Source organism: Rugamonas aquatica (assembly GCF_009380215.1).
Lineage (GTDB): Bacteria > Pseudomonadota > Gammaproteobacteria > Burkholderiales > Burkholderiaceae_D > Rugamonas > Rugamonas aquatica_B.
This window is the reverse complement of record NZ_WHUG01000015.1, coordinates 57,672-165,060: the sequence shown is the minus strand read 5'-3', so window position 1 is coordinate 165,060 and position 107,389 is coordinate 57,672. Positions and strand designations below refer to the sequence as shown.

Below are 107,389 nucleotides of genomic sequence, written 5' to 3'. Positions count from 1 at the left end.
CCCCGCACCGAGCGCCACACCGTGCCAGACGCTCGCGCCCTCCACGGCGCTGTTCCGAGCGGGGGCGGGCGCAGCGGCGGCAGCCAATGTGGGCTCGGGCGATGCGGCGCTCCTGGCGGCCACTGCCGGCGACGGCGCGGCGGGCGCAGCGGGCGGCGGCGCCGATGGATCGGGCATCAGGTCCAGCGTCAGGCCGGGGCCTCGGTGGTCGCTGGGCGTGGGCAGCGGATCGGGCGACGGCTGCGGCGCCACGCTGGCCGACGGCGCGGGTTCGGTCGAGATCGGCTCCAGGCTGAGGGCTGCCATCGGCTCCAGGTCCAGGCTCAGGCCGGTTTTGGCCGGTGGCTTGGCCGGCGGCGCCGGTTCCGGCGTCAGCGCCAGGATTTCATCGAAAGCCTGCGACGGCTTGTCGGTCTCGTCATCGGCGCCCGAGCTTTGTTTGGCGCGCTCCGCCTTTTTGAGCGCTTGCATTAAGAGACTCATGATCCATTCTCCTTGGCTGGGGCAGGGGCCGGCGCGGCCTCGCCATAGGGAGTGTTGTCGACCGTCTGGCCTGGCAGCAGGTAACGGTAATCCTTGTAGTCGCCGTTGACGCTGGCGTCCTTGACCACCACCGGCCGCATGAAGATGACCAGCTCGGTCTTGGTGGTTTTCTCGTTGCGGTGCGAGAACAGCTCGCCCAGCACCGGCACGCTGCTCAGCAGCGGGATGCCTTCCTTGGCGTTGTCGACCGAATCCTGCATCAGGCCGCCCATGACGGCGACCTGGCCGCTGGACACCTTCATCAGCGATTCCAGCTCGCGCGCCTGGATCACCGGCACCTGGCTTTTGACGCCGGCCTTGGCCAGGTCAGGATTGGGGTCGTTGACGTAGTCGACGATGCGGGTGATGGTCGGGCGCACGTTCAGCGTGACCTCGTCGGTGTCGGAAATCTGCGGCGTCACGCTCATGACGAAGCCGACCGGCACCGTCTCCAGCCGCGATTCATAGGTGGCCGGCGAGACGATGGTGCCGTTCAGGTCGCGCACCGCCGGCGTCACCCGGATCGAGAAGAAGACATTGTTGTCGACCACCTTGAGCAGCGCGGTCTGGTTGTTGAGCACGCTGATCTTGGGGCTGGACAGCACTTTGACCTTGCCGAACGATTCCAGCAACTCGATGGTGGCGGCGATATTGCCGAGCCGGCTGGTCGGGTTGGTGTAGTTCAGCACGAACACGCCGGGATTGGTCGAGGTCGGCAGTACGGCCGTGCCCAGCGCGCCCTGGTTCATCTTCAGGCCGCCCCGGGCGATCGATTGCCAGTTGATGCCCTGCTGGTACTGGTCGCCCAGCCGCACTTCGATGATGGTGGCTTCGATCAGCACCTGGCGCTTGGCCGCGCCCAGCACGACATCGAGGAATTCGCGGATTTTTTCATGCTGGCGGGCGGTCGCGCGCACGGCGATCAGGCCGCCCTCGGCGTTGACGATGACCGAGGAGCCGCGCTGCGCGCCGCTGGCGCCGGACTTGGCGCCGCCGAAGGCGCCGGCGTCGAACGGCGTTTGCGGCTGCGCGGTTTGCGGTGCGCCGCCGCCGGCCGCGCCGGCCTGCTGGGCCTGGGCCGCCAGCGGATCGACCGGATTGTCGCTCAGGTTGGACGCGCGCAGCATGTCGCGGATGTTCTTTTCCAGGCTGTACCAGAAGTTGTTGTCGGAGCGGTTGTTGACCACGGTGGTCGAATTGTTGCCGCCGCCGCTGCCGTTGCTGGCCGGCGCCGACTGTTGCTGCTGTTGCTGTTGCGGCTGGCCGTTGCCGCTGGCGCCGCTGCTGGCCACCGGGTTGGACGCGGTGCTGGGCCCGCCGCCGGCGGTCGAGATCTGGGTGGCGATGCTGACGCTGCTGCTGGTGCTGCGCGCGATGTTGACGTAATCGACCTTGTAGTTGCGCCATTCCGGCGAGTCCGGCAAGACGGTCAGCGTAGTGCCGTTGATTTCATAGCGCATGTCGACCTGGCGCTGGATGCGGGTCAGCAGCTGCGGCAGGGTCTGGTCCAGCGCGTTCAGCGTGACCGTGCCCTCGATGCCCGGATGGACGTCGACGTTCATGCCGGCGTCGCGCGCCAGCGCGAACAGCAGCGATTGCACCGGCACCTTGTGCACGGTCACGCTGTAGGTTTCGGTCTTGGGCGCGGCCGACGGCGGCGGCAAGGCGGCGCTCTGTTGCACGGTTTCGGGGATGGAACCGGCGGCGCGCGGCGCTTCCGTGATGTGGGTCGGCGATTTGGTCAGGGTGTGGGTCGCGCAGGCGCTCAGCAACACGCTGCACACCATGGGGACGATGGGGGAGGCGAGTTTTTTCATTGTTTCTTTCCGGCCCAGGGGGAATGCAGGATGTTGTGCATTTGCAATATAAACACCATGATCTTACAAATTTGGTGCCACCGCAAGGATCGCCCCCCAAATAGCCCAAATTAGCAGGACCGCCAAGGCCCCCGTAGCAACAGCGCGCCAAGGCAGGATTTGCCGCAGCTGGCGGCGGCGGAAGGCCGATTCGCGTATCGCCTGGCGCGCGTGGCGCACGCTGACGGTGCTGGCGTCGGCCGCATAGGCGGCCAGCAGGGCCTTGTCGGCCAGGATGTTGATGCGGCGGACGATGCCCTCGGAGCGTTCGGCGATCAGCCTGGCGGCGGCCGGGCTGAACAGCGGCGAGCCGTCGTGACCGGCCGCGCGCAGCCGGCATGCGAGGAATTCGTCGATCAGCGCCGGCGACAGCGCCGGCACCTCGAAGCTGTGGGTGATGCGTTCCTTCAGCTGGCGCATGCTGGCCAGCGCCAGGTGCTGGTCCAGCTCCGGCTGGCCGAACAGCACGATCTGCAGCAGCTTGCTGTGCGCGGTCTCCAGGTTGGTCAGCAGGCGTATCGCTTCCAGCGTGTCGAGCGGCATGGCCTGGGCTTCCTCGACCAGCAGCACCACCTGGCGGCCCTGGCTGTGGCGGGCGATCAGGTCGGCCTGCAGGCGGCGCTGGATCTCGTCGATGCGCAAGCCGTGGCCGTCCATGCCCAGTTCGGCGGCGATGGCGTACTGCACTTCCTGCGGGTTCAGATTGGGGTTGACCAGGTAGATGACGTCGATGTGCGGCGGCAGCTGGCGCTCCAGCATGCGGCACAACATGGTCTTGCCGGCGCCCACTTCGCCGGTCACCTTGATGATACCTTCGCCGTGGCAGACCGCATACAGCAAGGCTTGCAGGATTTCGCCGCGGGTGTTGCCGGCGTAGAAAAAGGCCGGGTTCGGGGTGATGCCGAACGGCGATTCGCGCAGGCCGAAGTGGGACTGGTACATGCTGCTCACGCGATGCAAGCCAGGAAGGCTTGCTCCAGGCTGTCGGCGCCGTAATGGCTGCGGCACTCGGCCGGCGAGCCGGTGAAGCGGATGCGGCCTTCGTGCAGGATGGCCATGCGGTCGCACAGCTCGTCGACATCGGCCAGCATGTGCGAGGTCAAGAACATGGTGCTGCCGCCGGCGTGCAGCTGGCGCAGCTGTTGTTTGAGCAGCGCGCGCGCCTTCGGGTCCAGCCCGCTCATCGGCTCGTCCAGCACGTACAGCGGCTTGCGCGCCAGCAGGCAGGCGGCCAGGCCCAGCTTCTGCGTCATGCCTTTCGAATAATGGCGCACGGTGCGGCGCAGCGCGTCCGGCGCCAGGTCCAGCGCCTCCAGCATGGCGGCCACGGCGGCCGGATCGTAGGCCAGGCCTTGCAAACTCAGCAAATAGCGGATGAAATCGGCGCCGGTCAGGTAGTAGGGCGGGGTGAAGCGTTCGGGCAGGAAGCCCAGCGGCTGGCGGCTGGCGGGGCGGTCGTGCGGCTGGCCGAAGATCTCGATGGCGCCGCCGTCGAGGGCGCAGAAATCCAGCAGACACTTGATCAGGCTGGTCTTGCCGGCGCCGTTGACGCCCACCAGGCCGAAGCACTCGCCCGCTTGCAGCTCCAGATCCACGCCCTGCAAGACGCTGGCCTGGCCATAGCGTTTGACGACTTGCTGGAAGCGCAGGGCAGGGTCGGTCATGGAAGGTGGTGGCTCTGTGGGGCTGGGAAACGAACGACACTGTAGCGCATTCGTGCGAAGAAAGCGACACCCTGTCGCGCCCGGCGCACGTGGAGTCTCGCCGGAGCCGGTTTCTGCACTAGAATGGCCGCAAGCCAACAGACGGCACAGATCACAAGGAGCGGGGCATGGCAAGGCCAGAGAAAGTGCGGCTTGGAGAAATTTTGGTGCAGCAAAAGCTGCTGACCGAGGAACAACTGGGCCTGGCGCTGGCCGAGCAAAAGCGCAGCGGACGCAAGCTGGGCCGCGTGTTCATCGAGAACGGCTATGTTACCGAGGAACAGATCGCCGGCGCGCTGGCGCGGCAGCTCAACATCCCGTATCTGAACCTGAAGTTCTTCAACGTCAATCCCGAGATCGTGCGGCTGCTGCCGGAAACCCAGGCCCGCCGCTTCCGCGCGCTGGTGCTGGAAGACCGGCGCGGCGCGCTGCTGGTCGGAATGTCCGACCCGACCGACCTGTTCGCGTACGACGAGATCTCGCGCATCGTCAAGCAGCCGATCGAGCTGGCGGTGGTCAACGAGACCGAAGTGCTGGGCGTGATCGACCGCATCTACCGCCGCACCGAGGACATCTCCGACCTGGCGCGCGAGCTGGAGCAGGACCTGGGCGATGTCTCGGTCGACTTCGGCGCGCTGGCGGCCGCCAATTCCAACCTGGAAGAGGCGCCCATCGTCAAGCTGCTGCAATCGGTGTTCGACGACGCCACCCAGGTGCGCGCGTCCGACATCCACATCGAGCCGCAGGAAGGCCGGCTGCAGATCCGCTTCCGCATCGACGGCGTGCTGCACCTGCAAACCGAGGCCGACATCAAGATCGCGCCGTCGCTGGCGCTGCGCCTGAAGCTGATGTCCGACCTCGACATCTCGGAAAAGCGCTTGCCGCAGGACGGCCGCTTCGCCGTGCGCGTGAAGAACCAGCGCATCGACGTGCGTATCTCGACCATGCCGACCCAGTACGGCGAATCGGTGGTGATGCGTCTGCTCAGCCAGAGCAACACCCAGCTGCGGCTGGACGCGATCGGCATGCCCAAGACCATCCTGGAGAAATTCCGCGCCATCGTCCAGCGCCCCAACGGCCTGGTGCTGGTGACCGGGCCGACCGGCAGCGGCAAGACCACCACGCTGTATTGCGCGCTGGCCGAACTCAATTCGGTGGAGAAAAAGCTGATTACCGTGGAAGACCCGGTCGAATACCGGCTGCCCGGCATCAACCAGGTGCAGGTCAACGACAAGATCGAGCTGAACTTCGCGCGCGTGCTGCGTTCGGCGCTGCGGCAAGACCCGGACATCGTGCTGGTGGGCGAGATGCGCGACCAGGAAACGGCACAGATCGGTTTGCGCGCCGCCATGACCGGTCACTTGGTATTATCGACCCTGCACACCAACGACGCGGCCAGCACGCCGCTGCGGCTGATGGACATGGGCGTACCGCGCTACATGGTCGGTAGTTCGCTGCAAGCCGTGCTGGCACAGCGCCTGGTGCGGGTGATCTGCGAAAGCTGCACCACGCCGTACGAGCTGACGCCGACCGAACACGAGTGGCTGCGCATGGAGTTGCACGACAAGGTGGGCATGGCGCGCTACTTCCATGGCAAGGGTTGTTCGCATTGCAATGGCATGGGGTATCGCGGCCGTACCGGCGTGTACGAGCTGCTGGAGATGACGCGCGAGGTGGTCGATGCGGCCAACGATCCCGATCCCTCGCACTTCCTGCGGGTGGCGGCAACGCAGATGGCCGGCGAAACCCTGCGCCGCCATGCGGTGGCGCTGGTGATACAGGGGCGCACCACGGTGGCCGAGGCCATGCGCATCAGCAACCAGACCGAGGATTGACGTGCCGTTCTATGCCTACAAGGCGCGCAGCGCGCGCGGAGAGTTGATGCAGGGCGTGCTGGAGGCGGCCGACAGCGGCGCCGTGGCCGACCATCTGCTGGGCAGCGGCGCCACGCCGGTGGAGATCGCGCTGACCCGCAAGGCCGCCACCGGCAGCGCCAGCGGCGAGGCCTGGTGGGTCAAGCTGTTCGAGAAGAGGGTGACGTCGATGGATGTGCAATTGTTCAGCCGCCAGCTCTACACCTTGCTCAAGTCGGGCGTGCCCATCATGCGCGGGTTGGCCGGCCTGCAGGAATCGGCGATCAGCAAATCGTTCGGCAAGGTCATCAAGGACTTGCGCGAGTCGCTCGACGCCGGCCGCGAACTGTCGGCGGCGATGCGGCGCCATCCCACCGTGTTCAACGATTTCTACCTGTCGATGGTGCGCGTGGGCGAGATGACCGGGCGGCTGGAGGAAGTGTTCCTGCGCTTGTTCGACCACCTGGAGTTCGACCGCGAGATGCGCGCCCGCGTCAAGAGCGCCACCCGCTACCCGATCTTCGTGGTGGTGGCGATGATCGTCGCCATCGTCATCGTCAACATCTTCGTCATCCCGCAGTTCGTCAAGGTGTTCCAGAGCTTCCACGCCGAGCTGCCGCTGATGACGCGCATCCTGATCGCCAGCTCGCATTTCATGGTGACTTACTGGCAGCTGCTGCTGGTGGGCGCCGGCGCGGCCGTGTTCGGCTTCCGCTACTGGGTCAACACCAGCGCCGGGCGCTACAAGTGGGACCGCTACAAGCTCAAGTTTCCCATCGCCGGCAAGATCATCCACAAGGCCACGATGGCGCGTTTCGCCCGCAGCTTCTCGCTGTCGAGCCGCAGCGGCGTGCCCATCGTACAGGCGCTGACGGTGGTGTCGCAGACGGTGGACAACGCCTTCCTGTGCGCGCGCGTGGAGCAGATGCGCGACGGCGTCGAGCGCGGCGACAGCATCCTGCGCACCTCGATCGCGGCCAATGTGTTCACGCCGGTGGTGTTGCAGATGGTGGCGGTGGGCGAGGAATCCGGCTCGCTGGACGAGCTGATGGATGAAATCGCCCAGATGTACGAGCGCGAGGTGGACTACGAGCTGAAGACGCTGGCCGCGCAGATCGAGCCCATCCTGATCACCTTCCTCGGCCTGCTGGTGCTGGTGCTGGCGCTGGGCATCTTCGTGCCGATCTGGGATCTGGGCAAAGTGGCGTTGCCGCACTGATGGGCGGCTTGCGTCTTGCTGGTGTTGTGCGGCCGCAACGACGGCGGGGACGGGGTTTCACCTTGTTCGAGTTCGCCGTGGTGGCCGGCATTTTCGGCCTGCTGGTGATGGTGGCGCTGGAGCGGATGGCGTATTACCGCCGCGCCGGCGACGACGCCGGCGTGCAGGCTTTGCTGATCAATATGCGTAGCGCCTTGTCCAGCAAGGTGATGGCCTTGCAGGTGCAGGGCAGGGATGGGGAAATCGGCGCGCTGGCCGGCGCCAATCCGATCGCCTGGCTGGCGCGGCCGCCGGACAATTACGCGGGCGAGCTGACGCCGGAAGCGGCAAAGAGTGTTAAAGCAGGCAACTGGTATTTTGATCTACGGCAACACAAACTGGTATTCGTGAGGGACGGGCAAGAAGATTTGTTAAATAGTGCCTCAAAGAATATTTATTTCAAGGTAGAATCACTGCGCTTGCCCTCGAAAAACGCCAACGCAGAGCGCCAGCCGGGAAATGCCGGTATCGCGCTAAATGAAGTCACTCAATAGCAGCCGCTGTCGCGCTCCGCCGCAGCAAGGCGTTAATGATCTTTTTTAGTCAGGTCTGGAGAGTCATATGCAAACCAAACAAGTACCTTCGTTCAAATCGCGTTCCCAGCAAGGCGGTTTCACGCTGATCGAGCTGATCGTCGTGATCGTCATCCTGGGCATCCTGGCCGCCACCGCGCTGCCGAAGTTTGCCAACCTGGGAAGCGATGCGCGCGTGGCGAAAATGATGGCGGCCAAGGCAGCCATCGCCAGCGCGTCGAATATGTACCACGGGCGCTGGCTGGCGGGGGGATCGCCTGCTGCCGGTGCCACCTACGATACCGATGTGGTTGTCAACGGCACCGGTTATCCAACCTTCGCGGGCATGCTGGCCGCACTCGGCGGTACGACGGGTATGGCGGACTACGACCTGACGAACTTTACCGCGACGACCGGGGTGCTGCGCTCCGACAACGGCGCCGGCCACACCAATTGCACGGTGACCTATGACCCGAGCACCGGCACCACGACCGTCGCAGCCGCTGTCGGCACCTGCTGATCCATCAGCAATGACGGGCCGGGGATGGGAGTGAGGTCGCCGGCGCAGTCGCGCCGCGTCCGGCCCCCGAGGCCGGGTGGCTTTACGTTGGTTGAGTTGATTGTGACGATAGTGGTGCTGGGCATCCTGGGCGCCGTCGTGGTGCCGCGCTTCTCGGACACCAAAGGTTTCGACGCGGCCGCCTATACCGATCAGTTCAAGGCGTTGATACGCTACGGCCAGAAAGTGGCCATCGCCCAGGGCCGCTTTGTGTTTGTGCGGCTGAACGGCAGCAGCGTCGCGCTGTGCTACGACGCCGCCTGCAACAGCCGCGTGGCGCCGCCCGGCGGTTCCAACAGCGGCACCGCGTCAACCATCGCCAACTGCGGCGGGACCGCCTGGGCATGCGAAGGCGTGCCGGGCGGCCTGGCTGTCTCCGCCGCCTCGACCTTCTTTTTCGACCCCGCCGGCCAGCCGTTCGCCGGCACCGACACGCCGGGCGGCCCGACCTCGACCTTCGCCACGCTGGCGCTGAGCGTCAGCGGCGACGGCGGCGCCCACAATGTGACCGTGACGGCGGTGACCGGCTATGTGTTCTAAGCCCGCCCGCCGCAAGCAAGCCGGCCTGAGCATGGTGGAGCTGGTGATGTTCATCGTCATCGTCGGCATCGCCGTGGTCGGCGTGCTGCAAGTGCTGGGCATGGGCGCGCGCTCCAGTCCCGACCCGATGCGCCGCAAGCAGGCGCTGGCCATCGCCGAGAGCATGATGGAGGAGGTCCGCCTGGCGCACTTCACGTTTTGCGACGGCAGCGATCCGAAGGCCGAAGACCCCGCCACGTTGAGCGAGGCCGATTGCACCATTCCGGAAGGCATGGGGCCTGAACTGGCAGCCGGCAATGTCCGCCCCTTCGACAACGTCAATGACTACGGCGGCATTTACACCACCGACGCCGCCGGCAATTCATTCCCGACCGGCTATTCCGCCGTCGTCACGGTCGTCCAGGATTCCACGTTTGGCGCGGCCGGTGCTGTGGTCCCGCAGGCCGCCGCGCTGCGCATCACCGTGGTCGTCACCTACGGCGCCGACAACGTGACGCTGGACGGCTACCGCGCCCGCTACGCGCCGAGGTCGCTATGAAAGCGCCCCAACGCGCACAAGGCTTCACGCTGGTCGAGGCGGTCATCGTCATGGTCATCACCGGCATCCTGGCCGGCATGGTGGCGGTGTTCCTGAAGACGCCGGTGCAGAACTACGTCGACACCGCCGCGCGCGGCGAGATGACCGATGTGGCCGACCTGGCGCTGCGCCGCATCACGCGCGAGCTGCGGCTGGCGCTGCCCAACAGCATCCTGGTCTCGGCCGACCGCCGCACCTTGCAGTTCCAGCTGACCAAGACCGGCGGCCGCTACATCGACATCAGCGATTCGCCGCCGCCCGCGCTGCTGCCGCTGGATTTCAGTCCGGCCGCCAGCCTGCAATTCGATATCGCCGGCGCCGCGCCGTCCGGCAACCAGCAAATCCTGCCCAACGACTGGATCGCCGTGTTCAACATCGGCACGGCGCCGGCCGACGTGCGCACCTTCGGCAATGTCGCGCGCGTCACGGCGGTCAACGGCACCCGCATCACGCTGGCCAGCAACCCGTTCGCCGCGCAGTCGCCGTCGATGCAGTCGCCGACCAACCGCTTTCAGGTGGTCAGCGGCACGGTCACCTATGTCTGCACGCCGGTGGCGGGCGGCGGCGGCACGCTGATCCGCAGCTTCAGCAACCAGATTTTCGGCCTGAACGGGCTGGGCGCGCCGCAGTTCGGGGCGCCCGCGACGCTGGCCGGCCTGGTGGCCGGCTGCGGTTTCGATTACGTGGTGCTGGCCAACACCAACACGGCGCTGGTCGGCGTGTCGCTGACGCTGGCGCGCAGCAACGGCGAAAGCATCAGCCTGGTGCGCCAGGTTCACGTGGATAACACGCCATGACGACCCTGCGCCCGCCGCCGCGCCACGCCGCCGGCGTCTCCATCGTCACCGCCATGTTCCTGGTGGTGGTGCTGTCGGCGCTGGCCGTGGCGGCGATGTCGCTGTCGCGCTCGCAGCAAAGCAGCTCGGCGCTGGACTTGCTGGGCGCGCGCGCCTACGAGGCGGCCCGCGCCGGCGTCGAGTACGGCCTGTACCAGCAGCAGATCAACGGCAGCTGCGCGGCCAGCCGCACCTTCGTGCCGGGCGGGACGCTGTCGGTCTTCACCGTCACCGTGCAGTGCACCGTCAACGCCACGCCCGGTATGGGCGCGAGCATGAACCGGACCACGGTGACAGCCGTGGCCTGCAACCAGCCGGCCGCCGGCATTTGTCCCAACGCCGTCACCACCAGCGCCGACTATGTGCAGCGCACGGTCACGGTGCAGTTCTGAGGAGGCGGCGATGCGAGCGACCAACCCTGTCCCGAACAACGCCCCGCGCTGGCTGGCCTGCCTGCTGGCGCTGCTGTGCGGCCTGGCCGCCGGCTGGTCGCGCGCCGATTCGCCGATCACGCTGTTCAAGAGCTTTGCCGGCAACGTCAGCTTCACCGGCACGCAGAAGACCATGCGCACCAAGGACAACAACACCGATCCCTGCGCCATCAACACCGGCACGCTGACCATGGCGCTGACCGGCGTGCCGTCCGGCGCCACCATCCTCAACGCGCAGCTGTACTGGGCCGGTTCCAGCTCCACCCCCGACTACAGCGTGAGCTTCGACGGCGTGGCCGTCACCGCGCCGAGCAACCGCAGCTACACCTCGGCCACGGTCGGCTACGATTTCTTCGCCGGCGCGGTGGACGTGACCTCGCAGGTGGTGGCCAAGGGCAATGCCAACTACACCGTCGGCGGCCTGACCATCAACAGCGGCAGCCCGTATTGCGCGGTGGAGGGCGTGCTGGGCGGCTTCCAGCTGCTGGTGGTGTACTCGCATCCGAGCGAGACGTTCCGCGTGCTCAACGTCTACGAAGGCTTCCAGTACATCCGCAACTCCAGCGTGGCGCTGACGCTGGCCAACTTCAAGACGCCGACGCCGATCGGCAGCCTGACCGGCAAGATCGGCCACATCACGTGGGAGGGCGACACCACGCTGTCGGGCGGCGGCGAGATCCTGATGTACAACAGCGTCGAGATGACCGATGCGCTCAACCCGTCGGGCAACCAGTTCAATTCCATCTCCAACATCAACAACGACAGCTTCTCCTACGGCATCGACTTCGACGCCTACACGGTGTCGTCGCCGACCATCAAGGCCGGCCAGACCTCGGCCCGCAGCGACTACAAGTCCGGCCAGGATTTGGTGCTGATGAACGCCGAGGTGATCGCCGCGCCGAACGTGCCGGCGGCCGACCGCGCCATATCGATGACCTTGCAGACACCGCTGCAGCCTTCGCAGATCAGCAACTACATCATCAGCGTCAGCAACAACGGCCCGCTGACCGAGGGCGGGCCGACCACCGTGGTGGACGTGCTGCCGTCGTCGCTGATCTTCGTCAGCGCCACCGGCACCGGCTGGAATTGCAGCATGTCCGGGCAAAGGCTGACGTGCAGCTACAGCGGCGCCATGGCCGCCGGCGTGACGCTGCCGCCGATCACGCTGCGGGTGACGACGGCGGCCGCCGCCAGCGGTCTCATCAACAACAGCGCCACCGTCAGCGGCCAGCTGTTCGACTATTACGACGGCAACGACACCTCCACCGTCAGCTCGCAGGTGGGCGCGGCGGCCATCACGCCGAGCTTTGTGTTCACCGATCCGCTGTCCGGCCAGTGCGTGAACGGCTTGCCGTTCGGCGATCCGGGCCAGCCCTGCAAGCTGTTCAATTTCAATGCGCAGAAAAACACGGCCAACAAGGATATTCCGGTCTACCTGACCTTCGTCGTGCTGGGCGTGCCGACCGCGCTGTCGAATACGGACAGCACGCTCAAGGTCAAGTACGCGCTGTCCTGCTACGACCCGATCCAGGATGCGGGCGTCAACGCCAGCTTCACCAAGGTCGGCGGCAGCGCCGTGACGCTGCCGCTGTGCGCCAAGTCCGGCGCGCTGCCGGCACAGAACTCCAGCACCTGGACCGGGCTCAACGACGTGGTGTTCACCGGCACCAAGGCGACCACGGCCGATGTCTACAACTTCCGCTATGCCGATGTAGGGCGGGTGGAATTCCTGGTCAGCGACAACACCGGCCGTCTCGGCACCAGCAATACCTTCGTCGAACGGCCCGACAAACTGGTGCTGCTGGCGCCGGCATCGAACAAGGCCGGCACGCCGGCCTCGGCCATCGACGGCAAGTTCGTCACCGCCGGCACCGCGTTCGCGATGTCGGTCAAGGCGCTGATGTATGGCGGCGCGCCGGCGCCCAACTTCGGCCGGGAGACCACGCCGACCACGGTGCAGATCACCGCGCTGGCGGCCATCGACCAGAACGGCGACCGCCTGGCCGATATGGTGGGCGTGAACGACCCCAGCCTGCCGCTGGCGTTCAGCGGCAGCTTCGGCGCCTTCAGCGGCGGCATCGCCACCGGCAGCAGTTTTTCCTACGGCGATGTCGGCGTGCTGGAGCTGTCGCCGTCGGTGACGCCGAGCAGCTATCTCGATTCGGGCAATCTGATCCTGGAGTCGCTCAACGTCGGCCGCTTCGTGCCCGACCATTTCAATACGATCATCGCCACGCCGCCGATGGCCTGCGATCCGGCCGGCATGACGTGCCCGGCCAACGTCGGCATGGTGTACTCGGGCCAGCCGATCAGCAATCTGACGGTGACCGCGATGAACCTGCAGGACCAGCCGACGCTCAACTATCGCGGCGCGCTGGCGCGGGCGGTGGCCTTGTCGGCCTGGTCGGCGGCCGGCAGCACGGCCGTCGCCAATCCGCCGGCCAATCCGAGCGGCGCGGTGCTCAGCGCCAACGGCATCGCCTCCAGCGCTTTTCCTCTCGCGTCGAACCCGCCCACCGGCATTGCGAGCGCGTCGCCGGTCTACACGCTGCCGCGGCCGTTCGTGGCGAGCGCGGCATACGCCAACAACTGGGTGACGCCGACGCTGGTGTACCTGCGCGCCACCGAGACCGGATCGCCCAACGATGGCGTCACGTCGCTGCGCACCGGCGCGGTCGAGGCCGGCATTTCGGTGGTGTCCGGCCGGCTGTTCGTGCCGAACGCCTACGGCTCGTCCAGCCTGCCGGTGCCGCTGAACCTGGGCGCGCAGTACTACGGCCAGAGTTCGGTCAACGGCAGCACGGTGCTGGCCTGGCGCAACAACGCCAGCGACAGCGTCACGACGGTGACGCCGGCCAGCAACTTCCAGTACGCCAGCTGCCTGGTCGCGTGCCCGGCGCCGCCGGCGAGCGCGGCGCCGACGGTGAGGATGATTAACGGTGCGGCCACCGCCACGCTGAAGGCGGGCACCAGCGCCGGCAAGAGCGGCGCCACCGTCACCGTCAATGGACCGACCTGGCTGCCGACCACGCAGGGGCGCGTGACCTTCGGCTTGTATCGCAGCCCGGTGATTTTCTTGCGGGAAGTGTATTGAATCCGCCTCATTTTATTTGGGAACTGAGCATTAACAGGGCAAACTGGGGGCATGGCGCCAAATTGCGGAAGTGGCGCAATGAAACTTGAATATAATCAAGGATGTGCGGCGACTATTGAATCCCGTGCTTAATCATTTGAGACAGTCGGATGCGTTTATTCGGAAAAGCGGAAAAAAAGAATGGCTGGCTGGCCATCGGCCTGACGGCGGACGGCGTGCAGGCCGCAGCGATCGAGCGCCGCACCGACGGTCTGCCGCGCGTGCTGCTGGCCACGTCCTATCCCGGCAAGGCCGACCAGGCCGGCGCCAGCCTGGCGCGGCTGGGCAAGGAATTGCAGGCCAACCGCTACTGCTGCACCACCTTGCTGGGCGCGGGCGGCTATCAACTGCTGATGGTCGAGGCGCCCAATGTACCGGACGAGGAAATGCGCACGGCGCTGGGCTGGCGCGTCAAGGACATGATCGATTTTCCGCTGGAAGAGGCGACTATCGATATGGCGATGGTGCCGCTGGCCAACGGCTCGAACCACGCCCGCCAGGCCTTCGCGGTGGCGGCCCGCAACAGCGTGCTGAAGCCGCACCAGCAGCTGTTCGCCGACCACAAGATCGCGTTGTCCGCCATCGACATCGGCGAGATGGCGCAGCGGAATATCTCGGCGCTGCTGGAGCCGGAAGGGCGCGGCGTCGCGCTGCTGGCCTTCGATGCCGACGGCGGCTTGCTGACCGTCAGCTACCAGGGCGAGCTTTACCTGGCGCGCCGCATCGACGTCACGCTGAACCAGCTGCTGGACCCGGATCCGGATCGCCTGCAGCAGCTGCATGACCGCATCACGCTGGAACTGCAACGGTCGCTGGACCACTTCGAGCGGCAATTCTCGTTTGTCACGGTGGCCAAGATGGTGGTGGCGCCGGTGGGCGAGGGCGCGCTGCGCGCCTATCTGGCCAGCAATCTGTACCTGCCGGTGGAACAGCTGGATCTGGCCAGCGTGCTGGACCTGACCGGCGCCGAGCTGCTGCAAGATCCGGCGCAGCAGGCCGGCTTCCTGCGCACGCTGGGCGCGGCCTTGCGCGAGGTGGAGACGGCATGAGCCAACAGATCAACCTGTTCAACGCGGGTTTCAAGCGCAAGAAAAACTACGCGACCACGCGCGCGATGGCGACAGGGCTGGGGGCGCTGGTGCTGGTGCTGACCGTGGCCTCGGTGCTGGCCAACATCGAGCTGGCGACGCTGGAGCGCGAGGCCGCCGTGGTCAAGGCCGAGCTGGCTGCGCGCGAGGCGCGCCGGATCGCGGTGACCTCGACCTTCGTGGCGCCGCGCAAGAGCGAGGCCTTGCAGCAGGAACTGGATCAGACCGGCGTGCAATACCGTAATCTGCAACAGGTGGCGGCCATCCTCGACCAGGGCGAGCCGGGCGCCACACGCGGCTACTCGGCGTATTTCCGCGCCTTCGCCCGGCGGGGCATCGACGGCTTGTGGCTGACCGGCGTGACCATCCAGGGCAGCGGCGAGGCCATCGGCTTGCAGGGACGGGCCTTGAAAGCCAGCCTGCTGCCCGGCTACCTGAACGGCCTGGCCGGTGAAGCCGTATTGCGCGGCAAGACCTTCGGCCAGTTGCAGATGACGGAACCGAAAGCGCCACCCAAGGCCGCGGCAGCGGATGGCGTATCGGCGCCCGAGCCGGCTGCGGCGCCGCGCTATGTGGAATTCAGCCTGCAATCGGCAGCGGCCGGCGAGCAGGCCAAGGTGGAGCAGCCATGAAGGCCTACTGGATCAGACTCGATACCTGGCTGATGGCGTTGAGCCAGCGCGAACGCCTGATGGTGGTGGGCGCGGGCGCGGCGTTGCTGGCGTTTCTGGTGTTCCAGCTGGCGCTCGATCCGGCCTACACGCGCCAGCGCCTGCTGCGCGACACCATGCGCCAGCAGCGCGTGCAGATCGCCGGCATCGATTCCGAATTGCAGCAGCTGGACGTGGCCGCGCGCCGCGATCCCGACCGCGAAGTGCGCGACCGTCTGAAGGTCTTGCAGGCCGATAGCGTGGCGCTGCGTAGCAAGCTGCGCAGCGCGCAAAAGGGTCTGGTCGCGCCGGAACGCATGGGCGCGTTGCTGCAACAGATGGTGCAGGGACATGGCAAGCTGCGCCTGGTGTCGCTGAAGACGCTGCCGCCGCAAGGCACGACCGACGGCCACTTCGCCGCCCAGGACGCGAGCGAGCCTCCCGCTGCGCGGCCGGCCGCATCGCCGGCACCGGCGCCGACGCCGGCTTCCATCTTGGCTGCGGCCAACGCCAACGCGGTCGCAGCCAAACCGCAGCCGGCGACCGGCACGCCGGCCGCCGCGCAAGCGCAGACACCGCTGCTGTACCGCCACGGCGTGCAACTGGTACTGCAAGGCAGCTACCTGGAAATGATCGATTATCTGGAAGCGCTGGAGGCGTTGCCGACCCAGCTGTTCTGGGGCGCCGCCGCGCTCGACGCCGAACAATACCCGCAGGCCCGGCTGACGCTGACCCTGTACACCCTGAGCCTGGACCAGAAATGGATAGCACTGTGAAGCGCCGCCTGACCACCTTGATGCTGGCCGCGCTGGCGCTGCCGGCGCTGGCGCAGAAGCTGGCCGATCCGACCCGTCCTCCCGCCACGATGGCCGCGCCCGACAGCGCAGCGCCCGAGGCCGACGGCGTGCCGTCCGCGCCGCGCCTGCAATCGATCCTGATCGGCGGCGCGCCCGGCGGCCGGCGGCTGGCGGTGATCGACGGCGTGACCGTGCGCATCGGCGGCAAGGTGGGCGACGCGATACTTGAACGCATCAACGACAATTCGGTGCTACTACGCCGGGGCAAGAATCTGGAAACCCTGACCCTGTTTCCCAAACCGGCCGAGGCCGCTGACCCGACAGGGAAAACAAAATGACGACACATAACGAGTTCATGGACAAGATGCTGCGCCGGGTCGCGCTGCTGAGCGCCGCCGCCTTGCTGGCCGCGTGCAACACCCAGGTGCCGCGCGACACCTACAACACCATCGACCAGCAGGTGCACGACGCGGCCGTCAAGGCCCGCGCCACGCCGCCCGCCAGTTCGGCGGCGGTGGAGGCGGCGCTGCTGCCGCCGCCCGCAGTCACGATGGCGGCCGAGCTGCCGAAGGCGCGCGCGGTGATGGAAGAGCGTTTCAATGTGTCGTTCAACCAGGTGCCGGTGCAGCAGTTCTACAACTCCATCGCGGCCGGCACGCGCTACAACATGCTGATCCATCCGGACGTCAGCGGCACCGTCACCGCCAACCTGAAGGATGTGACGCTGTTCGAGGCGCTCGATGCGGTGCGCGAGCTGTACGGCTATGACTACAAGGTCGAAGGCACGCGCGTGTACATCCGTCCGCTGACCATGCAGACCCGCATCTTCCAGGTCAACTACCTGAGCGCCACGCGCAAGGGCAGCTCGAATGTGCGGGTGTCGTCGACCTCGGTCAACACGGTGGGCACGGTGGTGTCCGGCGGGCAGGGCGGCCAGAGCGGCACCGGCAGCAACGGCCAGAACAACCAGCCGCAGCAGCCGGGCCAAAGCAATCAGCAGTACTCGATGGAAGACGCCAGCAACGTCAAGACTTCTTCCTCCACCGATTTCTGGACCGATCTGAAAGAGGCCTTGGTGGCCCTGGTCGGCGGTATCGGCGACGGCCGCAGCGTGGTCATCAGCCCGCAGTCGGGCGTGGTGGTGGTGCGGGCGCTGCCGGAACAATTGCGCAGCGTCGAGCAGTATCTGAAGGCGACCCGGCTGGCGGTGGAACGCCAGGTGATTTTGGAAGCCAAGATTCTTGAGGTGCAGCTCAACAGCGGCTTCCAGAGCGGCATCAACTGGGCCAGCTTCGCCTCGTTTGGCGGTGGCGGCAGCAACCGCATGTCCACCGGCTTCCTGGCGCCCGGCACCGGCCTGGCGCCGTTGCCGGCGGCCGGCGGCCCGCCGCCGGTATTGACCAGCGGCGGCACGGCGGGCATTTCGGCCAGCAGCGGCTTCTCGCTGGCGAACGCCGCCAACAACGCGGGTTCGCTGTTCGGCCTGGCCTTCCAGACCAGTAATTTCGCCGCCATGATTTCCTTCCTGGAGTCGCAGGGTTCGGTGCACGTGCTGTCCAGCCCGCGCATCGCCACGATGAACAACCAGAAGGCCGTGCTGAAGATCGGCACCGACGAGTTCTACGTGACGGGCGTGAGCACCACCACCAACTCCAACGTCAGCGGCAACACCACCAGCCCGAACGTGACGCTGCAGCCGTTCTTTTCCGGCGTGGTGCTGGACGTGACGCCGCAGATCGACGAAGAGGGCAACATCATGCTGCACGTGCATCCCTCGGTCAGCCAGGTGTCGACCATCAACAAGATCGTCAACCTGGGCAGCGCCGGTGCGCTGCAACTGCCGCTGGCGGCGTCGAGCACGTCGGAAATGGACAGCATGGTACGCGGCCAGGATGGCCGCATCGTCGCCATCGGCGGCTTGATGCGCCAGTCCACCACGGCCGACAACAACCAGGCGCCGGGCATAGGCGATTTGCCGGTGCTGGGCGCTTTGTTCCGCAACACCGAGCGCAGCACGCAGAAGCGCGAGCTGGTGGTGCTGATCAAGCCTACCATCGTCGATGGCGCGGCCAGTTATGCGCAGGATCTGGAGGATGCCAGCCGCCGGTTCCAGCAACTGGCGCCGCCCCCTGCCGGAGGACGCAACTAAATGTACCAGGCCCATTTTGGCTTGGGCGAGATGCCTTTCGGGATCACGCCTGACACCAGCTTCTTCTTCACCAGCCCGCATTCGCAGCAGGCGCTCAACACGCTGCTGGTGGCGGCGCGCAGCGGCGAGGGCTTCATCAAGATCACCGGCGAAGTCGGCACCGGCAAGACGCTGCTGTGCCGGAAGTTCATGGCGACGCTGGGGCCGGGCTTTGTGACGGCCTATATTCCGAATCCCTATCTGGAGCCGCGCACGCTGATGCTGGCCCTGGCCGACGAGCTGGAATTGCCGCTGCAACGCGATGTGGATCAGCATCAGCTGCTGAAGTCGCTGACCTTGCGCCTGATGGACCTGGCGCGCGAAGGCAAGCAGGTGGTGATGTGCCTGGACGAGGCGCAGGCGATTCCGCTGGAAAGCCTGGAAGCCTTGCGCCTGCTGACCAATCTGGAAACGGAGAAGCGCAAGCTGCTGCAGATCGTATTGTTCGGACAGCCGGAACTGAACCAGCATTTGCAGGCGAATTCGATCCGCCAGCTGGCGCAGCGCATCACCTTCCATTACCATTTGGGTCCGCTGAGCCGCGACGACTTGGAGTACTATCTGGCGCATAGGCTGCGCGTGGCGGGTTATGCCGGCAGCCGTTTGTTCAGCCGCAGCGCCATCGGCCGTTTGTTCAAGGCCAGCGGCGGGATACCGAGGCTGGTGAATATCATGGCGAATAAATCGCTGATGCTGTGCTTTGGCGAAGGCAAGCAACAGGTGACGCGCCGTCATGTGGACATGGCGGCGGTCGATACCGTGCCGTCGCGTTCCGGCTTGCGCTGGGCGTGGTTGATGGCCGGCGTGAGTTTGCTGATCGCCGCATGCGGCCTGACTTGGGCGTTGACTAAATGAGTTTGATTAATAAAATGTTGCAGGATCTGGATGCGCGCGGTGGTGCGGGCGATGGCGCTTTGCGCCAGCAGCAGCTGCATGCCGTCAGCGGACAGGTGCGCGACAGGCGGCCGCTGGTGATCGCCGGTTCGGTGGCGTTGGCGGCGGTGGTGGTGGGCGGAGGCTGGTTTGGCTGGCAGTACTGGCAGAGCCACCGCGCCGCATCGCTGCCGGTGGCCGTGCAGGTGGCGGCCAAGCCAACGGTTGCCGCCGCGCCCGCAGCCGCAAGCCAGCCGGCAGCGGTCAAGGTCGCCGTGATGCCGCCTGAGCCAAAGGCCAAGCAAGAAGCCGCCGCGCCGGCCCCGCACAAAGTTGCCGACACGCCGCCGGCCGCCGCACCGCTCGCCGCGTCGGCAGCCGTTGCGCCAAGCACCGTTGCGGCGCACGACGCTTCTTCGCAAGCGGCTGCACCACGCGACACGCCTGGCACCGCATCGACGCCCGCTGAGCGCAAGCCCGCCCGCCAGGCCGCCGCGCGCAGCAGCGACGATGCGGCTGGCAACACCGGCACGATCACGCACGACATCAGTCCGAAACAGATGGCGGAGAATACCTATCGGCGCGGGCTGGTGGCCTTGCAGGAAGGGCGCGTCAACGCCGCCCTGGCGGACTTCGACCGCGCACTGGAAATCGATCCGCGCAACGAAGCCGCGCGCCAGACCAACATCAGCCTGCTGCTGGAACAGAAGCGCAATGAAGACGCGGTGCGCCAGCTGCGTCTGGCGCTGGGCATTGATCCCCGCCAGCCAGGCCTGGCGATGGTGCTGGCCCGCTTGCAGCTGGAGAAGGGCGGTCCCGCGCTGGAAACGCTGATGACGACGCTGCCATATGCCGGCAACAGCGCCGAATACCAGGCCTTCCTGGCCGGCGTGCTGCAACGCGAGCAGCGCCACACCGAAGCGGCCGATCATTATCGCGAAGCGCTGCGGCTGATGCCGCAGAACGGCGTGTGGTGGATGGGCTTGGGGATTTCGCTACAGGCCGACATGCATCTGCCGGAAGCGCGCGAAGCCTACCGCCGCGCCCGCGCAGCGAACGGCTTGTCGCCGGAGCTGCAAGCCTTCATTGACCGCAAGATCGAATCGCTGTCGCGCTAAGCCGGCGGTGGCTCAGAGGCTGGCCTGCGCGCCCCAGATCTGCTTCATGCTGAAGCGGATCGAAGCATCGTCCTCGCTGAGCGCCTGGGCGATCGTGCAGGCCTGATCGGCTGTGCTGCGCTGCACGGCAGGCGACAATGCCGCGCCCGCAGGATCGCGCAGGCAGTGCACCTGCAAACCGCCCGCGCCGCCCTGACGGCGGCTGACCACGCCAATCTCTCCGCTCGCCAGGCGCACCAGCGCCCCCGGCGGGAAATCCCCCAGCTCGCGCTGGAAGCACTGCGCCAGCGCAGGATCGACCGGCGCCACCTTGTCTTCGACCAGATTGCGCAAGGCCTGGTCCGGCAGGATCGAGCGGCGGTAATTACGCGCCGACACCTGCGCACAATACCTGTCCGCCAAACTCAGCAGCTTGGCATTCTGCGTCACCTCCGGACTGGCGACCCCGGCCGGATAGCCGCTGCCTTCATCGTTCTCGTGGTGCAGCAGCACGCAGGAAATCCACTCGTCATCCTGGATGCCCGCGTACTTGAGCATGTCCACGCTTTCCTCCGGGTGGCGGCGCACGATGGCCATTTCCTCGCTGCTCAGCGGCGTGTTCTTGTTCTGGAAGGTTTCGTTATGGCGCAGCATGCCGACATTCATGGTCAGCGCGGCCGCCGTCACGGTCAGCGTTTCCACCGGACTCTTGTTCTGGCTGTGCGCGACCACCACCACCACGACCGCCGTTTCGATACAGTGGCGCACCGCGTAGCTGCCGGCGATCTGGCACAGGAAGATGCAGGCCAGCGCGATGTCGGGATTGAGCTCGACCGCATGGATCACGTCGCGCGCGATGTCGCGCACTTCGCTTTCGGCGTTGTGTTCGTTGCGCAGGTTTTGCAGCAGGCGCTCCAGCCGGCGGTTCGACTGATTGAGCAGATGCAGCACCGACGGCGGCGGTTCTTGTTCCGCGAAGACGCCCGCTTCGAGCGGGGCGTCCGCCTGGTTGGTATCGGCCATGATTCTTGTCCCCGAATTAAACTTTGCCCAGTCGCTCCAGTGCGAGTGCCAGGGTCTCATCTTGTTTGGCAAAGCAGAAACGCACGATGCCCGATTCCTTGCCTTGCTGGTAAAACGCCGATACCGGTATCGCCGCCACCTTGATCTCGGTGGTCAGCCACTCCGCAAACTCCGCTTCCGTTTGCGATGAAATCTTATCGTAGCGCACGCACTGGAAATAGGTGCCGTCGGCCGGCAGCAGTTCGAAGCGCGAACCCTGCAAGCCCTCGCGGAACAGGTCGCGCTTGCGCTGGTAGAACGCCGGCAGTTCCAGGTAGGGCTTGGGATCGGCCATGTAGCTGGCGATGCCATGCTGCATGGGCGTGTTGACGGTGAAGACGTTGTACTGGTGGACCTTGCGGAACTCCGCCATCAACGCGGCCGGCGCGGCGACATAGCCGACCTTCCAGCCGGTGACGTGGTAAGTCTTGCCGAAGCTGGAGACGACGAAGGCGCGCGCCGCCAGTTCCGGATAGCGGCACACCGACTCGTGGCGGGCGCCGTCGTAGACCATGTGTTCGTAGACTTCGTCCGACAGGATCAGCACGTCCGTGCCGCGCACGATGTCGGCCAGCGCGTCCATGTCGGCCACGCGCAGCACGCTGCCGGTCGGGTTATGTGGGGTGTTGATGACGATCAGGCGGGTCTTGCCGCTCACGGCCGCCGCGACCTTGGACCACGGCACGGTGTAGCCGTCGGCGCCGGCTTCCATCTGCACCAGCACCGGCACGCCGCCGGCCAGCGTAATCGCCGGCACATAGCTGTCGTAGCTCGGCTCGATGACGATGACCTCGTCGCCCGGATGCACGCAGCACAGGATGGCGGTGGTCAGCGCCTGGGTGGCGCCGGCGGTGACGGTGATCTCGCTGTTGACGTCGTACTGATGGCCGTACAGGGCCGCGATCTTGGCGACGATGGCGTTGCGCAGCACAGGCGCGCCGCTCATCATCGGATACTGGTTGAAATCGGCCTGCATGGCGTCGTTGACGGCTTGCAGCAGGCTGCGTTCGCAGCCAAAGTCAGGGAAGCCCTGGCCCAGGTTGACCGCGTTCGCTTGCGCGGCCAGCGTGGACATGCGGGTGAATACGGTGGTGCCGACGGCCGGCAGGCGGCTCGTCAGGGTGGGCGTGAAAGGCGTGCTGCTCGGCAGATTATTACGGCTGTTCATGGCGGCTGGATAGTGGATGGATAGCCTATTCTAGCTCAGCGCGCCGGGTTTGGTGTGGTGAAAAAACCTTAACTTTCCAGGCTCCACGCCTCGGGCACCATGACCTTGAACATGCCGGCCTTGGCCAGGCGGCGCGCCAGTTTCAGCAAGGCCTTGTCCTTGGTGATGAGGATGGCGGCGTTGGCGTCGCGCGCCACTTCGAGGAACTTCTGGTCGTCCTTGTCGGTGCAGACCGGCAGGCGGATGCCGGACTCGGGCGGGGCGACCACCTTGATCAGCTGGTCGAAGCGGGCGGCGGCCAGCGGGCGGCTGTCGTCGTCCAGCGGCAGGTGCTTGTAGTGCAGCACGATGTTGTACTCGTCGCGGCAGTCCGAACGGGTGATCGCTTCGACCGCGCCGCTTTCCAGCGCCGCCAGCAGGCCGGCCCAGCGCGGGTCCTTGAACACGAACAGGTCGAGGCAGACGTTGGTATCGATAACGATGCGCGGCGGTGTGAGTTTTTCTGGAACAGGTATCATGTGCTTAGTTCGTAATTATGTTTATCTGGAATCTTATGCTGATAGTGCTTTCGCCTGCAAAAAGTCTCGACCTGGAGACCCCTCCGACCACCAAGTTGCACTCCCAACCCGATTTTCTCGACCACTCAGCCCAGCTGATCGAGCGTCTGCGCGAATTTTCGCCGGCGCAGATCGGCGAGTTGATGGATTTGTCCGACAACCTGTCGGCGCTCAACGTTGCCCGCTATGCCACGTGGACCCACGATACCGCCGAAGGCCGCCAGGCCGTGATGGCCTTCAACGGCGACGTCTACGGCGGCCTGGATGCGCGCAGCCTCAAGCCGGCCCAGCTCGATTATGCGCAATCGCGCATCCGCATCCTGTCCGGCCTGTACGGCATGCTGCGGCCGCTGGACCTGATCCATCCGCACCGGCTGGAAATGGGCACCCGCCTGAGCAACCCGCGCGGCAAGGACTTGTACGCGTTCTGGGGCGAGACCATCACCCAGGCGCTGAACAAGACGGCGGCCGAGCAGGGCGCCGAGACGCTGGTCAACCTGGCGTCCGAGGAATACTTCAAGTCGGTCAAGCCCAAGCTGCTGGACGTGCCGGTCATCACGCCGCAGTTCGAGGACTGGAAAAACGGCAAATACAAGATCATTTCGTTCTACGCCAAGCGGGCGCGCGGGCTGATGGCGCGTTTCGCCGCCGTCAAGGGCATCACCGATCCGCACAAGCTGAAGAAATTCAACGTCGACGGCTATGCCTTCGACAAGAAGGATTCGGACGACAAGACCTGGATATTCCGCCGCCGGGTCGAAGCGTAAAACGGGGTAAATAATAAAAAACCGGGGCGTGGGCCCCGGTTTTTGCTGGGTTTCAGCTGAAATTCAGCTTAGTTCCAGAGCTTCCACCAGTGACGTTCGGCTTTTTTGCCTTCGTCGAGGAACTTGCTGGAAGGGTAGTTCAGCTTGAAAACACGCATCGTGTCGTCGCGCAGCTCGGTCATGCCCAGCTTGTCGTAGCTGCGGATCATGATGAACAGCGCTTCCTCGATGGCCGGCGAGTCGCGGTAATCGTTCATGATGCCCATGGCGCGGTTGGCCGCTGCCAGGTAGGCGCCGCGGCGGTAGTAGTAGCGCGCCACGTGCACTTCATACGAAGCCATCGCATTGGTCAGATAACGCATACGATCGAGCGAATCCGGCGTATACTTGCTGTTCGGGAATTTGTCCACCAGCTGTTTGAAGGCCGCGTATGCTTCGCGCGTGGCTTTCGGGTCGCGTTCGGTGGCATCCTGCTCGTAGATGAAGTTCAGGAAGCCGATCTGGTCGTTGAAGTTGATCAGGCCGCGCAGGTAGTACATGTAGTCGACGTTGGCGTGGTTCGGGTGCAGCTTGATGAAGCGCTCTACCGCTGCCAGCGCCTGGGCCTGGTCCTGCGATTTGTAGTAGGCGTAAGCGATCTGCATCTGCGCCTGCTGGGCGTAAGTGCCGAACGGATAGCTCGATTCCAGCTTCTCGTACAACTGAATTGCGCGTTCGTAGTGCTGTCCTTCCAGCTCTTCGCTCGCCTCCGAGTATAATTTCGTAGCGCTCCAACCTTTAGTCTCGTCGATTTTCTCCGAGAACAAACCGCAAGCGGACAAACTAAGCAGAACCAACGTTGCTGCGACTACTTTCAATTTTTTTTGCATATGTTTTGCAAGAAGCTGTTTAACCAAAGTTTTACAATAGGCTGATTATAGCCGATGGGAATGCTGTGATATTAACTCCAAAGCCGAATTTGGCCGAATCTTCCTCCGATCATGACTCCGACGCCGACCTGCTGCACATCGAGGACGCGCAAGACGGTGATTTTGGCGACGACGACGGCCTGGCTCCGATCCATCTGGAACTGACCCCGGAAGTCTGCGGCGAACGCCTGGACAAGGTGATTTCCCACCTGGTGCCGCAATTCTCGCGCGGCCGCCTGCAAATGTGGATCACCGACGGCTTCGTCACCGTCGATGGCAAACCGGCCAAAAGCACCAAGGACACCGTCTATGGCGACGAGAAGATCGTCATTCTGCCCCAACCGGCGCCGGAAGACGAGGCTTTTAAACCGGAACCGATGGAACTTAACATCGTTTACGAAGATGAGCACCTGATGGTCATCAACAAGCCGGCCGGCCTGGTGGTCCATCCGGGCGCCGGCAACTGGTCCGGCACGCTGCTGAACGGCCTGCTGCACCACTGTCCGCAGCTGGCCGGCGTGCCGCGCGCCGGCATCGTCCACCGCCTGGACAAGGATACCAGCGGCCTGATGGTGGTCGGCAAGACGCTGCCGTCGCAGACCGACCTGGTGCGCCAGCTGGCCGCCCGCACCGTCAAGCGCGAGTACTACGCAGTCGTGTGGGGCATGCCGCGCATTAGCGGTACTATCGATGCGTCGATGGGCCGCCACCCGAAAGACCGCATCAAGATGGCGGTGTCGACCGGTATGGGCTCCAAGCCGGCCATCACCCACTACCAGGTGCTGGGCGGCGGCAAGCTGGGCGAAGGCCGCCCCGTGACGCTGGTGCAGTGCCGTCTGGAAACGGGCCGCACCCACCAGATCCGCGTGCACATGATGTCGATCGGCTTCCCGCTGGTCGGCGATACGACGTACGGCAAGCAGCATCTGGCCGATTACTTCCCGCGCCAGGCGCTGCAGGCACGTCGCCTGGGCCTGGTTCATCCGGCCACCGGCGAGCAATGCGAATGGACCGTGCCGCTGGCCGACGATTTTGCCGAACTGCTGGCCCGTGCCGGCATCGAGGCAACGGAACCGGAACAGAATTAATGTCTACACTTCAGCAGCAATGGTTGGTGCCGCACTGGCCGGGCTTGCCCGACGGGGTAGGGGCACTGTCGACTACGCGGCGTGGCGGCGTCAGCCCCGCGCCGTATGACGACGGCATGGGCCAGGGCGGCCTGAACCTGGGCACCCACGTCGGCGACCAGCCGCACAACGTCGCCCGCAACCGTGAAATCCTGCGTTCCATGCTGCCCGGCGACCCGGGCTGGCTGACGCAGGTGCACGGCACGGCGGTGGCCAATCTGTCCCGGCTGGGGCCGCAGGAGGTGCCGGAAGCGGACGCCAGCCTGACGACCACGCCGGGCAAGGTCTGCGTCATCATGACGGCCGACTGCCTGCCGGTGCTGTTCTGCGATGTCGAAGGCAAGACCGTGGCGGCGGCGCATGCCGGCTGGCGCGGGCTGGCCGCAGGCGTGCTGGAGAACACGGTGGAATCGATGCGCGCGGCCGGCGCCGGCGAGTTGATGGCCTGGATGGGCCCGGCCATTGGCGCCTATCAGTTCGAAGTGGGGGCGGAGGTGCGCGAGGCTTTCCTGAGCGGCGCGGTCGACGCGTCCGGCGTGCGCCACGTGGAGGCGGCGTTTTCGCCCATCGAGGGCAAGCCCGGCAAACACCTGGCCGATATCTACGGCCTGGCGCGCTATCTGCTGCACCGGGCCGGCGTGCAACAGGTGCACGGTGGCGAGTTCTGCACCGTCTCCAATTCCGGCCGCTTTTATTCCTACCGCCGCGACGGCGTCACCGGCCGGCAGGCAGCCCTGATTTGGATCAAATGAGTTTTACCCGCCCTGGCTTAGGCTTCGCCGTCGGCCTTGGCGGCGGCCTGGCGCGCCTCGTGCGCGGCCAATTCGGCGGCGCGGCGCCGCGCTTTGCGCTTGCCGGTGCCGGCGATGTAAATCAAAGTGCTCAGTGGCAGCACGCAGTAGAACAAAAACGTTACAATTCCCGCAACGACGGTGGGCTCGGTCAGAGCCATCAGTCCGACCACGTATATCCAAGCAATAGCAACAATCAGCATCAGCAGCCCAGGTAAAGATATTTAACTATTTTTAGGGAATCAAACATGAATTTGCCAGATCCTCAAGCCATTGCCAACGCCTGGATGTCGCAGATGAGCGACCCCGGACAGTGGCAATCCTGGTTCAACATGGCGCCGACCACGGAGGCCAACCCGCTGGCCGCCATGATGCAGGATGTGGGCGCCTCGGTGAAGCCGGAGGCCATGGAGCAGCTGAAAAACCAGTACATGCAAGATTTTGGCGATTTGTGGCAGGAGTTTTTGTCCGGCAAATCGCCGGAAGTGGCCGACCGCCGCTTCACCTCGTCCGCCTGGCAGGGCAATCCCATGTCGTCATTCAATGCGGCATCATACCTGCTGAACGCCAAATTCCTGAATGCCATGGTCGATACGGTGGAAACCTCCGGCCAGCAAAAGCAGAAGATCCGCTTTGCCGTGCAGCAGATCATCGACGCCATGTCGCCGGCCAACTTCCTGGCCACCAATCCCGAAGCGCAGCAAAAGCTGATCGAAACCAAGGGCGAGAGCCTGACCAAGGGCCTGGCCAATATGCTGGCCGACATGAACAAGGGCCATATCTCGCTGTCCGACGAATCGGCGTTCGAAGTGGGCCGCAACCTGGCCACGACCGAAGGCACGGTGGTGTATGAAAACCCGCTGTTCCAGCTGATCCAGTACAAGCCGGTGACGGCCACCGTGCACCAGCGTCCGCTGCTGATGGTGCCGCCTTGCATCAACAAGTTCTACATTCTTGACCTGCAGCCGGAAAACTCGCTGGTGCGCTACGCGGTGGAGCAGGGCAACAGCGTGTTCCTGATCTCGTGGAGCAATCCGGATCAATCGCTGGCCGGCACCACCTGGGACGATTATGTCGACCAGGGCGTGATCGAAGCCGTCCACGTGGTGCAGGATATCAGCGGCCAGGAGCAGATGAACATGCTGGGCTTCTGCGTCGGCGGCACGCTGGTGTCGACCGCGCTGTCGGTGCTGGCGGCGCGCGGCGAGAAGCCGGCCTCCAGCCTGACGCTGCTGACCACCTTCCTCGACTTCAGCGATACCGGCGTGCTGGACGTGTTCGTCGACGAAGCCCAGGTGTCCATGCGCGAGCAGCAGCTCAAGGCCGGCGGCCTGATGCCGGGCCGCGACCTGGCCAGCACCTTCTCCAGCCTGCGTCCGAACGACCTGGTGTGGAACTACGTGCAGTCCAACTACCTGAAGGGCAATGAGCCGCCACCGTTCGATTTGTTGTACTGGAACTCGGACAGCACCAACCTGCCGGGCCCGATGTTCTGCTGGTACCTGCGCAACACCTACCTGGAGAACAAGCTCAAGACCGGCAAGCTGAAGGTGGCGGGGCAGAAGGTCGACCTGGCCAGCGTCGACGCCCCGGCCTTCATCTACGGCTCGCGGGAAGACCACATCGTGCCGTGGATGTCGGCCTTCGGTTCGATGAACATCCTCAATCCGGGCAAGGTCAAGGCCAACCGCTTCATCTTGGGCGCGTCCGGCCACATCGCCGGCGTGATCAACTCGCCGGTGAAGAACAAGCGCAGCTACTGGACCAACGACAAGCCGCTGGGCCGCGCCGCCGCCAAGCCGCAGGATGCCGAAGCCTGGATGGCCGGCGCCACCGAGAACCCGGGTAGCTGGTGGCCGGAGTGGGCCGCCTTCCTGGCCGAGCACGGCGGCAAGGACGTCAAGCCCAAGGCCAAGCCGGGCAATGCCCGTTACGTAGCTATCGAGCCCGCACCGGGCCGTTACGTGAAGGTGCGGGCCGACTAAAAGCGGTGGGGGAAAGGCGTCTTATTGTCGATCTGTAAATTTGGTTGCGTTGCAATAAAACCTAAAAGTTATATCAGATTGTGCAAGATATGCTTTTTCCCCTCTATAATAGGTAAAGTAGGCTAGTGGGAAAGCGGACCGAAGTTCGCTTTTTTTTCGAATTGTTAGAGTACGCGCTGCGGCGCAATAAGTGGACTTGTGATGAGTAGTGCGAAAAAAAATGCTGACCGTCTGATCAAAAAATACCCGAATCGCCGTCTGTACGACACGCAGACCAGTTCCTACATCACGCTGACCGACGTCAAGCAACTGGTGCTGGACAATGAAGAATTCACCGTGGTCGACGCCAAGACCAACGAAGACCTGAGCCGCAGCATCCTGCTGCAGATCATCCTGGAAGAAGAGGCCAGCGGCGCACCGATGTTCTCCAGCGACGTGCTGGCGCAGATCATCCGTTTCTATGGCCACGCCATGCAGGGCATGATGGGCTCCTACCTGGAGAAGAACGTCCAGGCCTTCACCGATATCCAGCGCAAGTTCACCGGCACCGCCGTCGGCGGCCTGGAAGGCAAGCCCTTCAGCCCGGAAATGTGGACCCAGTTCATGAACGTGCAGGGCCCGATGATGCAGGGCATGATGAATAACTACATCGACCAGAGCAAGAGCCTGTTCGTGCAGATGCAGGAACAGATGCAAAGCCAGAGCAAGAACATCTTCGGCACTTTCCCGTTCGTCCCGGGCGTGCCGCCGACCGACAAGAAGTAATTCTTCACGGTCCGCCACACGGCAAACGGCACAGCCACTTCGGTCGCTGTGCCGTTTTTGTAAGTAAGCTACAAAAACTCCCAGAATTTCGTTGACACCAGAATTTCTTCAGTAGTACTATCGACAACATCAGTGGAAGCGCTTCCACTTCACGATCAAACGAAGGAGTTGCTGTGGTAGTCGAAGCATCAATTGCACTGGAAGAGACGTTCTCCCCACCGGCCGATTCGGTCCTGTGGAATAAGGATTTCCTGATGGGCGCCGCCACCGCGGCCTACCAGATCGAAGGCGCTGTCGCCGAAGATGGCCGCATCCCGTCGATCTGGGACACCTTCTCGGCCACGCCGGGCAAGACGCTGTCCGGCGACACCGGCGCCGTCGCCTGCGACCACTATCACCGCTGGGAACAGGATGTCGAGCTGCTGGCCAGCCTGAACGTCGGCGCCTACCGCCTGTCGATTTCCTGGCCGCGCGTGATGACGGCCGACGGCCAGCCGAATCAAAAGGGCATCGCCTTCTACCGCAAGCTGCTGACGGCGCTGCGCGCCAAGGGCCTGAAGACTTTCGTCACGCTGTACCACTGGGATCTGCCGCAGCACCTGGAAGACAAGGGCGGCTGGGTCAATCGCGACACCGCCTATCGCTTCGCCGAATACGCCGACATGATCAGCCGCGAGCTGGCCGGCCTGGTGGATTCCTGGGCCACGCTGAACGAGCCATGGTGCTCGGCGATGCACGGCTACGGCACCGGCCACCACGCGCCGGGCAAGCAGGACGTGGTGTTCGCCACCCAGGCCATGCACCACCTGCTGCTGGGCCACGGCCTGGCGGTGGCGCACCTGCGCGCCAATGATCCGGCGGCGCAAGTGGGCATCGTCGCCAACGTCGGCCGCGGCACCAGCACCGGCGCCGGCGACGCCGACCAGCGCGCCGCCTGGCTGTTCGAGCTGCAGCACAATAACTGGATCCTCGATCCGCTGCTGAAGAAGTCCTATCCATCGGCGCTGTGGGAGCTGTGGCCGGGCGCGCAGCCGATGATACTGGACGGCGACATGGACATCATCGGCCGCCAGCTCGACTTCCTGGGCATCAATTACTACTTCCGCACCAATGTGGTCAGCGACGGCAAGCACGGTTACATCGAAGTGGACCTGGAAAACGTCGAGCGCACCCAGATGGGATGGGAGGTGTACCCGGACGGCCTGCGCCATCTGCTGATCGGCTTCCACCGCGACTATCCGAACCTGCCGCCGATCTACATCACCGAGAACGGCACCGCCTCGGACGACAAGGTCGTCGACAATGAGGTAAACGATAAAAACCGTATCTCCTTTTTGAACCGCCACCTCGCTGCGGTGGATCAAGCAGTGAAGGCGGGCGTCGACGTGCGCGGCTACTTCATTTGGTCGCTGATGGACAATTTTGAATGGGCCTTCGGTTATGTGCGCCGTTTCGGTATCATCCATGTGGATTATGCGACACAGAAGCGCACCTTGAAGCGCAGCGCCAAGCTGGTTGCGGACTTCCTCGCTAAACGGGACGCCAAATAATTGAACTTCCCGCAGGCATCCGAATAAAATGGGCGCTCGACGCCCACAGGAGACAGAATGATTAAGGCTACAAAGCTGGGCAGCGCCATCGCGCTCGCCCTGGCCGCATGTGGCGCTGCGCAGGCGCAAGCGCCGGCAGCGGCGCCGCTGAAGGCAACCGTGATCCATTGGTGGACCTCGGGCGGCGAATCCCAGGCGGTCAAGCAGTTCGCGGACGCTTACAACAAGGCCGGCGGCCAGTGGATCGACAACGCCATCGCCGGCGCCGACCAGTCGCGCGCCACCACCATCAACCGCATCGTCGGCGGCAATGCGCCGACAGCCGCGCAGTTCAACACCTCCAAGCAGTTCCGCGATTTCGTCGAGCAGGGCTTGCTCAACAACGTAGACGATGTCGCCGCCGCCGGCAAGTGGGATCAGATCATGCCGCCGTCCATCCTGGCGGCGATCAAGATCAACGGCCATTTCTACGCCGCGCCGGTGGACATCCACATGCCGGCCTGGTTTTTCTACTCCAAGGCCGCGTATAAAAAAGCCGGCATCGCCAACGAGCCGCAGACCTGGGACGAGTTCCTGGCGCAGCTGGCCAAGCTGAAGGCCGCAGGCCTGGTGCCGCTGGCCTTCGGCGGCCAGGTGTGGCAGGAGAAGATCACCTTCGACGCCATTTTCGCGATGGTGGGCGGCTCCGACCTGTACCTCAAGGTGTACCGCGACCGCGACCAGAAAGCCGTGATGTCGCCGGCCTTCAAGCAGGTGCTGGTCGACTTCAAGAAGCTGAAAGCCTTTGTGGATGCAGGCTCGCCGGGCCGCAACTGGAACGACGCGACGGCGATGGTCGTCAGCGGCAAGGCCGGCGTGCAGATCATGGGCGACTGGGCCAAGGGCGAGTTCTCGTCGGCCAAACAGGTGGCGGGCAAGGACTTCGGCTGCTTCCCGGGCTTCGGGCCGAAGGCGCCGTACATCGTGGCGGGTGATGCTTTCGTGTTCCCGAAAACCACGGACGCCAACGCCGTCAAGGCGCAGAAGCTGCTGGCCACGGTGGTGACATCGCCGGCCGCGCAGGTGGCCTTCAACTCGCGCAAGGGCGCGATCCCGATTCGCGGCGATGTCGATGAATCGACGCTGGACATCTGCGCCCGGCAGGGCCTGGCCATCATCAAGGACAAGAGCCGCCAGTTGCCGAACGCGGAGATGCTGGCGTCGCCGGACACCACCGGCGCCCTGCAGGACGTGCTGACCAGCTACTGGAACAAGAACCAGTCGCCGGAAGACGCGCAAAAAGCCTTTGCCCGCGCGCTAAAGGACCAATAAGCCATGGCCAAGAAGCGTCAAAGCGTTTCCTTCGCAGCCTACGTCGCCATGATACCGATGGCGTTGACGGTGCTGCTGGCCTACCTGGGCACGATGCTGTGGACGGCCCGCGTGTCGGTCAGCAGCTCGCGCACTTTCCCGGCCAGCGATTTTGTCGGCGCATCGCAGTACATCCGCCTGTTTAACAACGAGCGCTGGCTGCTGTCGCTGCAAAACGTCGCCGTGTACGGCGTGCTGTTCATCGCCGCCTGCCTGCTCATCGGCTTTCTGCTGGCCGTGTTCATCGACCAGAAGGTGATGGCCGAAGGTGCGCTGCGCACCATCTTCCTGTATCCGTATGCGATGTCCTTCGTGGCCACCGGCCTGATCTGGCAGTGGATATTGAACCCGGAACTGGGCATCCAGGAAGTGCTGCACAAGCTGGGCTTCGCCGACGCCAAGTTCGACTGGATCGTCGACCAGGACATGGCGATCTACACCATCGTCATCGCCACCGTGTGGCAGGCTTCCGGCCTGGTGATGGCGCTGATGCTGTCCGGCCTGCGCGGCGTGGACGAGGAATTGTGGAAGGCCGCCCGTATCGACGGCATCCCGCGCTGGCGCGTCTACGTCAGCATTGTGCTGCCCATGCTCGGGCCTTCCGTCTCCACCGCCTTCGTGCTGCTGTTCGTGATGGTGGTGAAAGTGTTCGATTCGGTGGTAGCGATGACGCAGGGCGGCCCCGGCACGGCCAGCGAAGTGCCGGCCAAGTTCATCATGGATTACCTGTTCGGCCGCGCCAATATCGGCCTCGCTTCGGCGGCGTCTATCGTGCTGCTGACCACCGTGCTGGCGATCGTCGCGCCGCTGTACTATGTGCGCAACCGCCGCGCAGCGAAGGGGGCGTGATGGGACAGGTCGTCAAACTCGATAAGGCAGGAATGGAAAAAGCAGCAGGGCTGGCGCCGGGCGTCGCCGCCAACGACAGCATCGCCGGCGCGCCGCCGGCCATCAAGCCGCGCCGCAAGCTGGCGTGGACCCCGGCCCGCATCGGCGTGTATGGCTTCCTGATTGTGGCGGCGCTGTTCTTCCTGCTGCCGCTGTACGTGATGCTGGTAACGTCGGTCAAGCCGATGGAAGAGATCCGCCTCGGCACGCTGTTCGCGTTGCCGGTGCATGCGACGCTGGAGCCTTGGCTGCAAGCGTGGCAGTCGGCTTGCACGGGATTGGAATGCAACGGCATACGCGGCGGCTTCTGGAACTCGGTGGCCATCGTCGTGCCGAGCACCATCCTGTCGATCGCCATCGGCGCGGTCAACGGCTATGCGCTGTCGTTCTGGCGGCCGCGCGGCGCCGGCCTGCTGTTCGCCATCCTGATGATGGGCGCCTTCATCCCTGTGCAGGTGATGGTGTATCCGCTGGTGCGCGTGCTGGCTGCGGTGAACCTGTTCAGTTCTTTGCCTGGGATTGTGCTGATCCACACCATCTTCGGCATGCCGGTGATGACGCTCCTGTTCCGCAATTACTACGCGGCGCTGCCGATGGAGCTGTTCAAGGCGGCCCGTATCGACGGCGGCGGTTTCTGGCGCATCTTCCTGCAGCTGATGCTGCCGATGTCGACGCCGGTGATCGTGGTCGCGGTCATCATGCAGGTCACGGGCATCTGGAATGACTTCCTGCTTGGCCTGGTGTTCGCGGGCTCCGAGCATCTGCCGATGACGGTCCAGCTGAACAACATCATCAACACCACCACCGGCGAGCGCCTGTACAACGTCAACATGGCTGCGACCATCCTGACGTCGGTCGTGCCGCTGGCTCTCTATTTCATTTCCGGCCGCTGGTTCGTGCGCGGCATCGCCTCTGGCGCTGTGAAGGGTTAAACAATGTCTAACGTAGCTATTCGTAATCTGCAGATTCAGCTGGGCGGCAACAAGGTCATCGAGTCGCTGAACCTGGACGTGAAAGCAGGGGAGTTCGTGGTGCTGCTCGGGCCTTCGGGCTGCGGCAAATCGACGCTGCTGCATTCGATCGCCGGCTTGATCGATACCACCTCCGGCCAGATCGAAATCGGCGGCAAGGACATGACCTGGGCCGACCCGAAAGACCGCGGCATCGCGCTGGTGTTCCAGTCGTATGCGCTGTATCCGACCATGAACGTGGAAGCCAATATGTCCTTCGGCCTGCGCATCAACGGCACGCCGAAGGCGGAAATCGCCCGCCGCGTCTCGCGCGCTTCGGACATGCTGCAACTGGGGCCGCTGTTGAAGCGCAAGCCTGCCAACCTGTCCGGCGGCCAGCGTCAGCGCGTGGCGATCGGCCGCGCCATCGTGCGCGAGGCGGACGTGATGCTGTTCGACGAACCGCTGTCCAACCTGGACGCCAAGCTGCGCACCGAACTGCGGCGCGAACTCAAGCAGCTGCACAAGCAGCTCGGCGCCACCATGATCTACGTGACCCACGACCAGGTCGAGGCGATGACGCTGGCGCAGCGCATGGCGGTGATGAAGGGCGGCGTGGTGCAGCAGTTCGACACGCCGGCCAACATCTACAACGAGCCGGCCAACCTGTTCGTCGCCACCTTCCTCGGTTCGCCGGGCATGAATCTGTTCAAGGGCTGGCTGGAGCAGGACGGCGGCCGCACGCTGTTCCGCAACGATCACATGGCCGTCGACGTGACGGGCTATCCATTCAAGCAGCAGCCGTCCGGCAAGCACGAATGCGTGCTGGGCGTGCGGCCTGAAGACATCGACGTCGGCAATTGCGACGGCGCCGATAACGTGGTGTGCGCATCGGTCTCGCTGGTCGAGGCCATGGGCGCGCATCGCGTGTTGTGGCTGGACTTCCACGGCACCCAGATCGCGGGCATCGTGCAGGACCAGCAGAACATCGAAACCGAGAAGGACATCAGCTTCTCGATCCGCACCAAGCGCATTTCTCTTTTTGACGGGGCCAGCGAACAGCGGCTCTAACACCGTAGCAGTAGTTGTGTTGTAAGACCGGGCCGCCACGGCATGGCCCGCCGCATCGGTGCGTCTTGCGGTGGTACCGGTTCCATATGTGCATAAGCCGTCACACAGAACGGGGCACGCCAATTAAACTGTTGGAAGAAGCGAGGACAGACAAAATGAAGAAAACGATTTTAGCCTTGAGTATCGCGCAGATCGCGCAGTTCGCATTCACCGGTGGCGCCATGGCGCAGCAGGCGCCGGCGGCACAGGCGGGCGGCGACATTGAAAAGATCATCGTCACCGCCACCCGCCGCGACACGCTGGTGCAGGACACGCCGCTGGCGATCACCGCCTACACGCAGGACACGCTGGCCAACAACCAGGTCAAGGATCTGGCGACGATGACCGCCATGGTGCCTAGCCTGGTGGTGGAGCCGCACAGCGATTCGGGCGGCGTGCACGTCTACATGCGCGGCGTGGGCTCGGCCAACCACACCGAGTTGGGCGACCCGGCGGTGGCGTTCTATGTCGACGGCATCTACGTGCCGCGTCCCCAAGGCGCGACGGCGCTGATGTATGACCTGAACCACGTCGAAGTCGCGCGCGGTCCGCAGGGTACGCTCAACGGACGTAACTCTACTGCGGGCGCGGTCAACCTGGTCTCCGGCGCGCCCAGCACCGCCAAGACCTTCGGCTCGGCCAGCATCACGCTGGGCGACTACCACCACATCCAGACGCAGGCGATGATCAACCTGCCGCTGAGCGAAGACATCGCGCTGCGCATCGCCGCCATCAAGGACCAGCACGACGGCTACGTTGACTTCCTCAAAGGCTCGAACGTCCAGCCGGGCACCAAGAAGTACGGCGCCGGCGACCAGCAGGGCGCGCGCGCCTCGCTGCTGTGGAAGTTCACGCCCGATTTGAAGGCCACCTTCATCGCCGACTACTACAGCGACACCGGCGCCGGCAACATCTATCTGGCGGCCGAACCGAAACCGGGCCAGAACCTGCGCTCCGCGCTGATCGACACGCCCGGCACGCTGGACCAGTCCATCATCACCGCCAAGAGCAAAGTTGAATGGCGTCCGATGGACGGCCTGGCGACGCAGTACCTGGGTTCGTGGAGCCGCCTGAAACGCACCAACGGCAGCGATGCCGACGCCGGTTTCTACCCCGGATTCAAGGCCGAGAACCGCACCGAGTGGAGCCAGTTCGACAGCGTCTCCAACGAAGTGCAACTGCGCTCGGACTCCGAATCGCCGCTGCAGTGGGTGGGTGGCCTGTTCTTCTTCCGTGAGAAGAACAAGATCCGCTTCGACATTGACCGCAGCCAGATTTCGCAGGCAATGCTGGACCAGGATATCGCCAGTGGCAGTGTGATCTTCGTGCAGCCTACCGTGGGCCAGTATGCGTCGGCGATGTCCTTCATCCAGGGCGACCGCGAGCTGCATTCGAAAGCCGTGTTCGCGCAAGCCAGCTACGACATCGATCCAATGTGGAAGGTGACGGGCGGCGCGCGCTACACCAAGGACCACAAGTTCGACATCGGCGGCCAGAACTGGGCCTGCCCGAACTGGCCGGACAATGCACCGCGCGGCACCGTCAACCTGACGCCAAGCCAGATCGCGCAACTGGTCACGCCGGGCGTGGGCACCATCAACACGCACAACATCGGCCCCGGCGGCGTGGTGAACCAGCAGACCTGCGGCAATACCTATGGCGACAACACGGCCGACCTGAAATACGGCCAGTCCACCTGGCTGGGACGTGTCGAGTACAAGCCGACCAGGGACATCCTGACCTTCGCCTCGGTGACGACCGGGTTCCACTCGCCGGCCATCGGCGACGGCGGCGCCACCACCAAGCCGGAGAAGCTGACCAGCTATGAAGTCGGCTTCAAGTCCGACCTGTTCGACCGCAAGCTGTCGCTGAACCTGGACGCGTTCTGGATGAAGTACAAGGACAAGCTGGAATCACAGGTGGTGAACAACACGCTGCAGAACTTCAACGCGGCTGGCGCTTCGGTGAAGGGGATCGAGGCTGAGTGGAGCTATCGTCCGACCAGCGCCGATCGCTTCAGCGGCAACGCCACCTGGCTGAAGGCGCGTTACGACGACTTCCTGTCCTGCGATGTCGACGCTGCGCGCGCCAACAACCAGTCGTGCGGCACCACGGCGCCTACCGTCAATGTTGGCGGCGCCACGCTGAAGCATGCGCCGACGTTTGCCGCAACGCTGATGTACGAACATGACTTCGACACCAGCAAGGGCCGCATCACGCCGCGCGCTTCGGCGCACTACGAGTCGGAATCCTTCGTCGGATCGGGCGCGTTCAACACCGACGTGCCGGGCCATCCTGGCGTGAAGCAGCAGAAGGCCTACACCACGCTGGACCTGAGCGTGCGCTATGAGCCGCTGAACAAGGCTTACACGGCGGAGCTGTTCGTCAACAATGCGACCGACAAGGCAGTGAAGTACGACGCCATCGAAATCTGCACGCAGACCGGCGCTCCATGTCAGCCGACGCAGCAGATCTGGGCGGCGTACTACAACAACCCGCGCACTTTCGGCGGCCGGGTGTCGATGAAGTTCTGATCCAGGGAAGTGACTAGTGGTTTTGGGCCGGCAGCGATGCCGGCCTTTTTTTACGGCTTGCGCGCAGCGACCGAACCGCGCATCGTCACCGTGACCGGGAAGTCGCGGACGATTTCGTGCTGCGTGCCGTAGCACTGATTGAGCAGCCAGCGCACGGCGTTCTGCGTCAGCTGCTGCATCGGGATGTGCACCGATGTCAAACCCGGCGACGAGAACTCGGCCGAGTAGTCATCGTCATAGCCGACGATGGAGACGTCGCCCGGCACGCTGATGCCGGCGCGGTGGAAGCACGACAGCGCGCCGACCGCCATTTCGTCGTTGGCGCAAAACAGGCCGGTGAACTTGTGGCCGTCGGCGATCAGCCGCTGCGTGGCGCCGAAGCCGCCTTCACGCGAGAAGTCCGATTCGATCAGCTGCACCGCCGAACGGGCGATGCCGTTGCGTTGCAGTTCGGCGAAGAAGCCGTCCAGGCGCTCCTTGTTGTCCGACGTGCCGGACGGGCCGGAGATCACGGCCAGTTCGCGGTGGCCCGCCTGCAGCAAGGTCTGCGCCGCCAGCTCGCCACCGTGATAGTGGTCGGGGCAGAACGACGCGTCCGGCAGCTGCGGGCTGCGGCGGTTGAGGAAGGCCATCTTCGGATGCATTTTCTGCAGCGAGATCAGATCCTCGTCGTACAGGTCGTGGCCCAGCACGACGATGCCGTCGCAATCGCGGCCGATCAGGAACTTGACCGCTTCGATCGCCTCGTCGCGCGGCGTGCCGTCGCCGCAGCCGGTGGCCACGACCACGTGGCGACGCATGGCGCGCAGTTCGATGTCGGTCTGTTTGAGGATGGTGCCGTAGTAGGCGCCGAAGAACGAGGGGGCGAAGATCCCTATCATGCCCAGCGACTGCGCGGATAGCGAGCGGCCGATGGAGGAGGGGCGGAAGTTGAGCTGCTCAATCGCGGCCTGGACTTTTTTCATCGCCTCGGCCGATACCGGACCGGCGCCTGAAATGGCGCGCGATGCTGTCGACATGCCTACACCGGCGAGCAATGCGACGTCTTTCAGCGTTGCCACTAATTCTCCTGAACTGGGTGATGCGGCACGCGCGGATGCGGCCACTGGGTTAGCCTCTATCCTAACATGATCTCCCTATGAGGAATGGGGTATAATGCTCGATTGCTCGTAATTTTCATGGCGTTTAAAGCAACCTATCATGCAATCGCAACCACTCACACGACTCCCCAAGCCAGCCGCCGGCGCGCCAGCACCTAAAGTGGGCTTCGTCTCGCTCGGCTGCCCTAAAGCGCTGGTCGACTCCGAACAGATCCTGACCCAGCTGCGTGCTGAGGGCTACGAGACGGCCAAGTCCTACGACGGCGCCGATCTGGTCATCGTCAACACCTGCGGCTTCATCGACGCCGCGGTACAGGAATCGCTGGACGCCATCGGCGAAGCGCTGGCCGAAAACGGCAAGGTGATCGTGACCGGTTGCCTGGGCGCGAAAAAAGACGCCGCCGGCGACGACATCATCATGAAGGTGCACCCGAAGGTGCTGGCAGTGACCGGCCCGCACGCGCTGGCCGAAGTGATGGACTCGGTCCACCTGCACCTGCCGAAACCGCACGAGCCTTTCCTCGACCTGATTCCGGCGCAGGGCATCAAGCTGACGCCCAAGCATTACGCCTACCTGAAAATCTCCGAGGGTTGCAACCACCGCTGCTCGTTCTGCATCATCCCGTCGATGCGTGGTGATCTGGTCTCCCGTCCTATCGGTGAGCTGATGCTGGAAGCGGAAAACCTGTTCAAGTCCGGCGTCAAGGAACTGCTGGTGATTTCGCAGGACACCTCGGCCTATGGCGTGGACGTCAAGTTCCGCACCGGCTTCTGGAACGGCCGTCCGATCAAGACCCACATGACGCAGCTGATGGAAGCGCTGGGCGAACTGGCCAAGTCCTACGGCGCCTGGGTGCGCATGCACTACGTGTATCCATACCCGCACGTCGACCAGGTCATTCCGATGATGGGCGAGCACATTCTGCCTTACCTGGACATTCCTATGCAGCACGCGCATCCCGATGTGCTGAAGCGCATGAAGCGTCCGGCCAGCGGCGAGAAGAACCTGGACCGCATCTTGGCTTGGCGCGCGATGAATCCGAACCTGACCATTCGTTCGACCTTCATCGCCGGCTTCCCTGGCGAGACCGAGGCCGAATTCGAATACCTGCTGGACTTCCTGAAGGAAGCGCAGATCGACCGTCTGGGTTGCTTTGCCTACTCGCCGGTTGAAGGTGCGACCGCCAACGAGCTGGCCAATCCGGTGCCGGAAGAAGTGCGCGAAGAGCGTCGCGGCCGCGTGATGCTGCTGCAGGAAGAGATATCCAAAGCGCGTCTGAAGGCCAAGGTCGGCAAGACCGTGCGCGTGCTGATCGATGAAGTCAATCGTACCGGCGGCGTCGGCCGCTCCAGCGCCGATGCGCCGGAAATCGACGGCGTGGTGTACGTCAAGCCGCCGTACGAGCCGCACAAGAAGCTGGCCGTTGGCCAGTTCGTCGACGTGAAGATCACCACGTCCGACGCCCACGACCTGTGGGGCGAGGCGCAATAAGCCTGTTGCTGTTGTGCCGGTTTAATGCGCCGAGGCGATCGCAATCGATCGCTTCGCCAGCATTTCCGGCGCGAAGCAGCCGTCCCGGTAGGTGCCGTCCAGGCGCTTACGTTGCAAGTCCTCGATAACCTCGTGGTAAAACTCTAGTTTGTACGTCGGCTGCCCGCCGGCGGCTGGCGTAGTTCTTATCAGTTTGCCGACGACGGGCTGGAAGGCATCGACGCAGGCGGCTATCGATCCGATGCGTTCGATGCGGCCGAACTCTCCGGACGCGATGGTTTGCGGCGGATCGGGGACGATGGCGAATAGCTGCTGGCCGGCGCGGCACCATCCCACATGCGGCGGGAAGCCCATGGCCTCGACGCCACTGCTGCCGAAATCCTCATCCACACCGAGCTGAAAATCCAGCGGAACATTTTCATGTACCCATTTCAGGTCGCGATACCATTGCGCGCGTTCAGCCGCCGTCAGCGGCAGTTGCGGTAGCCTGCCGCCGTGATCGTGGATGGCGTTGAACCGCAGGACTGAAATGCCCAGCCTTGCAAAGTAGGCGGCGTAGCGCAGCAAGTGCTCGCGGCTGTGGTTATGTGTGCCGATCGTCACGCCGATATTGATGTCCAGCGGCGCGGTCAACTGCGCCTCGTTGTTGAACGCATGGATGCGCGCGATGACGCGCTCGCAATCGCGGCCAGCGAACACGCCCTTGATCGGATAGTCCTCCACCGGCAGCAATTTCAGATCGCTGTCCAGTATGCCGTGAAACGTGATGGTGACATTGCCGAAGCCGTTCTCTACACCGGTCCACAAATACTCCTTCCATTGCGCATCAAGCAGCGGCGCGCCGCTGGTCCACATGTCGCCGCGTTGCATGGTCTTGGTCGGCCTGCGGTTTTCTTCCTGATGAAAGTCCCGGTTGTGCGTGTCGCCGAACAGGCGCAGGAACATGCCATCCCTGCCGAAGCTGTCGGAGATCATGGGGAAGACGCGGTAGCCCTGCGCCGCCAGGCTGTCCATGATGCGGCGGCCTTCGTGCAGGTCGATGGAACGGTTGGCTGCCGCCGGCTGGTTGATGTAGAAGCAGTGCGCGCACGCCTGGCGGCAGGTCTTGCGGCCAACCGTGGTGTCGAGTTGCAGGTAGAGGCTGATGTCCTCGGGCCGCAGCGCGCGGAATGGCACGTCGAGCGGTATGTCGCCGTGGTCATCGTACGCGATCGGCTGATTGCGGAATGGCGCGGTGGGCATGCGGCGTCCTTTCACCAGTCTTCTTGCTGGAATACGGCAACGGCCAGCACGCAACAGGGCCCGCGTGCCGTGGCGGAGATGCTTGCCTTGCCACGGCTTGCCGGCACGGCGGCGCGGCGCTCGCACAAGTCGGCGATCGATAGTTCGATGTCGTGTTCGACCGCCTGCAAGGCGCTGCCGGCATCGGCCGCTGCGCCGTGATGCTCCACGAATACGCCGCCGCCATGCTCGAAGATGGCCCAGCCTATGCCCGCCGCCAGGCCGGTGTCGCGCTGCCCGCTGGACGATGCTACCGCCTGCACCACGTAGAGGCGGTTGCCCCATGTCCGCCGCAGGTCCGGCTCCGGCTGTAGCGCCGGCTCCCATCCCGGCGGGATCACGCTGGACAGCGCAATCACGTTGAAATTGCCGATGCCGGTTTTCCAGAGCGCGTCATCGTAGGCGGACAGTTCGGTCTGCCCGTGGCCGACGCCGGTGATGACGGGGATGATCCGCGCGTCGCCGTTCATATCGCCCCCGGTGTGCCGGGGAACTCGGTCTGTAGCAGTTCGGTGCGCCGTTTGAGGCTGGCCTTGACGAAGGGCGTGGAGCCGCAGCCGAGCGGGTCGCCGGTATAGAGTTCGGCCATGACGGCGCAGCGCGAAGTGCAGTAGTAGGGATCGCGCGACAGCTCGCAGTTGGGGCACTCCTTGAATTTGTCGTAAGTGAACTGGCGAATATCCTTGAACGAATCCCGCCACAGCTCCTGGAACGTATGCTCGCGCAGGCTGCCGGCGAGGAACTTGCCGTTGGACGCGCAAATCGAGCAGGGATACAGCGAGCCGTCGCTCATCAGGTAGGCCATCGCCACGCCGCAGAATTCGCGGCCGGTCGCCTTCGCGATGTTGTGGCACTCGTCAAGAAACTTGGCCACGCACAGGCCGACGGTATCGTTCATGACCTGGTCGTGAAGCTTGTCGGCGATGTACAGCCGGGCCGTTTCCTCGACGATATCCGTCTGCGGCTGGTACTGCGGGAAGAACTTGCCGCGCCCGATGGGGCTCATCGGCGTCGATCCGAAGAAACACTGGTGCTCGCGGGCGAAGTCCAGCAGCGTCTGCAACTCGTGCACATTGCCGGCCGTCTGCGTCGACATGATCGCGGTCGGAATGCCGTTGCGGCGCAGCAGCAATATGCGTTCGCGTACATCGTCCCATGTGGAGCGGATGCGCAATTCCTTGTGCCCGGCCGTGCCGTCGACGCTGACGCTGACCACGCATTCCTTGCGCGGCAGGCGGTCGATCAGGTCTTGCGTGATGTAAGCGCCATTGGTCGCAATGGAAATGACGAAACCAAGCTGGTGGGCGTGATGGACGATGGCCAGGAAGTCCGGGTGCATCATCGGCTCGCCGCCAACCAGCACCAGGGCGAAGACGCCGGCCGCTTTCATCTGTTCGAGGGCGTCGAAGATCTCGGGTGTCGACAGCTCCTTATCCCGTGGCTTGCCAGCCTCGATGTAGCAGTGCCGGCAAGTCAGGTTGCAGGCACGGGTAATCTCGAACCAGACGATGAGCGGCGCGCTCAGATGAAACTCGTCCCTGACCGGAACGGATGGCAGGCGGTACGGCTCCAACGCTTCCCGCGTTGTGCCATGCAACAGCGCGCTTGCGGCGGCATGGTCGTACAGCCCGATTTCGCCAGTGCCGAAGGCCAGGATGAAACCGAAGTCTTCCTGACGAATGCGGACGTCCGGAACCATGCTCGCCTCGCTGCGGTCAGATGGCGTTGCCGACCAATACGGCAACGGGGGCGACGGCCTTCACTGAAACATCGCCTTCGAACAGCAGGTCGATATCCAGCTTGACGCGTCCGCTGCTGGCGATAAAGTGCGTGAGTTCCTTGCGTTGTTCGTCGGTGAGGTTGAGTTTTAACTCTTGATCCTGGCATGCGGTCGGCTGCGACATGGCGTTCTCCTTGAACGGTTGGTGGTGGGGGACATGACTACTAACTTAACGACCGACGCCAATTGACGTTTGATGTTTGTCAAAGGTGTGGGGCTGCGTCTGGCCTGCCGGGCAATGCGTTTATAATCGAACCATGACTATCCCAAAATCTCTCCAGACCACGCTCGTCCATACCGACTACCAGGCGCCGGAAGGCTTTGCCGCTTTCCCTGGCGCCATCCATCATGCCTCGACGGTGCTGTTCAAGAATGTCGCGGCCATGCGCTCGGGCCAATGGAAAGAGAAGAACGCCTATACCTACGGCCTGCACGGCACGCCGACCACGTTCACGCTGGAAGCACGCCTGGCCGAGATCGAGGACGGCAAGCACTGCCTGCTGGCGCCCAGCGGCCTGGCGGCCATCGCGATGGTCGACTTCGCGCTGCTCAAGGCCGGCGATGATGTGCTGTTGCCCGACAACGTCTACAACCCGAATCGCGAGCTGGGCAGCTGGCTGACGGCCGATTTCGGCATCACCGCGCGCTACTACGATCCGCTGATCGGCGAGGGCATCGCCGCGCTGATCCAGCCGAACACCAAGTTGATCTGGACCGAGGCTCCCGGCTCGGTCTCGATGGAAGTGCCGGACCTGCCGGCGATCTGCAAGGCGGCGCACGAGCGCGGCGTGGTGGTCGCGCTGGACAATACCTGGTCGGCCGGCCTGGCGCTGCGCGGCTTCGATCTCGGCGTCGACATCATCATGCAGGCGCTGACCAAGTACCAGTCCGGCGGATCGGATGTGCTGATGGGCGCCGTCATCACGCGCGACCCGGCGCTGAACGAGCGCCTCAGCCTCGCGCACATGCGACTGGGCATGGGCGTGGGCGCGGACGACGCCTACCTGGTCGCACGCGGCCTGCCGACCATGCGCCTGCGCTTCGACGCGCACGACGCGGCCGCCCGCAAGCTGGCCGCGTGGTTGCAGGCGCGCCCGGAAATCACCCGGGTGCTGCATCCCGCGTTTACCGACTGTCCCGGCCACGAGATCTGGAAGCGCGACTTCAGCGGCGCCGGCGGCCTGTTCTCGGTGGTGTTCGACGAGCGCTATACCGAGGCCCAGACCGACCGTTTCGTCGACGCGCTCAAGTTCTTCAAAATAGGCTACAGCTGGGGCGGGGCCAACAGCCTGGTCATGCCTTACCGTATCCAGCGCATGCGCAACGACTGGCAGGACAAGGGCATCCTGGTGCGCTTCAACGTCGGCCTGGAGGACGTCAACGACCTGATCGCCGATGTCGAGCGCGCGCTGGGAGAGCTGCAATGAGCCGCTACTGGAGCGACGTGGTCCACGGCCTGAGGCCCTACACGCCGGGAGAGCAGGTGCAGATGCCCGGCCTGGTCAAGCTGAACACCAACGAGAATCCCTACGGTCCGTCGCCCAGGGCGGTGGCGGCGATGCAGGCCGCCGTCGGCGACCAGCTGCGCAAATACTCGGACCCCGGCAACGCCGCCGTGAAGGACGCCGTGGCCCGCCGCTACGGCCTCGCGCGCGAGCAGGTCTTCGTCGGCAACAGTTCGGACGAGGTGCTGGCGCATACCTTCCAGGCCTTGCTCAAGCACGCGCTGCCGCTGCTTTGCCCGGACATCAGCTACAGTTTTTATCCGACCTATTGCAGCTTGTATGGCATCGAGGCGGTGCAGGTGCCGCTGAACGCGCGCTACGAGATCGACGTGGCGGACTACAACCGGCCGTGCGGCGCGATCATCATCGCCAACCCGAACGCGCCGACCGGCATCGGGCTGCCGCTGCAGCGCATCGAGGCGCTGCTGGCCGCGCATCCCGACCAGGTGGTGGTGATCGACGAAGCCTATGTGGACTTCGGCGGCCAGAGCGCCATTGCGCTGCTGGGCCGCTACGATAATCTGCTGGTGGTCCAGACGCTGTCCAAATCGCGCTCGCTGGCGGGGCTGCGGGTGGGTTACGCGGTCGGCCATCCCGATCTGATCGCGGGACTGGAGCGCGTGAAGAACAGTTTCAATTGCTATCCGCTGGGGCAGGTTGCGCAGGCCGGCGCGGTGGCGGCGATCGACGATGCGGCCCACATGGAGCAGACCTCGCAAGCCATCATCGCCACCCGCGCATGGCTGGCCGCGCAGATGCAGGCGCTGGGCTTCGACGTGCTGCCATCGCAGGCCAACTTCATCTTCGCCCGCCATCCGGGGCACGACGCGGCGCAAATTGCGGCGGGGCTGCGCGAGCGGGCGATACTGGTGCGTCACTTCAAACAGGCGCGCATCGACCAGTTCCTGCGCATCTCCATTGGCACCGACGATGAGTGCGCGAAGCTGGTCGACGCGCTGAAGGCGATATTGGGCTGATCGGCCGCGTCACAGGCGCGACATGACCACCCAGTGGTTGTTCTGGCTACCCAGCGCCGCCGGTACGTGGGCGACAATATGCAGGGATGTTGTTGGATCTCCATGCAGGGAAGACCAGGTATTCTGCAGCGGGTTGAAGCCGACCAGCGCAATATCCGCCAAGCCTAGCAAGTGGCCTATGCCGTACATCTGTTGCAAGCCCAGCCAGCGTGTTTGAAAGAGACCTGTGAAACTGTCGGCCAGCTGGTTGGCCTGTGCTCCACCGAGGGTGCGCAGGTGCTGCGCCAGCGATGGCCTGGTGAAGGGCCGGTTGGCCAGTATGCCCAGCGCATAGATGCCGCAGTCGCCGTCGGGCTCGGTCCAGTGCTGTACGCGCAAGCGTATATCCGGCCTGGTATGGAGCGGGAAGGAATTCGCCTGGAAGTTAAGTATCATCCCCACCGCGCCGGCGGATGCCATTTGCTCGTCCTCTTCCGGTTCGCCCAGCATTTTATCCAGGCTGGTGTCCACAAAGTTAGCACTGTCCTTGGCTGCGATGCTGTCGAAAAACTGGCCCAGGCGCCGACCGACTATCTGCTCGTCGCTATCCAGACACCGGGGCATCTGTTGCGAGATCATGTAGCTGACCGGTTGGGCGCGCGGTCCAGCCTGCCGGATGAAATTCACCGTGCGCTGTATCAGCTGGTCGTCGCTTTCTCCGCCGTTACGGCTGAACAGCAAATGGCCGGCGCGCATCACATTGATCATCGCCGAGGCATTGGTGCGGAAACCGTGCGTATCAAACGACAGTGCATATTTGCAGTGGGCCAGTTCGTCGAAGGATTTCAGCAAGCCGATGACCCTCAAGCGCGGCGTGGTGGTGGCGAGGTCGCGCAAATCGCTGACCAGGTCGGCTTCTTCTTCCTTGCCGGCGATGATGACGCGGAAAGTGTCGGGTATGGCCGCCAGAGTCAAGGCTGCGCACAAGGCCTGGACGTTGCTCCGTGTCGTGCCGTGCCGGGCGGAGATCATCCCGAACAGGACGATGCCCGCTTCGCCGGGCGCCACCGCCCCCACTGTTTGCCGGGACAGGTTCAGGCGCAGCCGCAATTCCTGCATCAGGATGGCCAAACACTGCTTTGTTTTTGGGTCGTCGGTCAGCCGCGGCACCGGCAGGGGATTCGTGGGGCGGACTATGCCTGGAAGCGTGGGTGGATCCAGATAACCAAGGTAGTGGAAGATGCGGCTCAGTACGGTTGTGTGAAGCGAGGTCATCAACCCAGGCACTTGTGACTGCAGTCCCTGCACGTCGTCGGCCGGGAATTCTTCCTGCATATGGCCATGTACGGCCGGATTTAGCGTGATGAGTCCGCTGGGCTGCTCGGACGTCTTGCTGATCCGCTTGACACTGCTGTTTTCATGTACTGTGTAGACGATGACGAGCCGCTTTTCCGCTTCGGCGGCCATCTTGTGCAAGCTATTGATGAGCGCCTGGTTCAGGCCGCGTCCGGTGTAGCCATTGGGGGTGCCGGTGTAGCGTATATGCCAGTTAAGAATCACGATGTCGATCGTTTTGAGCTCCGGCGAATCGAGTACTCTTTCGAATTCGCTCCGTATTTGGGGATTGGTCTCCCTGGACAGCTGGGCCGTGTTGGCGTTGCCGACCGCACCTTGGTAGACAAGGCGGTCCACATATTTGCAGTTGGTTTGTCCACCGGCGATGACGGCTTCAAAATAGCGCTGCATCCAGTTGGCATAAGCGCCATCGCCGCCATGAGCGTCGAGCTTGCAGCGGCCCAGCGTATGGAGCAACGCATATCCCGGTGCCAGGACACGCTGCTTGCGGACCTGTTGCGGGGGCAGGGACGAAGACGATGCGGCGGCGCTGCTGCTGGAAGCCGAGGGAAATTCGGACGACAGCTTCCGCTTCGGCGCCGTGGTTTTCTTCGGAGCGCAAAATGGACAACTGGTGCCCGTGAATTTCCCCCCACATTTACCGCAGATAGCCATGGTCGTCATCCAGTAGTGGCGTTGATAACGGATACTGTCAAAACCTGGAGCGTCGGAGGCGATCAGGCTGACCGGCGATTTTTATTCCGATAATCAGAGTGCGGCCGGCTCGTTGCGATTCAGGCGCAGGATGCCGCTGATCAGGCGATAAGCCTTCCACAGCCAGGCGCCCAGCCAGACCAGGTAGGCCAGCGGTATGCCGATGATGGTGACGAACAGCACGGCGCCGATGGCGACGAAGGCCACGTACCACCAGAACGAGCGGATCATCCAGCTGTGGTGGGTGTGGACGAAAGTGCCTTCGGTGCTGGGCCGCTGCAGGTAGTTGATTGCCAGCGGCAGCACGGAAAACAGGCCGAGCGAAAAGATGAAGCTCACCGCATGAATAATGTAGAGCCACCAGGCGGTGCTCTTGGCCGATTCGAGGCGATTATCCAGTACCAGTTCTTGTGACATGATCGCTCCTTTGTGAGGTGGTCGTTGGCAGTATAGCGACGCCTTGCTTCAGGCGGCGCACAGTGTCGTCAGGCCCGTCGCGGAACACGCCCATGGTTTCGCGCAGGCTCCAGGTGTGCTTGAGCGATACCCAGCCGCCGACCGCAACGCGGTTCTGCATCGGTGGCACGAAGCGGCACAGCGCGATGGCGTCGCGCGAGGCGCGGTCCAGCGAAAACGAGCGGCTCGATTTGATGATGCGCGACTCGGCAACGCGACCTTGCGCGTCGATCAGCAGGGTCATGCGGACCACGCCTTCCTGGCCTGCGTTGAGGTCTGGGGACTGGCGTGCACGATCGCCGCATCTTCCGTGGTGGCTTCGGCCTTGATGGCGAACGACGCACCTAAATCCAGCCGTGGCATCGCCGGCGCGGGCATGCTGTCGACGGCGAAGTCCGCAGCCGGCGCCGTGCTGGAGCCGGCGCCGGAACTCAGCATCGAGACCTGCGTGATCCGGCTCGGCGCCTCATAGGTGAACAGCGTGATCTTGCCGGTCTTTTGCAGCATGAACCAGACGATCAGCAAGTGTAGCGCGACGATCAACGCCAGGCTGGAACCGCGCGTGTTGCGGCCGAGCCCCAAGTTCAAGAAACTCAAATCCTGTTGCATGCTGTCGCCCTCCCGTGTTGTGCGCATTGCGAAAAATATCACACTTCCCGGGCGGTGCCCAGCGGCAGCAGCAAGAATTTGCGCTACAGCGGCCGCACCGGAATGCAGATGTCGCAGGTCATGGCGCCGGTCTGCGGATCGAACGCCAGTTCGGGCGTGAACATTTCGAAGCAGGGGCGGTCGTCGCACTGCAAGCCGCTCGACGGCAGCCAGTTGCGCGTCATCCAGGTCCAGGCGTCTGCGATGGCGGCAGGCTGGCCTTCGAACCGTGCGACCGCGTAGCGGCCGCCGGGCAGCGTGGTGACGTCGGCCGAGCCGGCGGCGGTGAAACTCTCCGGCACGGTCACGCAGGCGTCGTAGCGGCATTTGTCGGGCGGCGTGATGCTCGGGTCGTCGTAGCCGACGCCGTAGCACAGCGCCTGGCCCAGGCCGTGCGATTGCACCCACGGCGCGACGGTGCCGCGCCAGAAGGCGCCGATGCCCGGGCCGTAAGGGCCGATGTGGCGATGGTAGGCGACGCGGGCTGCCGGCAAGTCGATCACTTTAACGTCCATATTGAATTCTCCTGATTGTTTGTTGGAGATGTCATCGTCGCCGATGCCGGTTTGCGGCGTCTGATCGTACTTGCCAAGCACCTGATCCAGATTGCTCTCCGCGCGCCGGTTGCCGCCGAGCGCCTGCGAGGCCAGGCGCTCACGCGTGTCGCGCCGCCATTCGGTTGGCGTGCAGCCGAACCTGAGCTTGAAGGCGCGCGCGAACGCTTCGCCGGAACCGAAGCCGGTGGCCAGCGCCGTTTCGAGCACCGACTCGGGCGGCGTGCAGCTCAGGCGGTAGGCGGCTTTCTCCAGCCGCCGGCGGCGCGCATAGTCGCCCAGCGTTTCGCCCATCCACGATTGGAAGATGCGATGGAAGTGAAAGCGCGAGAAGTTGGCGACATCGGCCAGCTGCGCCAGTTCCAGCGGCTGGTCCAGATGGGTGTCGATGTAGTTCAATACGCGGTTCATGCGGCGCGCGTACTCGGCGCGCGGAGACTGATCGTTGGGGCGGTTCATTTATTTTGCCGGCGTGTCGCGAGACGCGGATTTAATCTATAAAATATAAACATGTTGATTATATAAGTGGCTTGCGCTCATGGCGAAAACTTCGGTGCTGTTTGTCTGCATGGGCAATATCTGCCGCTCTCCCACGGCGGAGGGCGTGTTCCGCCATCGTGTGGAGGCGGCCGGCCTGTCCGAGCAGTTCCGCATCGACTCGGCCGGCACCCACGGCTACCACGTCGGCGAGCCGCCCGACGCGCGCTCGATGGAGTATGCGGCCCGGCGCGGCTACGACTTGTCCACGCAGCGCTCGCGCAAGGTGACGGCCAGCGACTTCGAAGAGTTCGATCACGTGCTGGCGATGGACCACGACAATCTAAGCCTGCTGGAAGCGGCCTGTCCGCCGCAGCACCGGCACAAACTGGGCCTGTTCATGGCGCACGCCAGCCGCAGCGGATCGGATGTGGTGCCGGACCCGTACTACGGCGGCGGCCGCGGCTTCGACCTGGTGCTCGACTATATCGAAGACGCTTCCGACGGCTTGATAAAGCGATTGCGAAAAACATAAGATAGTGGCAGCATACGCCCGTCGATCGCCGCTTGAGAGCGATCCACACCAGGAGAAAAATATGTCGCAACATCGCAGGTGGATGCTGTCCTTGGGCTTGGCCACGGCCATGCTGGTCAGCGGAGCAGGGCAGGCGCAGGATGTGAAACGCATGGAGTCGCTGGCCGAATCGGCCGCCGTCAACGATCATTTTTCCGGCGTCGTGCTGGTGGCCAAAGACGATCAGGTCTTGCTGGACAAGGGCTACGGCTCCGCCAACCTCGAATGGAATATCCCCAACTCGCCGAGCACCAAGTACCGCCTCGGTTCCGTCACCAAGCAGTTCACCGCCGCCAGCGTGCTGCTGTTGCAGGAACGCGGCCAGCTCAATGTGTCCGAGCCGGTCAGCAAATACCTGAGCGGCCTGCCTGCTGCGTGGAGCAAGGTGACGATCTTCCAGCTGCTGAACCATACCTCCGGCATCGCCAACTTCACGGCGGCCAAGGAATACGAATCGATCGAACCGTTCAGCAAGAAGCCGGAGGAAGTCGTGGCGCTGGTGCGCAACCTGCCGCTGGAATTCGAGTCCGGCTCGCGCTTCAACTACAGCAATACCGGCTACGTGCTGCTGGGCGCCCTGATCGAGAAAGTCAGCGGCCAGAGTTACGATGCCTTCGTGCGCAAGAATATCTTTGAACCGCTCGGCATGAAGGACAGCGGCTACGACTGGAACGCCACCGTGCTGCCGAACCGCGCATCCGGTTATGCGCGCGGTAAAAAAGGCGTGAGCAATGCGGGCTTTATCAACATGAGCGTCCCGCACGCGGCGGGCGCGCTGTACTCCACCAGCGGCGATCTGCTGCGCTGGCAGCGCGGCCTGTATGAAGGCAAGCTGCTGTCGCCGGCGTCGCTGGAGGCGATGACGACGGCCTATCACTCAGGTTATGGCTTCGGGCTGGGCATCCAGCAGAAGGATGGCGGCAAGGAGGTCGGCCACGGCGGCGGCATCGAAGGCTTCGCCACCGAGGTCCGCTATCGCATGGGCGACAAGATCAGCGTGATCGTGTTGAGCAACGTCCAGGGCAGCCAGCTGGAGTCGCTGACCGCAGGCCTGACGGCGGCGGCGCGCAACGCCAAGTACGTGCTGCCGTCGGAGCGCAAGGACATCGCCTTGTCGGCCGCGCAGATGGCCGCTATCGCCGGCACCTACACGATGCCGGACGGCCGCCGCCTGTGGCTGCGCGTGAACGACAGCGGCATGACGAGCCAGTTGCAAGGCCAGGGCGTGCTGCCGATCTACGCCGAGTCGGCGAATCTGCTCTTCCTGCGCAAGGTCGATGCGCAGCTTGAATTAAGCCGCGATGCGGCCGGCCAGGTGGAGGCGGTGACGCTGCAGCAGGGCGGCCGCAATATGCGTCTGCCGCGCGTGGCCGAAGCGCCGCCTGCCGTCGAAACCCCCGGCGCCTCGGCGCCGGAAGCTCAATAAGGAGATCACATGAAACTCAAATCCGTTTTGCTGGCGGCGATGGCCGTGAGCTCCGCCGCGGCGCAGGTGCATGCACAGGAAGCCGTGCCGCAGCAGCTGCTCAAACTGGTGCAGGCCTATACCGAGGCCCAGCGCGATTTCGAACCGTCGAAGATCGACGCCATCGTCACGCGTGATTTTTACGAAGTGTCGCCGCTGGGCGAGGTCGATCCGCGCGAGAAGGTGCTGGGCTTCTACCTGCCGGCCAACAAGCGCGAGGCGCCGACGATGGAAGTGTCCGAGTCGTCCGTTCAAATGTACGGCAACACCGGCACCATCGTGGTCAAGCTGTCCGGCACGGTGGCTGTGCCGAACGCCGAGAAGCGCAGCTTCGCCCTGCGCGTCGGCTATGTCGCGGTGAACGAAGGCGGCAAGTGGAAGCTGGCGTCGGCGCAGTACACCGGCATCCGCCCACCCAAACCCCAGTAACGCCGCCAGCCGTTCAGCCGGGCGGCAGCTCGCGGATTTCGACGCTGCCGCCGGCCTCGTAGTCGGGGTTCCCGGCCAGCAGCAGCTTGGCGTCGTCGATGCTGGCGGCGCGCACGCGTATGAAGCCGGTGACGTTCAAGCCGGCCGCCTGTTCCGGCCGGCCCTTCTTCAGGCGCTGGCCGCTGCCGATGGAACTGCCGCCGTCGAACTGGCCGCTCTGGCGCAGGCCGGCGATGTAGTCGTCCCAGTCGCCGTCGCTGCTGTCGGGCGCATCGTCGAGCATGAGGATGATGTAGTCGCTCATCGCGTCTCCAATCAGTGTGAGGCGGCGAACACCGGGCCGCCGAGGTAGGAATAGTAGAAGCGGTGCTGCCGCTTCGACAGCAGCACATGGTGGGCGCGCAGGAAGTCGCGGCCCAGCACCATCTGGTGGCTTCGGGTATCGACTCCTTCCCCGTCTTCCAACACGGTGATGCGCGGATGGTCGATCTTTTCTTCGCCGATCGCGAAGCTGTCGAAGGTGGCGATCCATGAGCGCTGGGATTTGCCGTTGACGCCCACCAGTCGCCGGCCTGTGTGGACGCCAGCGGCGTCGGCGGCGAAGCCCAGGCGCTCGGCGGCGTGCTGGGTGATCGTCGAGACGGTGGCGCCGGTGTCGATCAGCGCCGTCAGCTTGCTGCCATTGACCTCCACCGGGACCGTGGCGCGGCTGTCGTAGGCCGGAATCTTCAGCGGCACGTCGAGCGCGTTGACGTCCCAGTAGGCCAGGGACTTGTCCTCGCAGCCTTCGGCGCGGAAGAACTTCAGCTGCTTGTCCGCCAGTGCGATTTCGAGATCGGCCTGCAGCAGATAATCCGCGCCGACGATGCCGCCGTAGCCGGGATAGTCGAAGCCTTCGATCACGGGGAACAAGGCCTGGCGTACCCGCGCAGGTCCGATGGTCACTTCGTCGGGACGCGCGGCGTACATCTGCGCCTGTCCGCCCACGCCATAGGCCTTGTCCTGCGTGGGCGTGAGCGTCAGTTGCTGGCGGTCGATTTCCGCGCGCGTCAGCACCGTTTTGTAGGCGCCGGTGTCGATCAGCACGTGTACAGGCTTGCCGTTGATCTGCGCATCGATGTAGGGCTGGCCCCATTTGTCGTTGGCGCCGATAGTCAGCGTGGCGAGTTCGTTGTAGCGGCATTCGGCGGCGGCGTGGCTGGCGCCGGCGGCCAGCAGCGGTGCGCAGAGCAGGAGGTGACGGATCATGAATAAAGGCGGCGATAAAGGCTATGACAGATGGGCTTTGATGTTATCATTTTAATCAAATTTTGTGTTTGATATCGCCATGAACAAATTACCTCCCGCCTGGACCGCATCGCCTGCGCCGCCGACGTTGGTTGTCGTCGGCCAGGACCGGATCGAGGTACTGGGCACCAACGTCAGCACCGCCGAGGAACTGGTCAAGCTGCTGTTCGAGCAAAAAATCGAGCGGATAGACTTGCAGGTAGAGAGCAGCATCGACTATGAGCGCGTCGGCAAAGTCATCTACTCGGTGGCGCGCAGCGGCGTGCTGATCGCCTAGGTCCGCCGTCCCGCTTAACCCCTGATTGCGACCATTCATCGCCGTTAATTGAGGCTTGGTCGGATGCGGCGCGCAGGCCGTGGTTATTTTGCCTACAGTGAGTTATTGCCATCCACATCGAGAGCGATGGCGATACTACCTGGACGGGAAAATATCATGCGTACTTTTATGTGGGCTTTGGCCTTGTGCTGCTGTGCTCCATGCGTTGCCGGCGCCACCGAGAAACCGGCGCAAACTATCGAGCTGCAAGACTTCAAGGGCCAGTACGACCTGGCCGATGGCCGTTTGCTGACAGTCACCGAGCGTAGCAAGAAGCTGTATGCGCAGATAGGCGGCGCTCCGGCGGTCGAGCTGGAGGCCGTGGGGAAGGGCGTGTTCATCACGCGCTGGGGCGGCATACGGGTGGAGTTCGACCAGCGCGACAACGGCAGCGTGGCGGGCGTGCGCCTGCACGGGCCCGAGCAGGTCGCGCGCCGGCAGGATTGAGTATCAGGTCAGCAGCGGAAGGATGCCGTCCAGGCCGACGAAGTTGAGCGCGACGTTGGCCTGCTCGCGCACCACCGGCTTGGCGCGGAAGGCCACCGACATGCCGGAGATGCTCATCATCTTCAAATCGTTGGCGCCGTCGCCCATGACGATGGCCTGCGATGGCGAGATGTCCAGCTCCGCGCACACGCGTTCCACCGTGCGCTTCTTTTCTTCCGCATCGACGATGCCGCCGACCACGCGGCCGGTCAGCCGGCCGTTGACGATTTCCAGTTCGTTGGCATGGGTGTAGTCCAGGCCCAGGCGCTCCTTCAGCCGCGACGTGAAGTAGGTGAAGCCGCCCGACACCAGCAGCGTCTTCAGGCCGGCCTGCTGCACCGCCTTGAGCATGGTCTCGGCGCCCGGCGACAGCTGCAGGCGCTCTTCGTACACGCGCTCCAGCGCCGACGCTTCCAGGCCTTCCAGCAGCGCCACGCGGCGCTTCAGGCTTTCGGAGAAATCGAGCTCGCCGCGCATCGCCGCCTCGGTGATCTCCGACACTTGCGGCTTGAGACCCTGCATGTCGGCGATTTCGTCGATGCACTCGATGGTAATCAGCGTCGAATCCATGTCCATGGCGACCAGCTTGAATTCGCTCATCTTGTGCATGCCGATCGAGTAGGTGGCGTCCAGCTGCGCCGCCTGGGCCGCCACTTCGATGGTCTGGCGCAGCGCCGGCGAAAAGGTGATGCCTTCGCAGCGCAGCGCGCGCTCGTTCAGCCAGGTGATGTTTTTCGGCGCCGTCAGCGCCGCGATGCGTTCAAGGCGGGCCTTGCAATCATCCAAGCCTTGCAGTACCAGATTCATGGTGTTTTTTGCGTTCTTCATCTTCATTCAGGCGTATAGCGTTTTTTGGGCTAAGCGCCCAAGTTACGTGTTATGGCTCATGCGGTCAACTGTTTGATCGCACCTTTGATCTGTGCGACACGCGCAGCCAGGTCCGGCATGGAGGCGGTGATCTTCAGTTTGTCCTGGCCATTGAGCTTGATCTGGCGGTTCTTCTGTATCAGGTCGATGATGCGCATCGGGTCGATCGGCGGCTTGGCCATGAACTGCAGCGTGGCCGCCTCGCCATGGGCGTCGATCTTGATGATGCCAACGGTTTTGGCGGCGATGCGCAGGCGGTGCGTCTCGATCAGGGCCTTGACGGCGTCCGGCAATTTGCCAAAGCGGTCGATCATCTCCTCCTGCATGTCGTCGATCTTGTCCTGGACGTTGCAGTTGGCCATGCGCTTGTAAATAGATAGCCGTTCGTGCACATCGCCGCAGAAATCGGCCGGCAGCAGCGCCGGCACATGCAGGTTGATCTCGGTGGTGGTGGCCAGCGGCGCCGCCAGGTCGGGCTCCTTGCCGGCCTTGAGCGAACGTACCGCCTCGTTCAGCATGTCCGAATACAGCTGGAAGCCGATCTCGGTCATCTCGCCCGACTGGTTGTCGCCCAGGACTTCGCCGGCGCCGCGTATCTCCAGATCGTGCATGGCCAGATAGAAGCCGCTGCCCAGTTCTTCCATCTGCTGGATGGCGTCCAGGCGGCGCTGCGCCTGCTTGGTCAATCCCTGCACGTCGGTGACCAGCAGGTAGGCATAGGCCTGGTGGTGCGAACGGCCGACGCGCCCGCGCAGCTGGTGCAGCTGCGCCAGGCCGAACTTGTCGGCGCGGTGCATGATGATGGTGTTCGCGGTCGGCACGTCGATGCCGGTTTCGATAATCGTGGTGCACAGCAGGATGTTGTAGCGCTGCGCCACGAAGTCGCGCATCACCTTTTCCAGGTCGCGCTCGTGCATCTGGCCGTGGGCCACGGCGATGCGCGCTTCCGGCAGCAGCTCGGTCAGCATCGCCATGCGGTTCTGGATGGTCTCGACCTCGTTGTGCAGGAAGTAGACCTGGCCGCCGCGCTTCAATTCGCGCAGGCAGGCTTCGCGGATGATCGATTCGCCCTCGCTGCGCACGAAGGTCTTGATCGCCAGGCGCTTTTGCGGCGCGGTGGCGATCACCGAGAAGTCGCGCAGGCCTTCCAGCGCCATGCCCAGCGTGCGCGGAATCGGCGTGGCGGTCAGCGTCAGCACGTCGACTTCGGCGCGCAGCGATTTCAGGGCTTCCTTCTGGCGCACGCCGAAGCGGTGCTCTTCGTCGATGATGACCAGGCCGAGGCGGGTGAACTTGACGTCGTCCGACAGCAGCTTGTGGGTGCCGATGACGATGTCCAGCGTGCCGTCGGCCATGCCCTTGATCGCCTGCGTGATCTCCTTGCCGGTGCGGAAGCGCGACATTTCGGCGATGCGCACCGGCCAGTCGGCGAAGCGGTCGGCGAAGGTTTGCGCATGCTGCTCGGCCAGCAGCGTGGTCGGCGCCAGGATCGCCACCTGCTTGCCGCCCATGACGGCGATGAAGGCCGCGCGCAGCGCCACTTCGGTCTTGCCGAAGCCGACGTCGCCGCACACCAGCCGGTCCATCGGTTTGCCGGAGGTCATATCCTTGATGACGTTGTTGATCGCTTCCTGCTGGTCCGGCGTCTCGTCGAAGCCGAAGCTGTCGGCGAAGCGCTCGTAGTCGTGCGCCGAGTATTCGAACGAGTGGCCCTGGCGCAGCGCGCGGCGGGCGTACAGGTTGAGCAGCTCGGCGGCGGTGTCGCGCACCTGTTCGGCGGCCTTGCGCTTGGCTTTCTCCCACGCGCCGGAACCCAGCGCGTGCAGCGGCGCGTCTTCCGGCGAGGCGCCGGAGTAGCGCGAGATCACATGCAGCTGCGATACCGGCACGTACAGCTTGGTGTCCTTGGCGTATTCCAGGTGCAGGAACTCGGTCTCGCCTTCGCCCAGGTCCATGCTGGTCAGGCCCATGTAGCGCCCGATGCCGTGGTTGATGTGCACCACCGGATCGCCGATCTTCAGCTCCGACAGGTCGCGCACCATCGATTCGACCTGGGTGACGGCTTCCTGCTTCTTCTTGCCGACGCGGCGGCCGGAGCCCGCATACAGCTCGGTCTCGGTGATGAAGATGAGGTTCTCGTCCGGCGTCGACAGCTCGAAGCCGGCGTGCAGCGGCGCCACGCCCAGCATCAGCTTCTCGCTGGAGGTGGCGAAGCCTTCGTAACCTTCGACCGGCGTCAGCGCCAGGTCGTATTCGTTGAAGTACTGCTGCAGCGTTTCGCGGCGGCCGTTCGATTCGGCGCAGATCATCACGCGGCGGCCCGCCTGCAGCAGGTAGGCGCGCAGATTGGTCAGCGGGTCTTCGCTGTGGCGGTTGACGGCGATGTTGGGCACCGGCGCCGACAGCTCGGAGGCGCCGCTGTCGGCGTCCTTGGACACCACCAGCCGGCCGTAAGGCTTGGCCAGCGTGAAGAACTGTTCGTCCGACAGGAACAGCGTTTCCGGCGCCAGGATGGGGCGTTCGCGGTCGGCCTTGAGGAAGCGGTAGCGCGAGCCGGTGTCGGTCCAGAAGCGTTTGATGGCGGCGTCGATGTCGCCGACCAGGGCCAGCGCCGCGCCTTGCGGCAGGTAGTCGAACAGCGTGGCCGTCTCGTCGAAGAACAGCGGCAGGTAGTACTCGATACCGGCCGAGGCGATGCCGCTCTTGATGTCTTTGTACACCACGGCGCGCGAAGGATCGCCTTCGAACTGTTCGCGCCAGCGGTTGCGGAAGGTGGTGCGCGCCGCTTCGTCCATCGGGAACTCGCGGCCGGGCAGCAGCCGCACCTCGTGGACCGGGTACAGCGAGCGCTGGGTGTCGGCGTCGAAGGTGCGGATGGTTTCGATGGTGTCGCCGAACAGGTCGAGCCGGTAGGGCAGGGCGGAGCCCATCGGGAACAGGTCGATCAGGCCGCCGCGCACCGAGTACTCGCCGGGCGACATCACCTGCGCCACGTGGGTGTAGCCGGCCAGCGTCAGTTGCGACTTCAGGCGCGCTTCATCGAGCGACTCGCCCTTTTTGAAGAAGAAGGTGTAGGCCGCCAGGAACGATGGCGGCGCCATGCGCACCAGCGCCGTGGTGGCCGGCACCAGCATCACGTCGCACTGGCCGCTGGTGATTTCGTGCAGCGTCGCCAGGCGTTCGGACACCAGGTCCTGGTGCGGCGAGAAGGCGTCGTAGGGCAGGGTTTCCCAGTCCGGCAGCAGGTGGCAGCGCAGTTGCTCGCCGCCGAACCATGGGATCTCGTCCAGCAGGCGCTGGCCGTCGCTGGCGTTGGCGACGATCACGGCCAGCATCTGGCCCTGGGATTTGAGTTCGAGCGCGGCGAGCGCCAGTGCGTAGGCGTCCGACGAGCCATGCAGCGCAGGCAGGGCGAAGCGGGTGCCGGGTTTTGGTAGGGAGTTTTTTAAGACCAGGGACACAACACACATTCAACGGTTAAGGAGACCTCAATGCACCGCCGGAGGGGCAATGCCGCTGCCGACATTATAGACGAAGCCCCGTCCTCCCGCCGAGGTCAACTCAACCCCGCTCACGCCGGCTTGGGCGGCCGGTTCGCTATGCCGAAGGGCACATGGACCATCGGTATGTTGCCGCCGGCCGACTTCAGGTGGCTGAGCTGGTCGTCGAAGAAGATGTGCGGCTTGAAGATGCCCAGCACCCGGGCTTTTTCCATGCCGCCCAGGAAAAATGTTTCGTTGGCGGACACGCCCCAGCTCTTCAGCGTGGTGACGACGCGCTCGTGCGACGGCGCGCTGCGGGCGGTGATGATGGCGATGCGCAGGATGCGCTTGTACGAGGGATCGCGGCGCTGGGCGCGCTCTTCCAGCCGCTGCATCAGCGACAATTTCTGGAACAGGTCGGCCAGCGGGCCGGGCTGGTGGGGGATGGCGACCCGCTCGCGCTCGTGCGCGTGGAACTCGTCGACGTCGTTGTTGCGCTTGAAGACGGTTTCCGATTCGTCGTCGGCGATCACGCCGTCGAAGTCGAAAGCGACCCGCAATTCGTCGTCGTCATCGTCCTCGATGCGCGACGGCAGCACCAAACCGGCCGGATATTGGGCCGCCAGGGCGTTGCGGACGTCCTCTTCGTTGGCGCTCAGGAACAGAGAGGTATTGAAGGCCGGCAGGTAGGTGTACGGCGATTTGCCGGTGACGAAGCAGGCGCGCGAGATGTCCAGCCCGTAATGGGCGATGGAGTTCATCACCCGCAGCCCGGTCTCGGGCGAATTGCGCGACAACAGCACCACTTCGACCGGCGCCGATTGCGCGTAATGCTTGTTGATGCCGAGGAAGCGGCGGATGAAGGGGAAGGCCACGCCCTTGCCCAGGATGACGTCGATATGCTGCTCCTGGTACTTGCGGTACTCCTCGGCGCCGCCCTCCAGGTAGATCTTGTGCGATTCGGTCAGGTCAAACAGCGCGCTGGAAGCGATGCCGATCACCAGTTTGTGCTCGATAGGGTAGGCCATGGTCTCGTCGGTGGATTGCTGGGTGGATTGCTATAAGCATCACTTTAACCGATCTACATTCATCACGCCTGGCATATTATTGGTATTGTATTGGTCATATGAATAAAATATTTTTCTTATCAAGAATGTTATTGATGTTGTTATTGAGATATAATTCAGCCCTTGCTTGTGGGTTTCCCCTGTTTCTCAACGAACATACCAATTACATACCATGACTATTTCCACTCTGATGCACCGCATTTTGCCGCTGGTGCTGGGCGTCGCTGCCGCGTGCAGCGCCCAGGCCGCAGCGCCGAGTTTCGACCTGGGCCTGGCTTCGGGCTACAGCGGCTATTTCTACGGCAACGCCAGTAACTTCACCGACGTCGAAGGCCGCCTGGCCGTCGGCGGCAACCTGACGACCTCGGGCGCCTCGATCGGCTACCGCACCCCGTTCGGCGTGACCGCGCCGAGCGTGGTGGTCGGCGGCAACGTCAAGCTGAGCGGTGGCGACATCTACGCCGCGCCGCTGACCAACGTGAACACCAACGCCTCGATCGGCCCGATCACCGAGTACACCAAGAACTACAACGGCTACGGCGTCTACGGCGGCACCAACACCTCGTCGTCCTACCTGAACCTGAGCAAGGCCAACATCGCCGGCTACACCGACTTCAGCGCGGCCAAGACCCAGCTGACCGGCCTGTCGAGCACGTTGAACAGCCAGGCCGGCAATGGCACCGTCAACTTCGCCAACGGCGGCATCGAGCTGATTGGCAACAACAGCTCCAGCCTGCAGGTGTTCAACGTCAACACGCGCAACCTGAAAAATCTGTCGCTGAGCAACGTGAAAGACGGCGCCACCGTGGTCATCAACGTCACCGGCAGCGGCGACGTGGTGTTCGGCGGCGGCCAGGATGGCCTGCTGGAGAAGCTGCGCGCCAACGTGCTGTTCAACCTGAACGACGCCAACGTGGTCCAGGTCAACACCTTCGTCTGGGGTTCGGTACTGGCCAACAACGCCGTGCTGTCGGGCGCCGGCCACCTGGAAGGCAGCATCGTCGCCAAGTCCATCGTTAGCGCGGTCGAGATCGGCTACGAGCCTTTCAAGGGCTACGTCGCTACGCCGGTTCCTGAGCCGGAAACCTATGCCATGCTGCTGGGCGGCCTGGCACTGATGGGCGTGGTCGCACGTCGCCGCCGCGCCGTCTGATTTGGTGCTGCGTCGTTAAAAAAAGCTGCCTCGGCAGCTTTTTTTGTTTCTTTCTTGCATGGACGATTGCCACTGGCCGTGGGCTGAGATACATTGGGGCATCCTCAGGACGGAATCCGGCGTGCTCAATCTCGACACTCTATTACTGGTTCAGGTCTGCATCACGCTGTTGACGACGGCGCTGCTGGTTGCTTCCGCGTGCTACACCGGCAGCCCTGCCGAGCAGCGCTGGTGGGCCGCGGGCAATCTGGTGGTGTCGCTCGGGCTGGCGATGACCAATATGTACGGCGTCCCGGACATCCTCAACACCATCATCGGCTACGGCGTGATCGCCCTCGGCATCGGCCTGGTGCAACGCGGCCTGCGCGTCTACTGCTCCGAAATACCGCGCTGGCGCGAAGTGGTCGTAGTGACGGTGGTGGCGCTGCTGATCCCCGCCTACTTCACGCTGGTCGTGCCCAGCCTGCGCGCGCGGCTGTGCTACAGCGGCTTTTATTTCGCACTGCTGAACTGGCTGTGCGCGGCCACGCTGGCGCGCCACGGCGGCTGGCGCGGCATCGTCATCAGCGTGGCCGGGTTCACCGTGCTGGGCATGGCGCTGTTCGCGCGCGGCATGAACATGGTGTTCCACAGCGATCCGGCCGACGTGCCGGGCTCGCTGGTGATGGGGGCCAGCATGCTGGCGATCCCGCTGGCCCAGGTCTGCATCGCCTTCGGCCTGATCCTGATGGTGATGTGGCGCTATGCGGAACGCTTGCGCAAGCTGTCGACGCTCGATGCGCTGACCGGCGCGCTGAACCGGGCCGGCCTGGAGATCCAGGGTAAGCGCGTCGGCCTGCGGGCGCAGCGCGGGCGGCGCAGCCTGGCCGTCATCATGATCGATGTCGACTTCTTCAAGAACATCAACGATACCTACGGCCATCCGGTCGGCGACGAGGTGCTGCGCCACATGGCGCGCATCCTGAGGCTGGAGTTGCGGCCCTACGATCTGCTGGCGCGCTTCGGCGGCGAGGAGTTCGTGCTGGTGCTGGACGGCTTGAACCGCGATGCGGCGATCAAGGTCGCCGAACGCCTGCGTGCGCGCATCGAGCTGGAGCTGGTGGAAATCGATGCGCTGTCGGTGCGCTACACGGCCAGCGTCGGCGTGGTGTCGTCCGACGAGCACGGCTACGACCTGATACGCCTGATCTCCGCCGGCGACGCCGCCATGTATGAAGCCAAGCGCGCCGGCCGCAACCGCGTCATCGGCGGCTGATCGGCGGCCGGGCGGTCAGCGAGCGGCGGGCCGCGTCAGGACAGCAGTGCGATCAGCGCGTCCGGGTGCAGGCCCCAGCCGGCCAGGCCCGACAATCCCATCAGCACGCCGAACGCCGTCGGCACCAGCGCCGTGAAGTACAGCGCCCACAGCTGCGTCAGCGCGGTGATGGCCAGCAGCGAGATGGCGATCGCCAGCAGCGCGTCGGACAGATCGAACTGGTCGTCCTTGAAATTGGCGGCGTCGTAGGTCTTCTGGTCCTGCTCGGCCTGGGCCTTGGCGTCGGCCTTCTTGCCGGCCTGGTCTTGCGCGATCTTTTCATACTGCTGTATCGCTTCCCGATACGCAGCCTGCTCGGCGGCCGGCTTGCCCGTTGCGGCCAGGCGCAGCTGCACCACGGTCGACTTGGCCACCTCCTCGCGCACGTTGCGGGCCTGGTAGAAGGCCCAGTGGTCGACCCGGTTGGCCTGCGCCTGCTGCATGCTCTGGTTGATGTTGTCGTCCTTGACCTTGCAGATGCCCATGAAGGTGGCCAGCAGCGCGACGGTGATGGCGACGGTGGCGTTCAGCTTCTTGCCGGTGGCCGGCGCGTCGTTTTGCGTGTCGACGATATCCAATGGTTCCATGTGTCCTGATTCTCAGTGTAAAAACCGCAAGCTTAACCTACAACTGTGAGCGCTGAGCCACACACTGCACGAATGTGATTGACGCTGCGGTAGCCGGGCAGCATATTTAGTTATGTACGGAAATATCACGAATACTCACGCAGACTAAACCACTTCACGAGGTACAGCATGTTCAAGAATTTACTCATCAAGTGGAAGCTCGCCGTTCTGGTCGCTATCATGATGGTAGCATTGGCGATCGTCGGCACGGCCGGCTATCGCGGCATCGTCAAGGTTGGCGGCGCCGTTGAAGAAATCGGCGTCGTGCGGCTGCCATCGATCCAGGGTCTGCTGACCATGAGCGAGGGCCAGACGGCGGTGGCGTCGGCCACGCTGTACACGGCGGTCTACGAGAACGACTATCACTCGCAGGACAAATTCGCCGAAGCGCAGGAGTTGCGCAAGAAAGCCTGGGCCGGCATCGACCGCGGCTGGAAACGCTACGAGCCGCTGCCGCAGACGGCCGACGAGGCCGTGATGTGGAAGCAGTTCACGGCGGAATGGGCCGCGTGGAAGACGATCGACGACAAGCTCGGCTCCATCATCGGCGCCATGGCCGCCAACAAGGACGAGCAGAAGCAGAAGGATTTGTTTGTCGATTTCTACGCCCAGTATCAGTTGTCGCGGCCGCTGTTCCAGAAGGCCGAGGCGACGCTGATGAAGATCGAGAAGCTCAACGAAGATATCTCCAACACCAGCGTGGAAGAGGGCACGGCGGCGGTCAAGAGCGCCGAGTGGGCGATGGTGATCGCGGCGGTGCTGTCGGCCCTGGTGGCGATTGGCTGCGCGTCCTATATCACGGCGGCGATCACGACGCCGATCAATGAGGCGGTGCAGGTGGCGCAGACGGTGGCGTCGGGCGACCTGACCAGCCGCATCGAGGTCAAGACCACCGAGGAAACCGGCCAGCTGCTGCAGGCGCTGAAGGACATGAACGGCAGCCTGATACGCATCGTCGGCCAGGTGCGCGGCGGCACGGAGACGATCGCCACGGCGTCGTCGCAGATCGCCACCGGCAATCTGGATCTGTCTTCGCGCACGGAAGAGCAGGCCAGCTCGCTGGAAGAGACCGCGTCGTCGATGGAAGAACTGACGTCGACCGTGCGGCAGAACGCCGACAATGCGCGGCAGGCCAACCAGCTGGCGGTATCGGCGTCGGGCGTGGCGGTGCGCGGCGGCGACGTGGTGTCGCGCGTGGTCGATACGATGGAGTCGATCAATGCCTCGTCGTCGAAGATCGTCGACATCATCAGCGTGATCGACGGCATCGCGTTCCAGACCAATATTCTGGCGCTGAATGCGGCGGTGGAAGCGGCGCGCGCCGGCGAGCAGGGACGCGGTTTCGCGGTGGTCGCGGGCGAGGTGCGTACGCTGGCGCATCGCTCGGCCGCGGCGGCCAAGGAAATCAAGGAACTGATCGGCGATTCGGTCGACAAGGTCGGCGCCGGCAGCAAGCTGGTGGCGGAGGCGGGCGAGACGATGAGCGAGATCGTCACCAGCGTGCAGCGCGTGACCGACATCATGGCCGAGATTACGCTGGCGACGCAGGAGCAAAGCGTGGGCATCGATCAGATCAATATGGCGGTCGGGCAGATGGACACCGTGACGCAGCAGAACGCCGCGCTGGTGGAGGAAGCGGCGGCGGCTGCGGCTTCGTTGCAGGAGCAGGCGGCGGGCTTGGCGGAAGTGGTCAGCGTGTTCAAGATGGATCAGGCATCGGTGCCGCGTCCGCAGGCGATGGCGTCGCGGCAGACCCGCGTTGCGGCCGCGCCGGCGCGTGAGCGTTTTGCGGTGGCAGCGCCTCCGGTTGCGCGCCCTGCGGTGAAAGCCGCTCCGGCCAAAGCACCGGCGCGCCAGATGGCCGCCGTGGCGTCCGATGACTGGGAAGAGTTCTAACAATAAAGTAAGCCACTATCTGGCGCAGTAGCACAGTGAGGCAGCCTTCGGGCTGCCTTTTTTTACGTGATATCACGACATTGCAATGCGCTAGCACCAGTCCTAAGATGGAGTCATCGAAGCGCAAAACCGGTTTGTATTAAGGGAGGTGATTTTATGCGCAAAGACTCTGATACCCATGACGACGTTAGAGCGCTACGAGCAGACTTAGACGTTCAAGCAGCTGAATCGCGTCGGAAGTATGGGATCGTCCTGCGGAAAGTATCCGGCCTTTTGAGCTTAGAGGTAATGATGTTCTATTTTATCGCCCGTTGCTTTCCGTAGTATATCGACGCATCCTCATTATTCGTATGCCGCGAGGCGTTTTTGCTCATCAGCCGAGAAGATGGAGTCGCGCAGTTTTTGCAGCGACGCCGGATCGGAGGCGCCCGCCAGCTGCTGGCGCTGCGCCTGGTAAGCGGCGATGCGGCGATGCCAGTCGGCTTCCTCGCGATCGACATCGGCAAGACGGGCCGCGGCTTCGGGCGATAGCGCCGCCGCGCGCATGCGGTAGACTTCATTGTCGCCCAGGCCTTGCTCGCGCGCCTTCGCCACCGCTTCCTCCAGCTTCAACACGCGGGCCGGCGCGTCGCGCTCATCGCGCACTTGCTGCGGCAGCCGCGCATCGAGCGCCGCGATGCGCTCCTTGCGCTGCGCATCGTTCAAACGCTTGTCTCCATTGATCTCCAGCCGTGCCACCGCATCCAGATCGTAGGCGTCGCTGGCGCTGAACAGGCCTTCGGCTTCCGCATCGCTGAAGTAGGAACGGCGCAGGCGCTGCATGGCTTCCAGCCGCTGGCGCGCACCCTGCGCCAGATCCGGCGTGGCAGGCACCCCGCGCTCCACATCGACCAGCGCGCGCTTGTAGGCCAGATAAGCATCCAGCAAGCGCTTGGCCTCCGCCGCCGGCGCGGCGCTCAGGCGGCGATCCAGCTCGCGGCCTATCTCCGCGCGGATCGCCTCCAGCGGCTTCTCGCCCAGCCCCGCCAGATAGTAGTCGAACAGGTAGGCCAGTTCCGCGTTGACGGTCAGCTTGTCGGCCGCCGTCTGCCGCACGTCACCGTCCGGCCGCGTGCCGATCATCGACGGCACGAACGCAAAGTAGTTGGGATCGGCGGGCTTGGCCTGCGCCGCCGGCGCCTCGCCGCGCATCAATGCGAGATACAGGCCTATGCCGGCGACTGCGGCCAGCGCGCCCACGCGCAGCAGTTTTGCGTTCGTGTCCATCGTGTGCTCCTTACAGTCCCAGTCCCTGCAGGCGATTGGCCTGCTGGCGGAAGATGGTGACAGGGCTGGTCTCGAACAGGTTGGTGATGCCGACCAGCTGATTGACCTCGTCCAGATGGTTCAGCGCATAGTCGTCGCGGATCACGCGGCCCAGGTGGCTGGAGCAGCTGCTGACCAGGCCATCGTTCTTGGCGCCTTCGAAAGCGATCGCGGTCAGTGCCAGCACCGGATCGCTGACGTCCAGCAGATTGGTGTAAGGCTGCGCGCCGCTCCACGAGAAGTAGTACACGCCGCGCACCTGGTAGTCGCCTTCGCCGCAGGCCGACGTCGGCACGCCTTCGGGATGGCGGCTGTTGAAGGCCAGCGTGCCGGCGGTGCTCAGCGATGCCGCCGCCGCGCGCGCGTTCTGCGGCAAGGTCGGGCTGCCCGACAGGAAGCTGATCAGCCCTGACACCGCGTTCGCCAGGCTGTAGGTCACGTTAGGCACGGCGCCGATCAGCACATCGGCCACCTTCGAACCCTTGTTGACGCCACCCACGCTGCTGACCGAAGCCACCAGGTCGGGCCGCACCGACGCCACATAGCGCGCGGTAGGGCCGCCGTGGCTATGGCCGATCAGGTTGACCTTGGACGCGCCGGTGGCCGCCAGGATCTGCTTGACCTGCACCAGCAGCTGCTCGCCGCGCACCTCGGTGCTGTTGGCGGCCGACACCGAAGTCACGTAGACATTGGCGCCGCCGCTGCGCAGCGCCGGGGCGATGCCGTAGAAGTAGTCGACCGGGCCGAGGCTGTCGAAGCCGAACAGCCCGTGCACCAGCACGATAGGGTACTTGGTCTGCGTGTAGCCGGCAGCCCATGAGGGAGATGGCAGGGAGGCGAAGGCGATCAGGCAGACCGCCAGATACTTCCAGAAGCGTGTTTTCATTGAAGTCTCCGATTATATTTTGAGGTCCGGGTATTTCCCCGGTCAGCAAAATGTAGCACCGAGGCGTTGGCCTTGCAGTCCGCACGCTAGGCCTGGGGAGCCAATCTGCGGCGACGCTGATGCCAGTTGTTTTCCTGGGCTATAATCGGACACAAAAATCATACAAAGAGACTATCTTGCAGGCGCGATTCGACTTCCAACAATTTCAGGCGATGACGCCACTGGACGGCGCCAATATCTGGGCCTATCTGCTCGACCACAACGCGGAACGCATCACCGTCAAGCGCCGCAAGCCGGCGCTGGAAAACCTGGAACGGATCTTCCGCGCCACCTTCAAGCTGGCCAACGATGTGGGCTTCCGCGCCATGAACCTGCGCGACCTGTGTCAGGAAACCGGCCTGTCGATGGGCGGCTTGTACGGGTACATCAGCGGCAAGGACCAACTGGCCGAGATGATAGAAGACGTGGTGCGCCACGCCACGCTGGAGATGCCGCGCCTGTTCACCGATATCACCGAACCGCTGGACAAGCTGGAAGCGCTGATGCGCGCGTCGATCTACGTGTCCGAGATTCTGCAGCCTTGGTTTTATTTCGTCTTCATGGATTCGCGCGTACTGCAGGCGGCGCAGCGCACCACGGCCAAGGAATCGGAGCTGTATGTGCAGGCCTTGTTCGCCGGGGTGATCGCGCAGATTCCGCAGCGTCCCGAAGGCAGCCCGGAACTGCTGGCCGCCCACATCATGGCGATGTTCCAGGACTGGTATGTCAAACGCTGGAAGTACCGGGCTGCGGATATCAGCCCGGACCAGTTTGCCGATAGCGCCGTGCGCATGATGCGCGGCTATCTGGCGGTGTAATTCAGGCGTTGCCGCCCTGCGTTTGCGGCAGCGCCTTGACCCAAGCGACCAATTGACGCATGGCGGGGGCAGGGTCTTGCGCGTAGCGGTGAACAATCCTGTGGTAGATCGCCCGGGCCTCCATCGCCATCCCCTTACCTTCCAATATCTTGGCGTGTTCGACGCTGCTGTCGGCGACCATGCTGCGTATATCCGGTACGTTGTCGTGCGCAAAACGCTGGTCAAGATCGGCATACGCCGCGATGGCCTGGTCGTGCCGGCCCAGGAGGGCGGACAGCCGGCCTTTTTTGAACAGGCTGGAGGCGACATGCACGCGCAGCTTGGGGTCTTCGTCCCGCCCGTAGCGTTGATCGACTTCCGCGAAGATGAGCAGGGCGCTGTCCGCTTGCTGCAACTTGAGCAGATTGGCGCTCTTGTTCAACAAATCCATGACGACGATTTCGCGCAAGGCAGGCGAGGGATCGTCGGCAAAGCGGCGATGCAGATCGTCGTGGGAGGCGATCGCCTCCACGGCGCGATCCAGTTGGGAGAACAGTAATCCGCGGTTGAACAGCGCTCGCGCCAGTTTTTCACGCAGTGGCGGCGCCGGGTCGTCGCCGAAGCGCGCGACGATCTCGTCGTAGACGGCGAGTCCTTCGGCTATCTGGCCCACGGCCGCCAGCTTGGAGCCTTTGCCTATCAGGCCGCTTGCTATCTTGACGCGCAAGCCGATGGCGGCCTGCGGACCCGCATGGCGCGCAATGCCATCCGCAGCGGTGGCCGCCTCATCGAATTTCCCCGCGCTGGCCAGCAATAGCCCTTGCTGGTGCAGTGCCTGTGCGACCAGTTCGCGCATTGCCGTCTGTTCGCTGGCGCCGAAGCGCTGCGCGATGTCGCCCAGGGCGGCGCTGGCGGCATCAATCTGCTGCAGGGCATGCAGGCTGTTTGCTTTTCTGAGCAGGCTGAATGCCACCAGTTCTTTTTCCATCGTGGCGGCGTCGTCCCGGTAGCGCCGGGTGATCTGGTCGCAATGGGCGATCTGGGCTTCCGGCCTGGCCAGGGCTTCCAGGCGCAGGCCTTTGTTGTTGAACACAATGCACAACAGCTTGCGTATCTCCAGCGTGGAATCTTGCCCATAACGCTCGATGAATTCATCATAGGCGGCCAGTTCATCTTCAAACCGGTTCAGGCGCGCCAAGGCGACGCCCTTGTCCAGCAGGCAGGCGCCCACCATTTGGCGCAGCGCCGGAAAGGGCTCGCGGGCATAGCGCTGATCGAATTCGGCGAGAGCGGCGATTTCTTCGTTGAAGCGGCCCAGTTGCCTGAGTGTCTGGCTTTTCCTCAGCAAAGTCTTTGCTGTGATTTCACCGAAGGGGGACTGCAGCGGAAAGCGTGCAAAGCGTCGTTCAATGTCGTCAAACGCCGCCAATTGCTCGTCGAACCGCCCCAGACTGCCCAGCAGCGCCTCCTTATTGCACAAACCGCGCGCCAGCACGCCGATCAGCTCATGCCCGGAGCTGTCGCCGAAGCGGCGAATCAGGTCGTCGTAGATGGAGATTTCGTCATCGATCTTTCCTGCCTGTCCCAGTTTGACTGCCTGGCTAAACAGGCTTTGCGCAACCTGCAGATTCAGATCGGCGCCGGCTTGTTCCGGGGCGGCTGCCGGATTAAACAGGGAGCGAGCAAAATCACGTATTTTTTTCCAGTGGCGATCGGACATGGTTTTTTAATTTAATTGGTCGGCGGCGGAGTCGTGGTGCCGGCTGGCTGTGGCGCTACGTTCTCTGCGCCTGGCGCCGTGTCGTCCATGTCCAGCGTGTGGCGCGCGGCGTCGCCCATGAATTCGTCGTACAGCCACTCGCCGTCCACCTGCGTCAATCCCGCCGGCACCTGGCGTTCCTGCGCCGGGCGGCCTTGCAGCGCCACCTTCATGTAGTCGATCCAGATCGGCAGCGCCACGCTGGAGCCGAACTCCTTGCCGCCCAACGATTTCGAATCGTCGTAGCCCATCCACGATACCGCGACGATGCCGCCGCCGTAGCCGGCGAACCAGCCATCCACCGCATCGCTGGAGGTGCCGGTCTTGCCGGCCAGGTCAGGGCGGCCCAGGCGGGCCACGGCGGCGCCGGTGCCGGTGCGCGTGACCTGGCGCAGCATGCTGTCGGTGACGAAGGCGTTGCGCGGATCGATCACGCGGGCGTCGTCCGGCAGCGTGGTGCGCGGCTTGGCTTCGGAGATGATCTTGCCGCTGCCGTCGACGATCTTCGCGATCAGATATGGCTCGACGGTGTAGCCGCCGTTGGCGAACACCGAGTACGCGCCCACCAGCTGCGCCGGCGTCACCGAGCCGGTGCCCAGCGCCATGGTCAGGTTCTTAGGATGTTTGGCCAGGTCGAAGCCGAACTTGCCCAGGTAGTTGTGCGCGTAAGGTACCGTGATCGAACGCAGGATGCGTACCGACGCCACGTTCTTCGATTCCGCCAGCGCGGTACGCATGGTGATCGGGCCGTCGAATTTGCCGTCGTCGTTTTTAGGGCTCCATGCCTCGTTGCCGGTTTCGGCGCCGGTCAGGTCCAGCGGCACGTCGTTGATCAGCGTCGCCGGCGAGAAGCCTTTTTCCAGCGCCGCCGAATACACGAACGGCTTGATCGAGGAACCCGGCTGGCGCCAGGCCTGCGTCACGTGGTTGAATTTCTGCAGGTTGTAGTCGAAACCGCCGACCATCGCGTGATAACCGCCCGTCACCGAATCGATGGACACGAAGGCCGCCGCCACCTGCGGCACCTGCGAGATGCTCCAGCCGTTCTTCTCCTGCATGATGCGGATCACCGCGCCTGGGCGCAGGCGCACGCTGTCCTTGGCCTTGTCGGTCAGCGCGCTGGCGGCTAGGCGCAGGCCGTCGCCGCTGATGGTGATTTCTTCGCCCGACGGATTCTGCACCTTCACCGACTTGGCGCCGACATCCAGCACCACGGCCGGGATCAGGCGGTCGCTGCTCGGGCGGCGCTGCAGCGCTTCCTCGATGGCGTCGTCGCGCTCTTCCTCGCCGGCCGGCAGCGTGATGAAGGCTTCCGGGCCGCGATAGCCATGGCGCTGGTCGTAGTTCAGCACATTGCGGCGCACCGATTCGTAGGCCGCGTTCTGGTCGGCCTTCAGGATCGTGGTGTAGACGCTGATGCCCTTGGTGTACGAGTCCTCTTTGAATTGGGCGTACACCACCTGGCGCGCCAGTTCGGCCACGTACTCGGCGTGGGTGTCGAACTCCTGGCCGCGATGGCTGACGTGCAGGGTTTCATGCAACGCCTTCTGGTACTGCTCTTCGGTGATGTAGTCCAGGTCGCGCATCGACTTCAGCACCACGTGCTGGCGTTGCTTGGCGCGCTTGGGATTGACGGCCGGGTTGTGGCGGGCCGGATTCTGCGGCAGGCCGGCCAGCATCGCCATCTCGGCGATATCCAGATCCTTCAGCGACTTGCCGAAGTAGACCTGCGACGCCGCGCCGAAACCGAACGAGCGCTGGCCGAGGTAGATCTGGTTCATATACAGCTCAAGGATCTGCTCCTTGCTGAGCGCAGCTTCGATCTTAAAGGCCAGCATGACCTCATTGAGCTTGCGGCCGTAGAATTTCTCGCGCGTGAGGAAGAAGTTGCGGGCCACCTGCATGGTGATGGTGGAGCCTCCCTGGCGCATGGCGCCGCCCAGGTTGGCGCGCGCGGCGCCGAGGGCGCGGCGCCAGTCGATGCCGTTATGGTCGTAGAAGCGCTTGTCCTCAATGGCCAGCACGGACTTCTTCATCATCTCCGGAATATCCTTGATCGGCACGAAATCGCGGTGCTCCTCGCCGAATTCGCCGATCAGGGCGTTGTCGGCGGTGTAGATGCGCAGCGGGATCTTGGGCCGGTAATCCGTGATGACTTCCAGCGACGGCAGGTTGGGCGCCACGTACAGCAGCATGTAGGCCAGTAGCAGGCCGCCGGCGATCAGCGCGGCGACGCCGGCCAGGACGAAGCCGCGAATGGCGTTGCGGCGGGTCAGCCATTTGGACATAACAGTGGGGGAAGCAGTCAAGGCGTAGTCTCACGGTAGCATTGGTAGGCGCGATTATAGACCAACACAATTTGGGCACTCTTAAATCAATCGGACCGGAAAAGTGGTTTTTTATGCAAATTCGGTCACTCAACCCTATGACTATTGGTGATTTTGTCGTAACGTAACAGATATTCGATTCAACTACGCTTTACTACCGGGGAAGACATGGCGGAACCGCAGCACACTCTCGATTGCGACGTTCTCATCGTAGGGGGCGGCATCAACGGCGCGGGCATCGCGCGCGACGCGGCGGGGCGGGGGCTGTCGGTGGTGTTGTGCGAGAAGGATGACCTGGCCTCGCACACCTCGTCGGCCTCCACCAAGCTGATACACGGCGGCCTGCGCTATCTGGAGTATTACGAATTCAATCTGGTGCGCAAGGCGCTGATCGAGCGCGAGGTGCTACTGCGCGCCGCGCCGCACATCATGTGGCCGCTGCGCTTCGTGATGCCGCACGCGCCCAGCCAGCGTCCCGCGCTGATGATACGGGCCGGCCTGATGCTGTACGACCTGCTGGCCAAGCGCGAGCTGCTGCCGGCATCGGCCGGCATCAACCTGCGCACGCACGCTGCGGGCAAGCCGCTCAAGCCGGAGTTCCAGCGCGGCTTTATCTATTCGGACGGCTGGGTCGACGATGCGCGGCTGGTGGTGCTGAACGCCATCGACGCCTGCGAAAAAGGCGCCACCATCCTGACCCAGACCGTGTGCAGCGCGCTGACGCGCAAGGCTGACGGCTGGGAGGCGTCGCTGCACAAGAGCGGTTGCGGCGACTTCCGCGTCAATGCGCGCTACGTGGTCAACGCCGCCGGGCCGTGGACAGCGGACTTCCTGCATTCGGCGCTGCCCAAAGAGGGCCGGGGCAAACTGCGGCTGATCAAGGGCAGCCATATCATCGTCAAGCGCATCTTCGAACATGACAATGCCTACATCTTCCAGCACCCGGACGGCCGCATCGTGTTCGCGATTCCGTACGAGCGCGATTTCACGCTGATCGGCACCACCGATCTTGATTACCAGGGCGACGCCGGCCAAGTCGCCATCAGCGAAGACGAAATCGCCTACCTGTGCGGGCTGGCCAGCCAGTACTTCGTCAAGCCCATCATGCCGGCCGACGTGGTGTGGACCTATTCCGGCGTGCGGCCGCTGGTGGAGGACGGTGCCGACGCCAAGGCCGTCACGCGCGACTACCGGCTGGAAGTCGACAGCGAAGGCCCTCCGATGCTGAGTGTCTTCGGCGGCAAGATCACCACCTTCCGCAAACTGGCGGAGGAGGCGGTCGACCAGATCGCCAAGGCACTGGGCAATCGCCACGGCGCCTGGACCCACAACGCCTGCCTGCCGGGCGGAGACCTGTTCGGCGCCGAGCCGCAGAACCGCTCGGTGCTGGAGTTCGACACCTGGGTGCGCAATGTGCAGGGCCGCTACAGCTGGCTGCCGCAGTTGCTGGTGGCGCGCTACGCCCGCGCCTACGGCACCCGCATCCACACGCTGCTCGGGAAGAAGGACGATGTCGCCGCGATGGGCGAAGAGATCGCGCCGGGCCTGTACGCTGCGGAAGTGGAGTACCTGCGGCGCTACGAATGGGCGCGCACCGCGCAGGACATCCTGTGGCGGCGCTCCAAACTGGGCTTGCACCTGCCTCCGGACACCGGCGACAAACTGCAAGCCTGGCTGGCCGCCAATCCCTTCCAGTACAAGCAGGCAGCATAAAAAAATACCACCAGCCAGAACGCGCTCAAGATCGCGCTCTGTGCCGGTGGTATTTTTCTTGGTACTAGGTGTACTTACTTCACGCCGTGCATCAGCTTCTGAATCAGCGGTGCGATCAGGAACAGCAGCGCGCCGCCAGCCATCAGCGACCAGAAGCCGAAGGTGTAGCCGGACAGCGCCGACGTCACCGACATGCCGCTCTCGCCGCTGACCGCCGAAGCGAAGATGCCCGACAGGTTGTTGCCGATACCGGTAGACAGGAACCAGCCGCCCATGCCCAGGCCAACCAGGCGGGTAGGAGCCAGCTTGGTCACCATCGACAAGCCGATAGGCGACAGGCACAGCTCACCGATCGATTGCAGCACGTAGACCATGAACAGGGTCCAGAACGGGATGTGGTTGTCGATGCTGACCAGCGACGACAGCGCGAACATCAGCAGGCCGAAAGCGGCGCCGTTAAACAGCAGGCCCAGGCCGAATTTACGCGGGATCGACGGGTTCTTGTTGCGCATGGCGACCCAGATGAACGCGATGATCGGAGCGCAGGAGATGATGGCCAGCGAGTTCACGGTCTGGAACCAGGCAACCGGGAAGGTCCAGTTGAACATCTGGCGGTCGACGATCTTATCGGCCAGGAAGGTGAACGAGCTGCCTGCCTGTTCGAAGAACATCCAGAACATGATGTTGAAGAAGAAGATCAGCAGCATGGCGATGACCTTGTCGCGAGCGACCTTGCCGTTCTTGATACCTTCGACCAGCAGCATGATCGACAGCAGGATGAACAGCGCCGACAGCACGATCTGCAGGTTCTGCGCGCCGGCAGCCAGCAGGAAGTAGACCACGGGGATCACGCAGAACGAGCCCAGAACCACGTACAGCACGCGTTTCGGATCGGAGTTCGATGCATCCGGAGCGCCGATGCCTTGCAGCTTGCGGCGGCCGATGAAGAACCACACCAGGGAGATCAGCATGCCGACGCCGGCCGACATGAACACCACTTTATAAGCAGGCATGCCGTTGGAGCCGAAGATGGCGGTCGCCAGCCACTCGGTCAGCACCGGTGCGACCATCGCGCCCGAGTTGATGCCCATGTAGAAAATGGTGAAGCCGGAATCGCGGCGGGTATCGGCGGCGCTATACAGCTTGCCGACCATGGTCGAGATGTTCGGTTTGAACATGCCGTTACCGACGATGATGGTGGCCAGGCCGAGTTGGAACACGGTCTGGTTAGGGAGCGCGATCATGAACAGGCCGGCCGCCATGAAGGACGCGCCGACGAGGATGGAGCGCTGATAGCCCAACACGCGGTCGGCGATATAGCCGCCGAACAGCGCGGCGGCGTAGACCACGGCCAGATAGGAGCCGTAAATCAGGTTTGCAGGGGCCTCACCGGAGGGGTCGCCATTGTAGAACTGCGCCACGACGTAGAGCACCAGGGCCCAACGTATGCCGTAGAACGCGAAACGCTCCCAGAACTCGGTCATGAACAACATCCACAGCGGAGCAGGGTGACCCATGATCTGCTTGAATTCGGGAATAGCGACTTCCGTATTGGTGGTGGTAGCACCGCTCATGCGGCTTCTCCTAATTTTATGATCTATGAAAAGTGTCTCGGGTTCCCTCGTGGGGAGCCAAATTGGGCGCCATTTTAATCTACAAATCGCTCCGGCCGTACATTTTGATGGCCTGCCTGCAAAGATATGTCTTTTGTGCTAATAAATGTGTACTTTCCTGCTATGGCAATCTCCGCCCCAAAATCTTCCGGTTTGTCGTATATTGGCACTGCAGGCTTACCTGTAATGCATCGGAATGCATCGAATTTGAATAAGGATTTACGCATCATGGAACATGACGTTGTCGATACCCTGATTTCACCCGAAGGCCATCTGGAAGTGCTTTCGAAGGCGGAAGTGAACAAGCTGCTCGACACTAGCCAGGGCGGCCTCTATAACATCTTCCGCAATTGCGCACTGGCGGTGCTCAATTGCGGCAGCACGATCGACGATGGAAAGGAACTACTGGAACGATACAAGTCGTTTGAGATCAGCATTGTGCAGCGCGAGCGCGGCATCAAGCTCGATATCAAGGGGGCGCCGGCGATCGCTTTCGTCGACGGCAAGATGATCAAGGGGATCCACGAACACCTGTTCGCGGTGCTGCGCGATATCGTCTTCGTCAGCAATGAGGTGAGCGACAATCCTAAGTTCGACATGGGCAGCACCGAAGGCATCACCGACTCGGTGTTCCACATCCTGCGCAACGCCGGGGTGCTCAAGCCCATGCTCAATCCTAATCTGGTGGTGTGCTGGGGCGGGCATTCGATCAACCGCGCCGAGTATAACTACTCGAAGGAAGTCGGTTATCAAATGGGCTTGCGCGACCTGGACATCTGCACCGGCTGCGGCCCGGGCGCGATGAAGGGCCCGATGAAGGGCGCCACCATCGGCCACGCCAAGCAGCGCTTGCACAAGGGACGCTACCTGGGGATCACGGAGCCGGGCATCATCGCGGCGGAATCGCCCAACCCCATCGTCAACGAGCTGGTAATCATGCCGGATATCGAGAAGCGGTTGGAGGCCTTCGTACGCACCGGCCATGGCATCGTCGTGTTCCCAGGCGGCGCGGGGACGGCCGAGGAGATCCTTTATATACTGGGCATCCTGCTGCATCCGGATAACGCCGACATTCCGTTCCCGCTGGTGTTCACGGGGCCTGAGACCTCGCGCGAGTATTTCGTGCAGATCAACCAGTTCATCCACGATACGCTGGGCCCAGAGGCGCAGCAGCGCTACAAGATCATCATCGACGATCCTGAGCTGGTGGCGCGCGAGATGCAGGCGGGGATCAAGCAGGTGCGCGAGTTCCGCAAATCCCGCAGCGATGCCTACTACTACAATTGGGGCCTGAAGATCGACCAGGAATTCCAGCATCCGTTCGCGCCGACGCACGAGAACATGCGCAACCTGAGCCTGCACAAGAACCAGGAAGTGCACCTGCTGGCGGCGAATCTGCGCCGGGCGTTTTCGGGCGTGGTGGCGGGTAACGTCAAGGATGAGGGAATCCGCGCGATCGAGAAGTTCGGTCACTTCGAAATCCACGGCGACAAGGGGATCATGGGGCCGATGGATGCGCTGCTGGCGTCCTTCGTATCGCAGCATCGCATGAAGCTGGCGGGCAAGCAGTACACGCCTTGCTATCGGGTGATCCAGTAACATCAACCGGCGTCCGCATGCAGCCCGCGCGGACGCCGGACATCTTCAGGCGATCATGGCCGAACCAATTTCCATCCAGTGCCTGTGCGGCGCTGTGCATATTGAGCTGAGCGGCGAGCCGGCAGCGCGGGCGAACTGCCATTGCGGCTCATGCCGCGATTTCTACGGAACGCCGATGCTGTCGGCGACGGCGTGGCCGGCATCCGCCGTGCGCATCGCGAAGGGCGAAGCCGTCACGTTCGCACACCCGACCAAGCAGTTGTCGCGGGCATTTTGCGCCGGATGCGGTGAAACGCTGTTCGGCACGAATCGGCTCGACATGCGGGTTGTGCCCAACGCCCTGGTGGCGCGTGCATCGGGCGGGGTGCTGCCGGGGAATCTGAGTCCGACCATGCATCTCTTTTACCGGCATCGCATCATCGATGTCTCCGATGCGCTGACCAAGTATCTGGAGGGCTGGGACGGCCCGGAGCTTTCGCAGTAGTAGTATACCTCTACATGTCTGACGGTTAGCTGTGACAATCCGTGCATTTCCATGGGCTTCGATTCGCTACACTACGCGACCTTGATAATCAGGCGCTTCCCATTCCGGCTGGCGCGAGCACATGACTTACCCGAATCAACCCATGCAGTACGCGGGATTCCGCAAAAGAATTTCAGCACAATTCGTCGATTTCTTTTTCATGTTGCCCTTAATTGGCCTCGTGTTTTGGATTGAACAACAATATAAAACGTTTGCATTGATTGAGCCTGTCCTGATGCTGGGCGTTGGCCTGTGGTTCAACATCTACATGGTGAAGAGGTATGGCGGCACACCCGGCAAGGTGCTGCTTGGACTGCGGATCGTCAGCGTCGATGGCCGACCGGTCGATTACCAGCAGGCGGTGCTGCGTTATTCCGTATCGTTCATGCTTGGCGCCGCAGCTTCGGCGGCAACGGTGATCGCGACAATGAAAATGCCCGAGGCGGATTACTATGCGCTCGGAGTTCTGGAGCGTTCCTCAAAAATAGACCAACTGGCGCCGGCCTGGTGTGGCCTCGTCACTATTTTGTCGAACATCTGGATCTGGGGCGAGTCGATTATCACGCTGACCAATAAACGCCGGCGCGCACCGCACGATTTTATGGCTGGAACAGTGGTTATCTACGCTCCCTGAAAGGCGACATGTCAATCGGGCGAGGCCTTTTTAAGTCATGCGCTAGAGTGGCGAAAATGGCAATCACAGAAAATCGCCCCGAATGACTACCTCCCGACTTGTTAAGCTGCTTGGCCTTGTGGTGCTGGTCGCGTGCCTGTTCGCCGGCTGTTTCGGCACCTCGCCCCGCAAGCCTGAAGGCATCTACGTCAAAACGCTGTTTAACGGCGAGACGGTCACGGAGGCCACCCGCTATGGCGAATTTACCAGGCTGTCCATCGAATACTCGGACGGTGGCGGCAGCTATTTTTCGTCGGGGCGCAACAGTTACCTGCGCCTGATCCATCGCGATAAAATCGTCGTCAAAGAGGCCAGGCAGATCGAGCCCTGGCCAGGGCTGGATACGCCGACCTTCTTTGCCGAATCTTATGTCGACGACTGGCGGGAGTTCCTGATCCATGAAGCGGCTGGCAAGCCGGTCGTCGAGCGCATAGAGCAGGGGGACATGTCCCGGGACGATACCCGGCGACTGACCACCGAAGGCTTCCGCTATGGCTACCCCTGGCGCCAGGGCGTCAGGTATTTCCCTCGCGCGATGACGCCGGGCTTCCTGCTCAGCGTATTTCCGATGAAGCTCAAGGTGCTGCCGCACCTGGCCGACCTGCGCTATCGCCTCGAAGCCTATACGCTGGCTGCCATATCCCCCGACGAGCAGTCGTTTGCGTATGTCGATAGCATGGATGCGCCGACGTTCGTGATGGTGGTCGATCAGACCGGCGAGAGGCGCGATCCCATTCCGATCCCGCGTGTCGAACTGCCGCCCCGGCCCGGCGCCGATGTCAATCCGTACGAACGTGTCTGGTCCTGGTTCAACGCCACTTATACGTGGCAGCGGGACAGCAATGGCAAATGGGCGGCCAAGCCTGTGGCCCCGGCGCAGCGCGCGGCGGCCAATCCGGCTGAAGAGATTTTTCTTAGTGAGCGGATCGGTTACCGCAGCTGCTTCACCGCGGCTGACGCCTACTGCCTGACTAACTGGCATCAGGCCAGCAGAGCCGAAGCGGCGAAAGCGGAGCCGCGTGACGAAGCGATGCCCTTTGCTTATGCGCCATCCGAGCCGATGCGGGCATTTGGCGGCAATGTCAAACTGCTGGTGTATGGCACTTCGTACTGGAACAACAGCGGTTATCTTTTGTATACCGATGCAGCACCGGGGCAGGCCGCTGCCGAATACGTGAAGCGGCTGGAGAGCCGTAAAATTCCGTTTGTGCGTTCCGATCAATGCGCAAAGTCGAGCGATGGCGACAGGGATTGCGATGGCCTGCTCAAGTCACGCCTCAATATAAAAAGCACCTACGACGATTGGTTGGGAAAGAGGCTACGCAATCCCAGGCCGGGCGAGACGATGTTTGTGCTGCCGGATTTGGTGATATCGTTTTTGGCTGCGGAAAACGGCAGTACGATCATTCAAACCCAGTATCGGGGCGATCTCTCCCGCTCGCAGTGACCACTTCGCGATTTGGTTTGTCGTACCCTTTCGAGAAATATTGGCTTACTATTCGTAATGTTGAGCAACCTCGTGGTGCGAAGCCTAGCCACTGCTACATTGAACCTCCCAATTTCTCGTCCGCGTGACCGGACGATGTTTACGGCGCGGAGGGTCTATGTGGGACACGAAAGTTGCAGTGGCTTATCTCGATAAGCATGCTCGTTCAGCTAGTCATGGAAAATGCGCAGCGTACGTCAGAAAGGCTATCGAAGCGGGCGGTGTGCGTTTGCATCGACATGCATCGGCAAAGGATTACGGTGAGAACCTTATCGCTGCGGGTTTTGCAGTTGTAGAGACCACGATACTCAATGCCGGTGATGTCGTAGTGATACAGCCGATTGCAGGCCATAGTCATGGACATGTGGCGATGTATGACGGTGCGAAATGGGTATCCGATTTTAAACAGCGCAGTGGGTTCTATCCAAGCGAATCGTATCGGAAATTCAAACCAGCGTTTGCGATCTATCGTCATCCATGAAGACGCCATTTAGCCACCTCAGAACAATCCAGGGCGTCGCGTTCTCGGTAGTCCTGGCACTGCTCATCTGCTGGAGTCAGGTGGCGGCCGCCGCTTCGCAGGCCGCAGAACAGACGGTATCCGAATTTTATAGATGGTATCTGCATTCACTCGCTACCGGTCGTGAGCCGCTCTCTGATGACCGAGTGAAGATATCAAAGTACGTTTCCAATTCCCTGGTTCGTGAAATTCGGAGGCGCATGCGCAGCGATGAAGGACTAGATGAGGATTATTTTATTAAAGCACAGGATTATTCCGATGATTGGACGCGTAACGTGGTCGCTGGCAAGGCTGTAGTAGACGGTGATAAAGCGTTGGTAGCGCTACAGCTTGGAGCGGACAGCCAAACCAGCCGGAAGCTCTCCGTCGTCCTTACAAGGGAAGACGGCATCTGGAAAATTCAAGGCGTTCAGCTTCTAACAGCTTCCCGGTGAGATTGGGCAATAAACTTGGCTTAACGATTGGCGTAAAACCGACAGCATTTGGCATCAACTGCCTATCGTCCGGCGGTGGCGTTTTCTATCATGAAGTCCCTGTCTCGACTCACATGAAAGAAGCATATGCCAGCCATCACGCCGCCACTCGAACCCAACGCCACCCTCGTCGCCGATTTCATGCAGGCCGTCTGGGCCGAAGGCAATCCCGACCGGATCGATGCATTCGTCGGCGCCGGGTTTGTCGACCACGCCTACACATCCGCAGACAGGAGCGGTCACGCCAACATGGTGCGCATCTTTTCGTCCGCCTTCAGCGGCGCCGCGCATGTGATCGAGCAGTGCGTGGCGCAGCACGACATGGTCATCGTCCGGCTCCGGGTCACGGCCCGGCACACGGGCCAGTTTCGCGACATCGCCGCCACCGGCAATGCGATCGACGTCACGCAATATCGTACCTTCCGTATCGCCGATGGCCGCATCGCCGAACACTGGGCGCTGTTCGACACGGCCGGCTTGCTGCGCCAATTGCAGCCGGCGCTGGCGGCGGCGCCCGGCGCCTGCGCGGTGAAGTAGACCGTCTTCGTGACGTATAATCCGCCGACACTATTCAACGAGGCGCCATGATTTCCTTCGCTTACCCCAAGCGGTTCGATGAGCCCTTTGATACCGGTGAGCGTGTTTTCGAGCAAACCTATCTGCTGTATGCCGCGGCCGGAGCCTTTCACCTGGACGTGGCAGAGCGCAGCTGGCTGCTGCCTCCGCATCGTGCGGCGCTGATTCAGGCGGGTACGCCGATCCGCATTCTTAGCCATGCCGCCGCCACATCGGCCTCGGTGCTGTTCGCGCCGGGATGCATCGCCACGCCTGCGCTGCCGTGCCAGGTGTTCCGGGTCACGCCATTGATCGGGGAAATGATCCAGCATGCGACGCGCTGGGATGAGCGGCAAGCGGGATTGGACGGCAGCTCGCAAACATTTTTTGCCGCGCTGGCCGGCGTCGTCGGTGAAGCCGCCGCCTGCGCAGAAGACTTGTGGTTTCCACGCGCGCGTACGGCGGAGCTGAATCGGGCGGTGATTTATACGCTTGCCCACCTCGGGGAAACGTTGAATTTTTCGGACGTGGCCAAGGCGGCGATTACATCCGAGCGTACGCTGTCGCGGCGCTTCACCGACGAGTTCAACATGGGCTGGTCCGAATTCGTGCAGCGCGCCCGCATCGTCAAGGCGACGGAGCGGCTGGCCATGTCAGGCGACCAGGTGGCGCGGATCGCGCACGAAACCGGCTTCTCCAGCGCCAGCATGTTCGCGCAGGCGTTCCGCCAGATCATGGGCGAAACGCCAACCCAGTACAGGCGGCGGCTGGTAGCGAACTAGTCGCGATTCGGTCTCGTGGCCAGCGCCACAATCGCAATACCTGCTGCGACGATCAGCGCATCTTCGATCAACCCGCTGCGCGTCTGGCCGATGCGCGCCATGGCCTGCTTGCGGCCGGCGAGCGTCAGGTAGGCAAGCGGCACCGCAGTGGCGACGGCGATTGCCGCGCCGGCTTTTTCTTGTCCTTCTGGCGCCAGGGCCGCGCCGGCAATCCCTGCGCTGGCGATGCGCGCCGTCAGTCCAAGAAAAACAGTGCGATCCGGCGCGCTCTTCATCTTGTCGCCGAGGAGTTCCCCGGCTCCCATGGCCAACGCGCCAAATTTAAACAGCGGGCGATCCAGAAGGAATAGTTTGCCGGGTGTGCCACGGTCGGCCAGGCGGGCCGCAGCGATGGTGGCCATCGGCGTCATGGAACGCGCGCTGGCGACGGCGCCTATCAGCGCGGAGGAAATCAGGCTGCGGAATGTCATCTTGACGAACCCCTATAGGTGAAAGCTATTTAAAGCGCCGGGCCGCGCTGGGCTGGCAACTTATACTGCAGCTTAGATGAGAAGGTGCGTCCCATCTGTTAGCTGGGCCATATAGCGGGGCAAAAAAAAGCCGCTCAGTGAGCGGCTTTGGCTTGATTACTCTTCGCGGCGCAGGTGCGGGAACAGCAGCACGTCGCGGATGTTCGGCGAGTCGGTGATAATCATCATCAGACGATCGATGCCGATGCCGCAACCGCCGGCTGGTGGCATGCCGTATTCCAGCGCGCGGATGTAGTCGGCGTCGTAGAACATCGCCTCTTCATCGCCTGCGTCCTTGGCCGCAACCTGCGACAGGAAGCGGGCCGACTGGTCTTCCGCATCGTTCAACTCGGAGAAACCGTTGGCGATCTCGCGGCCGACCATGAACAGCTCGAAGCGCTCGGTGATGCCTTCGCGGGTATCCGAAGCACGGGCCAGCGGCGACACTTCAACCGGATAGTCGATGATGTAGGTCGGTTCCCACAGCTGCGCTTCAGCGGTTTCCTCGAACAGCGCCAGTTGCAGCGCGCCCAGGCCTGCGGTGGCGAACGGCTTGACGCCGAACTTCAGCAGTTCCTTCTTGATGAACTCAACGTCGGTCAGCTGCTCAGGCGTGTAGCCCGGCGCGTACTTGTTGATTGCTTCAACGATGGTCAGGCGGTGGAACGGCTTGGCCAGATCCAGCTCGCGGCCGCCGTAGGTCAGCGTCGCGGTGCCGTGCGCGTCGATCGCGGCCTGGCGGATGATCGCTTCGGTGAAGTCCATCAGCCAGTGGTAATCGGTGTAGGCCGCGTAGAATTCCATCATCGTGAATTCAGGATTGTGACGGACCGACACGCCTTCATTACGGAAGTTGCGGTTGATCTCGAACACGCGGTCGAAACCACCGACCACCAAGCGCTTCAGGTACAGCTCAGGCGCGATACGCAGGAACATCTGCATGTCCAGCGCGTTGTGGTGGGTGATGAATGGCTTGGCCGCGGCGCCGCCTGGAATGGCGTGCAGCATCGGCGTTTCCACTTCCATGAATTCGTTCTTTTCCATGAAGCGGCGCATCGACGAGATCGCGGCGGTACGCGCCTTGAAGGTGCGGCGCGTTTCTTCGTTCATGATCAGATCGACGTAGCGCTGACGGTACTTGGTTTCCTGATCGGCCAGGCCGTGGAATTTGTCCGGCAGCGGGCGCAGCGACTTGGTAATCAGGCGCAGTTCCGACACCTTGATGGTCAGCTCGTCGGTCTTGGTCTTGAACAGCGTGCCCACCACGCCCAGGATATCGCCCAGGTCGTAGTGGTGCAGCGCGGCCATCGCGGCTTCGCCGGTCAGGTCCAGCGTGGCGTAGATCTGGATGCGGCCATCGGCTTTAAGGCCGGACGAATCCTGCAGCGTGGCGAAAGCAGCCTTCTTGCCGGCTTCGCGCTTGAGCATCATGCGGCCGGCCAGCACCACGGTGACTGGTGCGGCTTCCAGCTCTTCGCGCGACTTCTCACCGTACTGCGCGTGCAGGTCGGCGGCTTTATGCTGAGGCTTGAAGTCGTTCGGGAAGGCGACGCCTTGTTCGCGGATGGCGGCCAGCTTGGCGCGGCGCTCGGCGATGATCTTGTTTTCGTCCGGCGCTGCTGCTTGTTCTTGAAGATCCGTAGTCATGGTCTGTTCTTTTGTTGAGGTGATGATTAGTTGGTGGCGGATGCGAAGAGCTCTTCCACATCCAGCTCGCTGAAGTCGCGCACGACGGCGATGACGTTGTCGAATTCGGCGAAGGCTTCGGCCGGCAGGGTGGTGGTCAGCACCACCGCGCGCATGCCGGCGCGGCGTGCCGCTTCCACGCCCAGCGGCGCGTCTTCGAACACGATGCTGTTGGCGGGCAGGGCGCCGCTGCGTTGCGCTGCAAGCAGGAACACGTCCGGCGCCGGCTTGCCATGTGCAACGTCGGCCGCGCCGGCGATGGCGTCGAACTGCTTGCGCAGGTCCAGGCCATCGAGCGTAAAGTCGATATTTTCATTCGGCGCGGCGGTGGCCACGGCCAGCTTGACGCCTGCGCTTTTGGCGCGGGCGATGAAGTCCACGAAGCCGTTCACCGCCGCCAGGTGCGGTGCGTACAGCTCGCGGTACAGCGATTCCTTCTCGAAGTCGAGCGCGGCGCCTTCCTCCTTGGTCACCGGCTGGCCCAGGTACTTGCTCATGATTTCATGGCCCTGGCGTCCGGCGGTGGCGCGGAAGAATTCGTCGGCGTCGAGGTCGTGACCGCGACGGGCGAAGAAGGCCAGCCACGATTTGGTGTGGAAGGCCATGTTGTCGACGATGGTGCCGTCCATGTCGAAGATGAACGCGCGCTGCGAATTCGAGATGCTCATCAGACGCCTTGCTTCAGCGATGCCGAGATGAAGTCGTCCAGGTCGCCGTCCAGCACGCCCTTGGTGTTGCCGGTCTCGAAGTTGGTGCGCAAGTCCTTGATGCGGGACTGGTCCAGCACATAGGAGCGGATCTGATGGCCCCAGCCGACGTCGGTCTTGGAGTCTTCCAGTTTCTGCTGCTCGCTCATGCGCTTGCGCAGTTCCATCTCGTACAGCTTGGCCTTCAGCATTTCCATCGCCTCGGCCTTGTTGCGGTGCTGCGAGCGGTCGTTCTGGCACTGAACCACGATGCCGGACGGGCCGTGCGTCAGACGCACTGCGGAGTCGGTTTTGTTAATGTGCTGACCACCGGCGCCCGATGCGCGGTAGGTATCGATGCGCAGGTCGGCCGGATTGATCTCGATGTCGATCGAGTCATCCACTTCCGGGTACACGAACAGCGAAGTGAACGAGGTATGGCGGCCGTTGGCCGAGTCGAACGGCGACTTGCGCACCAGGCGGTGGACGCCGGTTTCGGTGCGCAGATAGCCGTAGGCGTAGTCGCCTTCGACCTTGATGGTGGCGGTCTTGATGCCGGCCACCTCGCCGTCGGACTGCTCCATGACTTCAACCTTGAAGCCCTTGCGTTCCGCGTAGCGCAGGTACTGGCGCAGCAGCATGGACGCCCAGTCCTGGGCCTCGGTGCCGCCGGCGCCGGCCTGGATGTCGATGAAGCAGTTGTTCGGGTCCATCGGATTGTTGAACATCCGGCGGAACTCCATGCCTTCGATGACCAGGCGCACGTCCTCGGCGTCGACGATCAGCGCTTCCAGCGTGTCGTCGTCGCCTTCTTCCTTGGCCATGGCGAACAGGTCGCCCATGTCCTTCAGGTCGGTGTCGGCCTTGGTCAGCGCGAAGACGATGGCTTCGAGCGATTTCTTTTCCTTGCCGAGATCCTGGGCCTTTTTCGGGTCGTTCCAGACCGTCGGGTCTTCCAGTTCTTCGTTTACTTGTTCGAGTTTCTCTGACTTTTTATCGAAGTCAAAGATACCTCCGTAGTTCGGCTTCGCGCGAGGTCAGATCGGCGAGCAGGGCGGAGAGGGCGTTGATGCGTTCGGCTTCCATGTTTTCTTCTTCTCTAAGGCTGAAATCAAACCTTCGATTATACCCTAGCCGGGCCGCTCCCTCGCAGCTAAATAGCCGAGGCCGCGCCGGCGGCCGTCCGGGCGGGGCGGACCGCGTCCCGATTGAAACGTAATGCTGACATTTTTGCCACAAAAAGCATAAAATGCGACGCCTATGGCTTAAGTTTCTTGATGCTAGGAAGTTCGCTGCGTATGATATCGCGCATAGTTCCGTTGCCTAAAAAATCGCAACCTCAAATATAGTTCATTCATGCGCCCAGCAGTCTGCTGCCTCACCATCGCGTTGCCCTCCTTGTTGCTCGGCTGTGCCGGTCTGCCGCAGGGCACCCCGACGCCCGTGGGCGCCGAGGCCACGCTGGCGCTGCTGGAAACCACCGACCTGCACGCGACGGTCCTCAGTTACGACTACTACAAGCTCAAGGCCGATCCGTCGATCGGCTTTGAGCGCACGGCCACGTTAATCAAGCAGGCCCGCACCGAATTCCCCAACAATCTGCTGCTCGACAACGGCGACGCCATCCAGGGCACGGCCTTGGCCGACTACCAGGCGCTGGTCGCGCCGGTCGCCTGCGGCCAGCCGCTGGCCATCTACAAGGCCATGAATCTGCTGGGCGTGGACGGTGCTGGCATCGGCAACCACGAATTCAATTTCGGCCTGGCCTATCTGAACCAGGTGACCGGCAGCCATTTCGACGTGGACGGCGTGGCCGCCGATGCGCCGCGCTGCGCCGGGCCGAGCTTCCCCATCGTGCTGGCGAATATCTATAGCGCCAAGACCCGGCAGCCGCTGTTCGAGCCATACCGCATCCTCACGCGCCGGATCAGCGCCACCGGGCCGGATGGCAAGCCGCTGACGGCCACGATCAAGGTCGGCATCATCGGCTTCGCGCCGACGGTGGTGATGTCCTGGGATAAGCACTGGCTGGAAGGGAAGGTCTACGCGGAAGGCGTGCGCGAGACGGCGCAGAAGTACATCCCGCAGATGCGCGCCCAGGGCGCGGACCTGGTGGTGGCCATTTCGCACGGCGGCCTCGATGGCGATCCGTATGCGCCGGAGATGGAGAACGCCAACTACTACCTGGCCCAGGTGCCGGGCGTGGACGCGATGATGATAGGCCACGCGCACCAGCCGTTCCCGGATGCGGCCAGCAAGGTGCCTGAATTCAGCCTGCCGAACGTGGACAAGGCCAAAGGCACCGTCTTCGGCGTGCCGGCCGTGATGGCCAACCTGTGGGGCAAGCATCTGGGCGTGATCGGCCTGCGCCTGAAGTACGACGGCAAGGCCTGGGTGGTTGACAAGCGCCGCACCACGGTCGAAGTGCGCGCCACGCGCAATGCCGACGGCAGCTACGTCGCCGCCGATCCGGCCGTCGCCCCGCTGGTCGCGGCCGAGCACGAGGCCACCATCGGCTACGTCAAGACGCCGGTCGGCAGCAGCGACTTCCGCATGACGACCTATTTCGCCGACGTCGGCGACATCAGCGCCATTCAACTGGTGAACCAGGCGCAGACCGCCTATGTGCAGAACTACGTCAAGGCCAACCTGCCGCAGTACGCGGCGCTGCCGGTGCTGTCGATGGCGTCGCCGTTCAAGGCCGGCGCCGCCGGCGCGGGCGACTACACGGACGTCAAGTCCGGCGGCCTGGCGCTGAACAACGTCGCCGACCTGTATCTGTACCCGAACGCGCTGCACGTGGTGAAGGTGGACGGCGCGGGCCTGAAAGCCTGGCTGGAAAAGGCGGCCGAGCGCTTCAACCGCATCGATCCGGCCAGCAGCGCGCAGCAGGAGCTGGTCAACACGGCGGTCCCCGGCTTCAACTTCGATGTGCTCAGCAGCGCCGATGTTAGCTACCAGATCGACGTCACCAAGCCGGCCGGCCAGCGCATCACGGCGCTGCAGTATCGTGGCGCGGCGTTGCCGGCGTCGCAGGAATTCCTGGTCGCGACCAATAACTACCGCGCCAGCGGCGGCGGGGCGTTCCCGGGGCTGGACGGCAGCAAGACCATCCTGGCCTCGCCGGACGCCAGCCGCGATGTGCTGATCGCCTACATCCAGCAGCAGAAGAACGTCACCCGCGCGCGCAACGGCTCCACGCGCAGCTGGCGGTTCGCGCCGGTGGCGACCAAGGGTGCGGTGGTGTTCCACTCGGCGCCGGACATGCTGGACCTGGCAAGGGAGGCCGGCCTGAAGTCGGTCTCGCAGATTAAAACGGATGATGGCGGCGGCAAGGGCTTGGCCCTGTACGCCATCGATTTGTCGAAATGAACGGAGGGCGCATGAAGCAAGTGCGGAAAATGCTGGCGAAGCTGGTACTGGTTGCGGTGGGCGGTGTCGCGGGCTTTGCTGCGGCCGGACCGGTCGGACCTGTCGACGAAGCGCGCCTGTACCTGCGCGGCGGCTCCGGCGTAGCCGTCGATTTGCCGAAAGCATTCTCGCTCTTCACCAGCGCCGCCAAGGCCGGCGATCCACTGGCCGCCTACTACCTGGGCATGATGTACCGGAACGGCATGGCCGTCGCGCGCGATGCCAAGGCCGCGGCGCGCTGGCTGAAGTTCGCCGCCAGCCGCCAGATGCCGGCGGCGATGTTCGCGCTGGCGAACCTGTATCTCAGCGGCGACGGCGTCAAGCGCGACGAGCAGGCCGCGCGCCATTTGATAGAAAAGGCCGCCGATCTGGAGTATCCTGAAGCGGTGATGGCGATGGCCATCGGCCTGCGCGACGGCTCCATGGGCTTCGACCGCAACGAAGCGCTGTCCGAAACGCAGATGCGCTTCGCCAACCGCGCACTGGCGCAGCGCACTTCCGGCATGTAATTCCACCCGCCGCACACACGCTTTCCTTACTACTTGCTTACAAGCGGCAGGCCATTTTTGGCTTGCTGCGATGCCGCACATCTATGTGTTGCTGCTGCCGATCTACTCACCTACAATGGCCCATCGATGGGGTACTACTATAAAAAACGTTGTAAACAGGAGATCACAGATGAACTTTAAGTTGAAATTGCTCGTAGCAGGCATTGCACTCGGTTTCTCGGCTTCTTCCATGGCGGCAGACCCCATCAAGATCGGCGTCGCCGGTCCGTTCACCGGCGGTTCCGCGCCGATGGGCGTATCGATGCGCGACGGCGTCAAACTGGCCGTGGCGGAGATCAACGCCAAGGGCGGCGTGCTGGGTCGCCAGATCCAGCTGGTCGAACGCGACGACGAAGCCAAGAACGAACGCGGCGTGCAAATCGCCCAGGAACTGATCAACAAAGAGAAAGTCACCGCCACCGTCGGCTACATCAACACCGGCGTGGCCCTGGCCTCGCAGCGCTTCTACCAGGAAGCCAAGATCCCGGTCATGAACAACGTCGCCACCGGCTCCATCGTCACCAAGCAGTTCGCCGACCAGCCTGAAAACTACATCTTCCGCAATTCCGCCAACGACCAGATCCAGTCCGGCATGATCGTGCACGAAGCGGTCGAGAACCGCAAATTCAAGAAGGTCGCGATCCTGGCCGACTCCACCAACTACGGCCAGCTGGGTCGCGAGGATCTGGAAAAGGCGCTGGATAAAAAAGGCCTGAAGGCCGTCGCCACCGAGAAGTACAACCTGAAGGACGTCGACATGACGGCCCAGCTGCTGAAGGCCAAGCAGGCCGGCGCCGAAGTGGTGCTGACCTACGGTATCGGCCCGGAACTGGCGCAGATCGCCAACGGCATGGAAAAACTGGGCTGGAAAGTGCCGCTGATCGGCAGCTGGACGCTGTCGATGGCGAACTTCATCGACAACGCCGGCAAGAACGGCAATGGCACCCGCATGCCGCAGACCTTCATCCAGGAGCCGAACACGCCGAAGCGCAAGGCCTTCATCGACGCCTACGTCAAAGCCTACAATCCACCGGGCGGCCGCATGCCGTCGGCGGTGTCGGCGGCGCAGGGCTACGATTCGATCTACCTGCTGGCGGCCGCCATCAAGCAGGCCGGTTCCACCGACGGCCCTAAAGTCAAGGCCGCGCTGGAAGGCCTGAACGAGAAGATCGACGGCGTCGTCACCACCTACAGCAAGCCATTCAGCAAAGACAATCACGAAGCGATCACCGCCGACATCACCGTCTTCGGCGAAGTCAAGGACGGCAAAGTAGTGCCGGCCAAGTAAGTTCGCGCCGCATTGGTTACTGGCCAGTCTTGAGGATTCAAGCCTGGCCTTTTTCTTGTCGTCCTTACAGTGGTGGTTATCATGGAAATCTTCCTGCAACTGGCCTTCAGCGGCATCGCGCTCGGCATGATCTACGCCGTCATCGCCTTCGGCTACCAGCTCACCTTCGCCACCTCCGGCACGCTCAATTTCGGCCAGGGCGAATCGCTGATGCTTGGCGCGCTGGTCGGGCTTAGCCTGGTCGGCACCATCCACGGCGGCCCTTACATGAGCTACCTGCTGATGATCCCCCTGGTGATCGTGTTCGGCGCGCTGCAAGGCATGTTCGTCGAATGGATAGGCGTGCGGCCGGCGATCAAGATCAAGTCCGAATTCGGCTGGATCATGTCGACCATCGCGCTGGCCATCATCTTCAAGAACGTGGCCGAGAATATCTGGGGCAAGGACGACCTGACCTTCCCGTCGCCGCTGAGCTCCACGCCGTTCCAGGTGCTGGGCGCTAACGTGCAGCCGATGCAGGTGGCGGTGATCGTCGGCGCGCTGTCGATCATGGCGGCGGTGGAGATCTTCAACCGCAAATCGATCTACGGCAAGGCTGTGGTAGCCACCGCCAACGACCGCGACGCGGCAGGGCTGATGGGCATTAACACCCGCATGGTCATCACGTTTTCGTACGCGCTGTCGTCGGCCACGGCGGCATTCGCCGGCGTGCTGGTGGCGCCTCTGACGCTGACCGGCGCCACGATGGGCGCCTCGCTGGGCCTGAAGGCCTTCGCGGTGGCCATCATCGGCGGCCTGACCTCGGGCGTGGGCGCCATCGTCGGCGGCCTGATACTGGGCATCGCCGAGACCACCACCGGCTACTACATCTCGACCGGCTACAAGGAAGTACCGGGATTGTTGCTGCTCCTGCTGGTGCTGGCGATCAAGCCGTCCGGCCTGTTCGGCAAAGCCGCCATCAAAAAGGTCTGACCCATGAATAAGAAAATCGTCGCGGCGAGCATAGTGGGGCTGGCGGTGCTGGTGCTGTATCCGGTGCTGATCCCCAATCCGTACTATATCCATTTGTTTGAAACGATCCTGATCTACGCGATCCTGCTGTTCGGGCTGGACATCGTGGTCGGCTACACGGGGCAGGTGTCGCTGGGCCACGCGGGCCTGTTCGGCATCGGCTCGTATGCCACCGGCGTGATGGTGTTCAAGCTGGGCGCGCCGTTCTGGATCGCGATACCGGCCAGCGTGGCCGGCGCCGCGGTGTTCGGCGCCATCCTCGCATTGCCGGCCCTGCGCGTCACCGGTCCTTACCTGGCGATGGTGACGCTGGCCTTCGGCACCATCATCCAGATCCTGATTAACGAAATGACCTTCCTGACCGAAGGCCCGATGGGCATCAAGATCGCCAAGCCGATGATCGTCGGCCAGAAGCTCAGTGAAGTCGGCTACTACTACATGGTGGCGGCGCTGATGGTGGTCTCGCTGATCGTCGTGCACCGGATACTGAAGTCGAACCTGGGCCGCGCCTTCGAGGCGCTGCGCGACAGCCCGATCGCCTCCGACTGCATGGGCGTTTCGGTGTACCGCTACAAGGTCTACGCCTTCATCATCAGCGCCGGCTTCGCGGGCCTGGCCGGCAGCCTGTATGCGTATTCGGAGGAGTACATCTCGCCGAACACCTACAACTTCGAGCTGACCATTTTGTTCCTGCTGGCGGTGATCATGGGCGGGCGCAAGACGCGTTCCGGTTCGCTGATCGGCGCGCTGATCGTGGTGATGCTGCCCAGCCTCCTGGCCGACATTGAACTGTTCCGCAAGATCGCCACCGCCGCCGCCGTGCTGGGCGTGATCGGCTCGGCCTTCATGCTGGCCAAAAAACGCTCGACGCTGCGCGGCGTGATGGTGCCACTGATCGCCACCATCGGCATGGCGGCGTTCTCGTACAAGCTGGAAAACATCGTCGACTGGCGCCTGACCGTGTTCGGCTTGATGACGCTGTTCGTGGTCTACTATCTGCAAGACGGCATCGTCGGCTTCCTGTTCAGCCTTATGGGCAAAGGCGCCGTTCATGCCAAGGCGGTGGCGGCCGGCGGCGTCGAGCCGTTCTCGCGGGCCAAGGGCGGCAACGCCGGCGAGACGCTGCTCAGCGTCGACAAGATCCTGATGCAGTTCGGCGGCCTGAAGGCGCTCAACCAGGTGGACCTGAACGTGGTGCAGGGATCGGTGCACGGATTGATCGGCCCTAACGGCTCCGGCAAGAGCACGATGATGAACGTGCTGACCGGGATCTACAAGCCGACCGCAGGGAAGGTATCGTTCTCCGGCGCGGTGATCTCCGGCCGCACGCCGTCCGAGATCGCGCTGGGCGGCGTGGCGCGCACCTTCCAGAACGTGCAGCTGTTCGGCGAGATGACGGCCACCGAGAACGTGCTGGTCGGCCTGCACAACACCTTCGAATCGAATGTGCTGGATGTGATGCTGCAAACGCCGCGCTACAAGCGCGAGGAACGCACCGCCCGCGAGCGGGCCGCCAGCATCCTGGAGTTCGTCGGCCTGACGGCGATGGCCGATGAAGAGGCGCGCAATCTCCCTTACGGCAAACAGCGCCTGCTGGAGATAGGCCGCGCGCTGGGCCTCAGCCCGCGCCTGCTGCTGCTCGACGAACCGGCGGCCGGCCTGACCGCGCCCGACATCAAGGAGCTGATGGCCATCATCCGCAAGATCCGCGACCACGGCATCACCATCATCCTGATCGAGCACCACATGGACGTGGTGATGGCCTTGTCCGACACGGTGACGGTGCTGGACTTCGGCCAGAAGATCGCCGAAGGCGTGCCGGCCGCGGTGCAAAGCGACGCCAAGGTGATCGAAGCCTATCTGGGCGGCAGTGGCGAAGAACATGGCGGCACCAAAGCGCCTGCGGCGCATTAACGAGGACAGCACATGCTATCGATCTCCAATCTGCAAGCGTCATACGGCAAAGTCGAAGTCCTGCACGGCATCTCGCTCGATGTCCCGAAGGGCAAGCTGGTGACGCTGATCGGCTCCAACGGCGCCGGCAAGACCACCACCATGCGCGCCATCTCCGGCATGCTCAAACCGAAGGGCGGCACCGTCACGCTGGACGGCAAGGACATCACCGGCGCCGACTCGCACAAGATCGCGCGCGCCGGCCTGGCGCATTCGCCGGAAGGGCGGCGCGTGTTCGCCTCGATGACGGTGACCGACAACCTGCTGCTGGGCGCCTTCCCGCGCTTCACGCGGGCGCGGCCCAGGGGCGACATCAAGCACGACCTGGAAAAGGCGCTGGAACTGTTCCCGCGCCTGAAGGAGCGCCAGACCCAGTTGGCCGGCACCCTGTCCGGCGGCGAGCAGCAGATGCTGGCGATGGCGCGCGCCGTCATGCTCAATCCGGAGGTGATACTGCTGGACGAACCGTCGATGGGCCTGGCGCCGATACTGGTCGAAGAAGTGTTCAAGATCATATCGCGCCTGAAATCGGAGGGCGTGACGATGCTGCTGGTGGAGCAGTTCGCCGCCGCCGCGCTGAACGTGGCGGACTACGGCTACGTGCTGGAAAATGGCACGATATCAGTCCACGGGCCCGCAGAAAGCCTCAAAACCGACCCGAAAGTGATCGCCGCCTACCTCGGCGGAGGTCAGGGGCATTAATCAACTATCAAAATAAAAGTTATAAATTTTAGAATAAATTCGTTGCCGCATGGAAATTCAATAGATATAATTCACAACTATTGAATTTCCGCAGGGCAACAAATGCAGCAAGCAAGCAGTCGGCTGTACGGCATGATTTTGCTGTACGGCCTAGTCAACCACAACGCATACGGCCAGAGCCAGGCCGACATCGCAGCGCAGCAAATCCAGCGTCAGCAGCAGAGGGAGCGGGCACAGAACGAGCAGGCCGAGGAGCAGCGGCCCGCCGTGCGTCTGCCGCGCGAGCCGGTCAAGGCCGCCGCCGTCTATCCGCTCGACGAAACCCCATGCTTCCCGATACGCCACATCGCCTTGCAGGGCGAGCAGTCGGCGCAGTTCGCATGGGCGCTGGACGCGGTGGCCGACGCCGCCGGTCTGTGCCTGGGCAGCGCCGGTGTCAACGCCGTCCTCGGCAAGGTGCAGAACGCACTGATCGCCGCCGGCTACGTCACCACGCGCGTGCTGGCCGCGCCGCAAGACCTGCGCGGCGGTGAGCTCAACCTGGTGCTGGTGCCGGGCCGCGTCCGCGCCATCCGTTTCGCCGAGGCGGCCGACGGCGCCAGCAATGAGCGCGCCTCGTGGCGCACCGCGCTGCCGGCCAGGCCGGGCGACATCCTCAATCTGCGCGACATCGAACAGGCGCTGGAAAACTTCAAGCGCGTGCCAACGGCCGAAGCCGATATCGAAATCGTACCTGGAGAACAGCCCGGCGAAAGCGACTTGCTGTTCAAGTGGCGCCAGGCGTTGCCGGTGCGCCTGAGCCTGTCCGCCGACGACAGCGGCAGCGACTCCACCGGCAAATACCAGGGCGGCGCCACCGTCTCGCTGGACAATCTGCTGGGCTGGCAGGAGCTGGCTTACTTCAGCGTCAACCGCGACCTGAGTGCGCGCGGCCGCGACCACGGCACCCGCAACTACGCGCTGCATTATTCGATGCCGGCCGGGTATTGGCTGTTCTCGCTGAACGCCAGCCGCTACCGCTACTACCAGGCCATCGCCGGCGCCAACCAGACCTACGTCTACAGCGGCACCAGCGGCAACGTCGACCTCAAGGTTGCGCGCGTGCTGTACCGCAACGCCGCCCGCAAGACCACGGCGGCGCTGCGCCTGTATCAGCGCCGCAGCAACAACTTCATCGACGACACCGAAGTGCAGGTGCAGCGCCGCCAGATGGGCGGCTACGAGCTGGGCCTGACGCACAAGGAATTCATCGGCGCCGCCACGCTGGACGCCAACCTGCTGTACAAGCGCGGCTCCCATCTGTTCGGCACCTTGCCGGCGCCGGAGGAGGAGTTCGACGACGGCACGTCGCGGCCGACCGTCATCAATGCCGACGCCACGCTGACGCTGCCGTTCACGCTGGGCGCATCCAAGCTGCAGTACCAGGGCAATGTGCGCGCCCAGTGGAACCGCTCGACGCTGATCCCGCAGGACCGCTTTGCCATCGGCGGCCGCTACACCGTGCGCGGCTTCGACGGCGAGGCCAGCCTGTCAGCCGAGCGAGGCTGGCTGCTGCGCAACGACGTCAGCTGGTCCGTCAACGACAGCATGCAGCTGTACCTGGGCCTGGATTACGGCCAGGTATCGGGCGCGCATGCCGCCACGCTGGCCGGCACCAGCCTGGCCGGCGGCGCGGTGGGCTGGCGCGGCCAGCTCGGCCGGACTCAGATCGATCTCTTCATCGGGCGGCCGCTACGCAAGCCCGAGCATTTCCGCACCGCCCCAAACGCCGGCGGTTTCAGTCTCAATTATCAGTATTAATTATTTACGCCGGCCCCAACCCCGCCGGCGGAAGGAATCGCAATGAACAAGCTCTGCTACCGTATCGTCTTCAACAAAGCCCGTGGCCTCTGCATGGTGGTGCAGGAAGGCGCCCGCAGCCAGGCCAAGGGAGCGGGGCAGGCCGGTCCTGCGGGCAGCGCTGCGATGAGCGAATGGCAAGGCGGGTTGGCGACGCGCTTGCGCAGTCTGGCGCTAGCGATGCTGGGGGCGTTCGGCGGTTCGGTGCTGTTGGCCGGCCTGGCCTCGGCGCAGATCATTGCGGACCCGAACGCTGCGGGCCGCCAGCAAGCGACGGTGTTGAATGCGGCTAATGGCGTGTTGCAGGTCAACGCGCAGACGCCGAGTGCGGCGGGCGTATCGCGCAACGTCTACAGCCGCTTCGACGTGCCCAAGACCGGCGTCGTGCTGAACAACTCGCGTACGGCGGTGCAAAGCCAGCTGGGCGGCTGGATCGACGCCAATCCGTGGATGGCGCAGGGCACCGCGCGCGTGATCCTGAACGAAGTCAATTCCAAAGATCCTAGCCAGTTGCGCGGCTATATGGAAATCGCCGGTTCGCGGGCGGAGATGGTGATCGCTAATCCGGCCGGCATCGTGGTCGATGGCGCGGGCTTCATCAACGTCAGCCGTGCGACGCTGACTACCGGCAAGCCCTTGCTGGGCGAGGCCGATGGTGCGCTGCGCGGTTACGCGGTACGTGGCGGCATGATAAGCATCGAGGGCGCCGGCATGGATGCGCGCCAGACCGACTACACGGCGTTGATCGCGCGTTCGGTGCAACTCAACGCAGGCCTGTGGGCGCAGCAGCTGGAGGTGACGACCGGCGTCAACGACATCACGCTGGCGGCCGATGGCGCGCCGGCGGGCAATACGGCCGCGCCGGTGGCCGGCAGCGGCGAGGCGCCGCGTTACGGCATCGACGCGTCGCTGCTGGGCGGCATGTACGCGAACAAGATCACGCTGATTGGCACCGAGGCTGGCGTGGGCGTGCGCAACGCCGGCGCCATCGGTGCGGCGGCTGGCGATCTGGTCGTCACCAGCGAGGGGCGGTTGGAGAACACCGGCAGTCTGGCGGCCAGCCTGGCGTTGTCGGCCAAGGCTAAGGATGGTGTGGCCAATAGTGGCGGCATGTCCGCCGGTGGCGCGCTGAAGCTGAGCACGGCTGCGGCGGTGTCGAACAGCGGCACGATCAGTGGCACGGGCGGCTTGCAGCTGACGGCTGATACGCTGAGTAACAGCAATCTGATCAGCAGTTCGGGCCGCGCTGTGTTGGCCATGCAGGGCGATGTGGACAACAGCCACGGCGTTATCCAGGCGCAGAGTCTGGCGCTGAGCAGCGTTGCCGGCGGCGTGAACAATCAATCGGGCAAGTTGCTGCAAAGCGGGGGCGTTACGCTGGATGTGGCGGCGGCCAGCCTGCACAACGCGGGCGGTGGACAGGTCGGCGCGGCGCCTGCGTCTGCGGGGGCGGATGGCGCGGGTAACGCTGGCGCGGGCACCGGGACTGGGACTGGCGCCGATGGTGGCGCCGGCACGGGCAATGCAGGTGGCAATGTTGGCAATGGCGGCAACGGCAACAACGGCAACAACGGCGGCACCGGCTCCGACGCGGGCGGCGCCAGCACAGGTGTTACGCCACCAGCGCCCATCGCACCGGGCTTCGTGCGTGTGGCTGGCGCGATCAACAATGACGGCGGCCAGATCCTGTCCGGCGGCGGCATCGCACTGTCGGTCGCTGCGCTGGATAACATTGGCAGCCAGATGAACCTGTCGTCGCTGACGGTCAACGGCGGTACGTTCAACAACCGCGCCGGACAGCTGAACGTGCAGCGCGGCGCCAGCATCCACGGCACCAGCCTCGACAACCACTCCGGCAAGCTGGTCGCCGGCAGCAACGTCGACATCCAGGTGCAAAACATGGACAACGGCAGCGGCTCGATGTCGGCCGGTGGCGACCTGCTGCTGGACAGCGGCGCCATCGTCAACCGTGACGGCAAGCTGGTCTCCGGCGCGCGCGCGGCGATCACCGCCAGCGGAGCGGTAGACAACCACAGCGGCCAGATCCAGGCCGTCACCGGCCTGGCGCTCAACGCCAGCGGCAAGCTGGACAATGAATCCGGCGCCATCGAAGCGATAGGCGTCGCCGCCGCCCTGCAAGTGCGCGCAGGCGAGATCGACAACACCAAAGGCCGCATCGTCAACACTGGCAACGGCGCCAGCGAAGTCGGCGCGGCGGGCAAACTGTTGAACACCGGCGTGATCGGCGCGAACGGCGCCTTGAGCGTCGCCGCGCAGACCATGCAGAACCAAAGCGGCGGCACCGTCCAGGCAGCGGGCAGCATCGCGCTGGCGGTCAGCAAGCAGCTGGACAACCAGGGCAGCATCACCAGCGGCGCCAAGCTCAACTTCGACGAGAGCGGTGCAACGCTGAACAACGCCGGCCAGATGGCGGCCGGCGGCGACATCCACATCGCCGTGCTGCACGCCGCAAACGACGGCGGCCAGATCGGCACCGCAGCCGCGTCCGGCGCCAGTCTGGCGCTCAGCGCGGCCGATATCAGCAACCGTGGCGGCAGCCTGCTGGCCGACCGCGACATTGGCATCTCCGCCTCGCAAGGCGACCTCGACAACAGCAAAGGCCTGATCCACGGTCAGCGCGACGCCGCCGTCAACGCCGCGCAGACGCTGCTCAACCAGGGCGGCGTGATTGAAGCGGTCAGCGCCAACAGCAAACTCAACCTCGACACCGGCGCGATCCAGAACCAGGGCGGCCGCATCGTCAACGCCGGCAGCGGCGACAGCACGGTAGCGGCCTCAGGCGCCATCGTCAGCGATGGACTGATCGCAGGCAACGGCAAGCTCGCCGTGACAGCCGCCACCGTCAGCAACAGCGGTACGATGTCCAGCGGCGGCCCGCTCAACCTGGCCGTGACCCAGCAGCTCGACAACGCCGGCCTGATAAGCAGCGCCGGCACGCTGGACCTGGGCACCGCCAAGGCCGACATGCGCAATACCGGCCAGATGTTCGCAGCGGGCGACATCAACGTGCTGGCGCACAACGTCGCCAATGCGGGCCAGATCGCCACCACCCAGGGTTCCGGCGGCAATATCAGCCTGCACGGCAATGCGCTCGACAACCACAACGGCAATCTGGTCGCCAGCGGCGCCGTCGACGTGCAGCTGGACGGCGCGCTCAACAATGGCAAGGGCCTGATACAGTCCAGCCGCGACCTGGCCATCTCCGCCAAGGGCGCGCTGGACAACAGTGCCGGCGTGATCGAGGCCATCGGCAGCACCGGCCGCATGCAGCTCAATGCGGGCGCCATTGTCAATGCGGGCGGCCGCATCGCCAACGTCGGCACCGGCGACACCGTCATCACGGCGGATGCGGACCTGCAGAATAGCGGCCTGATCGCGGGCAACGGCGATGTCAAGGTAACGTCCCACACCCTGCACAACGGACTATCCGGCGCGCTCACTTCGGGCAAGGACATGACGCTGGCGGTCGAGCAGTTGCTGCAGAACGATGGCGCGATACAGAGCGGCGCCTCGCTGGTCTTCAGCAAGACGACCAGCAGCGTCGGCAACACCGGCACTATCACCGCCGATGGCGACCTGGTCATCAAGGCCGGCAACATGGTCAATTACCACGGCCAGATCGCCACCACCAAGGCCGGCGGCAGGAACATCTCTATCCAAAGCCTATACCTGTCCAACCGCTATGGCGGCATTCTTGCCGCCGGCAGCGCCAATGTGCAGGTCGCCGGTGAGGTGGACAATCGTGAAGGCGTAGTGCAGGGCGCACAGAGCCTGTCGCTGAAGGCCGATGGCGCGCTCAACAACAGCAGCGGCGCACTCGAAGCGCTGGGCGCGGACGGCCGGCTGACGGTCCAGGCCAACGGCATCGATAACACCGGCGGCAGCATCGTCGGCGCCGGCAGCCTCGGCGCCAGCGTCAGCAGCATGAGCTACATCTGGAACGGCGGCCGCATCGCCGCCAGCGACAAGCTGGACATGAGCGCCGCCACGGTCAGCAACGCCAGCGGCGCCAGCATCCTGGCCGGCGCCGGCCTGGGCATGTCGGTACGCGACCTGCTGGACAACCATGGTACCGTCAGCAGCAAGGGCTTGCTGAACTTTGGCCTGACCACGGCCGTGGTCAACAATGACGCGCAGATCGTCGCAGGCGGCGGCATCAACCTGGCCGCAGGCGTGCTGAACAATGACAAGGGGCAGATCTCGACGGTCAAGCAATCGCAGTCCGACGTGAACATTACTGCGAACAGCGCCAGCAACCAGGGCGGCGCCATCGTTGCCGACCGCAACGCCACGCTGGCCGTCGGCGGTGCATTGAACAACACGCAGGGCGGCATCCAGGCCGGCAAGGATTTGCAGGCTACTGTGGGTGCGGCGCTGAACAATACCAAGGGTGTGATGGAGGCGGTTGGCGCCACCAGCGCGCTGAAGGTGCAAGCCGGTTCCATCGACAACACCGATGGCCGCATCGTCAACGTGGGCAGCGGCGCCAGCAGCGTCAGCGCCCAGGGCGCGATACTGAACGGCGGCCTGATCGCCGGCAATGGCGATCTGACGGTCGCGGCAAAAACCTTGCAGAACAACGCTGCCGCGACCATCTCGGCAGGCAAGAACCTGGCGCTGGGCGTGACTCAGCAGCTGGACAATCTGGGCGCGATCAGCAGCACGGGCAAGCTGGACTTCACGCAGACCACGGTGGCTGTGCGCAACAGCGGCAGCATCGTCAGCGGCAGCACGGCGACCGTCAATGCGGGCGCTTTCAACAATGACGGCGGCCAATTGGCCACCGTGCGCGGCTCCGGCGCCGACGTTGCGCTCAACGCGCAGAGTCTGAGCAACCGCGCCGGCGTGATCCAGTCCGACCGCAACGCCACGGTCGGCGTCGCCTACGCGGCGGACAATACGCACGGTTCCATCCAGGCCAGGCAGGACTTGCAATTCGCTGCAGGCGCGGCGCTGAACAATAACAGCGGCGTCATCGAAGCGATCAGCGCCGGCAGCGCCTTGCGTGTGCAGGCCGGCTCCATCGACAACAGCGCCGGGCGCATCGTCAACGTCGGCAATGCGGCGGCGGCGGTGTCGGCGCAGGACGCCATCGTCAACAGCGGGCTGATCGCCGGCAACGGCAGCCTGGACCTGGTGGCCGGCAGCCTGCAAAACCAGGCGGCGGGCAAGGTGTCGTCCGGGCTTGCAATGGACGTGGCGGTGACGCAGCGTCTGGACAACCAGGGCACGATCACCAGCGGCGGCACGCTGGAATTCAGCAAGACCACCGCCGTGCTCAACAACAGCAGCCAGATCGTCGCGGCGGGGCAGACCCATATCGCCGCAGGCGTACTGAACAATGACGGCGGCCAGATCGCCACGCTGAAAGACAGCGGCGCCGGCATCGCCATCGACAGCGTGAGCATGAGCAATCAGGGCGGCAACGTACTGGCCAGCGGCAATGCGACGCTGGCCGTGGCAGGCGCCGTCAACAACGCGCACGGCACGATCCAGGCACAGCACGACCTGACACTGACTGCGGTTGGCGCCCTCAACAATACGAGCGGCGTGATCGAAGCGGCCACGGCCGTCAGCAGCCTGACGCTGCAAGCCGGTTCGATCGACAACAGCGCCGGCCGCCTGGTCAACGTCGGGACGGGCGCGGCCACGGTCGGCGCCCAGGGGCTGGTCAGCAACAGTGGCTTGATCGCGGGCAATGGCACTCTCGACCTGTCGGCGGGTTCCTTGCGCAACGCGGCGGGCGCTACCGTGTCGTCCGCGCAGCGCATGGGGCTGGGCGTGGCGCAGCAGCTGGACAACCTGGGCGCCATCAATAGCGGCGGCACGCTGACCTTCAACCAGGCCACGGCGGTGGTCAACAACAGCGGCCAGATCGCCGCGGCCGGCCAGGCGACCATCATGGCCGGCAGCTTGAACAATGACGGCGGCCTGATCGCGACCCTGCCGAACTCCGGCGCGGGCGTGATGGTCAGCAGCCAGAGCCTGAGCAACCATGGCGGCCGCGTGCAAGCCAGTGGCGACGCCACCTTTAACGTCGGCGGCGCGCTGGACAATGCCCAGGGTACCCTGCAGGCGGGCCAGGATCTGCATCTGAACGCGGCGGGTGCGCTGAGCAACAACGCCGGCGTGATCGAAGCGCTGGCGTCCGGCAGCACCATGCAGGTGCAGGCCGGTTCGATCGCCAACGGCAGCGGCCGTATCGTCAACGTCGGCACGGCGGCGACCACCATCGTCGCGCAAGGCGGCATCAGCAGCAGCGGCACCATCGCCGGCAACGGCGCGCTGGACTTGAGCGCGCAGAGCCTGCAAAACAGCGGCACGGTCTCGTCCGCCCGCGCGATGACGCTGTCCTTGTCGCAGCTGCTGGACAATCGGGGCGCCATCAACAGCGGCGGCACGCTGGATTCCCTGCAGACCACGGCGCAGGTCAGCAACAGCGGCACCATCACGGCGGCCGGCGGCATCGCCATCGGCGCCGGCAACTTGAATAACGACGGCGGCCAGATCGCCACGCTGAGCAATTCCGGCGCCGATATCCGCCTGGACAGCCAGAGCATGAGCAATCGCGGCGGCAGCGTACTCGCCAGCGGCAATGCCGGCGTCAATGTGTACGGCGGGCTGGACAATGCCCGCGGCACGCTGCAAGCGGGCCGCGCCATGCAGGTGAGCGCGGGCGGCGCGCTGGGCAATGCGGGCGGCGTGATCGAAGCCTTGTCGGCCGGCAGCACGCTGGCGGTGCAGGGCCAGTCCATCGACAACACCTCGGGCCGCATGGTCAACGTCGGCAGCGGCAATACCACCATTGGCAGCCAGAGCAGCATCGTCAGCAGCGGCGTGATCGCCGGTAACGGCAACCTGTGGCTGTCGGCGCTCACGGCGCAAAACAATGCCGGCGGTACGCTGGCGGCAGGCGGCAACCTGGAACTGGCGGTGACGCAGCAAATGCAAAGCCAGGGCACGGTCAGCAGCGCCGGCACGCTGAACTTTACGCAATCCGGCGCCGATTTCCGTAACAGCGGCCAGATGATCGCCGGCGGCGCGGCCACCTTCAGCGCGGCCAGCTTCAACAACGATGGCGGCCAGATCGCCACCTCCAGCGCATCCGGCGCCGACATCAGCGTCACCAGCCAGAGCATCAGCAATCGCGGCGGCAAGATTATCGCCAGCGGCAATACCACACTGAGCAGCGACGCCGGCCTGGACAACGCGCTCGGCACCTTGCAGGCCGGCCAAAGCCTGAAGCTGGGCGCAGGCGGCGCGCTGGGCAATGCGGGCGGCACGATAGAAGCCGACGGCGCCGTGGGCACGCTGGACCTGACGGCGGCCACCTTCGACAGCAGCGGCGGCCGCATCGTCAACGTCGGCAGCGGCGATACGAATATTCTGATCGCCAGCGACATGGTCAACAGCGGCCTGATCGCGTCCAACGGCAACCTCAACCTGACCGCGCACACGCTGAAGAACAATACCGGCGGCGCCATCGGCTCGGCCAAGGATCTGCTGCTGGCGGTGGACCAGCAAGTCGATAACCATGCGGCCATCACCAGCAGCGGCAAGCTGACCTTCCAGCAGGCCGGCGCCAATCTGAACAACGACGGCCAGATCGTTGCCGGCGGTGTCACGACCATCGTCGCCAAGGCCATCAACAACAATAAGGGCCAGATCGCCACCGCCAAGGGCAGCGGCGCCGACCTGACGCTGACCGCCAACAGCCTGAGCAATGCGCAAGGGCAGATCCTGGCCGACGGCAAAGCCACGCTGACCATCGCCGGGGCTTTGGACAACGTGCAGGGCACGATCCAGTCCGTCAAGGACATGCAGGTCAACGCCACCGGCGCGCTGACCAACAACGGCGGCGCCATCGAAGTAGCCGGCGCCACCGCCGCATTGACGCTGAAGGCCAAGTCCATCGACAACGGCAACGGCCGCATCGTCAACGTCGGCAGCGGCGCCACCAGCGTCACCAGCACGACCGGCGTGACCAATGCCGGTGTGATCGCCGGCGGCGGCAATCTGCTGTTGAGCGCTGTCACGCTGCAAAATTCCGCCACCGGCGTGCTCGCCTCCGGCAAGGACATGACCTTGCAAGTGACGCAGTTGCTGGACAACCAGGGCACGGTCAACAGCGCCGGCACGCTGACCTTCAACCAGGCCGGCGCCAACCTGAATAACAGCGGCCTGATCGTCTCGGGCGGCAATGCGGTCATCGTCGCCAACCAGATCAACAACAACGGCGGCCGCATCGGCACCGCAGCCGGTTCTGACGGCGACCTGAGCCTGACCGCTCAGCAGCTGAGCAACGAGGCCGGCCACATCACCACCGGCCGCGACCTGGCCGTGATCACCCACGTCATGCAGGGTAACGGCGAGCTGCAAGGCGGCCGCGACCTCGCGCTGACCATGGACGGCGATTACACGCAAGGCAGCGGCACCCAGCAGTTCCATTCGAACCGTGACCTGAGCCTGACGGTGACGGGCAATATCGTCAACAACGCCACCTTCGAAGCGGTTGGCAAGCTGACGCTGAGCGGCAACAACGTCAGCAACAACGCGGGCGCGGTCATGCAGGGGCAGGGCGTGGCGGTCAACGCGGCGGGCAACCTCGGCAACGCCGGCCAGATCAACGGCACGGCGACGGTGGACCTGAAGAGCGGCGGCATCATCGACAACAGCAATGCCATCGTCGGCGGCAAGCTGACGCTGGAAGCGCAGAACCTGAACAACACCGGCGCCAGCACCTTGCTCGGCTCGACCGGTTCGATGGCGCTGGGCGTGGCCGGCACGGTCAACAACACCGGCGGCGCCAGCATCTACAGCGGTGGCGGCCTGAGCATCGCCGGCGCGCTTGCCGGCGGCACGGCTGGCGTGGTCAACAATATGTCGTCGACTATTGAGGCGGCCGGCGATTTGTCGTTGAACGCAGGTAGCGTCAACAACATCCGCGAGAACGTCACGCTGGTCAAGGTGCAGACGGTGGACGAGACCAAGCAGATGTCGATGCCAAGCTGGTACCACCACGGTGACAACCACAATAACTACGACCCCAATTCGAGCAATTACGTTCCAAGCGAGCTCTATTACGTCAACCCGGACGATGTTCTGGAAAATCAGATCATGTTCGCTCCCGACGGAAATGCCTATGGCCGCGCGGTCATCCGTACGCATGCCAACGACTCCGCGTTCTTCTGGGCCGCCTCAGGCGCCTATAGCGCGCAAGGGGAGCGCCTTCGTATTACGATGACCGACGGAACGCGCGAGCTGTACTACATGGTTCGCCGTGACAACCAGGTGAATCCGGACCAGGGCGGGTCGACCGATACGCCGAACTTCCTCTATCTTGGCGCCGTCAATAGCTGGCATAGCGCGCCGATCGCGTATTCCAGCCAGTACGGCAACTGCTCGACCAATTGCGTGCTGTTCGAGACCCAGCCCCAGTACAACGATCCAACCTCGACCATCATCCGCGTCACGGCGCGTGCTGTGGCGCCGCAGTCCGGCAAGCTGGAACAATCGCGGATAGCGCATCACACGGCTGAGGAAGACCAGATCGCTCCGGGCTCCGGCGCCGTGGCGCAGATCCTTTCCGGCGGCAATATGCACCTGACCGTCGGCCAGGCGCTGAACAACCAGTACGGCCAGATCATGGCCACCGGCGGGCTCGCCATCGATGGCGGCGCCGCCATCAGCAACCAGGGCGCGACGCTGTACCGCTCCCATACCTTCGACGGCACCTGGAAAACCGACGACGGCCAAGTCGTGGCCTACACCATGCCGTCGCAAACCGAGATCATCGGTTCCGCAGCCGGTGTGATTTCCGGCGGCAAGGGCGTGTCGATCACCGGCCGCAGCTTCAGCAACGTCGACGTGACGGCTGGCACGGCAGGCAATATCCGCGACAGCGTGGTTGTGCTCCCGACCGGCAACAACAGCGCCAACGCCGCCAGCCATGCGACCGGCAACGGCGCCAGCGGCGGCAGTGCCGGCGGCCATGTGGGCGGCAGCGGCATCGGCAACAACGCCGGCGGCGCCGGCATGGTGGGCGGCAGCGGCATCGCCAACCAGGCGGCGCACGGCGCGCAAGCCGGTGGCAGCGGCGTCGGCAACAATGCGGCCTTGGGCGCGCAGGCTGGCGACAGCGGATTGTCCAACCAGGCGACGGACGCCGGGCTGGCGGCCGGCAGCGGCCTCGGCAACCAAGCCCATACCCGTCTGGATACGAGCGGCAGCGGCGCCTACAACGGCGCACGCGACATCGACAACATCAACGCCAGCGGCAAGGCCAGCACGGCGGCGACCAGCGGCCCGGCCAAGGGCAGCGGCGCCAGCGGCAAGGCGCTGGGCGACGTCAACAGCGGCCATGGCGCCAGCCTGGCGCAGAACGCCGCCGCCAGCGGCGCGGTGGTCAAGGTGGCGCCGAACGGCCTGTCGCTGTTGAACCCGAACGCCAACGGCAGCTATGTGTTTGAAACCCGCCCGCAATTCGCCAATCACGGCGACTGGATCAGCAGCGATTACCTGCTGAAAGCGCTCGACACCGATCCGGCCGTCACGCAAAAACGTCTCGGCGACGGTTTTTATGAGCAACGCATGGTGCGCGACCAGCTGAACCAACTGACCGGCCGCGCGCCGACCGGCGGCCAGAGCGACGACAGCCGCTACAAGGAGCTGATGACCAGCGGCATCAGCTTCGCGCAGCAATACGACCTGCGTCCCGGCATCGCGCTGAGCGCCGACCAGATCAGCCACCTGACCAGCGACATCGTGTGGATGGAAACGCAAACCGTCAGCCTGCCGGACGGCACGGTGGAAAACGTGCTGGTGCCCAAGGTCTATCTGGCGCACGCCGGCGGCGATGCCGTCAAGGCCAACGGCGCATTGGTGACGGGCGATGGCGTGAGCATCAAAACCAGCGACAGCATCGTCAACCGTGGCGGCCTGATCGACGGCGCCAACGGCCGCACGGTGCTGGTGGCGGGCCAGGATATCGTCAACCAGGGCGGCGCCATCAAGGGCGGCGCGATGGACTTGTCGGCGGGACGCGATGTCATCAACCAATCGCTGACCGTCAAGCAGGAGTATGCGAGCTCCAACACCCGCGGCAGCTACACGACCTTGTCCAATCAGGCCAGCATCACGGCCAGCGGCGCGCTGGCGATCAAGGCAGGGCGCGATGTCACCGACACCGGCGGCACGATAGCGGGCGCCAGCGTCGGCATCGGTGCGGCGCGCGACATCAGCTTTAATGCGCTGCAAACCGGCAGCACCTACGCATCGCAAGTGTCCGGCTTCACGGAAAAAGACAGCAGCACGACGTACAAGGTCGGCCAGGTCGCCAGCAGCGGTGACCTGAAAATGGTGGCCGGCCAGGACATCAAGCTGAGCGGAACCCAGGTGGCGATAGGCGCCACCGGCAATGGCACGCTGGTGGCGGGGCGCGACGTCAGCGTGGCGGCTGTC

The 107,389-nt window shown here is 63.9% G+C and carries 89 protein-coding genes and 1 pseudogene (1 of these 90 running past the window's edge); 56 read left to right on the top strand and 34 right to left on the bottom strand.

The window, feature by feature from the left end:
• The 4 genes and pseudogenes from GEV02_RS27005 to GEV02_RS26990 all read right to left on the bottom strand — a co-directional run.
• Window positions 1-483 (bottom strand): annotated as a pseudogene (locus GEV02_RS27005) (tetratricopeptide repeat protein); the annotation flags it as partial.
• Window positions 480-2,339, bottom strand: a complete 1,860-nt coding sequence (mshL, locus tag GEV02_RS27000) for a pilus (MSHA type) biogenesis protein MshL (RefSeq protein WP_152840989.1) — start codon at window positions 2,337-2,339, stop codon at window positions 480-482. The pseudogene GEV02_RS27005 and the gene mshL (GEV02_RS27000), both read right to left, overlap by 4 nt.
• A 63-nt stretch (window positions 2,340-2,402) precedes the next feature.
• A complete protein-coding gene (locus GEV02_RS26995) occupies window positions 2,403-3,320 on the bottom strand; it encodes an ExeA family protein (RefSeq protein ID WP_152840988.1) in 918 nt (305 codons plus the stop codon).
• A 5-nt stretch (window positions 3,321-3,325) separates the two neighbouring features.
• Entirely contained in the window at window positions 3,326-4,042 is a 717-nt protein-coding gene (locus GEV02_RS26990) for an ABC transporter ATP-binding protein (protein WP_152840987.1), read from the bottom strand.
• Window positions 4,043-4,209: 167 nt separating this feature from the next.
• Between GEV02_RS26990 and GEV02_RS26985 the strand changes: the two genes are divergently transcribed.
• The 16 genes from GEV02_RS26985 to GEV02_RS26910 all read left to right on the top strand — a co-directional run bounded on the left by GEV02_RS26985 (window position 4,210) and on the right by GEV02_RS26910 (window position 20,494).
• Window positions 4,210-5,916: a GspE/PulE family protein gene (locus GEV02_RS26985; RefSeq protein ID WP_152840986.1), complete on the top strand. Its 1,707-nt coding sequence runs from the start codon at window positions 4,210-4,212 to the stop codon at window positions 5,914-5,916.
• A gap of 1 nt (window position 5,917) precedes the next feature.
• Entirely contained in the window at window positions 5,918-7,153 is a 1,236-nt protein-coding gene (locus GEV02_RS26980) for a type II secretion system F family protein (protein WP_328595927.1), read from the top strand.
• A 62-nt stretch (window positions 7,154-7,215) separates the two neighbouring features.
• Window positions 7,216-7,686: a type II secretion system protein gene (locus GEV02_RS26975; RefSeq protein ID WP_235922973.1), complete on the top strand. Its 471-nt coding sequence runs from the start codon at window positions 7,216-7,218 to the stop codon at window positions 7,684-7,686.
• Between the two features lie 67 nt (window positions 7,687-7,753).
• Window positions 7,754-8,224, top strand: coding sequence for a type II secretion system protein (locus tag GEV02_RS26970; RefSeq protein ID WP_152840984.1), 471 nt, complete (start codon window positions 7,754-7,756; stop codon window positions 8,222-8,224).
• Window positions 8,225-8,248: 24 nt separating this feature from the next.
• Window positions 8,249-8,803 (top strand): type II secretion system protein, encoded by a 555-nt coding sequence (locus GEV02_RS26965; RefSeq protein WP_152840983.1) that lies wholly within the window; start codon window positions 8,249-8,251, stop codon window positions 8,801-8,803.
• Window positions 8,793-9,341 carry a type IV pilus modification PilV family protein gene (locus GEV02_RS26960; RefSeq protein ID WP_152840982.1) on the top strand — a complete coding sequence of 183 codons (549 nt, stop codon included), beginning with the start codon at window positions 8,793-8,795 and terminating at the stop codon, window positions 9,339-9,341. Before GEV02_RS26965 ends, GEV02_RS26960 begins: the two co-directional genes overlap by 11 nt.
• Window positions 9,338-10,177, top strand: coding sequence for a PulJ/GspJ family protein (locus GEV02_RS26955; protein WP_152840981.1), 840 nt, complete (start codon window positions 9,338-9,340; stop codon window positions 10,175-10,177). Before GEV02_RS26960 ends, GEV02_RS26955 begins: the two co-directional genes overlap by 4 nt.
• Window positions 10,174-10,608, top strand: coding sequence for an agglutinin biogenesis protein MshP (locus GEV02_RS26950; protein ID WP_152840980.1), 435 nt, complete (start codon window positions 10,174-10,176; stop codon window positions 10,606-10,608). Before GEV02_RS26955 ends, GEV02_RS26950 begins: the two co-directional genes overlap by 4 nt.
• Before the next feature lie 10 nt (window positions 10,609-10,618).
• On the top strand, window positions 10,619-13,741 hold the full coding sequence (locus GEV02_RS26945) for a DUF6701 domain-containing protein (protein ID WP_152840979.1): 3,123 nt from the start codon (window positions 10,619-10,621) through the stop codon (window positions 13,739-13,741).
• Window positions 13,742-13,890: 149 nt separating this feature from the next.
• Window positions 13,891-14,829, top strand: a complete 939-nt coding sequence (locus tag GEV02_RS26940) for a type IV pilus biogenesis protein PilM (RefSeq protein ID WP_152840978.1) — start codon at window positions 13,891-13,893, stop codon at window positions 14,827-14,829.
• The gene (locus GEV02_RS26935; protein ID WP_152840977.1) at window positions 14,826-15,500 is read left to right on the top strand and encodes an MSHA biogenesis protein MshI; all 675 of its coding nucleotides are present in this window, start codon (window positions 14,826-14,828) and stop codon (window positions 15,498-15,500) included. The genes GEV02_RS26940 and GEV02_RS26935 overlap by 4 nt, the downstream gene beginning before the upstream one ends.
• Window positions 15,497-16,294 carry a type II secretion system protein GspM gene (gspM, locus tag GEV02_RS26930; protein ID WP_152840976.1) on the top strand — a complete coding sequence of 266 codons (798 nt, stop codon included), beginning with the start codon at window positions 15,497-15,499 and terminating at the stop codon, window positions 16,292-16,294. Before GEV02_RS26935 ends, gspM begins: the two co-directional genes overlap by 4 nt.
• On the top strand, window positions 16,279-16,653 hold the full coding sequence (locus tag GEV02_RS26925; protein ID WP_152840975.1) for an MSHA biogenesis protein MshK: 375 nt from the start codon (window positions 16,279-16,281) through the stop codon (window positions 16,651-16,653). The genes gspM and GEV02_RS26925 overlap by 16 nt, the downstream gene beginning before the upstream one ends.
• Window positions 16,650-18,464 (top strand): pilus (MSHA type) biogenesis protein MshL, encoded by a 1,815-nt coding sequence (mshL, locus tag GEV02_RS26920; RefSeq protein ID WP_152840974.1) that lies wholly within the window; start codon window positions 16,650-16,652, stop codon window positions 18,462-18,464. Before GEV02_RS26925 ends, mshL (GEV02_RS26920) begins: the two co-directional genes overlap by 4 nt.
• Window positions 18,465-19,358, top strand: a complete 894-nt coding sequence (locus GEV02_RS26915) for an ExeA family protein (RefSeq protein WP_152840973.1) — start codon at window positions 18,465-18,467, stop codon at window positions 19,356-19,358.
• Complete coding sequence (locus tag GEV02_RS26910) at window positions 19,355-20,494, top strand: tetratricopeptide repeat protein (RefSeq protein WP_152840972.1); 1,140 nt, start codon at window positions 19,355-19,357, stop codon at window positions 20,492-20,494. The genes GEV02_RS26915 and GEV02_RS26910 overlap by 4 nt, the downstream gene beginning before the upstream one ends.
• Window positions 20,495-20,506: 12 nt before the next feature.
• Here the strand turns inward: GEV02_RS26910 and GEV02_RS26905 are convergent, their stop codons facing one another.
• The 3 genes from GEV02_RS26905 to GEV02_RS26895 all read right to left on the bottom strand — a co-directional run bounded on the left by GEV02_RS26905 (window position 20,507) and on the right by GEV02_RS26895 (window position 23,221).
• A complete protein-coding gene (locus GEV02_RS26905; protein ID WP_152840971.1) occupies window positions 20,507-21,496 on the bottom strand; it encodes an HD-GYP domain-containing protein in 990 nt (329 codons plus the stop codon).
• 16 nt (window positions 21,497-21,512) lie between these two features.
• The gene (locus tag GEV02_RS26900) at window positions 21,513-22,703 is read right to left on the bottom strand and encodes a pyridoxal phosphate-dependent aminotransferase (protein WP_152840970.1); all 1,191 of its coding nucleotides are present in this window, start codon (window positions 22,701-22,703) and stop codon (window positions 21,513-21,515) included.
• A 68-nt stretch (window positions 22,704-22,771) separates the two neighbouring features.
• Entirely contained in the window at window positions 22,772-23,221 is a 450-nt protein-coding gene (locus tag GEV02_RS26895; RefSeq protein ID WP_152840969.1) for a putative toxin-antitoxin system toxin component, PIN family, read from the bottom strand.
• Window positions 23,222-23,256: 35 nt separating this feature from the next.
• Here GEV02_RS26895 and yaaA point away from each other — a divergent pair, with 35 nt between their 5' ends.
• A complete protein-coding gene (yaaA, locus tag GEV02_RS26890; protein ID WP_152840968.1) occupies window positions 23,257-24,027 on the top strand; it encodes a peroxide stress protein YaaA in 771 nt (256 codons plus the stop codon).
• A gap of 68 nt (window positions 24,028-24,095) precedes the next feature.
• Here yaaA and GEV02_RS26885 read toward each other — a convergent pair whose 3' ends face one another.
• Window positions 24,096-24,896 carry an outer membrane protein assembly factor BamD gene (locus GEV02_RS26885; protein ID WP_152840967.1) on the bottom strand — a complete coding sequence of 267 codons (801 nt, stop codon included), beginning with the start codon at window positions 24,894-24,896 and terminating at the stop codon, window positions 24,096-24,098.
• 89 nt (window positions 24,897-24,985) lie between these two features.
• Here GEV02_RS26885 and GEV02_RS26880 point away from each other — a divergent pair, with 89 nt between their 5' ends.
• Together GEV02_RS26880 and pgeF are read left to right on the top strand one after the other, a co-directional pair.
• The gene (locus GEV02_RS26880) at window positions 24,986-26,023 is read left to right on the top strand and encodes an RluA family pseudouridine synthase (protein ID WP_152840966.1); all 1,038 of its coding nucleotides are present in this window, start codon (window positions 24,986-24,988) and stop codon (window positions 26,021-26,023) included.
• Window positions 26,023-26,814 (top strand): peptidoglycan editing factor PgeF, encoded by a 792-nt coding sequence (pgeF, locus tag GEV02_RS26875; RefSeq protein WP_152840965.1) that lies wholly within the window; start codon window positions 26,023-26,025, stop codon window positions 26,812-26,814. The genes GEV02_RS26880 and pgeF overlap by 1 nt, the downstream gene beginning before the upstream one ends.
• A 17-nt stretch (window positions 26,815-26,831) precedes the next feature.
• Here the strand turns inward: pgeF and GEV02_RS26870 are convergent, their stop codons facing one another.
• Entirely contained in the window at window positions 26,832-27,056 is a 225-nt protein-coding gene (locus GEV02_RS26870) for a hypothetical protein (RefSeq protein WP_152840964.1), read from the bottom strand.
• Window positions 27,057-27,101: 45 nt separating this feature from the next.
• On the opposite strand from GEV02_RS26870, the gene phaC reads away from it, so the two are divergent.
• The 8 genes from phaC (at window position 27,102) to GEV02_RS26835 (ending at window position 37,985) form a co-directional block, all read left to right on the top strand.
• Entirely contained in the window at window positions 27,102-28,838 is a 1,737-nt protein-coding gene (gene phaC / locus GEV02_RS26865) for a class I poly(R)-hydroxyalkanoic acid synthase (protein ID WP_152840963.1), read from the top strand.
• Window positions 28,839-29,039: 201 nt separating this feature from the next.
• Window positions 29,040-29,603 (top strand): polyhydroxyalkanoate synthesis repressor PhaR, encoded by a 564-nt coding sequence (gene phaR, locus GEV02_RS26860; RefSeq protein WP_008447858.1) that lies wholly within the window; start codon window positions 29,040-29,042, stop codon window positions 29,601-29,603.
• Window positions 29,604-29,776: 173 nt separating this feature from the next.
• The gene (locus GEV02_RS26855; RefSeq protein ID WP_328595926.1) at window positions 29,777-31,153 is read left to right on the top strand and encodes a GH1 family beta-glucosidase; all 1,377 of its coding nucleotides are present in this window, start codon (window positions 29,777-29,779) and stop codon (window positions 31,151-31,153) included.
• Between the two features lie 57 nt (window positions 31,154-31,210).
• Window positions 31,211-32,464 (top strand): ABC transporter substrate-binding protein, encoded by a 1,254-nt coding sequence (locus tag GEV02_RS26850; protein ID WP_152840962.1) that lies wholly within the window; start codon window positions 31,211-31,213, stop codon window positions 32,462-32,464.
• A 3-nt stretch (window positions 32,465-32,467) separates the two neighbouring features.
• Complete coding sequence (locus GEV02_RS26845; protein WP_152840961.1) at window positions 32,468-33,352, top strand: carbohydrate ABC transporter permease; 885 nt, start codon at window positions 32,468-32,470, stop codon at window positions 33,350-33,352.
• A 32-nt stretch (window positions 33,353-33,384) separates the two neighbouring features.
• The gene (locus GEV02_RS33045) at window positions 33,385-34,323 is read left to right on the top strand and encodes a carbohydrate ABC transporter permease (RefSeq protein ID WP_174999366.1); all 939 of its coding nucleotides are present in this window, start codon (window positions 33,385-33,387) and stop codon (window positions 34,321-34,323) included.
• Between the two features lie 3 nt (window positions 34,324-34,326).
• A complete protein-coding gene (locus tag GEV02_RS26840; protein WP_174999364.1) occupies window positions 34,327-35,412 on the top strand; it encodes an ABC transporter ATP-binding protein in 1,086 nt (361 codons plus the stop codon).
• Between the two features lie 155 nt (window positions 35,413-35,567).
• Window positions 35,568-37,985, top strand: coding sequence for a TonB-dependent receptor (locus tag GEV02_RS26835; protein WP_174999362.1), 2,418 nt, complete (start codon window positions 35,568-35,570; stop codon window positions 37,983-37,985).
• 50 nt (window positions 37,986-38,035) lie between these two features.
• Here GEV02_RS26835 and GEV02_RS26830 read toward each other — a convergent pair whose 3' ends face one another.
• On the bottom strand, window positions 38,036-39,046 hold the full coding sequence (locus GEV02_RS26830; protein WP_328595925.1) for a LacI family DNA-binding transcriptional regulator: 1,011 nt from the start codon (window positions 39,044-39,046) through the stop codon (window positions 38,036-38,038).
• 139 nt (window positions 39,047-39,185) lie between these two features.
• On the opposite strand from GEV02_RS26830, the gene rimO reads away from it, so the two are divergent.
• On the top strand, window positions 39,186-40,577 hold the full coding sequence (rimO, locus tag GEV02_RS26825) for a 30S ribosomal protein S12 methylthiotransferase RimO (RefSeq protein ID WP_152840959.1): 1,392 nt from the start codon (window positions 39,186-39,188) through the stop codon (window positions 40,575-40,577).
• 21 nt (window positions 40,578-40,598) lie between these two features.
• On the opposite strand, the gene GEV02_RS26820 is transcribed toward rimO, so the two are convergent.
• Genes GEV02_RS26820 through GEV02_RS26805 form a run of 4 tightly spaced genes read right to left on the bottom strand, consistent with a single transcriptional unit; the run spans window position 40,599 to window position 43,762 of the window.
• The gene (locus GEV02_RS26820; RefSeq protein WP_152840958.1) at window positions 40,599-41,819 is read right to left on the bottom strand and encodes a radical SAM protein; all 1,221 of its coding nucleotides are present in this window, start codon (window positions 41,817-41,819) and stop codon (window positions 40,599-40,601) included.
• Between the two features lie 11 nt (window positions 41,820-41,830).
• Window positions 41,831-42,328, bottom strand: coding sequence for a pyruvoyl-dependent arginine decarboxylase (locus GEV02_RS26815; RefSeq protein ID WP_152840957.1), 498 nt, complete (start codon window positions 42,326-42,328; stop codon window positions 41,831-41,833).
• The gene (locus tag GEV02_RS26810) at window positions 42,325-43,557 is read right to left on the bottom strand and encodes a radical SAM/SPASM domain-containing protein (protein WP_152840956.1); all 1,233 of its coding nucleotides are present in this window, start codon (window positions 43,555-43,557) and stop codon (window positions 42,325-42,327) included. The genes GEV02_RS26815 and GEV02_RS26810 overlap by 4 nt, the downstream gene beginning before the upstream one ends.
• Before the next feature lie 16 nt (window positions 43,558-43,573).
• Entirely contained in the window at window positions 43,574-43,762 is a 189-nt protein-coding gene (locus GEV02_RS26805; protein WP_152840955.1) for a hypothetical protein, read from the bottom strand.
• A gap of 133 nt (window positions 43,763-43,895) precedes the next feature.
• Between GEV02_RS26805 and GEV02_RS26800 the strand changes: the two genes are divergently transcribed.
• Window positions 43,896-45,065 carry a cystathionine beta-lyase gene (locus tag GEV02_RS26800; RefSeq protein WP_152840954.1) on the top strand — a complete coding sequence of 390 codons (1,170 nt, stop codon included), beginning with the start codon at window positions 43,896-43,898 and terminating at the stop codon, window positions 45,063-45,065.
• Window positions 45,062-46,120, top strand: a complete 1,059-nt coding sequence (gene hisC / locus GEV02_RS26795; RefSeq protein ID WP_152840953.1) for a histidinol-phosphate transaminase — start codon at window positions 45,062-45,064, stop codon at window positions 46,118-46,120. Before GEV02_RS26800 ends, hisC begins: the two co-directional genes overlap by 4 nt.
• Before the next feature lie 9 nt (window positions 46,121-46,129).
• On the opposite strand, the gene GEV02_RS26790 is transcribed toward hisC, so the two are convergent.
• From GEV02_RS26790 to GEV02_RS26770, 5 genes are all read right to left on the bottom strand, one after another.
• A complete protein-coding gene (locus tag GEV02_RS26790) occupies window positions 46,130-48,109 on the bottom strand; it encodes a hypothetical protein (RefSeq protein ID WP_152840952.1) in 1,980 nt (659 codons plus the stop codon).
• Between the two features lie 93 nt (window positions 48,110-48,202).
• The gene (locus tag GEV02_RS26785; RefSeq protein WP_152840951.1) at window positions 48,203-48,565 is read right to left on the bottom strand and encodes a DUF4870 family protein; all 363 of its coding nucleotides are present in this window, start codon (window positions 48,563-48,565) and stop codon (window positions 48,203-48,205) included.
• Window positions 48,540-48,848 carry a TonB family protein gene (locus GEV02_RS26780; protein WP_152840950.1) on the bottom strand — a complete coding sequence of 103 codons (309 nt, stop codon included), beginning with the start codon at window positions 48,846-48,848 and terminating at the stop codon, window positions 48,540-48,542. The genes GEV02_RS26785 and GEV02_RS26780 overlap by 26 nt, the downstream gene beginning before the upstream one ends.
• On the bottom strand, window positions 48,845-49,192 hold the full coding sequence (locus tag GEV02_RS26775; protein ID WP_152840949.1) for a hypothetical protein: 348 nt from the start codon (window positions 49,190-49,192) through the stop codon (window positions 48,845-48,847). The genes GEV02_RS26780 and GEV02_RS26775 overlap by 4 nt, the downstream gene beginning before the upstream one ends.
• Before the next feature lie 104 nt (window positions 49,193-49,296).
• Window positions 49,297-50,265, bottom strand: a complete 969-nt coding sequence (locus tag GEV02_RS26770; RefSeq protein ID WP_152840948.1) for an AraC family transcriptional regulator — start codon at window positions 50,263-50,265, stop codon at window positions 49,297-49,299.
• Window positions 50,266-50,344: 79 nt separating this feature from the next.
• On the opposite strand from GEV02_RS26770, the gene GEV02_RS26765 reads away from it, so the two are divergent.
• From GEV02_RS26765 to GEV02_RS26755, 3 genes are all read left to right on the top strand, one after another.
• Entirely contained in the window at window positions 50,345-50,818 is a 474-nt protein-coding gene (locus GEV02_RS26765) for a low molecular weight protein-tyrosine-phosphatase (RefSeq protein ID WP_152840947.1), read from the top strand.
• A gap of 61 nt (window positions 50,819-50,879) precedes the next feature.
• The gene (locus tag GEV02_RS26760; RefSeq protein ID WP_152840946.1) at window positions 50,880-52,283 is read left to right on the top strand and encodes a serine hydrolase; all 1,404 of its coding nucleotides are present in this window, start codon (window positions 50,880-50,882) and stop codon (window positions 52,281-52,283) included.
• Window positions 52,284-52,292: 9 nt separating this feature from the next.
• Window positions 52,293-52,751 carry a nuclear transport factor 2 family protein gene (locus tag GEV02_RS26755; protein ID WP_152840945.1) on the top strand — a complete coding sequence of 153 codons (459 nt, stop codon included), beginning with the start codon at window positions 52,293-52,295 and terminating at the stop codon, window positions 52,749-52,751.
• 13 nt (window positions 52,752-52,764) lie between these two features.
• Here GEV02_RS26755 and GEV02_RS26750 read toward each other — a convergent pair whose 3' ends face one another.
• Both GEV02_RS26750 and GEV02_RS26745 read right to left on the bottom strand, forming a co-directional pair.
• A complete protein-coding gene (locus GEV02_RS26750; RefSeq protein ID WP_152840944.1) occupies window positions 52,765-53,055 on the bottom strand; it encodes a YciI family protein in 291 nt (96 codons plus the stop codon).
• An 11-nt stretch (window positions 53,056-53,066) separates the two neighbouring features.
• Window positions 53,067-53,999 carry a retroviral-like aspartic protease family protein gene (locus tag GEV02_RS26745; RefSeq protein WP_152840943.1) on the bottom strand — a complete coding sequence of 311 codons (933 nt, stop codon included), beginning with the start codon at window positions 53,997-53,999 and terminating at the stop codon, window positions 53,067-53,069.
• 79 nt (window positions 54,000-54,078) lie between these two features.
• On the opposite strand from GEV02_RS26745, the gene GEV02_RS26740 reads away from it, so the two are divergent.
• Complete coding sequence (locus GEV02_RS26740) at window positions 54,079-54,315, top strand: hypothetical protein (protein WP_152840942.1); 237 nt, start codon at window positions 54,079-54,081, stop codon at window positions 54,313-54,315.
• Between the two features lie 156 nt (window positions 54,316-54,471).
• Window positions 54,472-54,801 carry a DUF3471 domain-containing protein gene (locus tag GEV02_RS26735; RefSeq protein ID WP_152840941.1) on the top strand — a complete coding sequence of 110 codons (330 nt, stop codon included), beginning with the start codon at window positions 54,472-54,474 and terminating at the stop codon, window positions 54,799-54,801.
• Window positions 54,802-54,804: 3 nt separating this feature from the next.
• Here the strand turns inward: GEV02_RS26735 and serB are convergent, their stop codons facing one another.
• The 3 genes from serB to GEV02_RS26720 all read right to left on the bottom strand — a co-directional run bounded on the left by serB (window position 54,805) and on the right by GEV02_RS26720 (window position 60,217).
• Complete coding sequence (gene serB, locus GEV02_RS26730; protein ID WP_152840994.1) at window positions 54,805-55,647, bottom strand: phosphoserine phosphatase SerB; 843 nt, start codon at window positions 55,645-55,647, stop codon at window positions 54,805-54,807.
• 77 nt (window positions 55,648-55,724) lie between these two features.
• Window positions 55,725-59,177 carry a transcription-repair coupling factor gene (gene mfd / locus GEV02_RS26725; RefSeq protein ID WP_152840940.1) on the bottom strand — a complete coding sequence of 1,151 codons (3,453 nt, stop codon included), beginning with the start codon at window positions 59,175-59,177 and terminating at the stop codon, window positions 55,725-55,727.
• Window positions 59,178-59,278: 101 nt separating this feature from the next.
• Entirely contained in the window at window positions 59,279-60,217 is a 939-nt protein-coding gene (locus tag GEV02_RS26720; RefSeq protein ID WP_152840939.1) for a 5'-nucleotidase, read from the bottom strand.
• A 211-nt stretch (window positions 60,218-60,428) separates the two neighbouring features.
• Between GEV02_RS26720 and GEV02_RS26715 the strand changes: the two genes are divergently transcribed.
• Together GEV02_RS26715 and GEV02_RS26710 are read left to right on the top strand one after the other, a co-directional pair.
• Entirely contained in the window at window positions 60,429-61,409 is a 981-nt protein-coding gene (locus GEV02_RS26715; protein ID WP_152840938.1) for a choice-of-anchor A family protein, read from the top strand.
• Between the two features lie 121 nt (window positions 61,410-61,530).
• A complete protein-coding gene (locus GEV02_RS26710; RefSeq protein ID WP_328595923.1) occupies window positions 61,531-62,664 on the top strand; it encodes a GGDEF domain-containing protein in 1,134 nt (377 codons plus the stop codon).
• Window positions 62,665-62,699: 35 nt separating this feature from the next.
• On the opposite strand, the gene GEV02_RS26705 is transcribed toward GEV02_RS26710, so the two are convergent.
• A complete protein-coding gene (locus GEV02_RS26705) occupies window positions 62,700-63,290 on the bottom strand; it encodes a DUF4337 domain-containing protein (RefSeq protein WP_152840937.1) in 591 nt (196 codons plus the stop codon).
• 168 nt (window positions 63,291-63,458) lie between these two features.
• Between GEV02_RS26705 and GEV02_RS26700 the strand changes: the two genes are divergently transcribed.
• Entirely contained in the window at window positions 63,459-65,225 is a 1,767-nt protein-coding gene (locus tag GEV02_RS26700) for a methyl-accepting chemotaxis protein (protein ID WP_152840936.1), read from the top strand.
• Between the two features lie 342 nt (window positions 65,226-65,567).
• Here GEV02_RS26700 and GEV02_RS26695 read toward each other — a convergent pair whose 3' ends face one another.
• Window positions 65,568-66,491, bottom strand: a complete 924-nt coding sequence (locus tag GEV02_RS26695; protein WP_152840935.1) for a lipase secretion chaperone — start codon at window positions 66,489-66,491, stop codon at window positions 65,568-65,570.
• A 10-nt stretch (window positions 66,492-66,501) separates the two neighbouring features.
• Window positions 66,502-67,416, bottom strand: coding sequence for a lipase family alpha/beta hydrolase (locus GEV02_RS26690; protein ID WP_152840934.1), 915 nt, complete (start codon window positions 67,414-67,416; stop codon window positions 66,502-66,504).
• Between the two features lie 176 nt (window positions 67,417-67,592).
• Here GEV02_RS26690 and GEV02_RS26685 point away from each other — a divergent pair, with 176 nt between their 5' ends.
• Entirely contained in the window at window positions 67,593-68,273 is a 681-nt protein-coding gene (locus GEV02_RS26685; RefSeq protein ID WP_235922964.1) for a TetR/AcrR family transcriptional regulator, read from the top strand.
• Between the two features lies 1 nt (window position 68,274).
• On the opposite strand, the gene GEV02_RS26680 is transcribed toward GEV02_RS26685, so the two are convergent.
• Together GEV02_RS26680 and GEV02_RS26675 are read right to left on the bottom strand one after the other, a co-directional pair.
• Complete coding sequence (locus GEV02_RS26680; RefSeq protein WP_152840933.1) at window positions 68,275-69,972, bottom strand: tetratricopeptide repeat protein; 1,698 nt, start codon at window positions 69,970-69,972, stop codon at window positions 68,275-68,277.
• A gap of 11 nt (window positions 69,973-69,983) precedes the next feature.
• On the bottom strand, window positions 69,984-72,299 hold the full coding sequence (locus GEV02_RS26675) for a penicillin-binding protein 1A (RefSeq protein WP_152840932.1): 2,316 nt from the start codon (window positions 72,297-72,299) through the stop codon (window positions 69,984-69,986).
• A gap of 207 nt (window positions 72,300-72,506) precedes the next feature.
• Between GEV02_RS26675 and glpD the strand changes: the two genes are divergently transcribed.
• Entirely contained in the window at window positions 72,507-74,051 is a 1,545-nt protein-coding gene (gene glpD, locus GEV02_RS26670) for a glycerol-3-phosphate dehydrogenase (RefSeq protein WP_152840931.1), read from the top strand.
• Window positions 74,052-74,125: 74 nt separating this feature from the next.
• On the opposite strand, the gene GEV02_RS26665 is transcribed toward glpD, so the two are convergent.
• Complete coding sequence (locus GEV02_RS26665) at window positions 74,126-75,625, bottom strand: peptide MFS transporter (protein WP_152802108.1); 1,500 nt, start codon at window positions 75,623-75,625, stop codon at window positions 74,126-74,128.
• A gap of 267 nt (window positions 75,626-75,892) precedes the next feature.
• Between GEV02_RS26665 and ppnN the strand changes: the two genes are divergently transcribed.
• From ppnN to GEV02_RS26625, 8 genes are all read left to right on the top strand, one after another.
• Window positions 75,893-77,263 carry a nucleotide 5'-monophosphate nucleosidase PpnN gene (gene ppnN, locus GEV02_RS26660; protein ID WP_152840930.1) on the top strand — a complete coding sequence of 457 codons (1,371 nt, stop codon included), beginning with the start codon at window positions 75,893-75,895 and terminating at the stop codon, window positions 77,261-77,263.
• A 55-nt stretch (window positions 77,264-77,318) separates the two neighbouring features.
• Window positions 77,319-77,747: a GFA family protein gene (locus GEV02_RS26655; RefSeq protein WP_152840929.1), complete on the top strand. Its 429-nt coding sequence runs from the start codon at window positions 77,319-77,321 to the stop codon at window positions 77,745-77,747.
• Between the two features lie 121 nt (window positions 77,748-77,868).
• Window positions 77,869-78,420 (top strand): RDD family protein, encoded by a 552-nt coding sequence (locus GEV02_RS26650; protein WP_152840928.1) that lies wholly within the window; start codon window positions 77,869-77,871, stop codon window positions 78,418-78,420.
• An 82-nt stretch (window positions 78,421-78,502) separates the two neighbouring features.
• Complete coding sequence (locus GEV02_RS26645; protein ID WP_152840927.1) at window positions 78,503-79,906, top strand: hypothetical protein; 1,404 nt, start codon at window positions 78,503-78,505, stop codon at window positions 79,904-79,906.
• 157 nt (window positions 79,907-80,063) lie between these two features.
• Window positions 80,064-80,426, top strand: coding sequence for an NlpC/P60 family protein (locus GEV02_RS26640; RefSeq protein WP_152840926.1), 363 nt, complete (start codon window positions 80,064-80,066; stop codon window positions 80,424-80,426).
• Window positions 80,423-80,899: a DUF3828 domain-containing protein gene (locus GEV02_RS26635; RefSeq protein WP_152840925.1), complete on the top strand. Its 477-nt coding sequence runs from the start codon at window positions 80,423-80,425 to the stop codon at window positions 80,897-80,899. Before GEV02_RS26640 ends, GEV02_RS26635 begins: the two co-directional genes overlap by 4 nt.
• A 126-nt stretch (window positions 80,900-81,025) precedes the next feature.
• Window positions 81,026-81,475: an ester cyclase gene (locus tag GEV02_RS26630; RefSeq protein WP_152840924.1), complete on the top strand. Its 450-nt coding sequence runs from the start codon at window positions 81,026-81,028 to the stop codon at window positions 81,473-81,475.
• A gap of 47 nt (window positions 81,476-81,522) precedes the next feature.
• The gene (locus GEV02_RS26625) at window positions 81,523-82,275 is read left to right on the top strand and encodes an AraC family transcriptional regulator (protein ID WP_152840923.1); all 753 of its coding nucleotides are present in this window, start codon (window positions 81,523-81,525) and stop codon (window positions 82,273-82,275) included.
• Here GEV02_RS26625 and GEV02_RS26620 read toward each other — a convergent pair.
• The 4 genes from GEV02_RS26620 to prfB form a co-directional block, all read right to left on the bottom strand.
• A complete protein-coding gene (locus GEV02_RS26620) occupies window positions 82,272-82,745 on the bottom strand; it encodes a hypothetical protein (RefSeq protein ID WP_152840922.1) in 474 nt (157 codons plus the stop codon). The genes GEV02_RS26625 and GEV02_RS26620 overlap by 4 nt on opposite strands.
• 156 nt (window positions 82,746-82,901) lie before the next feature.
• Window positions 82,902-84,431 carry a lysine--tRNA ligase gene (gene lysS / locus GEV02_RS26615; RefSeq protein WP_152840921.1) on the bottom strand — a complete coding sequence of 510 codons (1,530 nt, stop codon included), beginning with the start codon at window positions 84,429-84,431 and terminating at the stop codon, window positions 82,902-82,904.
• Window positions 84,432-84,457: 26 nt separating this feature from the next.
• On the bottom strand, window positions 84,458-85,138 hold the full coding sequence (locus tag GEV02_RS26610; RefSeq protein WP_152840920.1) for an HAD family hydrolase: 681 nt from the start codon (window positions 85,136-85,138) through the stop codon (window positions 84,458-84,460).
• A protein-coding gene (gene prfB / locus GEV02_RS26605) for a peptide chain release factor 2 (RefSeq protein ID WP_141753396.1) occupies window positions 85,138-86,242 on the bottom strand; the annotation gives its coding sequence in 2 pieces (ribosomal slippage) (window positions 85,138-86,160 and window positions 86,162-86,242; 1,104 coding nt in all). Before prfB ends, GEV02_RS26610 begins: the two co-directional genes overlap by 1 nt.
• 270 nt (window positions 86,243-86,512) lie before the next feature.
• Here prfB and GEV02_RS26600 point away from each other — a divergent pair.
• The 8 genes from GEV02_RS26600 to GEV02_RS26565 all read left to right on the top strand — a co-directional run.
• Window positions 86,513-88,528: a bifunctional 2',3'-cyclic-nucleotide 2'-phosphodiesterase/3'-nucleotidase gene (locus GEV02_RS26600; RefSeq protein ID WP_152840919.1), complete on the top strand. Its 2,016-nt coding sequence runs from the start codon at window positions 86,513-86,515 to the stop codon at window positions 88,526-88,528.
• A gap of 11 nt (window positions 88,529-88,539) precedes the next feature.
• Window positions 88,540-89,076, top strand: coding sequence for a tetratricopeptide repeat protein (locus GEV02_RS26595; RefSeq protein ID WP_152840918.1), 537 nt, complete (start codon window positions 88,540-88,542; stop codon window positions 89,074-89,076).
• A 169-nt stretch (window positions 89,077-89,245) separates the two neighbouring features.
• On the top strand, window positions 89,246-90,403 hold the full coding sequence (locus GEV02_RS26590; RefSeq protein ID WP_152840917.1) for an ABC transporter substrate-binding protein: 1,158 nt from the start codon (window positions 89,246-89,248) through the stop codon (window positions 90,401-90,403).
• Window positions 90,404-90,484: 81 nt separating this feature from the next.
• Window positions 90,485-91,375, top strand: coding sequence for a branched-chain amino acid ABC transporter permease (locus GEV02_RS26585; protein WP_152840916.1), 891 nt, complete (start codon window positions 90,485-90,487; stop codon window positions 91,373-91,375).
• A gap of 3 nt (window positions 91,376-91,378) precedes the next feature.
• Window positions 91,379-93,328: a branched-chain amino acid ABC transporter ATP-binding protein/permease gene (locus GEV02_RS26580; protein WP_152840915.1), complete on the top strand. Its 1,950-nt coding sequence runs from the start codon at window positions 91,379-91,381 to the stop codon at window positions 93,326-93,328.
• A gap of 12 nt (window positions 93,329-93,340) precedes the next feature.
• Window positions 93,341-94,069, top strand: coding sequence for an ABC transporter ATP-binding protein (locus GEV02_RS26575; protein WP_152840914.1), 729 nt, complete (start codon window positions 93,341-93,343; stop codon window positions 94,067-94,069).
• Between the two features lie 102 nt (window positions 94,070-94,171).
• Window positions 94,172-95,869 carry a ShlB/FhaC/HecB family hemolysin secretion/activation protein gene (locus GEV02_RS26570; protein ID WP_174999358.1) on the top strand — a complete coding sequence of 566 codons (1,698 nt, stop codon included), beginning with the start codon at window positions 94,172-94,174 and terminating at the stop codon, window positions 95,867-95,869.
• A 42-nt stretch (window positions 95,870-95,911) separates the two neighbouring features.
• Window positions 95,912-107,389, top strand: partial view of a hemagglutinin repeat-containing protein gene (locus GEV02_RS26565; RefSeq protein WP_152840913.1) — the 5' portion only. Its footprint extends 3,291 nt past the window's final position; the window shows 11,478 of its 14,769 coding nt (coding positions 1-11,478); it begins with the start codon at window positions 95,912-95,914; its stop codon lies beyond the right edge, outside the window.

What these genes read in the sequence shown, in the direction of transcription:
- GEV02_RS26945 (WP_152840979.1), top strand. Translation starts at nt 10,619, where the DNA reads ATGCGAGCGACCAACCCTGTCCCGAACAACGCCCCGCGCTGGCTGGCC.
- GEV02_RS26785 (WP_152840951.1), bottom strand. Translation starts at nt 48,565, where the DNA reads ATGTCACAAGAACTGGTACTGGATAATCGCCTCGAATCGGCCAAGAGC.
- GEV02_RS26650 (WP_152840928.1), top strand. Translation starts at nt 77,869, where the DNA reads ATGACTTACCCGAATCAACCCATGCAGTACGCGGGATTCCGCAAAAGA.
- lysS (WP_152840921.1), bottom strand. Translation starts at nt 84,431, where the DNA reads ATGACTACGGATCTTCAAGAACAAGCAGCAGCGCCGGACGAAAACAAG.
- GEV02_RS26910 (WP_152840972.1), top strand. Translation starts at nt 19,355, where the DNA reads ATGAGTTTGATTAATAAAATGTTGCAGGATCTGGATGCGCGCGGTGGT.
- GEV02_RS26760 (WP_152840946.1), top strand. Translation starts at nt 50,880, where the DNA reads ATGTCGCAACATCGCAGGTGGATGCTGTCCTTGGGCTTGGCCACGGCC.
- GEV02_RS26800 (WP_152840954.1), top strand. Translation starts at nt 43,896, where the DNA reads ATGACTATCCCAAAATCTCTCCAGACCACGCTCGTCCATACCGACTAC.
- GEV02_RS26970 (WP_152840984.1), top strand. Translation starts at nt 7,754, where the DNA reads ATGCAAACCAAACAAGTACCTTCGTTCAAATCGCGTTCCCAGCAAGGC.
- GEV02_RS26585 (WP_152840916.1), top strand. Translation starts at nt 90,485, where the DNA reads ATGGAAATCTTCCTGCAACTGGCCTTCAGCGGCATCGCGCTCGGCATG.
- pgeF (WP_152840965.1), top strand. Translation starts at nt 26,023, where the DNA reads ATGTCTACACTTCAGCAGCAATGGTTGGTGCCGCACTGGCCGGGCTTG.
- GEV02_RS26745 (WP_152840943.1), bottom strand. Translation starts at nt 53,999, where the DNA reads ATGATCCGTCACCTCCTGCTCTGCGCACCGCTGCTGGCCGCCGGCGCC.
- GEV02_RS26915 (WP_152840973.1), top strand. Translation starts at nt 18,465, where the DNA reads ATGTACCAGGCCCATTTTGGCTTGGGCGAGATGCCTTTCGGGATCACG.
- GEV02_RS26590 (WP_152840917.1), top strand. Translation starts at nt 89,246, where the DNA reads ATGAACTTTAAGTTGAAATTGCTCGTAGCAGGCATTGCACTCGGTTTC.
- GEV02_RS26570 (WP_174999358.1), top strand. Translation starts at nt 94,172, where the DNA reads ATGCAGCAAGCAAGCAGTCGGCTGTACGGCATGATTTTGCTGTACGGC.
- GEV02_RS26870 (WP_152840964.1), bottom strand. Translation starts at nt 27,056, where the DNA reads ATGCTGATTGTTGCTATTGCTTGGATATACGTGGTCGGACTGATGGCT.
- GEV02_RS26960 (WP_152840982.1), top strand. Translation starts at nt 8,793, where the DNA reads ATGTGTTCTAAGCCCGCCCGCCGCAAGCAAGCCGGCCTGAGCATGGTG.
- ppnN (WP_152840930.1), top strand. Translation starts at nt 75,893, where the DNA reads ATGGAACATGACGTTGTCGATACCCTGATTTCACCCGAAGGCCATCTG.
- GEV02_RS26810 (WP_152840956.1), bottom strand. Translation starts at nt 43,557, where the DNA reads ATGGTTCCGGACGTCCGCATTCGTCAGGAAGACTTCGGTTTCATCCTG.
- GEV02_RS26715 (WP_152840938.1), top strand. Translation starts at nt 60,429, where the DNA reads ATGACTATTTCCACTCTGATGCACCGCATTTTGCCGCTGGTGCTGGGC.
- GEV02_RS33045 (WP_174999366.1), top strand. Translation starts at nt 33,385, where the DNA reads ATGGAAAAAGCAGCAGGGCTGGCGCCGGGCGTCGCCGCCAACGACAGC.
- GEV02_RS26610 (WP_152840920.1), bottom strand. Translation starts at nt 85,138, where the DNA reads ATGAGCATCTCGAATTCGCAGCGCGCGTTCATCTTCGACATGGACGGC.
- GEV02_RS26705 (WP_152840937.1), bottom strand. Translation starts at nt 63,290, where the DNA reads ATGGAACCATTGGATATCGTCGACACGCAAAACGACGCGCCGGCCACC.
- GEV02_RS26790 (WP_152840952.1), bottom strand. Translation starts at nt 48,109, where the DNA reads ATGGCTATCTGCGGTAAATGTGGGGGGAAATTCACGGGCACCAGTTGT.
- GEV02_RS26575 (WP_152840914.1), top strand. Translation starts at nt 93,341, where the DNA reads ATGCTATCGATCTCCAATCTGCAAGCGTCATACGGCAAAGTCGAAGTC.
- mshL (WP_152840989.1), bottom strand. Translation starts at nt 2,339, where the DNA reads ATGAAAAAACTCGCCTCCCCCATCGTCCCCATGGTGTGCAGCGTGTTG.
- mshL (WP_152840974.1), top strand. Translation starts at nt 16,650, where the DNA reads ATGACGACACATAACGAGTTCATGGACAAGATGCTGCGCCGGGTCGCG.
- phaR (WP_008447858.1), top strand. Translation starts at nt 29,040, where the DNA reads ATGAGTAGTGCGAAAAAAAATGCTGACCGTCTGATCAAAAAATACCCG.
- GEV02_RS26895 (WP_152840969.1), bottom strand. Translation starts at nt 23,221, where the DNA reads ATGATACCTGTTCCAGAAAAACTCACACCGCCGCGCATCGTTATCGAT.
- GEV02_RS26620 (WP_152840922.1), bottom strand. Translation starts at nt 82,745, where the DNA reads ATGACATTCCGCAGCCTGATTTCCTCCGCGCTGATAGGCGCCGTCGCC.
- GEV02_RS26645 (WP_152840927.1), top strand. Translation starts at nt 78,503, where the DNA reads ATGACTACCTCCCGACTTGTTAAGCTGCTTGGCCTTGTGGTGCTGGTC.
- GEV02_RS26595 (WP_152840918.1), top strand. Translation starts at nt 88,540, where the DNA reads ATGAAGCAAGTGCGGAAAATGCTGGCGAAGCTGGTACTGGTTGCGGTG.
- GEV02_RS26835 (WP_174999362.1), top strand. Translation starts at nt 35,568, where the DNA reads ATGAAGAAAACGATTTTAGCCTTGAGTATCGCGCAGATCGCGCAGTTC.
- GEV02_RS26905 (WP_152840971.1), bottom strand. Translation starts at nt 21,496, where the DNA reads ATGGCCGATACCAACCAGGCGGACGCCCCGCTCGAAGCGGGCGTCTTC.
- GEV02_RS26580 (WP_152840915.1), top strand. Translation starts at nt 91,379, where the DNA reads ATGAATAAGAAAATCGTCGCGGCGAGCATAGTGGGGCTGGCGGTGCTG.
- GEV02_RS26630 (WP_152840924.1), top strand. Translation starts at nt 81,026, where the DNA reads ATGCCAGCCATCACGCCGCCACTCGAACCCAACGCCACCCTCGTCGCC.
- GEV02_RS26925 (WP_152840975.1), top strand. Translation starts at nt 16,279, where the DNA reads ATGGATAGCACTGTGAAGCGCCGCCTGACCACCTTGATGCTGGCCGCG.
- GEV02_RS26900 (WP_152840970.1), bottom strand. Translation starts at nt 22,703, where the DNA reads ATGAACAGCCGTAATAATCTGCCGAGCAGCACGCCTTTCACGCCCACC.
- GEV02_RS26750 (WP_152840944.1), bottom strand. Translation starts at nt 53,055, where the DNA reads ATGAGCGACTACATCATCCTCATGCTCGACGATGCGCCCGACAGCAGC.
- GEV02_RS26675 (WP_152840932.1), bottom strand. Translation starts at nt 72,299, where the DNA reads ATGTCCAAATGGCTGACCCGCCGCAACGCCATTCGCGGCTTCGTCCTG.
- GEV02_RS26665 (WP_152802108.1), bottom strand. Translation starts at nt 75,625, where the DNA reads ATGAGCGGTGCTACCACCACCAATACGGAAGTCGCTATTCCCGAATTC.
- GEV02_RS26950 (WP_152840980.1), top strand. Translation starts at nt 10,174, where the DNA reads ATGACGACCCTGCGCCCGCCGCCGCGCCACGCCGCCGGCGTCTCCATC.
- yaaA (WP_152840968.1), top strand. Translation starts at nt 23,257, where the DNA reads ATGCTGATAGTGCTTTCGCCTGCAAAAAGTCTCGACCTGGAGACCCCT.
- GEV02_RS26765 (WP_152840947.1), top strand. Translation starts at nt 50,345, where the DNA reads ATGGCGAAAACTTCGGTGCTGTTTGTCTGCATGGGCAATATCTGCCGC.
- GEV02_RS26990 (WP_152840987.1), bottom strand. Translation starts at nt 4,042, where the DNA reads ATGACCGACCCTGCCCTGCGCTTCCAGCAAGTCGTCAAACGCTATGGC.
- serB (WP_152840994.1), bottom strand. Translation starts at nt 55,647, where the DNA reads ATGAATCTGGTACTGCAAGGCTTGGATGATTGCAAGGCCCGCCTTGAA.
- GEV02_RS26850 (WP_152840962.1), top strand. Translation starts at nt 31,211, where the DNA reads ATGATTAAGGCTACAAAGCTGGGCAGCGCCATCGCGCTCGCCCTGGCC.
- mfd (WP_152840940.1), bottom strand. Translation starts at nt 59,177, where the DNA reads ATGTGTGTTGTGTCCCTGGTCTTAAAAAACTCCCTACCAAAACCCGGC.
- GEV02_RS26780 (WP_152840950.1), bottom strand. Translation starts at nt 48,848, where the DNA reads ATGACCCTGCTGATCGACGCGCAAGGTCGCGTTGCCGAGTCGCGCATC.
- GEV02_RS26965 (WP_152840983.1), top strand. Translation starts at nt 8,249, where the DNA reads ATGGGAGTGAGGTCGCCGGCGCAGTCGCGCCGCGTCCGGCCCCCGAGG.
- GEV02_RS26935 (WP_152840977.1), top strand. Translation starts at nt 14,826, where the DNA reads ATGAGCCAACAGATCAACCTGTTCAACGCGGGTTTCAAGCGCAAGAAA.
- gspM (WP_152840976.1), top strand. Translation starts at nt 15,497, where the DNA reads ATGAAGGCCTACTGGATCAGACTCGATACCTGGCTGATGGCGTTGAGC.
- GEV02_RS26995 (WP_152840988.1), bottom strand. Translation starts at nt 3,320, where the DNA reads ATGTACCAGTCCCACTTCGGCCTGCGCGAATCGCCGTTCGGCATCACC.
- GEV02_RS26840 (WP_174999364.1), top strand. Translation starts at nt 34,327, where the DNA reads ATGTCTAACGTAGCTATTCGTAATCTGCAGATTCAGCTGGGCGGCAAC.
- GEV02_RS26680 (WP_152840933.1), bottom strand. Translation starts at nt 69,972, where the DNA reads ATGTCCGATCGCCACTGGAAAAAAATACGTGATTTTGCTCGCTCCCTG.
- GEV02_RS26695 (WP_152840935.1), bottom strand. Translation starts at nt 66,491, where the DNA reads ATGGACACGAACGCAAAACTGCTGCGCGTGGGCGCGCTGGCCGCAGTC.
- GEV02_RS26720 (WP_152840939.1), bottom strand. Translation starts at nt 60,217, where the DNA reads ATGGCCTACCCTATCGAGCACAAACTGGTGATCGGCATCGCTTCCAGC.
- hisC (WP_152840953.1), top strand. Translation starts at nt 45,062, where the DNA reads ATGAGCCGCTACTGGAGCGACGTGGTCCACGGCCTGAGGCCCTACACG.
- rimO (WP_152840959.1), top strand. Translation starts at nt 39,186, where the DNA reads ATGCAATCGCAACCACTCACACGACTCCCCAAGCCAGCCGCCGGCGCG.
- GEV02_RS26755 (WP_152840945.1), top strand. Translation starts at nt 52,293, where the DNA reads ATGAAACTCAAATCCGTTTTGCTGGCGGCGATGGCCGTGAGCTCCGCC.
- GEV02_RS26955 (WP_152840981.1), top strand. Translation starts at nt 9,338, where the DNA reads ATGAAAGCGCCCCAACGCGCACAAGGCTTCACGCTGGTCGAGGCGGTC.
- GEV02_RS26805 (WP_152840955.1), bottom strand. Translation starts at nt 43,762, where the DNA reads ATGTCGCAGCCGACCGCATGCCAGGATCAAGAGTTAAAACTCAACCTC.
- GEV02_RS26815 (WP_152840957.1), bottom strand. Translation starts at nt 42,328, where the DNA reads ATGAACGGCGACGCGCGGATCATCCCCGTCATCACCGGCGTCGGCCAC.
- GEV02_RS26625 (WP_152840923.1), top strand. Translation starts at nt 81,523, where the DNA reads ATGATTTCCTTCGCTTACCCCAAGCGGTTCGATGAGCCCTTTGATACC.
- GEV02_RS26820 (WP_152840958.1), bottom strand. Translation starts at nt 41,819, where the DNA reads ATGCCCACCGCGCCATTCCGCAATCAGCCGATCGCGTACGATGACCAC.
- GEV02_RS26940 (WP_152840978.1), top strand. Translation starts at nt 13,891, where the DNA reads ATGCGTTTATTCGGAAAAGCGGAAAAAAAGAATGGCTGGCTGGCCATC.
- GEV02_RS26690 (WP_152840934.1), bottom strand. Translation starts at nt 67,416, where the DNA reads ATGAAAACACGCTTCTGGAAGTATCTGGCGGTCTGCCTGATCGCCTTC.
- glpD (WP_152840931.1), top strand. Translation starts at nt 72,507, where the DNA reads ATGGCGGAACCGCAGCACACTCTCGATTGCGACGTTCTCATCGTAGGG.
- GEV02_RS26845 (WP_152840961.1), top strand. Translation starts at nt 32,468, where the DNA reads ATGGCCAAGAAGCGTCAAAGCGTTTCCTTCGCAGCCTACGTCGCCATG.
- GEV02_RS26735 (WP_152840941.1), top strand. Translation starts at nt 54,472, where the DNA reads ATGCGTACTTTTATGTGGGCTTTGGCCTTGTGCTGCTGTGCTCCATGC.
- phaC (WP_152840963.1), top strand. Translation starts at nt 27,102, where the DNA reads ATGAATTTGCCAGATCCTCAAGCCATTGCCAACGCCTGGATGTCGCAG.
- GEV02_RS26700 (WP_152840936.1), top strand. Translation starts at nt 63,459, where the DNA reads ATGTTCAAGAATTTACTCATCAAGTGGAAGCTCGCCGTTCTGGTCGCT.
- GEV02_RS26635 (WP_152840925.1), top strand. Translation starts at nt 80,423, where the DNA reads ATGAAGACGCCATTTAGCCACCTCAGAACAATCCAGGGCGTCGCGTTC.
- GEV02_RS26885 (WP_152840967.1), bottom strand. Translation starts at nt 24,896, where the DNA reads ATGCAAAAAAAATTGAAAGTAGTCGCAGCAACGTTGGTTCTGCTTAGT.
- GEV02_RS26655 (WP_152840929.1), top strand. Translation starts at nt 77,319, where the DNA reads ATGGCCGAACCAATTTCCATCCAGTGCCTGTGCGGCGCTGTGCATATT.
- GEV02_RS26740 (WP_152840942.1), top strand. Translation starts at nt 54,079, where the DNA reads ATGAACAAATTACCTCCCGCCTGGACCGCATCGCCTGCGCCGCCGACG.
- GEV02_RS26985 (WP_152840986.1), top strand. Translation starts at nt 4,210, where the DNA reads ATGGCAAGGCCAGAGAAAGTGCGGCTTGGAGAAATTTTGGTGCAGCAA.
- GEV02_RS26640 (WP_152840926.1), top strand. Translation starts at nt 80,064, where the DNA reads ATGTGGGACACGAAAGTTGCAGTGGCTTATCTCGATAAGCATGCTCGT.
- GEV02_RS26770 (WP_152840948.1), bottom strand. Translation starts at nt 50,265, where the DNA reads ATGAACCGCCCCAACGATCAGTCTCCGCGCGCCGAGTACGCGCGCCGC.
- GEV02_RS26600 (WP_152840919.1), top strand. Translation starts at nt 86,513, where the DNA reads ATGCGCCCAGCAGTCTGCTGCCTCACCATCGCGTTGCCCTCCTTGTTG.